Source organism: uncultured Plantibacter sp., assembly GCF_963518075.1.
Lineage (GTDB): Bacteria > Actinomycetota > Actinomycetes > Actinomycetales > Microbacteriaceae > Plantibacter > Plantibacter flavus_A.
Map to the genome: position 1 here is coordinate 1 of NZ_CAUQHZ010000011.1, position 113643 is coordinate 113643.

General features: G+C 70.4%; 97 protein-coding genes, 3 tRNA genes and 3 pseudogenes (1 of these 103 only partly in view). 44 read left to right on the top strand and 59 right to left on the bottom strand.

What is annotated here, in order from left to right; translation table 11 throughout:
* The 7 genes from RWN05_RS13125 to lysS form a co-directional block, all read right to left on the bottom strand.
* The coding region (locus tag RWN05_RS13125; protein WP_314139805.1) for an ATP-dependent Clp protease ATP-binding subunit at positions 1-2062 on the bottom strand (2062 nt) is incomplete at its 3' end.
* Positions 2063-2235: 173 nt separating this feature from the next.
* Entirely contained in the window at positions 2236-3372 is a 1137-nt protein-coding gene (locus RWN05_RS13130; protein ID WP_079001590.1) for a hypothetical protein, read from the bottom strand.
* 179 nt (positions 3373-3551) lie between these two features.
* Positions 3552-7091 carry an SdrD B-like domain-containing protein gene (locus RWN05_RS13135; RefSeq protein WP_314139807.1) on the bottom strand — a complete coding sequence of 1180 codons (3540 nt, stop codon included), beginning with the start codon at positions 7089-7091 and terminating at the stop codon, positions 3552-3554.
* Positions 7092-7230: 139 nt separating this feature from the next.
* Positions 7231-8700 (bottom strand): cardiolipin synthase, encoded by a 1470-nt coding sequence (gene cls, locus RWN05_RS13140; RefSeq protein WP_139205336.1) that lies wholly within the window; start codon positions 8698-8700, stop codon positions 7231-7233.
* A 78-nt stretch (positions 8701-8778) separates the two neighbouring features.
* Positions 8779-8976 (bottom strand): hypothetical protein, encoded by a 198-nt coding sequence (locus RWN05_RS13145; RefSeq protein ID WP_213014309.1) that lies wholly within the window; start codon positions 8974-8976, stop codon positions 8779-8781.
* Positions 8977-9076: 100 nt separating this feature from the next.
* Positions 9077-9223, bottom strand: coding sequence for a hypothetical protein (locus RWN05_RS13150; protein WP_153303387.1), 147 nt, complete (start codon positions 9221-9223; stop codon positions 9077-9079).
* Positions 9224-9264: 41 nt separating this feature from the next.
* Positions 9265-10785, bottom strand: coding sequence for a lysine--tRNA ligase (lysS, locus tag RWN05_RS13155; protein WP_079001587.1), 1521 nt, complete (start codon positions 10783-10785; stop codon positions 9265-9267).
* 217 nt (positions 10786-11002) lie between these two features.
* Here lysS and RWN05_RS13160 point away from each other — a divergent pair, with 217 nt between their 5' ends.
* Positions 11003-11500, top strand: a complete 498-nt coding sequence (locus tag RWN05_RS13160; RefSeq protein WP_079001585.1) for a DoxX family protein — start codon at positions 11003-11005, stop codon at positions 11498-11500.
* 71 nt (positions 11501-11571) lie between these two features.
* Here RWN05_RS13160 and RWN05_RS13165 read toward each other — a convergent pair whose 3' ends face one another.
* From RWN05_RS13165 to tilS, 11 genes are all read right to left on the bottom strand, one after another.
* Positions 11572-12285, bottom strand: a complete 714-nt coding sequence (locus tag RWN05_RS13165; RefSeq protein ID WP_064294399.1) for a Rossmann-like and DUF2520 domain-containing protein — start codon at positions 12283-12285, stop codon at positions 11572-11574.
* On the bottom strand, positions 12282-14096 hold the full coding sequence (locus RWN05_RS13170) for a PH domain-containing protein (RefSeq protein ID WP_314139811.1): 1815 nt from the start codon (positions 14094-14096) through the stop codon (positions 12282-12284). Before RWN05_RS13170 ends, RWN05_RS13165 begins: the two co-directional genes overlap by 4 nt.
* On the bottom strand, positions 14093-14704 hold the full coding sequence (locus RWN05_RS13175) for a PH domain-containing protein (protein WP_079001582.1): 612 nt from the start codon (positions 14702-14704) through the stop codon (positions 14093-14095). Before RWN05_RS13175 ends, RWN05_RS13170 begins: the two co-directional genes overlap by 4 nt.
* Positions 14664-15143 carry a DUF3180 domain-containing protein gene (locus tag RWN05_RS13180; RefSeq protein ID WP_079001580.1) on the bottom strand — a complete coding sequence of 160 codons (480 nt, stop codon included), beginning with the start codon at positions 15141-15143 and terminating at the stop codon, positions 14664-14666. The genes RWN05_RS13175 and RWN05_RS13180 overlap by 41 nt, the downstream gene beginning before the upstream one ends.
* Positions 15140-15700, bottom strand: a complete 561-nt coding sequence (folK, locus tag RWN05_RS13185) for a 2-amino-4-hydroxy-6-hydroxymethyldihydropteridine diphosphokinase (protein WP_121289510.1) — start codon at positions 15698-15700, stop codon at positions 15140-15142. Before folK ends, RWN05_RS13180 begins: the two co-directional genes overlap by 4 nt.
* Positions 15700-16089: a dihydroneopterin aldolase gene (folB, locus tag RWN05_RS13190; protein ID WP_314139815.1), complete on the bottom strand. Its 390-nt coding sequence runs from the start codon at positions 16087-16089 to the stop codon at positions 15700-15702. Before folB ends, folK begins: the two co-directional genes overlap by 1 nt.
* A complete protein-coding gene (folP, locus tag RWN05_RS13195) occupies positions 16082-16885 on the bottom strand; it encodes a dihydropteroate synthase (RefSeq protein ID WP_175116327.1) in 804 nt (267 codons plus the stop codon). The genes folB and folP overlap by 8 nt, the downstream gene beginning before the upstream one ends.
* Before the next feature lie 4 nt (positions 16886-16889).
* Positions 16890-17552 (bottom strand): GTP cyclohydrolase I FolE, encoded by a 663-nt coding sequence (gene folE, locus RWN05_RS13200; RefSeq protein ID WP_314139817.1) that lies wholly within the window; start codon positions 17550-17552, stop codon positions 16890-16892.
* Between the two features lie 5 nt (positions 17553-17557).
* Positions 17558-19576 carry an ATP-dependent zinc metalloprotease FtsH gene (gene ftsH / locus RWN05_RS13205; protein ID WP_121289504.1) on the bottom strand — a complete coding sequence of 673 codons (2019 nt, stop codon included), beginning with the start codon at positions 19574-19576 and terminating at the stop codon, positions 17558-17560.
* A 154-nt stretch (positions 19577-19730) separates the two neighbouring features.
* Entirely contained in the window at positions 19731-20282 is a 552-nt protein-coding gene (gene hpt / locus RWN05_RS13210; protein ID WP_064294334.1) for a hypoxanthine phosphoribosyltransferase, read from the bottom strand.
* A 62-nt stretch (positions 20283-20344) separates the two neighbouring features.
* Positions 20345-21352 (bottom strand): tRNA lysidine(34) synthetase TilS, encoded by a 1008-nt coding sequence (gene tilS / locus RWN05_RS13215; RefSeq protein ID WP_314139819.1) that lies wholly within the window; start codon positions 21350-21352, stop codon positions 20345-20347.
* Between the two features lie 129 nt (positions 21353-21481).
* On the opposite strand from tilS, the gene RWN05_RS13220 reads away from it, so the two are divergent.
* On the top strand, positions 21482-21973 hold the full coding sequence (locus RWN05_RS13220; RefSeq protein WP_064294335.1) for an inorganic diphosphatase: 492 nt from the start codon (positions 21482-21484) through the stop codon (positions 21971-21973).
* A gap of 87 nt (positions 21974-22060) precedes the next feature.
* On the opposite strand, the gene RWN05_RS13225 is transcribed toward RWN05_RS13220, so the two are convergent.
* Complete coding sequence (locus RWN05_RS13225; RefSeq protein WP_314139820.1) at positions 22061-23356, bottom strand: M23 family metallopeptidase; 1296 nt, start codon at positions 23354-23356, stop codon at positions 22061-22063.
* Positions 23357-23647: 291 nt separating this feature from the next.
* Between RWN05_RS13225 and RWN05_RS13230 the strand changes: the two genes are divergently transcribed.
* The 9 genes and pseudogenes from RWN05_RS13230 to RWN05_RS13270 all read left to right on the top strand — a co-directional run bounded on the left by RWN05_RS13230 (position 23648) and on the right by RWN05_RS13270 (position 28424).
* A tRNA-Glu gene (locus RWN05_RS13230) sits at positions 23648-23723 on the top strand.
* Positions 23724-23840: 117 nt separating this feature from the next.
* A tRNA-Asp gene (locus RWN05_RS13235) sits at positions 23841-23914 on the top strand.
* Positions 23915-23992: 78 nt separating this feature from the next.
* Positions 23993-24065, top strand: a tRNA-Phe gene (locus tag RWN05_RS13240).
* A 23-nt stretch (positions 24066-24088) separates the two neighbouring features.
* Complete coding sequence (locus RWN05_RS13245; RefSeq protein WP_314139822.1) at positions 24089-24697, top strand: hypothetical protein; 609 nt, start codon at positions 24089-24091, stop codon at positions 24695-24697.
* Between the two features lie 329 nt (positions 24698-25026).
* Positions 25027-26298, top strand: coding sequence for a DUF222 domain-containing protein (locus RWN05_RS13250; protein WP_314139823.1), 1272 nt, complete (start codon positions 25027-25029; stop codon positions 26296-26298).
* A gap of 227 nt (positions 26299-26525) precedes the next feature.
* A complete protein-coding gene (locus RWN05_RS13255; protein WP_079001566.1) occupies positions 26526-26984 on the top strand; it encodes a hypothetical protein in 459 nt (152 codons plus the stop codon).
* 42 nt (positions 26985-27026) lie between these two features.
* Positions 27027-27626, top strand: coding sequence for a TetR-like C-terminal domain-containing protein (locus RWN05_RS13260; protein WP_314139825.1), 600 nt, complete (start codon positions 27027-27029; stop codon positions 27624-27626).
* Positions 27623-28030, top strand: a pseudogene (locus tag RWN05_RS13265) (arsenate reductase ArsC); the annotation flags it as partial. The gene RWN05_RS13260 and the pseudogene RWN05_RS13265, both read left to right, overlap by 4 nt.
* 253 nt (positions 28031-28283) lie before the next feature.
* Positions 28284-28424: a hypothetical protein gene (locus RWN05_RS13270; RefSeq protein ID WP_153303386.1), complete on the top strand. Its 141-nt coding sequence runs from the start codon at positions 28284-28286 to the stop codon at positions 28422-28424.
* Positions 28425-28450: 26 nt separating this feature from the next.
* Here RWN05_RS13270 and RWN05_RS13275 read toward each other — a convergent pair whose 3' ends face one another.
* From RWN05_RS13275 to RWN05_RS13295, 5 genes are read right to left on the bottom strand one after another with little or no spacing between them, the layout of a single operon-like run.
* Positions 28451-29212, bottom strand: a complete 762-nt coding sequence (locus RWN05_RS13275; RefSeq protein ID WP_314139826.1) for a GH25 family lysozyme — start codon at positions 29210-29212, stop codon at positions 28451-28453.
* Between the two features lie 45 nt (positions 29213-29257).
* Complete coding sequence (locus RWN05_RS13280) at positions 29258-30334, bottom strand: ABC transporter ATP-binding protein (protein WP_314139827.1); 1077 nt, start codon at positions 30332-30334, stop codon at positions 29258-29260.
* The gene (locus RWN05_RS13285; protein ID WP_314139954.1) at positions 30331-31098 is read right to left on the bottom strand and encodes an ABC transporter permease; all 768 of its coding nucleotides are present in this window, start codon (positions 31096-31098) and stop codon (positions 30331-30333) included. The genes RWN05_RS13280 and RWN05_RS13285 overlap by 4 nt, the downstream gene beginning before the upstream one ends.
* Positions 31099-31150: 52 nt before the next feature.
* Positions 31151-31966 (bottom strand): molybdate ABC transporter substrate-binding protein, encoded by an 816-nt coding sequence (gene modA / locus RWN05_RS13290; RefSeq protein WP_314139828.1) that lies wholly within the window; start codon positions 31964-31966, stop codon positions 31151-31153.
* Entirely contained in the window at positions 31963-32367 is a 405-nt protein-coding gene (locus tag RWN05_RS13295; RefSeq protein ID WP_314139830.1) for a TOBE domain-containing protein, read from the bottom strand. The genes modA and RWN05_RS13295 overlap by 4 nt, the downstream gene beginning before the upstream one ends.
* 125 nt (positions 32368-32492) lie before the next feature.
* On the opposite strand from RWN05_RS13295, the gene RWN05_RS13300 reads away from it, so the two are divergent.
* On the top strand, positions 32493-33161 hold the full coding sequence (locus tag RWN05_RS13300; RefSeq protein ID WP_314139832.1) for an SGNH/GDSL hydrolase family protein: 669 nt from the start codon (positions 32493-32495) through the stop codon (positions 33159-33161).
* Positions 33162-33182: 21 nt separating this feature from the next.
* On the opposite strand, the gene RWN05_RS13305 is transcribed toward RWN05_RS13300, so the two are convergent.
* A complete protein-coding gene (locus RWN05_RS13305; RefSeq protein WP_314139834.1) occupies positions 33183-34478 on the bottom strand; it encodes a M23 family metallopeptidase in 1296 nt (431 codons plus the stop codon).
* A 19-nt stretch (positions 34479-34497) separates the two neighbouring features.
* Positions 34498-35814, bottom strand: coding sequence for a bifunctional phosphopantothenoylcysteine decarboxylase/phosphopantothenate--cysteine ligase CoaBC (coaBC, locus tag RWN05_RS13310; protein WP_314139837.1), 1317 nt, complete (start codon positions 35812-35814; stop codon positions 34498-34500).
* A gap of 81 nt (positions 35815-35895) precedes the next feature.
* Between coaBC and RWN05_RS13315 the strand changes: the two genes are divergently transcribed.
* From RWN05_RS13315 to RWN05_RS13325, 3 genes are all read left to right on the top strand, one after another.
* Positions 35896-36645 (top strand): NRDE family protein, encoded by a 750-nt coding sequence (locus RWN05_RS13315; protein ID WP_314139839.1) that lies wholly within the window; start codon positions 35896-35898, stop codon positions 36643-36645.
* A gap of 99 nt (positions 36646-36744) precedes the next feature.
* Positions 36745-37650, top strand: a complete 906-nt coding sequence (locus RWN05_RS13320; protein ID WP_071259707.1) for a LysR family transcriptional regulator — start codon at positions 36745-36747, stop codon at positions 37648-37650.
* A gap of 223 nt (positions 37651-37873) precedes the next feature.
* Positions 37874-38863, top strand: a complete 990-nt coding sequence (locus RWN05_RS13325; protein WP_079001551.1) for an MBL fold metallo-hydrolase — start codon at positions 37874-37876, stop codon at positions 38861-38863.
* Between the two features lie 9 nt (positions 38864-38872).
* On the opposite strand, the gene RWN05_RS13330 is transcribed toward RWN05_RS13325, so the two are convergent.
* The 4 genes from RWN05_RS13330 to RWN05_RS13345 form a co-directional block, all read right to left on the bottom strand.
* Positions 38873-39361, bottom strand: a complete 489-nt coding sequence (locus tag RWN05_RS13330; RefSeq protein WP_314139843.1) for a hypothetical protein — start codon at positions 39359-39361, stop codon at positions 38873-38875.
* Positions 39362-39485: 124 nt separating this feature from the next.
* Positions 39486-40001 (bottom strand): DUF427 domain-containing protein, encoded by a 516-nt coding sequence (locus tag RWN05_RS13335; RefSeq protein WP_071259716.1) that lies wholly within the window; start codon positions 39999-40001, stop codon positions 39486-39488.
* Between the two features lie 40 nt (positions 40002-40041).
* On the bottom strand, positions 40042-40470 hold the full coding sequence (locus RWN05_RS13340) for a hypothetical protein (protein WP_314139846.1): 429 nt from the start codon (positions 40468-40470) through the stop codon (positions 40042-40044).
* Positions 40467-41078 carry a helix-turn-helix transcriptional regulator gene (locus RWN05_RS13345; protein WP_064296059.1) on the bottom strand — a complete coding sequence of 204 codons (612 nt, stop codon included), beginning with the start codon at positions 41076-41078 and terminating at the stop codon, positions 40467-40469. The genes RWN05_RS13340 and RWN05_RS13345 overlap by 4 nt, the downstream gene beginning before the upstream one ends.
* A 109-nt stretch (positions 41079-41187) precedes the next feature.
* Here RWN05_RS13345 and RWN05_RS13350 point away from each other — a divergent pair, with 109 nt between their 5' ends.
* Positions 41188-42159, top strand: coding sequence for an NAD(P)/FAD-dependent oxidoreductase (locus tag RWN05_RS13350; protein WP_314139850.1), 972 nt, complete (start codon positions 41188-41190; stop codon positions 42157-42159).
* 91 nt (positions 42160-42250) lie between these two features.
* Positions 42251-42568 (top strand): annotated as a pseudogene (locus RWN05_RS18110) (iron chaperone); the annotation flags it as partial.
* A gap of 72 nt (positions 42569-42640) precedes the next feature.
* Here RWN05_RS18110 and RWN05_RS13355 read toward each other — a convergent pair.
* From RWN05_RS13355 to RWN05_RS13370, 4 genes are all read right to left on the bottom strand, one after another.
* Positions 42641-43843, bottom strand: a complete 1203-nt coding sequence (locus RWN05_RS13355; protein WP_314139852.1) for an SLC13 family permease — start codon at positions 43841-43843, stop codon at positions 42641-42643.
* Positions 43844-43945: 102 nt separating this feature from the next.
* Positions 43946-44323 (bottom strand): DUF1801 domain-containing protein, encoded by a 378-nt coding sequence (locus tag RWN05_RS13360; protein ID WP_314139854.1) that lies wholly within the window; start codon positions 44321-44323, stop codon positions 43946-43948.
* A 4-nt stretch (positions 44324-44327) separates the two neighbouring features.
* Positions 44328-45626: a C40 family peptidase gene (locus tag RWN05_RS13365; RefSeq protein ID WP_314139855.1), complete on the bottom strand. Its 1299-nt coding sequence runs from the start codon at positions 45624-45626 to the stop codon at positions 44328-44330.
* A gap of 270 nt (positions 45627-45896) precedes the next feature.
* Positions 45897-46382 carry a MarR family winged helix-turn-helix transcriptional regulator gene (locus RWN05_RS13370; protein ID WP_231884389.1) on the bottom strand — a complete coding sequence of 162 codons (486 nt, stop codon included), beginning with the start codon at positions 46380-46382 and terminating at the stop codon, positions 45897-45899.
* Positions 46383-46867: 485 nt separating this feature from the next.
* On the opposite strand from RWN05_RS13370, the gene RWN05_RS13375 reads away from it, so the two are divergent.
* From RWN05_RS13375 to RWN05_RS13385, 3 genes are all read left to right on the top strand, one after another.
* Positions 46868-48412 (top strand): sugar transferase, encoded by a 1545-nt coding sequence (locus RWN05_RS13375; protein ID WP_314139858.1) that lies wholly within the window; start codon positions 46868-46870, stop codon positions 48410-48412.
* 415 nt (positions 48413-48827) lie between these two features.
* The gene (locus tag RWN05_RS13380) at positions 48828-49622 is read left to right on the top strand and encodes a CDP-alcohol phosphatidyltransferase family protein (protein WP_079001539.1); all 795 of its coding nucleotides are present in this window, start codon (positions 48828-48830) and stop codon (positions 49620-49622) included.
* Positions 49619-50830: a glycosyltransferase family 4 protein gene (locus RWN05_RS13385; RefSeq protein ID WP_314139861.1), complete on the top strand. Its 1212-nt coding sequence runs from the start codon at positions 49619-49621 to the stop codon at positions 50828-50830. Before RWN05_RS13380 ends, RWN05_RS13385 begins: the two co-directional genes overlap by 4 nt.
* 95 nt (positions 50831-50925) lie before the next feature.
* Here the strand turns inward: RWN05_RS13385 and RWN05_RS13390 are convergent, their stop codons facing one another.
* The 4 genes from RWN05_RS13390 to RWN05_RS13405 all read right to left on the bottom strand — a co-directional run bounded on the left by RWN05_RS13390 (position 50926) and on the right by RWN05_RS13405 (position 54911).
* Positions 50926-51843, bottom strand: coding sequence for a hypothetical protein (locus tag RWN05_RS13390; RefSeq protein WP_285038325.1), 918 nt, complete (start codon positions 51841-51843; stop codon positions 50926-50928).
* Positions 51828-52970, bottom strand: a complete 1143-nt coding sequence (locus tag RWN05_RS13395; RefSeq protein WP_197977383.1) for a Gfo/Idh/MocA family protein — start codon at positions 52968-52970, stop codon at positions 51828-51830. Before RWN05_RS13395 ends, RWN05_RS13390 begins: the two co-directional genes overlap by 16 nt.
* Positions 52963-54114 (bottom strand): DUF1972 domain-containing protein, encoded by a 1152-nt coding sequence (locus RWN05_RS13400; protein ID WP_314139864.1) that lies wholly within the window; start codon positions 54112-54114, stop codon positions 52963-52965. The genes RWN05_RS13395 and RWN05_RS13400 overlap by 8 nt, the downstream gene beginning before the upstream one ends.
* Positions 54115-54275: 161 nt before the next feature.
* On the bottom strand, positions 54276-54911 hold the full coding sequence (locus RWN05_RS13405; protein ID WP_167620436.1) for a hypothetical protein: 636 nt from the start codon (positions 54909-54911) through the stop codon (positions 54276-54278).
* Positions 54912-55162: 251 nt separating this feature from the next.
* On the opposite strand from RWN05_RS13405, the gene RWN05_RS13410 reads away from it, so the two are divergent.
* The 5 genes from RWN05_RS13410 to RWN05_RS13430 all read left to right on the top strand — a co-directional run bounded on the left by RWN05_RS13410 (position 55163) and on the right by RWN05_RS13430 (position 61434).
* Positions 55163-56605, top strand: coding sequence for a polysaccharide biosynthesis tyrosine autokinase (locus RWN05_RS13410; protein ID WP_314139866.1), 1443 nt, complete (start codon positions 55163-55165; stop codon positions 56603-56605).
* 39 nt (positions 56606-56644) lie between these two features.
* The gene (locus tag RWN05_RS13415; protein ID WP_079001528.1) at positions 56645-57748 is read left to right on the top strand and encodes a glycosyltransferase; all 1104 of its coding nucleotides are present in this window, start codon (positions 56645-56647) and stop codon (positions 57746-57748) included.
* Complete coding sequence (locus RWN05_RS13420; RefSeq protein WP_071259741.1) at positions 57748-59097, top strand: oligosaccharide flippase family protein; 1350 nt, start codon at positions 57748-57750, stop codon at positions 59095-59097. Before RWN05_RS13415 ends, RWN05_RS13420 begins: the two co-directional genes overlap by 1 nt.
* A gap of 148 nt (positions 59098-59245) precedes the next feature.
* On the top strand, positions 59246-60502 hold the full coding sequence (locus tag RWN05_RS13425) for a hypothetical protein (RefSeq protein ID WP_314139869.1): 1257 nt from the start codon (positions 59246-59248) through the stop codon (positions 60500-60502).
* Positions 60499-61434 carry a glycosyltransferase gene (locus RWN05_RS13430; protein WP_079001526.1) on the top strand — a complete coding sequence of 312 codons (936 nt, stop codon included), beginning with the start codon at positions 60499-60501 and terminating at the stop codon, positions 61432-61434. The genes RWN05_RS13425 and RWN05_RS13430 overlap by 4 nt, the downstream gene beginning before the upstream one ends.
* Before the next feature lie 117 nt (positions 61435-61551).
* Here the strand turns inward: RWN05_RS13430 and RWN05_RS13435 are convergent, their stop codons facing one another.
* Positions 61552-67230 (bottom strand): PKD domain-containing protein, encoded by a 5679-nt coding sequence (locus RWN05_RS13435; RefSeq protein WP_153303383.1) that lies wholly within the window; start codon positions 67228-67230, stop codon positions 61552-61554.
* Positions 67231-67444: 214 nt separating this feature from the next.
* Positions 67445-68083, bottom strand: coding sequence for a hypothetical protein (locus tag RWN05_RS13440; RefSeq protein ID WP_314139871.1), 639 nt, complete (start codon positions 68081-68083; stop codon positions 67445-67447).
* Positions 68084-68311: 228 nt separating this feature from the next.
* Between RWN05_RS13440 and RWN05_RS13445 the strand changes: the two genes are divergently transcribed.
* The 5 genes from RWN05_RS13445 (at position 68312) to RWN05_RS13465 (ending at position 72492) form a co-directional block, all read left to right on the top strand.
* Positions 68312-69355 carry a glycosyltransferase gene (locus RWN05_RS13445; protein ID WP_071259750.1) on the top strand — a complete coding sequence of 348 codons (1044 nt, stop codon included), beginning with the start codon at positions 68312-68314 and terminating at the stop codon, positions 69353-69355.
* Entirely contained in the window at positions 69352-70332 is a 981-nt protein-coding gene (locus RWN05_RS13450; protein WP_314139873.1) for a glycosyltransferase, read from the top strand. Before RWN05_RS13445 ends, RWN05_RS13450 begins: the two co-directional genes overlap by 4 nt.
* Complete coding sequence (locus tag RWN05_RS13455; RefSeq protein ID WP_314139875.1) at positions 70329-71051, top strand: polysaccharide deacetylase family protein; 723 nt, start codon at positions 70329-70331, stop codon at positions 71049-71051. Before RWN05_RS13450 ends, RWN05_RS13455 begins: the two co-directional genes overlap by 4 nt.
* Positions 71052-71197: 146 nt before the next feature.
* Positions 71198-71668: an adenylyltransferase/cytidyltransferase family protein gene (locus RWN05_RS13460; RefSeq protein ID WP_064294253.1), complete on the top strand. Its 471-nt coding sequence runs from the start codon at positions 71198-71200 to the stop codon at positions 71666-71668.
* Positions 71669-71769: 101 nt separating this feature from the next.
* Positions 71770-72492 carry a polysaccharide deacetylase family protein gene (locus RWN05_RS13465; RefSeq protein ID WP_314139877.1) on the top strand — a complete coding sequence of 241 codons (723 nt, stop codon included), beginning with the start codon at positions 71770-71772 and terminating at the stop codon, positions 72490-72492.
* Between the two features lie 117 nt (positions 72493-72609).
* On the opposite strand, the gene pip is transcribed toward RWN05_RS13465, so the two are convergent.
* From pip to recQ, 4 genes are all read right to left on the bottom strand, one after another.
* Positions 72610-73569 carry a prolyl aminopeptidase gene (pip, locus tag RWN05_RS13470; protein WP_285038334.1) on the bottom strand — a complete coding sequence of 320 codons (960 nt, stop codon included), beginning with the start codon at positions 73567-73569 and terminating at the stop codon, positions 72610-72612.
* Positions 73570-73702: 133 nt separating this feature from the next.
* A complete protein-coding gene (locus tag RWN05_RS13475; RefSeq protein ID WP_121291646.1) occupies positions 73703-74590 on the bottom strand; it encodes a neutral zinc metallopeptidase in 888 nt (295 codons plus the stop codon).
* A gap of 90 nt (positions 74591-74680) precedes the next feature.
* Positions 74681-76762 carry an acyl-CoA dehydrogenase gene (locus RWN05_RS13480; RefSeq protein WP_079001514.1) on the bottom strand — a complete coding sequence of 694 codons (2082 nt, stop codon included), beginning with the start codon at positions 76760-76762 and terminating at the stop codon, positions 74681-74683.
* A gap of 161 nt (positions 76763-76923) precedes the next feature.
* Positions 76924-78918, bottom strand: coding sequence for a DNA helicase RecQ (gene recQ, locus RWN05_RS13485; protein ID WP_314139880.1), 1995 nt, complete (start codon positions 78916-78918; stop codon positions 76924-76926).
* Positions 78919-79126: 208 nt separating this feature from the next.
* On the opposite strand from recQ, the gene RWN05_RS13490 reads away from it, so the two are divergent.
* The gene (locus RWN05_RS13490; RefSeq protein ID WP_064294247.1) at positions 79127-79786 is read left to right on the top strand and encodes a fasciclin domain-containing protein; all 660 of its coding nucleotides are present in this window, start codon (positions 79127-79129) and stop codon (positions 79784-79786) included.
* A gap of 127 nt (positions 79787-79913) precedes the next feature.
* On the opposite strand, the gene RWN05_RS13495 is transcribed toward RWN05_RS13490, so the two are convergent.
* From RWN05_RS13495 to RWN05_RS13515, 5 genes are all read right to left on the bottom strand, one after another.
* Complete coding sequence (locus RWN05_RS13495) at positions 79914-80573, bottom strand: copper resistance CopC family protein (protein WP_064294246.1); 660 nt, start codon at positions 80571-80573, stop codon at positions 79914-79916.
* Entirely contained in the window at positions 80573-81340 is a 768-nt protein-coding gene (locus RWN05_RS13500) for a YcnI family protein (protein ID WP_064294245.1), read from the bottom strand. The genes RWN05_RS13495 and RWN05_RS13500 overlap by 1 nt, the downstream gene beginning before the upstream one ends.
* Before the next feature lie 142 nt (positions 81341-81482).
* A complete protein-coding gene (locus RWN05_RS13505) occupies positions 81483-82097 on the bottom strand; it encodes a hypothetical protein (RefSeq protein ID WP_064294244.1) in 615 nt (204 codons plus the stop codon).
* 123 nt (positions 82098-82220) lie between these two features.
* On the bottom strand, positions 82221-82649 hold the full coding sequence (locus RWN05_RS13510; protein ID WP_139205341.1) for a DUF3592 domain-containing protein: 429 nt from the start codon (positions 82647-82649) through the stop codon (positions 82221-82223).
* Positions 82650-82696: 47 nt separating this feature from the next.
* Positions 82697-83815 (bottom strand): AI-2E family transporter, encoded by a 1119-nt coding sequence (locus RWN05_RS13515; protein WP_071259781.1) that lies wholly within the window; start codon positions 83813-83815, stop codon positions 82697-82699.
* Between the two features lie 118 nt (positions 83816-83933).
* Between RWN05_RS13515 and RWN05_RS13520 the strand changes: the two genes are divergently transcribed.
* The 5 genes from RWN05_RS13520 (at position 83934) to RWN05_RS13540 (ending at position 89294) form a co-directional block, all read left to right on the top strand.
* Positions 83934-84884, top strand: coding sequence for a pirin family protein (locus RWN05_RS13520; RefSeq protein ID WP_314139883.1), 951 nt, complete (start codon positions 83934-83936; stop codon positions 84882-84884).
* Between the two features lie 113 nt (positions 84885-84997).
* Complete coding sequence (locus tag RWN05_RS13525) at positions 84998-85579, top strand: ECF transporter S component (RefSeq protein ID WP_064294240.1); 582 nt, start codon at positions 84998-85000, stop codon at positions 85577-85579.
* A 45-nt stretch (positions 85580-85624) separates the two neighbouring features.
* A complete protein-coding gene (locus RWN05_RS13530) occupies positions 85625-87328 on the top strand; it encodes an ATP-binding cassette domain-containing protein (protein ID WP_314139885.1) in 1704 nt (567 codons plus the stop codon).
* On the top strand, positions 87325-88155 hold the full coding sequence (locus RWN05_RS13535) for an energy-coupling factor transporter transmembrane component T (protein ID WP_314139887.1): 831 nt from the start codon (positions 87325-87327) through the stop codon (positions 88153-88155). The genes RWN05_RS13530 and RWN05_RS13535 overlap by 4 nt, the downstream gene beginning before the upstream one ends.
* A 47-nt stretch (positions 88156-88202) precedes the next feature.
* On the top strand, positions 88203-89294 hold the full coding sequence (locus RWN05_RS13540; protein ID WP_314139889.1) for an Rv2578c family radical SAM protein: 1092 nt from the start codon (positions 88203-88205) through the stop codon (positions 89292-89294).
* Between the two features lie 69 nt (positions 89295-89363).
* On the opposite strand, the gene RWN05_RS13545 is transcribed toward RWN05_RS13540, so the two are convergent.
* Positions 89364-89786: a GNAT family acetyltransferase gene (locus RWN05_RS13545; RefSeq protein WP_314139890.1), complete on the bottom strand. Its 423-nt coding sequence runs from the start codon at positions 89784-89786 to the stop codon at positions 89364-89366.
* Positions 89787-89853: 67 nt separating this feature from the next.
* On the opposite strand from RWN05_RS13545, the gene RWN05_RS13550 reads away from it, so the two are divergent.
* A complete protein-coding gene (locus tag RWN05_RS13550; protein WP_314139891.1) occupies positions 89854-91371 on the top strand; it encodes a carboxylesterase family protein in 1518 nt (505 codons plus the stop codon).
* Positions 91372-91427: 56 nt separating this feature from the next.
* Here RWN05_RS13550 and RWN05_RS13555 read toward each other — a convergent pair whose 3' ends face one another.
* Entirely contained in the window at positions 91428-93707 is a 2280-nt protein-coding gene (locus RWN05_RS13555) for a DEAD/DEAH box helicase (protein ID WP_314139893.1), read from the bottom strand.
* A gap of 244 nt (positions 93708-93951) precedes the next feature.
* Here RWN05_RS13555 and RWN05_RS13560 point away from each other — a divergent pair, with 244 nt between their 5' ends.
* Positions 93952-95814, top strand: a complete 1863-nt coding sequence (locus tag RWN05_RS13560) for a glycoside hydrolase family 15 protein (protein WP_314139956.1) — start codon at positions 93952-93954, stop codon at positions 95812-95814.
* A gap of 54 nt (positions 95815-95868) precedes the next feature.
* On the opposite strand, the gene RWN05_RS13565 is transcribed toward RWN05_RS13560, so the two are convergent.
* Entirely contained in the window at positions 95869-96354 is a 486-nt protein-coding gene (locus RWN05_RS13565) for an NUDIX domain-containing protein (RefSeq protein ID WP_071262396.1), read from the bottom strand.
* Between the two features lie 65 nt (positions 96355-96419).
* Here RWN05_RS13565 and RWN05_RS13570 point away from each other — a divergent pair, with 65 nt between their 5' ends.
* Positions 96420-97034: a hypothetical protein gene (locus RWN05_RS13570; protein ID WP_064294232.1), complete on the top strand. Its 615-nt coding sequence runs from the start codon at positions 96420-96422 to the stop codon at positions 97032-97034.
* 28 nt (positions 97035-97062) lie between these two features.
* Here the strand turns inward: RWN05_RS13570 and RWN05_RS13575 are convergent, their stop codons facing one another.
* Positions 97063-97980 (bottom strand): AraC family transcriptional regulator, encoded by a 918-nt coding sequence (locus RWN05_RS13575; RefSeq protein WP_314139895.1) that lies wholly within the window; start codon positions 97978-97980, stop codon positions 97063-97065.
* Positions 97981-98130: 150 nt separating this feature from the next.
* Between RWN05_RS13575 and RWN05_RS13580 the strand changes: the two genes are divergently transcribed.
* Positions 98131-98613 (top strand): hypothetical protein, encoded by a 483-nt coding sequence (locus RWN05_RS13580; RefSeq protein WP_064294230.1) that lies wholly within the window; start codon positions 98131-98133, stop codon positions 98611-98613.
* A gap of 59 nt (positions 98614-98672) precedes the next feature.
* On the opposite strand, the gene RWN05_RS13585 is transcribed toward RWN05_RS13580, so the two are convergent.
* Positions 98673-99425: an IclR family transcriptional regulator gene (locus RWN05_RS13585; RefSeq protein WP_079705092.1), complete on the bottom strand. Its 753-nt coding sequence runs from the start codon at positions 99423-99425 to the stop codon at positions 98673-98675.
* A gap of 117 nt (positions 99426-99542) precedes the next feature.
* Here RWN05_RS13585 and hutH point away from each other — a divergent pair, with 117 nt between their 5' ends.
* Positions 99543-101159: a histidine ammonia-lyase gene (gene hutH / locus RWN05_RS13590; protein WP_314139898.1), complete on the top strand. Its 1617-nt coding sequence runs from the start codon at positions 99543-99545 to the stop codon at positions 101157-101159.
* A gap of 887 nt (positions 101160-102046) precedes the next feature.
* Here hutH and RWN05_RS13595 read toward each other — a convergent pair.
* Both RWN05_RS13595 and RWN05_RS13600 read right to left on the bottom strand, forming a co-directional pair.
* A pseudogene (locus RWN05_RS13595) lies at positions 102047-105211 on the bottom strand (efflux RND transporter permease subunit); the annotation flags it as partial.
* A gap of 145 nt (positions 105212-105356) precedes the next feature.
* Entirely contained in the window at positions 105357-106799 is a 1443-nt protein-coding gene (locus RWN05_RS13600; RefSeq protein WP_314139899.1) for a PLP-dependent aminotransferase family protein, read from the bottom strand.
* Positions 106800-106862: 63 nt separating this feature from the next.
* Here RWN05_RS13600 and RWN05_RS13605 point away from each other — a divergent pair, with 63 nt between their 5' ends.
* Positions 106863-107528: a YitT family protein gene (locus RWN05_RS13605; protein ID WP_229939382.1), complete on the top strand. Its 666-nt coding sequence runs from the start codon at positions 106863-106865 to the stop codon at positions 107526-107528.
* 64 nt (positions 107529-107592) lie between these two features.
* Here RWN05_RS13605 and RWN05_RS13610 read toward each other — a convergent pair whose 3' ends face one another.
* On the bottom strand, positions 107593-108915 hold the full coding sequence (locus RWN05_RS13610) for a cation:dicarboxylate symporter family transporter (protein ID WP_079001479.1): 1323 nt from the start codon (positions 108913-108915) through the stop codon (positions 107593-107595).
* Positions 108916-109114: 199 nt separating this feature from the next.
* Between RWN05_RS13610 and RWN05_RS13615 the strand changes: the two genes are divergently transcribed.
* The gene (locus RWN05_RS13615; RefSeq protein WP_314139903.1) at positions 109115-110773 is read left to right on the top strand and encodes a sensor histidine kinase; all 1659 of its coding nucleotides are present in this window, start codon (positions 109115-109117) and stop codon (positions 110771-110773) included.
* On the top strand, positions 110770-111477 hold the full coding sequence (locus RWN05_RS13620; RefSeq protein WP_175116380.1) for a response regulator: 708 nt from the start codon (positions 110770-110772) through the stop codon (positions 111475-111477). Before RWN05_RS13615 ends, RWN05_RS13620 begins: the two co-directional genes overlap by 4 nt.
* Positions 111478-111632: 155 nt before the next feature.
* Here RWN05_RS13620 and RWN05_RS13625 read toward each other — a convergent pair whose 3' ends face one another.
* Together RWN05_RS13625 and RWN05_RS13630 are read right to left on the bottom strand one after the other, a co-directional pair.
* Entirely contained in the window at positions 111633-113285 is a 1653-nt protein-coding gene (locus tag RWN05_RS13625) for a hypothetical protein (RefSeq protein ID WP_285038353.1), read from the bottom strand.
* Positions 113282-113643 carry the 3' portion of a hypothetical protein gene (locus tag RWN05_RS13630; RefSeq protein WP_314139906.1) on the bottom strand. The gene runs 34 nt beyond the window's last position, so the window shows 362 of its 396 coding nt (coding positions 35-396); its start codon lies off the right edge, out of view; the stop codon is at positions 113282-113284. Before RWN05_RS13630 ends, RWN05_RS13625 begins: the two co-directional genes overlap by 4 nt.

The following is a 113643-nucleotide window of genomic DNA, read 5'->3' on the forward strand; positions in this document are numbered from 1 at the left end:
ACCCGGTCGAGGCGTTGCCCTCGATCTGGAAGCCGACCGGACCACCGGCGATGTCGCGAGCACCGAGGTTGGTGGTCATGATGATGACGGTGTTCTTGAAGTCGACGACGCGACCCTGACCATCCGTCAACCGGCCCTCTTCCAGGATCTGGAGGAGCGAGTTGAAGATGTCGGGGTGGGCCTTCTCGATCTCGTCGAAGAGCACGACGCTGAACGGCTTGCGGCGCACCTTCTCGGTGAGCTGGCCGCCCTCTTCGAAGCCGACGAACCCGGGAGGAGCACCGAACAGTCGCGAGACCGTGTGCTTCTCGCCGTACTCCGACATGTCGAGGGAGATCAGCGCGCCTTCGTCGTCGAACAGGAACTCGGCGAGCGCCTTCGCGAGCTCGGTCTTACCGACACCCGTGGGGCCGGCGAAGATGAACGAGCCCGAGGGACGCTTCGGGTCCTTGAGGCCGGCACGCGTGCGGCGGATGGTCTTGGAAAGCGCCGAGATGGCCTCCTCCTGACCGATGACCCGCTGGTGCAGCGCCTTCTCCATGAAGACGAGTCGCGAGGACTCTTCTTCCGTGAGCTTGAAGACGGGGATGCCGGTCGCCTGGGCGAGCACCTCGGCGATCAGGCCCTCGTCGACCTCGGCGGTCGTCTTGACGTCGCCCGAGCGCCACTGCTTCTCGAGGCGCAGACGCTCGCCGAGCAGGTTCTTCTCCTCGTCGCGGAGGGACGCCGCCTTCTCGAAGTCCTGCTCCTCGATGGCCGTCTCCTTGGCCTCGCGGACGCCGGCGATCTTGTCGTCGAACTCGCGCAGCTCCGGGGGGCTCGAGAGGATCGACAGACGCAGGCGCGCGCCGGCCTCGTCGATCAGGTCGATGGCCTTGTCGGGCAGGAAGCGGTCGGAGATGTAGCGGTCGGCGAGGTTCGCCGCCGAGACGAGCGCGCCGTCGGTGATGGACACCTTGTGGTGTGCCTCGTACCGGTCGCGCAGCCCCTTGAGGATGTTGATCGTGTGGGGCAGCGACGGCTCCATGACCTGGATCGGCTGGAAGCGACGCTCGAGTGCGGCGTCCTTCTCGAAGTGCTTGCGGTACTCGTCGAGCGTGGTGGCACCGATGGTCTGGAGCTCACCGCGGGCGAGCAGCGGCTTGAGGATGGAGGCCGCGTCGATCGCGCCTTCGGCGGCACCGGCACCCACGAGGGTGTGGATCTCGTCGATGAAGACGATGATGTCGCCGCGGGTGCGGATCTCCTTGGTGACCTTCTTCAGGCGCTCCTCGAAGTCACCGCGGTAGCGGCTACCGGCGATGAGCGAGCCGAGGTCGAGCGAGTACAGCTGCTTGTCCTTCAGCGTCTCCGGGACATCGCCCTTGACGATCGCCTGGGCGAGACCCTCGACGACGGCGGTCTTGCCGACGCCGGGCTCACCGATGAGGACCGGGTTGTTCTTCGAGCGACGGGAGAGGATCTGCATGACCCGCTCCATCTCCTTGTCACGACCGATGACCGGGTCGAGCTTGTTGTCGCGCGCGGCCTGCGTGAGGTTGCGGCCGAACTGGTCGAGGATCTGCGACCCGCCCTGCGCCTGCTGCTCACTCTGGTTGCCGCCGACCGGGGCTGCTTCCTTGCCCTGGTAGCCGGAAAGCAGCTGGATGACCTGCTGGCGCACACGGTTGAGGTCGGCGCCCAGCTTCACGAGGACCTGGGCTGCGACGCCCTCGCCCTCGCGGATGAGGCCGAGCAGGATGTGCTCCGTGCCGATGTAGTTGTGGCCGAGCTGCAGCGCTTCGCGCAGGCTCAGCTCAAGCACCTTCTTGGCGCGCGGCGTGAACGGGATGTGTCCCGTCGGCTGCTGCTGGCCGGTGCCGATGATGTCGGTGACCTGCTCGCGCACGGCATCGAGGGAGATCCCGAGGGACTCGAGCGCCTTGGCGGCGACTCCTTCTCCCTCGTGGATGAGGCCGAGCAGGATGTGCTCGGTCCCGATGTAGTTGTGGTTGAGCATCTTGGCCTCTTCCTGGGCCAGGACGACGACACGACGCGCACGGTCGGTGAATCTCTCGAACATGATCACTCTCCTCCGGCACCGGGCAGGGTGGTGATGCCGTTAGTAGGAGCGTAACGACCGCCGCAGCTCTCTTCGCCCCTGTTCGCCGTGGGCGTGATGCGCGGCCACCGGGAACGCCGCAGCGCACGTGCACCGGGCACGTGCGCTGCGGGTGTCGGCTGATCGCGGCTCGGTCAGACCGCGAACCGGACGGTCGCCGCGAGGGCGCCCCCACCGGGGACGTCGTCGGCACGGACGGCGAGGATCCGGGCGTCGGAGAGCAGCGCCCGGCGGAGGATCTCGTCGATCACGCCGTAGTTCGTCGCGTCGGCGTCATCGGCGAGCGTGACGACACCGGTGGTCTCGTCGACCGTGCCCGGCAGGTTGCTGTCGATGTCGACGAACAGGGTGTCGACCGCGTTCGCCGTCGCGGCACGTGCGACGTCGCCGAGGTCGGTCACGGCACGACCGTTCGACGCGCGGGTGCCGAACTCCTCGCACAGCGCGCGCAGTTCGGCGGCGTACAGCTCGTCGAGGATCGGCCGGGCTGCTGCGGCGAGCTGCTCGTCGGAGCGCTCCTGCTGGTTGCCCTCGATCTCGGGCTTCACGAGGTGCTTGTAACTCGAGACGGACCGGAAGATCCCCGTCATCGGTTCGGCGCCCGCGAGGATGAGCGGCTCCTTCGAACCGGCGAGCACGGGCGACAACGCCTTGTTGATCGCCTGCGCGTACTCCTGCATCCGGACCTTCTGTCCCTCGGAGCCCTGGATGCGTCCCTGGGGGCTGCGTCCGTCGGAACCGCGACCCCGGATCGAGTCGACACCAGCGGCCGCGGCCACGTCGGCGGGGACACCCTCGAGTTCGATGCTCGTGGCCGGGAGATCACGCGAGACGGCCACGAGTCGCACACCGCTCTGCGCGAGCGCCAGGACGTAGGCCGACTGCGGGAAGGTGAGCGCACGCATCAACGGCTTGATGAAGAAGCGGTCCGAGACCTCCGTGCAGGACTGGAGGATGTTCGGGACGCGGAAGTAGCGCGTGAGACTCGGGCTGATGTAGAGCGCGAGGCTCGACGACAGGTAGCGGAGGAAGTCCGGATCCTCCTGGAGGTCGTCGACCGTCTGCGTGAACGCCGCGATCGCCGCCCGGTCTGCTCCCGCGGCCGTCAGCTGCTCGACCGCCACCTTCACCTGGTTCTTGAGGTCCAGGCGGATATGGCTCGTATCCGAGGGGTTGGTGCTCGTCGCGAGGATGATCGACACGCTGCCGGGCTCGCGAGCGGTGGCGAGCTCGACGATGTCGGAGCGGGTCGGAATATCGGTGTGGTGCACTGATGCCTCCTTCGATCGCGTCAGGCGAAGGGTCGACCGGGAGCAGGCGACGCCGTCGTGGGCCTGACTTGACCCCAGTATAGGGAGCGCCCACCCCTCGGTCCGGGGTCGATTCTGCGGACATTTGGAGCCGGGTCGGGCCGCGGGACATCGATCCCGCGGCCCGACTCACGGCCTCGTCACTCGGTCGTGACCGGGCCGTCCGTCGGCTGCTCCGATGCGACGAGCCGTCGCGTCCGCCGCAGTGCCAAAACGAGCAGACCGGCGACGACGAGCAGGCCGGCCGCGAGCAGTGCCCCGGTCGTGAGCCCGGCGCCGGTGACGGCGAGCGGACTCGCGGTGTCCCGACCGGTCGAGCCCTCCGATCCACCCGGCGTCACGCCCGGCCCCTCAGGATCCGGGCCGGTCCCGGGCTCGGTCGCGATGAGCCCACCGTTCCAACGGAGGTCCTCGCCGTCGGCTCCGCTCGGCGACGGGTCCGCGATCACGATGTCCGGCATGACCCACTCCGCCGGGTCGATCGCGGAGTTCCGGAGATCGTCGTCGCCGACCCGAGGCGACGTGGCATCGGCCACCAGGTCGTCCGGGAGTCGCACGTCGATCCGGTAGGCGCCGGAGCGGAGCGCATCGAACCGGTACCGCCCGTCGGTGTCGGTCGTGACGGCCCGGGTGACGGGCTCACCGTGCTTGTCGGTGCCGATCAGTTCGAGCTCGACGTCTGCGACACCAGGCCCCGGCGTCCCGTCGAGCCCGTCGTCGTCGAGCCCGTTCGCATCGAGATCCCACCAGATGCGTTCCCCGAGCGCCGAGCTCACCAACCGGGCCGCGACCTGCGGCGATTGCGCGCCGAGCGATTGCGTCGCGGAGTGCACGACGGCGTCGTTCACGAACCGGGCGTCGACCGCGGCACCGGTGGTCGTCAGCTCGTAGTCGACGACCACCGGCGCGAACGGCGCGAGCTCGGCGACGGTGGCCTCGATCGCGGTCGCCGCTGCGATGGACGCCGGGCACCCGGTCGTGCCGAACTCGTCCGCCGCGCACCATCGTGCTCCGTCCGGCAGGGTGCCGAAGCCGTCGTCGACGACGGGGTCGACGTGGCTCGCGACCGCATCACCGGGGGCCGCCGTATAGCGGAGGTCTGCTCCGTCCGACGTGGCCGGACCCGCCAGGACGCCCTGCCCGGTCGAGCCGCGTTCGTCGCCCGGGTACGGGAGGACGTCGATCATCCGGACCTCGCGCTGCACGGCCCCGGCGCTCATGTTCCCGAAGACGACGTCGACCTCGACCGCGTCGCCGAACTCGACGACGGACCGGGCGACGTGCTTGTCGATCTGCAGCCCCGAGGGGGTGCTGACCACCATCGACTGCCAGGAGTAGTGGGCGTCGAGTCTGCCGGCGTCCGCCGGGAAGTCCGACAGCGATCCGGGGTCGTCGGGACTCGCGACGATCGCGCGATTGAGGAACTGGCCCACCACGAAGCGATCCGAGATCGCGGTGTAGGTGATCACCGGCTCCGCGCCCTGCCTGATCCGACCGAGGTCCCAGGTGAGGAGCGTGCTCCCATCGGCCTGCGCCACAGCGGTCGTCGCGGGCGGCGTCGCCGATCCGGCGTCGAAGACGAAGCCGGCCGGTAGGGAGTCCGAGACGGTGACACCCGCAGCCCGGTCGGCCACGCCGTCCGGCGTGACGATCTCCGGCCGGACCTCGAAGGTGATCGGGGAGCCGGCGGCGATGGGGGCCGGTGCGCCGGGAGCGACCTGGGGCGAGGTCGCGCGCTTGTTCAGAGCGACCGCCGCGTTCGCGGCGACCAGCTGATCGCCTCGCGGGTACTGGGCGTTGTCGTCGGTGGCGCGATACCGTCCGTGCCACCAGCCGTCCTCGACCCAGGAGCTCGCCGACTCACGGTCCTCCCCATTGCCGGAGGACTTCACACTGTAGGTCTCGGTGAGACGGGTGCCCACCTCGAGGCCCGGCACCGCCTGGAGCTGTACCCACAGGGTGACGCCCGTCCGGGGCGGGAGCACACCGTCGACCGGGCGGAGACGGACCCTGGTGATGTCCTCGGTGTCGACGAGCGACGGGTCCGAGACCCAGGTGTCGTCGGCGTCCTCACAGGTGGTCGCGTCCATCTGCGCCTGGCGGGTCTCCGCGTCGGCCGTCGTGTCGACGCTCGGCGTCGTGCCGTACTCGACGATCACGGGCCCACCGGTGGTCCGGGACTCGGCCGGGGCACCGCCTCCGGGACGCTCACCGACGCGCTGCGTGGCCGGGTCGAAGACCGCGCAGAGCACCGCTCCCGTGAGGGGGCTCGTCGTGGTGTTGTTCCAGGCGACCGTCTGTTCGAAGCGTTGTCCGCCGGCGACGGGCCCGTCTCCGGAGCCGGCCGTGCTCTGCCCCGGTACCAGACGGTTCTCCGTCCGGCGGTCGACGTAGCGCGTCGTGTGCTCGCCGCCACCGGTGCGCTGGGCGATCGTCGCGTTGGCCGCGTTGTCGGTGAGCGGTTCGGGGGCGTTCGGGAGGGGTGTCCCGTCGGCGGTGACACCCCGGACGTCGAGGTCGGTGAGGTCGAGCCGCACCGGGAGGGAGCCGTTCGACGGCACCACGGACTCGGGCACGAACACGCCGAACCGGCCGATCGCGAGGAAACCCTGCGCGGTGATCGCGGCGCCCGAGGCGGACCGGGTCGGGATGTGGTCGCCGCTCAGATCGGCGCCGCTGATGGTGACGAGCGCGGAACGACCATCGGGTTCGAGTTCGCAGGACCAGGTCCCGGAATCCGTGACCGCGTCGGTGCCCCCGCCGCCGGCCTTCGGGAAGACCGCGGTGTCGAAGGCGCCGACGAGGCAGCTGTTCGAGACCGGTCGTCCCTCGGGGTTCACCGTGGCCAGGCGGGTGCCGGCCGGATACCCGCCGAGGTCGATCCGGAAGGTCACGTCCTCGACCACGTTGCCGGACCCGCGGGCGCCACGGCCCTCGTCGGTGCCGAACCCGGTGACCGAGAGGGCGGTGTCGTGCGCGACGTACCAGCCTCGCGTGCCGTCGCGCTCCGTGACGTCGGCGACGATCGGACCGCGCTTCACACCCACGTTGACGCGGGGAGCACTGCTGACGACGAGATCGGGTGCGGTCGTGCTGGCACGGATCTCCGAGCCGTCGGCCGCGTCGATCGCGATGGTCTCGATCCCGCTCTGCGGCGCGGTGATGACCGTGCCGTTCGGCGGGGAGGATGCGAGCACGGCCGTGAGGTCGATCGCGCTCACCGAGTTCGGCAGGACGTCGGTCCGCACGCAGTCGACGACCGAGCGATCGTCACTGACGGTCGAGCCCGCGGCACAGTACCCCGGGAGCTGGGCGACGGGCGGCCATCGGAGTCCCTCGGGTAGACGCTGACGGACGACCACCCGGTCGTCCTCGGCGGCACCGCGCAGCTGCACCTCGATCGTGTAGGTGACCGCGTCGTGGGAACGCAGCACGGGGTCGTCCGGAGAGACGTCGAGCCCGGGCCCCGGCTCGGCGTCGAACGGGACGCTGCCGGTGGCGGTCCGCTGGAGCACGGTGGTGAGCCCGAGCGCCCGGTCCGAGACGTCGGTGGCGGCCGAGACGATGTCGGGCGCCGGCGCGGCCGCGGGTTCAGGCGTCGCGGCCGGGAGCAGCGCGCCCCCGGTCACGGCGGCGACGGACAGGGCGCCGAGCGCCCTGCGGAAGAGGATGGTGTTCACGTGGGTCCGACCTTCTTGACGAGAGGGGGCGGTCACACGTTACACAATGTGGTCGACTGATATCTGGGATATCCACAGCTCCGGACGAAGACGGGCAGCTGTCGGATGATCGGGGCGTCGGTGCGGCGACGGGTGACGCCTACTGGAGCGCGGAGGTGAGCCTCGCGAGGTTGTCGAGCACCGTCGACCGCAGCGGCTGTTTCAACCATTCCGCGAGCGTCAGCTCCTTGCTGATCTCCCGGTATCCGTCTTCGACGCCCCGCATCTCCTGGACGAACTCGCGACCGCGGACCATCAGCGAGACCTCCAGGTTGAGGCCGAAGGAACGCATGTCCATGTTGCTCGATCCGATCACGGCGACGTCGTCGTCGATCGTGAAGTGCTTCGCATGCAGGATGTACGGCGCCGGGTACTGGAAGATCCGCACGCCGGCCCGCAGGAGCGCCTCGTAATAGGAGCGCTGCGCGTGCCACACCATCGCCTGGTCGCCGATCTCCGAGACGAACAGGTCGACCGGCACACCGCGCTGGACGGCGGTCGTGACCGCTGCGAGCAACGACTCGTCGGGTACGAAGTATGGACTCGTGATGACGATGCGCCGCTGCGCCGCGTAGATGAGGGTGAGGAACAACTTGAGGTTGTTGTCGCCGTCGAACCCCGGCCCGCTCGGTACGACCTGCAGTTCGAGGTCCCCAACCGGTCGGGCCTCGAGCAGGCCGACCTCGTGGGACAGGACGTCGCCCGTCTCGCTGTACCAGTCGCTCAGGAAGATCGTGTTGATCCCCGCGACCCCGGGGCCCTCCACCCGCGTCATGAGCTCCTGCCACTGGAGACCACGCTTGATGTTGCCCGGCTTGTTGTAACTCCGGTCGATCATGTTCTGCGAGCCCATGAACGCGACCGCGCCGTCGACGATCACCATCTTGCGGTGGTTCCGGAGGTCTGGACGCTGGAACTTGCCCTTGAACGGCTGGAGCGGCAGCATGAGCGCCCACTGGGCACCCATCGTGGTGAGGCGCTTCAGCGTGTGCTTGTAGTCGGGGGTCCGCCAGCTCGCGAAGTGGTCGAGCAGCACTCGGACCGTGACACCGCGGGCCACCGCACGCTCGAGGGCGTCGAAGAACGGCTTCGTGGTGCGGTCGCAGGTGAGGATGTAGAACTCGACGTGCACGAACTGCTCGGCGCGGTCGACCTCCTCGGCCATGGCGTGGAGTGACGCCTCGTAGTCACCGATGAGACTCGCGGTGTTCCCGCCCTGCAGCGGCATCGATCCGAGATTGCGGTTGAGCGTCACGACCGAGCGGAACCAGGCCGGCGCGTTCGACGTCAGGTTCGCCTTGACGAGGTCGCGCGTCGTCTGGCGGATGTAGACGTTGATGTCGTACTGCTTCCGCCGGCGCGCCCGCGGCAGTTTCGGGTTCCCGATGAGGAGGAAGGCGATGACACCGACGTACGGGATGAGGAAGATCGCGAGCAGCCAGGCCATCCCCGCGGTGGGGCGCCGGTTGCGCGGGACGACGATCACCGCGATGACACGGATGATGAAGTCCAGGACGAGGGCCGTGATGCCCAGCCAGTTCCAGGAGAACTCGATCGTCATGTCGCCCATCCGCTCAGCTGCCGAGGCTCCAGCCTACTGACCATGCCGGACAGCTGTGGAGCGACCTCGCCACGTGATACGTGCGGGTCAGACCTCGCGGGGGCCGGAGGGCTCGACCGGCGGGAGACCGAGCTTCGCGCGCTGCTCCGCCTCGACCTGCGCGTACGCCTTGCGCTCGTTGCGGTCGGACCGCAGGATGGCGCGCATGACGACCCAGAAGATGATGCCGACGACCACGGTGGGCAGCAGCGACCAGAGCGCGTTGAGCCAGTAGTCTTCGATCACCCGTCAATCGTACCGCCCTTCGACAGGCTCAGGGACCGGAGAGCCGGCTCAGAGACCGGAACGACGTGGTGGCGCGATCCCGATCGGGCGCGCAGCCGGCTCAGGAGCCTCCGGCGAGAGCGCCCCACAGACCGCTGACGACGAGGTACAGGCCGATGCCGCCGACCACGATCCAGATCGTGATGCGCGCCGTCGTCGGCCCCTGCTTCTTCGGGTCCTGGTGGTCGCCGGGGTCCATCATGCTCATCGTCGCGCCTGACTGTCGGTGGTCGTGCTGCCGGGTGGCAGCTACTTGACCAGGGGGAAGAGGATCGTCTCGCGGATGCCGAGACCGGTCAGCGCCATGAGGAGTCGGTCGATGCCCATCCCCATGCCGCCGGACGGCGGCATCCCGAACTCGAGCGCCCGCAGGAACTCCTCGTCGAGACGCATGGCCTCGACGTCGCCCTGCGCCGCGAGCTTCGCCTGCTCGATGAAGCGTTCGCGCTGCACGACCGGGTCGACGAGTTCGGAGTAGCCGGTGGCGAGCTCGAAGCCGCGGACGTAGAGGTCCCACTTCTCGACGGCGCCCTCGATCGAGCGGTGGGCGCGCACGAGCGGGCTCGTGTCGACGGGGAAGTCCATGACGAAGGTCGGGCGCTCGAGGCCACCCTTGACGAAGTGCTCCCACAGCTCCTCGACGTACTTGCCGTGGATGGGGTGCGGGACCTCGACGCCTTCACGCTCGGCGAGCGCCTTGAGTTCCTCGATCGGCGTCTGCGGAGTGATCTCGACACCCGCCGCGGCCGACAGACTCTCGAACATCGAGATGCGGTCCCACTCGCCACCGAGGTCGAACTGCGTGCCGTCGGCCCAGGTGACGACGTGGCTCCCGCTCGTCGCGAGCGCGGCGTTCTGGATGAGGGTCTGCGTGAGGTCGGCCATGGTGCCGTAGTCGCCGTAGGCCTCGTACGCCTCGAGCATGGCGAACTCGGGGCTGTGCGTGGAGTCGGCGCCCTCGTTGCGGAAGTTGCGGTTGATCTCGTAGACGTGGTCGATGCCACCGACGACGGCGCGCTTCAAGTACAGTTCGGGCGCGATGCGCAGGTAGAGCTCGGTGTCGAACGCGTTCGAGTGGGTGACGAACGGGCGGGCCGAGGCTCCACCGTGCATGACCTGGAGCATCGGCGTCTCGACCTCGACGAAGTCGCGCTCCGTGAAGGTCTGGCGGAGGCTCGCGACCGTCTTGGCCCGGTCGAGCACGTTCTTGCGCGCCTGGTCGCGGGCGATGAGGTCGAGGTACCGGCTCCGGACCCTCGTCTCCTCGTTGAGCTCGTTGTGGAGGTTCGGCAGGGGCAGGATCGCCTTCGCCGCGATGGTCCACTCGGCCACCATGATCGACAGTTCGCCGCGGCGGCTGGAGATGACCTCGCCGGAGACGAAGACGTGGTCGCCGAGGTCGACGAGCTCCTTCCAGGCCGCGAGCTGTTCGTCGCCGACGCTGGCGAGGCTCACCATCGCCTGGATGCGGCTGCCGTCGCCCGACTGGAGGCTGGCGAAGCAGAGCTTGCCGGTGTTGCGCAGGTGCACGACGCGGCCCGCGACGCCGACGGTGACGCCGGTGGCCTCATCGGGCTGGAGCTCACCGAAGCGGGCGCGCACCGCCGGGATCGTGTCGGTGATGGGGAGGGTGACGGGGTAGGCGCCACCGGCACCCGACGTCGCCTCGTCGATGAGGCGCTGGCGCTTCGCGAGCCGGACGGCCTTCTGCTCGGAGAGCTCTGCCTGCTCTGCTGCGTCGTCGATCGGCTCTGGCGTCGTGTCAGTCATGCGGTGGGATTCTCCTCGTGCGGTCACTGGAGTTTACCGGGGACCGTGCGGGCCGCGCGCACGGCCGGCTTCCTATGAACCGGCTATCGACGGCCTGACAAGGGTCTGCGAACAACCATTCGGAGGACATCGCCGGGTACCCGGGCCGTGCTTGGCTCGAAGGACAGGAGTCCCGATCGGGGGCACCGACGCCGGAAACGAACTCGAAAGGCTCGTCATGACGACGCTCTCCGACCACCAGCACACCGACCACCGCGACGCCACCACCGTCCCACCGGTCCCGGCCTCCCCCGCCGCGCCGCGCGGACAGGCGGGGATCGACGCCGGTCTCCTCCTCCTGCGCCTGGCCCTCGGCGTGGTCTTCATCGCGCACGGGCTCCAGAAGTTCCTCGTCGACTCGATCCCTGGCGTCGCCTCCGGGTTCGGCGGCATGGGGATCCCGGCTCCCGAGGTCGCGGCGGTCGTCGTCGCCGGTCTCGAGGTGGTCGGTGGCCTGCTGCTCATCGTCGGCCTCGGCACGCGCATCGTGGGAGCCCTGCTCGCGGTGACGATGGCCGTAGCGATGGTGCTCGTGCACCTGCCGGCGGGGTTCTACGCCGCCGACGGTGGCTTCGAGTACGTCATGCTGCTCGCACTCGCGTCGCTCGCGCTCACCCTCGCGGGCCCGGGCCGACTCGCCGTCGACGCGTTGATCCGTCGCCGCCGCAGCCGCTGACACGGGTCGGCTGACTCGGACCCGCCCGCCCGCCCCGACTCGGGTGGGCGGGCGGTGGTCCGTCCACCCGGCTAGAGCAGCTCGTCGACGTCGGGCGTGGTCGCACCGCGCAGGGCCTCGTCGACCGACGACCGCACGAGCGAGGACAGGAAGCCGCCGGCGTTCTCCACGCCGATGTCCTGGAGCAGACCCGTCGCCTGCTGCACGACCGCGCGGGAGAAGCTCGCGGCCGTCTCCACCGCTTCGGCGTAGGCCGCTCGATCGGCCTCGGCGATGATCACGGGCTCCGCGCCCATCTCGACCACGAGCGCCTGCCCGATCGGTTGGACCGGGGCCGGTGCGGTCACGGCGAACGACGTCTCGTGGAGCCGGGCGAGGTCGAGGCTCGTCCCGGTGAACACCATCGCGGGGTGCAATGCCAACGGGATGGCGCCGGCCTTCGCGGCGGGAGCGAGGACTGCGGTCCCGAACCGAGCCGAGGTGTGGGCGACGAGCTGACCCGGCTGCCACGCACCGACCGCCGCGAGCCCTTCGACCAACGACGCGAGTTGCGCATCCGGTACGGCGATGACGACGAGTTCACTCCGCTCGACCACTTCGGTCGGATCGAGCACCGGGACGTCCGGCAACAGGGCGTTCGCCCGTTCGAGGCTCTCCTCCGACACCGCGGTGATGCCGACGATCGCGTGACCCGCTCCCCCGAGCGCCGCTCCGATGACCGGGCCGACGCGACCACTCCCGATGATCCCGATGCCGAGTCTGGCGCTGCGTCGTTCCGCGCTCACGTGATCCTCCGGTCGTGGTTGGTCGTCGGGAGCGGGACGGACGGAGTCGGCCGCTGCTCCTGCCACGGCTCGGCCTCCGGCCGCGTCACCGACGCGGACTGCGCCGTCGGCTCATCGAGGTAGGGGGCCGTCGCCTGCGCTTCGGACGGCTGGTGCTCAGGGTCGAAGCTCGCCCACCGGTGGCTGCGATCGATCGACTGTGCGACCACGATCGCCGCCGACGCCGCGTCGAACATCCGCACCGCCTCGTCGCGGGCCATGGCCGGAAGCTTGGCGATCACCGGGCCGGGGACCGTGTGCGCGGTCGCGGAGGCGAGGTCGAGCGCGCGCAGGAGCGGTCCCTGGTCGATCCGGATGCTCTGCAGGCGTGCGAGCGGGAGGATGTGGAGTTTGCGCCAGACCACCCCCTGCCGGAACAGCAGCATCCCGTCGCGCAGGGCGTAGCCGGTACGACGCCAGGAGAACCAGTTGATCCATCGCGAGCGACGGGGCGAGCCCACGAAACCGACGCCGTCACGTGTGGCGAGGGCCGATTGCAGGGGCGCCCAGGCGCTGCCGTCGATGCGGCCCGCGAGCATCAACTCCACGACCTGCGCGGCGTCCACGAGCGACCCGACCGGCAACACCGTGTTGCTCGTCGCACCGCGAGCGGCCTGCTCCAGCGACAGGCCGGCCTTGTTGATCCGCACCCGCCACCAGCCGAACGGCCGCCAGATGATGGGCTGCGACACCTCGATCGCGTGGATCCGGCCGGGCGGGACGGTGTCGTTGGTCGTCGAGAAGAGCCCGAAGCCGATGCGGACGCCCGAGGGGGTCGCGGCGATGCTGTAGCGCAGCGACTTCGTCACGCTCGACCAGACGAAGGCCCCGAGACTCAGCACCATGGGGACGAGCCAGAACCAGGCCCAGTCCAGGCCGTTGACGAGGAGCACGACACCGACCACGACCGAGATCAGGACGATCACGGTGAACGGGCTGAGCAGCGTGGACCCGACCAGGCGCCCGAGCGTCAGGCGGACGACGGAGTCCGGCACCGCCTCCTCCGGGTCGAGTTCGGGCGAGATGAAGTCGTCGACGCGCTCGGTGACGAACCGGGACACCCCGCCGGCGCCGTCGGGCACCGCTTGAGGCGGCAGGGTCGGGTCAGCCGGGTCGACGGCTGCTGCGGCCTGCCGGCGTTCGGCGAGCTTCACCCCGCTCGCGAGCGTGAGTACGTCCCGGCGGAGGCCGTCGGCGTCGGCACCGTACAGGTACTCGAGTTTGACGTTCGCGTCCTGGCCCGCGACGCTCACGTTGATGCGGGAGGCCCCGATGAGCCTGGCGAGGAGCGGCTTCTCGATGGAGACGCCCTGGATGCGGTCGAGCTTGGCTTTGCGGTTCGTGCGGAACAGGATGCCGCTGCGCACCTCCACCGCCTCGTCGGTGACCCGGAAGGTGTGCATGCGCCAGGAGAACCAGAACACGGCGATCACCACGATGAGCCCGACGGCGATCGCGAGGAGCACCCACCCGACGAAGCCGTGGTTGAGGATGTAGTCGATCGGGTCGGTCGGCTGCTCCATCCCCGGAGCGGGGATGAAGAACTCGATGAGGCGCTCGCGGAGGTTCGCGATGACGATGCCGAGGATGGCGACGAACGCGATCCCGCCGCGCAGCAACGGCGTCGCCGGGTGCAACCGGTGCCACTGCCCGTCGACGAGACTCTGTCCGGCCACCCGTGGGACGATCGCCTCGGCCGTCGGCTTCACCCGAGGACCCGTGGCCGGAGCCTCGAACCGCTCCGGCGGTCCTGCCGCCTGGTGCTCGCTCACAGTCCGGTCCGCCGGCTCTCCGCCACGGCGACCAGATGGTCGCGCAGCCCCTCGGCCTCGGCTTCCGGCAGCCCGTTGATCACCACTCCGGTCGAGGCGGAGGCGGTCACGAACTTGAGGTCGGCGAGGCCGAACGCGCGCGAGAGGGGCCCGCGGTTGATGTCGACGAGCTGCATGCGCCCGTACGGCACGGCGACGAAGCGCTGCCACATGATCCCTCGGCGGAACAACAGGTCGTCCGCGCGCAGCTGGTACCCGATCGATCGGATCCGGCGCGGGATGAACGCCGCGGCGATCAGGGAGATCACGGCGAAGGCGGCGAACGGCCACCAGATCCAGGTCCAGTCCCAGACGAGCGCGACGAAGACCACGGCCGCCGTGACGAGCACGAGGCCGGCACCCTCGGAGATGAACTCGACGGCGATGAGCTTGCGACTCACGCGGCGCCACTCGGCATCGGGCAGCTCGAGCCGCTTGCCGCTCTGCTCCGCGGGACCGGCGTGGACCGTCTCCGGCGACGACAGCTCCTCCAGCGGCGTCTCGATCAGCGGCCGTTCAGCGGGCTGATCAGGTGTGGGACGGGGCTCCCCCGGGTGCGGCGTCGTCATCATCATCCTTCGGAACGGTGCAGAACCACTCGGCCACCAAGGCGGCGACGACGAGTGCGACCGATCCCACGATGGACGCGATCACCAGCCACAACGAGCCTATCGCGGGCAGGATCGGGCGGGTCAGGACGAAGAGCAGTATGCCGACCGTCGCCCCCGCCACCAGGGAGCCGGCATGGCTCGAGGCCTTCGCGAGCGCGGCGACCCGCATGGCGCGGAACGGGTCGATCCGGCGCGTGGCGCGACCGGTCGTGCTACGGCGGATCGGCCAGGACAGGGCGATGAGGATGATCGCGACCGCCACGAGCGAGACCGCGAGGGTGACGGGTGGGATGATCGACGCGCGTCCGCCGGAGACCATCGCGACTTCGACGAGAAAGCCGACGACGACGCCCACCCCGGCGAGGACGATGAGCGGTGTCGCGGTGGTGCGGGTCACGGGTGCCTGCCGTCGTCGGGGACCACGGAGCCGTCCTTGGCGGCCGCGAGGGTGTCGAGGCGGCCGACGCCGGGCAGCGTCGCGTCGGGGTCGAGGAGCAGCCAGGGCACGACGACGAATCCGCGCTCGGCTGCTCGCGGGTGCGGGACCGTCAGGCGATCGTCGTCGATCGTCTCGTCGTCGTAGGCGATGAGGTCGAGGTCGAGCGTCCGGTCGCCCCAGCGCTCCTCGCGGACGCGGCCGTGCGCGAGTTCGATCCGCTGGAGTTCGTCGAGGAGCGCGTGCGGCTGGAGGCGGGTGCGGACGGCCGCGACACCGTTGAGGTAGGCGGGAGCCGACTCGTCGACGCCGGCAGGCTTGACGGCCGCGCTCGAGACGAGCGGCGACGGGCGCACCTCGAGCACCCCGTCGACGGCGGCGAGGTCTTCCACCGCCTGTGCGATCGTCGCGCGGCGGTCCCCCAGGTTGGCCCCGATGGCCACGACGGCCCAGACGGCGCGAGGCTTCGGCGGTCCGGGCCGACGGGCGGGGTCGTGGATCGGTGTGCGCGAGACCATCAGACGACCCGCCCGGTCGCAGTACTGTCGGCCTGGGTTCGCTCGATCGTCACCGCCACGTCCGCGAAGGGCACCGTGATGGGGGCGCTCGGTTTGTGCACCGTGACCCGGACCGCTTCCGCGCGCTCGTTCGCGAGCACCACGTCGGCGATGCGCTCGGCCACGGTCTCGATGAGGTCGACCGGGTCGCGCTCGACGGCCGCCACGACCGCTTCGGCGAGCTCTCCGTAGTGCATGGTCGCGCCGAGCTCGTCGCCGCCGGCGGCCGGGCGGAGGTCCAGCGACACGGTGACGTCGATGACGAACTCCTGTCCGGCCTCGCGCTCGAAGTCGAAGACGCCGTGGTGCGCGAACGCCCGCAGGCCCGTGAGGGTGATCGAATCAGTCATCGGCTCCACCTTGCCATGCATCGAGGGTATCGAGAGCGAGTCTGGTGGCGGCGACGTCGTGGACGCGCACACCCCAGGCTCCGGCCTGCGCGGCCAGCACGCTCACCACCGCGCTCGGCAGATCGCGCGCCTCCATCGGGGCGTCCTCGGGGAGGAGCGCTCCGATGAACCGTTTGCGGGACGCGCCCACCAGCACCGGGTACCCGAGCTCGCGCAGCAGGTCGAGTCGGGCGAGGATGCGCCAGTTGTGCTCGGCGTGCTTGGAGAACCCGAGGCCCGGATCGACGACGATCCGGCCGGGGTCGACGCCCTGAGCGCGGAGGGTCGTCACCCGGTCGTCGAGTTCCCGAGCGACATCGACCGCCGCATCGGTGTAGGTGGCGCGGCTCGCCATGTCGGCCGAGTGCCCGCGCCAGTGGCTGATGACGCAGTCGAGACCGGACGCCGCCATCACGCCCGGCATCCGGTCGTCGGCGAGGCCACCGGAGACGTCGTTGATGATCGAGGCACCGGCGTCGGCCGCGGCACTGGCGGTGTCCGCGTTCATCGTGTCGATACTCACTCGCGCACCAGCGGCGGCCAACGCCGCGATGACGGGTGCGACCCGGTGCTGCTCCTCGCGGGTGTCGACCCGGGCGGCACCGGGCCGCGTCGATTCGCCGCCGACGTCGATGACGGTGGCGCCGGCCGCGATGAGCTCGAGCCCGTGGGCGACGGCGTCGTCGACGTCGAGGTACCGGCCGCCGTCGCTGAACGAGTCGGGGGTGACGTTGACGACGCCCATGATCTGGAACATGCGATCACCCCGCCTGGTCGGCGGACGCGCCGATCAGGACCATCAGCTCGGCCCGCGCGGCCGGATCGGCCAGGGCTCCACGGCTGGCGATGGTGACGGTGGTGCTCGTCGCCTGGCGCGATCCGCGCATCGAGACGCAGCCGTGCGCGGCCTGGAGCACGACGAGGACGCCGCGGGGCGCGAGCCGCTCGACGAGGGTGTCGGCGATCTGCTCGCTCAGGCGCTCCTGGACCTGCGGGCGCGAGGCGAGTGTGTCGACGAGCTTCGGCAGGGCACCGAGGCCGATGACGAGTTCGTCAGGCAGGTAGGCGATGTGCGCCGTGCCGAGGAACGGGAGCAGATGGTGCTCGCACACGGAACGGAAGGCGATGTCCCGGACGAGCACGACGTCACTGGTCGCGCCCTCCTCGATCGGGATGGGGCGGGCCAGGTGCACGCCGGCGTCCTGGCCGACGCCACCGAAGAACTCCGCGTACGCGTCGGCGACGCGCGAGGGGGTGTCGGCGAGGCCGTCGCGGGAGGGGTCCTCGCCGATCGCCTCGAGGATCTCGAGGACCGCTGCGGCGATCCGTTCGCGGTCCACCGACGACCGCGAGGCCGAGCCCTGATCGGGCTCGGCCTGCGCGGCTGCGACCGCGTCGTCCGCGGTGTGCTCGCCGTGGGTCATGCGGGCTAGGCGGTCGCCGGTCGCGGCTTCGTCGCGCGGGTGCGCTTGGGCTTCGCGGGAGCCTCGGGCTCGGGCTCCGAGCTCACGCCGCCGTCAGCCGCACCGGAGTCGATGGGTGCGGTGAACGATGCGGAACCGACGGCCGAACCCGACCCGACGGGACGCTTCTCGCTGGACAGCCAGACGGGGCGCGGCGGGAGCTTCTTGACGTCCTTGAAGATCTCGGCCAGCTGGACGTGGTCGAGGGTCTCCTTCTCCATCAGCTCGGCGGCGAGGCGGTCGAGCACGGCCCGGTTGGTCGTGATGACCTGCCAGGCTTCGTCGTGTGCGGCCTCGATGAGCTCGCGGACCTGGGCGTCGACGCGCTGCGCGATCTCCTCCGAGTAGTCGCGCTGGTGGCCCATGTCGCGGCCGAGGAACATCTCGCCCGAGGACTGCCCGAGCTTGACGGCGCCGACGTCGGTGGTCATACCGTACTCGGTGACCATCTTGCGAGCGATGCCCGTGGCTTTCTCGATGTCGTTCGACGCACCCGTGGTCGGGTCGTGGAACACGAGCTCCTCGGCGACGCGGCCGCCCATCGCGTAGGCGAGCTGGTCGAGCAGCTCGTTGCGCGTGACGGAGTACTTGTCCTCGAGGGGCAGGACCATCGTGTAGCCGAGGGCGCGGCCGCGCGGAAGGATCGTGACCTTCGTGACGGGGTCGGTGTTGTTCATCGCCGCTGCAGCGAGCGCGTGACCGCCCTCGTGGTACGCGGTGATGAGCTTCTCCTGCTCGCGCATGACGCGCGTGCGGCGCTGCGGGCCGGCGATGACGCGGTCGATGGCCTCGTCGAGTGCGCGGTTGTCGATCAGCTGCGCGTTGGAGCGCGCCGTGAGCAGTGCGGCCTCGTTGAGGACGTTGGCGAGGTCGGCACCGGTGAAGCCGGGCGACTTGCGGGCGACGACCTCGAGGTCGACGCTCGCGGCGAGCGGCTTGCCCTTGCCGTGCACCTCGAGGATCTTCTTGCGACCGGCGAGGTCGGGGGCGTCGACGCCGATCTGGCGGTCGAAGCGGCCCGGGCGCAGCAGCGCGGGGTCGAGGATGTCGGGACGGTTGGTCGCGGCGATCAGGATGACGTTCGTCTTGACGTCGAAGCCGTCCATCTCGACGAGGAGCTGGTTGAGGGTCTGCTCGCGCTCGTCGTGACCGCCGCCCATACCGGCGCCGCGGTGGCGACCGACGGCGTCGATCTCGTCGACGAAGATGATCGCGGGCGAGTTCTCCTTGGCCTGCTGGAAGAGGTCGCGGACGCGGCTCGCACCGACACCGACGAACATCTCGACGAAGTCGGAACCGGAGATCGAGTAGAACGGCACACCGGCTTCACCGGCGACGGCGCGGGCGAGGAGCGTCTTGCCCGTTCCAGGAGGGCCGTACAGCAGGACGCCCTTCGGGATGCGCGCGCCGACGGCCTGGAACTTCGCGGGCTCCTTGAGGAAGTCCTTGATCTCCTCGAGCTCCTCGATCGCCTCGTCGGCACCGGCGACGTCGTCGAAGGTCACCTTCGGCGACTCCTTCGAGACGAGCTTCGCTTTGGACTTGCCGAACTGCATGACCTTGTTGCCGCCGCCCTGCATGCCGGAGAGCATCAGCCAGAAGAAGACACCGATGAGCAGCAGCGGGAGGAGGAGTCCGAGCATCGACAGGAGCCAGCTCGGCTGGGGCACCTTGTCGTTGTAGCCACCGGACGGGTCTGCGGCGTCGACGGCCTCGACCACGTCGGCCGCACGGGCGCCGACGTAGTAGAACTGCACCTGCTTGCCGAACTCGTCGTCGGCCTTCGTCAGCGTGAGGTCGACGCGCTGGTCGCCGTCGGTAATGACGGCCTCCTTGACCTGCCCCTTCTCGAGGAAGGCGAGACCCTCTTGCGTGGAGACCTCACGGAAGCCGTTCATGCTCATCAGGCTGATGCCGATCCAGAAGACCAGGGCGGCGATGATGAGGTACGGGATGGGACCCTTGAAGAGACGCTTGACGTTCATAAGTTGAGAGGCCGGGGCTGGCCCGTTCCCTTTCTGCAGGAGGGGTCGACGGGCGGAGCCGCGTCGCGAATCAGGCTACCCCCTCGCCGCTGGATGCCTCCCCTGTGTTTGCCGTGGGCTTAACAGGGGTGCGGTGTGCGGACGGTGGAGTGGTTCAGGCGTAGACGTGCGGGGCGAGGACGCCGACGTCGCGGAGGTTGCGGTACTTCTCGTCGAAGTCGAGGCCGTACCCGACGACGAAGTCGTTCGGGATGTCGAAACCGACGTACTTGCACTCGACGTGCACCTTCGCGGCCTCGGGCTTGCGGAGGAGCGCGCAGACCTCGATGGACGCGGCTCCGCGCGAGGCGAAGTTCTCGAGCAGCCAGGAGAGGGTGAGGCCGGAGTCGATGATGTCCTCGACGATCAGGACGTGACGGCCGGTGAGGTCGGCGTCGAGGTCCTTGCGGATCTGGACGACACCGCTCGACTTCGTGCCGGCTCCGTAGGAGCTGACGGCCATCCAGTCCATCGAGAGCGGGATGCGGAGTTCGCGCGCGAGGTCGGCCATGACCATGACCGCACCCTTCAGGACGCCGACGAGCAGGACGTCCTTCCCGGCGTAGTCGGTCTCGATCTGCCGGGCGAGTTCGGCGAGCTTGTCGCGGATCTCCTGCTCGGTGACGAGGATGGTCGTGAGGTCGTCGGAAATGTCGCTCTGCTCCATGCGTCGAGTGTATGCGAGATGACCCGGACGCCCGTGCGCCTCCTGCTCGGAGAGCCCGCTGGTCAGCGGGCCGCGAAGACGATGCGTCCCGCATGCCGGGACGCCGTCAGGCCGGGCAGGTCGATCGGCCCCTGGCCCGCCCAATCGGTGACGAGCCGCGCGACCTCGATCGTCTGCGACCTCGTGAGCGAGACGCCGAACTCGCTCTGCACGATGTACCGGATGATGCGCTGGCGGAGCGCCGCCGGATTGGCGGCGAGTGCCCCGGCGCTGACGGAGATCCCGGCCTCGGCGTGCTCCACGAGCTCCTCGATGGTCTCCTCGATCATCTCCTCGAACGCGTCCGCATCCTCTCGGGCGGCGTCGGCGGTGCGGGCGAGGGCCTCGGCGATCCCCGGCCCGAGCTCCGCCTCGAGCACCGGCAGGACCCGTTCCCGGACCCGGACCCGCGCGTAGGCGTCGTCGGTGTTGTGCGGGTCGTGCCACGGTTCGAGTCCTTCGGCCGCGCACGCCTCGCGGGTCTGTGAGCGTCGGATCCCGAGCAGCGGTCGGAGGAGTGCACCGGAGACGGGCGCCATGCCCTGGAGGCTACCCGTGCCCGACCCGCGAGCGAGGCCGAGGAGCACGGTCTCCGCCTGGTCGTCGAGGGTGTGCGCGAGCAGCACCAGGGACGCACCGACCTCGACCCGGGCGGCGTCGAGCGCGGTGTACCGGGCCGCCCGTGCCGCGGCCTCCGGTCCACCCTCGGAGCCCACCTCGACGACGCGGACGAGGACGGGGTCGAGCCCGAGGGCACGCGCCTGGTCCGCGGCGCGCGCCGCGACGTCGGCCGAGCCCGCTTGCAGTCCGTGGTCGACGATCACGGCGCCGGCCCGCAGACCGACCTTTCCGGCTTCGAACGCGGTCGCGGCGGCGAGCGCGAGCGAGTCGGCGCCACCGCTCAGCGCGACGAGCAGGTCGGCACCGGCGACGTCACGCGTCGCCGCTGGCGCCGTGCCCGCGAGCGCATCGCGCACCGCCTTCCGCAGGGCGGCGACGGACGGGTGGAGCGAGGGTCGGACGTCGTTCACGCGGACCACGCTATTGCACCGCGCCGAGCGCCTCCCCACGCCGTTCGCTCCGGGACGCATCGGTTATGGTTGGTCCTCGTCGGCGACCGCGCCGACTCCACGTCATCCAACCGCGCAAGGAGCAGGCTTATGGCCGAGTACGACGCCGTCATCGAGATCCCGCGGGGCAGCCGCAACAAGTACGAGATCGACCACGAGACCGGTCGGGTCTTCCTGGACCGCGTCCTGTTCACGAGCTTCGTCTACCCCGCCGACTACGGCTTCTTCGAGAACACCCTCGGCGAGGACGGCGACCCGGTCGACGTCCTGGTCCTGCTCGACTTCCCGACCTTCCCGGGCGTCGGCATCAAGGTCCGCCCCGTCGGTGTGCTGCACATGACGGACGACGGCGGCGGCGACGACAAGGTCATCGCCGTGCAGTACAAGGACCCGCGCTGGTCGCACATCCAGGACCTGAACGACATCCCGCAGGCGACGCGCGACGAGATCGAGCACTTCTTCGTCCACTACAAGGACACCGAGCCCGGCAAGTGGGCGCGGATCGACGGCTGGGGCGACGCCGCCGCGGCCGAGAAGATCATCCTCGCGGGCTTCGACAAGCTCAAGGCGGAGGGGCACTGACCCCCTGCGGACCTCCGCACACCGCATGACGAAGCGGCCGACACCCTCGGGTGCCGGCCGCTTCGTCGTGCGGGTCGCTGCGCTCGATCAGCCGAGCGGCGCCCCGCGGTCGGCCATGAACGGCTGCGCGTCGATCGCGCTGCCGTTGATGCGGACCTCGAAGTGCAGGTGGCAGCCGGTCGAAGCGCCGGTCGTGCCGACGTAGGCGATGACCTGTCCGGCGGAGACCTGGTAGCCGACGCCGACCTGGATGCCGCCGTTCACGATGTGCGCGTAGCCGGTCGAGACGCCGGAGCCGTGGTCGATGAGGATGAAGTTGCCGTAGGTGCCGTACCAACCGGCGTAGGTCACGGTGCCGGAGGTAGCCGCGTAGATCGGGATCCCGCAGCCGCCCGCGATGTCGGTGCCGCGGTGGAAGCTGCCCGAGCTGCCGCCGCCCGTGGAGATCGGATCGCGGTAACCGTAGGTGCCCGAGATGCTGCCGGAGGCCGGGATCGCCCAGCCCTGGCTGCTGAGCTGACCGCCGTCGGCGCTCTCGCCACGCGCGGCCGCTGCCGCAGCCTCGGCGGCCTTCCTCGCCGCCTCGCCCGCCTCGAACTCCTTGACCGTCTTCGCCGTCGTGTCCTGCAACGCGGTCAGCTGCGCGTTGAGCGTGACGATCAGCTCCTGGTTCTTCTCGAGCTTCGCCGCCGCCGCGGACGCAGCCGCCTGGGCCGCCTCCATGGCCGTCTGAGCCGCCTGTCGGAGCGATTCACGCTCGTCGCGGGCGACACCGGCCTGCTCGCCGAGCGCAGCCGCGGTGTTGCGTGCGGCGACCGCCTGCTCGTAGACGCCGTTGCTGTGCTCGGCGACCTGGTTCATGTTGCCGAGCTTCGACAACAGGTCGGTCGCGCCCTTGCTCTCGCCGTCGAGGAAGAGGCTCAGGCTGAGGTCGGCGCCGCCGGACCGGTAGAGCTGTGAGGCGACCCGACCGGCCTGCTTCGTGGCGGTGTCGGCCTCGGTCGTCTTGGCGTCGGCCTGCGACTGGATCGCGGTGGCCCGGGCGTCCGCCTCGAAGAAGGCCTCCTCAGCGGCCTGGAACTCCGTGCCGCGTTTCTCGGCCTCGTCCTGGGCGACCTGCAGTTCGTCCTGCAGCTGGACGATGAAGTTCTTGATGTTCGTGACTTCGGCGGCCTTGGCGGCCTCGTTGCCCTTCGCCGCCTGGACGTCGTCCCACGAGGGGTAGTCGGCTGCGGACGCCGGACCGGCGACGCCGAACGAGCCGACGATCGTGAGCGACATGACGATGGCGGCGGTGAGGCGTCCTCGCCACCGCACGGATGACGCCGATCCGGCGTTGGTCGTCCGGCTTCGGCGCCAAGCGCCGGCAAGCTTCTTGCTCATGAAGTAGGGGCCCATCTCGGTTCGCTGCAGTCACATCGGTCACATCGGTACCACTGTCCACGCTAGCCCGACGGGGGTCGGGACCGGCTGCGGACACTCCCGTCGGCCGCGGCATCCGGGAGTGGTCCACGCCAGAGGCTAACCCCGGCCGGGGGCCGTGCAGTGGTCATTCGGTGCCTGTCGCCACATCCGTCTTGGTGTGCCGACCGCAGCTCCGCGAACCCGATTTTGGATTCGGCGGTTTCATCCGTATGCTTGTCGCTCGGTAGTCATGAAGCTTCAGGGCTTCGCGGCCCTATCGTTTAGCGGCCTAGGACACCGCCCTTTCACGGCGGCAGCACGGGTTCGAATCCCGTTGGGGTCACCACCGACTACTGGAAAAACAGCCGCACAGATTCAGGTATAGTGAGTCTGCGCGACTGCGAGAAGCACCGAGGAACACCAGCATCACCGCAGTTCGTATCAGCAGCAATTCAACATGTATGGCCCTGTAGCGCAGTTGGTTAGCGTGCCGCCCTGTCACGGCGGAGGTCGCGGGTTCAAGTCCCGTCAGGGTCGCAAAAGGTCGGAAGCCCTCTCGCAAGGGAGGGCTTCTGCTTTTGAGACATCGTCGCCGTTCGTGCAGCTGATGTACTCGGCTCTGTAGCTCAGTTGGTAGAGCGCACGACTGAAAATCGTGAGGTCACGGGATCGACGCCCGTCGGAGCCACGGAACCCCCACCTAGCTTCTACATGGTGGGGGTTCTTTTTTTGCCCTGCCGCCGGACCGCATGCCCCGACGAGTTGCCACTCCCCTGCCATGACGGTCAGACTCGCAGCGTGGAATCGAGACCGGCACACCGAGCGACCGACCAGGTACCGCGGGTGACGTCTCGAAGCGCGTTCTGGATAGCAGCCTCCGTGCTCGCAGTCATGCTCGGCACGTCACTCGTCGCCTGCTCGGACACGAGGTACGGACTGCCGCGCGATGAAGCCGTCGGCACCTGGCGCAGCGGGGACACCCGGCTCGAGCTCGCCGACGACGGAACGTTCGAGGCCACCGCCTGGCCCTCGCAGGTTCAGTGCAGCCGTGACGACGACCCCCGTGCGGACGAGCCGATCGACTTCTCCGGGACCTGGATGGTGGACAACGAGGGAACCCATCGCGACCTGATCCTGGAGCCCGGTGGCGGTGCATGCGATACGTCCCGGATCACCTCCGATGTCCGGAGCGACGATGATCTCGCACGTCTCTGCGTCCACGCCCGCGGGTCCTTGTCCGGTCCGGCCGAGAACTTCTTCACCCTCTATCAGGGTGATCCTCCGGAGACCGAGGATCCGGATCGCTGCCTGAACTACTAACGCACCCGGGATGGACCAGCCTCCTCTGCTCCCTGAGCACCCGCTCCCGGTCCCTGAGCAACAAGGAACCTCCGCACGTCGACGAGCTCAGTGACCGGAAAGCACACTCGGCGAAGTTCGGCCCCCGAGCCTGCCGAAGGGCACACGCGCGACCTCCCGAGTCCGGCACCCTTCCCCGGTCCCTGAGCCTGTCGAAAGACACACGACGAAGCTCACGAATCCGGCGCTGTTCCCCCGGTCCCTGAGCCTGTCGAAGAGCACACGAGCAACGTCCACAACCGGTGCGACTCAGCATCTGGAATGTCAGTGGTCCATGGTGGACTTGTCCCATGACCGAGACCCCCCTCACCGCGACCCGCGTCGGCGACGAATACGCCGCGCAACTCGCGGAGTTCTCGGACGAATACGCAGAGATCCAACGGCTGCGGGCAGCCCTCGACGCGCGTGAGGCCCGGCTCCTCGCCCGCTCCGCCGCCTACGCGGACGCCTTCGCCGACGCCACGGTCCCGGCGATCTTCCCGCCCGCCGAGCGTCAGGCGCTGTCCCGCCGTTCGACCTGCGCGGCCCTCGCGATGGCGACCCGCACGCCCGAGCGGACCGTGCAGCGTGCGAGCAACGACGCGGAACGCCTCGTGAACGAAGCGCCGGCCGTGCTCGCCTCGCTCGAGGCAGGGCGTATCTCGGCGCGGCATGCGCAGACGATCATCGACCAACTCAGTGATGTGCCGGTCGAGGGGCGGGCGGCGTTCCTCGCGGAAGTCCTGCCGGTCGCAGAGGAGTCCACCAACGCGAACCTCCGCAGGCGCGCCCGCGTGCTCCGCGAACGACTCCACCCCGAGTCCATCACCGCCCGAGCCGTCCGGTCCGAGGCCGACCGCCGGGTGGAGTTCGAGCCCGCAGCGGACGGCATGGCGTGGGCGCACCTCTTCACCACCGCACCCATCGCGCAGGGCATCATCGAGCGCATCGAAACCGCCGCAGCGGAGTCGCGCAACGCCGGCGACACCCGCACCTGCGCACAACTGCAGGCCGACGCACTCGCAGCGCTCGCGCTCACCGGCGTCACGCCCGAGGACGTGATGTCGAGCCCGGTGCTCCCGCACCCGATCGAGGTGCAGGAGCACATCAAACCGACCGTGCAGATCACGGTCCCGGCGCTGAGCATGGCCGGCATGAGCGATGCCCCGGCCACGCTCGACGGCTACGGCCCGATCGACCCGGCGACCGCGGCCCGGATCGCGGTGAACGCACCCAGCTTCACCCGGATCCTGGTCCAACCGGAAACCGGTGCGGTGCTCTCGGTCGGGCGGAACCAGTACCGGGTCCCGGCCGACCTCCAACGCGCTGTGCGCCTCCGGGACGGCACCTGTCGAGCACCGGGCTGCGGCAGGCGAGCCAGAGCGTGCGACCTCGACCATGCCGTCGCGTGGGAAGACGGCGGCACAACGGACGTCGGCAATCTCGCCTGCCTGTGTCGACATCACCACCGGATGAAGCACCTGCCGGGTTGGAACCTCGACCATGGTCCCGGCGGGGTGCTCGAGTGGACGACACCCGATGGGAAGCATCACCGGACAAAGCCCGACCCGGCGCCGTTCTGACCCTGCCGACGACGGGTTTCTCGTGGGCACTTCAACAGGCTCAGTGACCGGGGTGGACGCGCTCAGCGACCGGGAAAAGTCCAGCGGAGCCAACTCGGTCCCTGAGCCTGTCGAAGGGCAGTCCGGTCGAGCCAGATCGATGCACGTGAGGACGTCCGCCGGCTCACATCGTGCACCTCCGTCCGCAAGCCCCAGACATCCGGGGCCGATCGGGACAGACTGGTGACATGAGTTCTGCAGACGATCGCACCACCGACGGCCCCGACGACGCCCACCGAGTCCCCGAAGGGGTCGACGACGCCACCGTGGAAGCGGTCGGCAAAGTGACCGAGGCGCTCGAAGTCGTCGAGCAGGCGCGCGGCATGCTCTACGGCTTCCATCGCCTGACGGGTAAAGCGGACCTCGCGCTCGGCGAAGCCGCGGACGCCCTCCGCGAAGCCGGACACGACGCCCTCGCCGACCGGATCGACACCGAGCTGGTCGGACGCAACGTCATCGACGGACGCTGGACGTTCCAGATCGTCGAGGACTACGACGGTAACTATTGGGAGCCGTTCCGCACGCTCGAGGCGGAGGTCCGCAACGAGTTGGCCGGCGGCCGACGCCACCTCGCGGAAGCCGCGATGAAGGAGGACCGCCGCACGCACGGCGCGCCCCACCACGAAGCCACACCGCCGACGGTCTGAGGCCGCGCGGCAGCAGGGCCGCGTGCCGTTAGGCTCGATCCGATGACCGATGCACCCGTTTCCCGGACCAAGTTCTCCCGCCAACGGGTGATCGTCGGAGCCGCCGAGTTCGCCGACACGCACGGAGCCGACGCCCTCACACTCGCCGCCCTGGCCCGCGAGCTCGACACCTCGGCACCGGCCCTCCTCAAACACGTCCGCAGCACCGAGGACCTCCGCGCCGCCGTCGCCCAGCTCGCCCTCGCCCAACTGGCCAGCGGGCTCGACATCGCGACGACCAGCCTGAGCGGGGCCCCCGCCCTCACCGCGCTGGCGGACGGGTACAGGCGCTTCGCCCTCGCCTATCCCGGTCGGTACACCCTCGCGTTCTCGATCGAGGACGTCCGTGCCGACACCGGCGAGCCGGCCGACCGCGAGCTCGTGATGCTCGTCGAACGCGCACTCGCGGGGCGCGGTCTCGACAGCGTGGCGATGACGGACGCCGGACGCATCGTCCGGGCGGCCCTCCACGGCTTCGTGTCACTCGAGCTCGTCGGCGGCTTCACCCGCGGCGCAGACCCCGCCACCAGCTACGCTGCCCTCGTGGAGCTGCTCGACCATTCGTCCGCACTCGGCTCACGCCACCCCCAGGAGACGCCATGACCATCACGACCACCACCCCCACCGTCCTCTTCGTCTGCGTGCACAACGCCGGTCGCTCCCAGATCGCAGCCGGCTTCCTCGGTGCCCTCGCCGGTGACCGGGTCGAGGTGCTGTCGGCCGGGAGCGAGCCGAAGGACCGGATCAACACCGTGGCGGTGGAGGCGATGGCCGAACACGGCATCGACATCACCGCGGCCGTGCCCCGCATCCTCACGACCGACGCCGTCCGGGCGTCCGACGCGGTCATCACGATGGGCTGCGGCGACGCCTGCCCGATCTTCCCCGGCAAGCGCTACGAGGACTGGGAACTCGAGGATCCGGCCGGGCAAGGCATCGAGGCCGTCCGCCGCATCCGCGACGACATCGAGGAGCGGATCGCCGCACTGTTCGTCGAACTCGTGCCCGCCGAGGCATCCGAGTTTCCGGCCACCATCGGCTCGGTCGCCCACGAAGCACTCAGCGCGCACGGCTTCACCCGGTTCGAGCAGCTCACGAGGGTCTCCCCCGCCGCCCTGCTCCGCATCCACGGCGTCGGCCCGAAGGCCGTCGACCTCCTGACCGCAGAACTCACGGCCCGCTCACTCGCCTTCGCCTCCTGAGGACGCCTGCGGCGCGCAACCCCATCGCCCAGCGCGACACCCGTCGTATCGTGTTCGTATGAGCAAGCACGCAGCGAACGACGACAACCTCCCCGAGGACCACGAGACCACCGAGGACTCCATCGAGCAGGAGGTCGACGGCGAGGACACGTTCCTCCCCGTCGCCGAGCCGACCACCGGTCCCGCTCCCGCGCCGTAACCCGAGGCGCCTCTGGACGCCGCGGCTCAGGGTCCGACGAGTGCTTGGAGGTCATCCCGTGAACCGTCGAAGACGTTCACGTCGATGAACTCCTCCTTGCCGACGTACCCGGGCATCCGTTCCCGGCTGGTGTACTGCCAGAGGTCCCACGACCGCCCGTCCGACAGGACCGGCGGCGTGACGACCGAGCGGATCCACATCGGGTTCCGCTCGTACGCACCCGCGAGGAACGCGTCGTAATACCGCATGGTGGCGTAGATGATCGGCGGCCGACCGTAGTGCTCCTCGAGTGCGGCGAGGAGCGGATCGAGCACGGCGGCGACCCGCTCAGCACTCGGTGGCGTCCGGCAGTAGTCGGCGTAGCACTCGAGATCGATGGTGATCGGGAGAGCCCCCGCGGTGACCGGCACGGTGTCGAAGATGTTCTGCGCCTGCGTCTCGGCCGGGCTGTCGAAACTCAGGAAGTGGTACGCCCCGATGAGCAAGCCGCTCTCGTCGGCCGCCCGCTGCGCGCCCGCCCAGTTCGCGGCGAACCGTTCGTCCTGATCACCTGATCCCTCGGTCGCCTTCATGATCGCGAAGTCGATGGGCTGAGCCGCGAGGACGTCCCAGTCGACCTCGCCCTGGTACGAGGAGACGTCGACACCGCGCACCGCGTACGAGGCGGCCACGATCGCGTTTGGCCGCACGAGCCCCATGGCGACGAGTGCCGCGCAGATCCCGCCGATGGCGAGCGTGCCGGCCGCCCCGACGACGATCGGCCACCAGCGCCTCCAGAATAGGTTCATCGACTCACTCTGTCACGTCTCGGACGTGTCCCGGAGCAGGACGCCTCAGCGCGGGTAGAGGACCGCGGCCCGCGGGTCGACCACGAAGTCGACGACGTCCCCCGTCGACCACCCCGCGGCCGCGAGCTGCTGCACGGCGACGTCGGCGGTGATGACCGCCGAGCGGACCCGGACGACGTCACCGCGGGGTTCGAGGTCGGTGATCATCGCGCGGAGGGCGCCTGTCGCACTCGGGCTGCCAGACCCGTCAGCCTCTCGGACCTCGACGCGGGACGGTCGGAACGCGCAGGCGACGGCGACCCCGACCGGGATCGGGTCTGCCTCCGCGGAGGTGTCGACCTCGACCTCCGCCCCGTCCCGCAGACGGATCCCGCGTGCCGTGCGAACGCCCGACAACAGTTCGAGTCCCGCGAGGTCCGCGGTGAACGCCGTCCGCGGCCGCTCGAGCACCTCCGCCGTCGGCCCCTGCTCGACGATGCGCCCGGCGTCCAGGACGATCACCCGGTCCGCGAGCGTGTACGCGTCGAGCACCTCGTGCGTCACGAGCACGGTCGTCCGCCCACGCAACTGCTCACGGAGCATGCGGCGCAGGTGGGGCGCGACCGTCGCATCGAGCGCGGCCATCGGTTCGTCGAGGAGCAGGAGGGCCGGGTCCGGGGCCAGCGCGCGGGCGAGCGCCACCCGCTGCGCCTGGCCGCCGGACAGCTCGGCAGGACGGCGCCCTTCGAGCTCGGACGCCTCGACGTCCGCGAGTCGTCGTCGGGCGATGTCCCGAGCCTCGCCGCGCGACGCACCGGCGACCAGCGGGCCGTAGGCCACGTTGTCGAGCACGGAGCGGTGCGGGAAGAGCAGCGCCTCCTGCGCCAAGAGCGAGATCCCCCGCCGGTGCGGCGGCGACCAGCGGTCCCGACCCGATCCACCGACCGCGAACAGCTCGCGACCGACGAGGGTCGCGTGACCCGTGTCCGGACGCAGGAGCCCGGCGAGGACGGCGAGCAGCGTCGACTTGCCGGCGCCGTTCGGTCCGAGCACGGCGACGGTCTCCCCCGCGGCGAGGTCGACGGCGAGCTCCCAGTCGCGTTCACGCAGCGTCGCTCGGAACTCCAGGGCCGCCCCGGTCATCGCACTACTCCGGCGACGGTCCGTCCACGGCGGATCGACCCCTGTGCCCCCGCGACGCCGACGACGAGCACGGCCACGACGACGAGGACGAGCGACAGCGCGACCGCGGCGTCGGGATCGGTCTCGCGCTGCAGGTAGATCTCGAGCGGCAGCGTCCGCGTGACCCCTTGCAGGCTGCCCGCGAAGGTGAGGGTCGCACCGAACTCGCCGAGGGCCCGCGCGAACGACAGGATCGCGCCCGACACGACGGCGGGTGCGAGGAGCGGCAGCGTGACGGTGCGGAAGACCATGGTGGGACGTGCACCGAGCGTCGCGGCGACGGCCTCGTACCGCGAGCCGGTCGTGCGGATCGCCCCCTCCAGGCTCAACACGAGGAACGGCAGGGCGACGAAGGTCTGGGCGAGGACGACGGCGGTCGTGGAGAACGCGATGTCGATCCCGGCGTCCGCGAGCGCCGGTCCGAGCAGGCCGAGCCGACCGAAGGTGTAGAGCAGGGCGATCCCGCCGACGACGGGTGGGAGCACGAGCGGGAGGAGGACGAGCGACCGCAGCAGACGCTGCCCCGGGAACCGGGTGCGAGCGAGGACGAGGGCGAGGGGCACGCCGAACACGATGCAGAGGGCCGTCGCGAGTGACGACGTCCGCAGACTCAGCCCGAGCGCCGCGACCGACGACTCAGAGGTGACGAGTGTGCCGAAGTCCGCCCAGTCCACGCGCAGGACGATCGCGACGAGCGGCAGCAGGACGAACGCCGCGCCGACCATGGCGACGACGACGATCCAGCGGGGCACCCCCGAGCCGAGTTCCCTCACGGGGTCACGGTGCGCCGAAGCCGGCGTCGGCGAGCACCCGCTGCGCCTCGGCGCTCACGACGTAGGCCGCGAACGCCGCGGCGACGGCGGGGTTCGCGCTCCCTGCCAGCGGCGCGATCGGGTAGGTGTTGACGGCTTCCGACGACTCGGGGAAGGCGATGCCCTGCACGGTGTCGCCGGCCGCGATGACATCGGTCACGTAGACGAGCCCCGCATCGGCCTCGCCCGAGGTCACCTTGCCGAGGACGTCGGTGACCGACGACTCCTCACTGACCGGGCTCAGCGCGACACCCGTGGCGTCCTCGACGGAGACCGTGGCCGCTCCACAGGGGACCTGCGGCGCGCACACGACCGTCTTGACGCCTGGACGAGCGAGGTCGGCGAAGGTCTCCACGCCGGCGGGATTTGACGGGGGCACGGCGATCTGCAGGACGTTGGTCGCGAAGTCGACCGGGTCGCCCTCGACGAGGTCGGCATCGGTCAGCTTCGCCATGTTCTTCTCGTCCGCCGAGGCGAAGACGTCGCCGGGAGCACCGTTCGTGAGCTGCGTGACGAGGTCGGAGGACCCGGCGAAGGTCAGCTCGACGGTCGTACCGGGGTGCGCCTCCTCGAAGTCCTCCGCGAGCTCGGTGAAGGTCGTCTTGAGCGAGGCGGCCGCGTACACCGTGATGGAGCCGCTGAGCTGGTCCGTCGTGGCCGAGGCGGTGGGTGTCGGCGTCGCCGCGGGTGCGGCGCACGCGGACGCGGCGAGCAGGACCCCGGTGCCGAGGGCCAATGCGCTGAGCAGTCGGAAGGATCGGCGCGGTGCGGTGCGGTTCATGAGCTCGCCTTCGGGGTCTCGATGAGGACCGTCGTGGCCTTCACGACGGCGATGGCCGTGGAGCCGAGTTCGAGGCCGAGTTCACGCACGGCCTCACTGCTCATGAGGGACACCACCCGATGCGGGCCGCACTGCAGTTCGACCTGCGCCATGACCGTGTCCATCGTGATGTCGGTGACGATGCCGACGAAGCGGTTGCGTGCGGAGCGTCCGATCTCCGAGGGGTCGACGGGGAGGACGGCGTTCTCCCGGGCCAGCCGAGCCAGCGACAGCCCGTCGACGACCGCTCGGCCCGCGTCGTCCTTCGCGCTGACGAGCGAGCCCTGGTCGATCCAGCGACGGACGGTGTCGTCACTGACCCCGAGGAACAGGGCGGCGTCTCGGATACGGATCTGCGGCATGGAGACAGGCTAGTGCACGCATTCGCGTTGATATGACGTGGCCGTAACCGCATCCGCGTTCCGGGCCGTCGGCAGTCGACCGGCGCTTCGGCCCTCCGCGACGCCCACCGCTCCGAAGCATCCGTATGAGATCACGACTGCTCGCCGCCGTCACCCTGCTCGCCCTCGCCACCGGCCTCACCGCCTGCGCTTCCCCCGGCTCGGGGACCGGCGGCGCCACGGGCGACGGACCGCTCGTCGCGTTCTACGGCGACTCGTACACCCTCGGCACCGGAGCGAGCGACCCGGCCAACCGCTGGTCCACCGTCGTCAGCGAGGAACGCGGCTGGCGGGAGTTCAACCCCAGCGTCAACGGCCTCGGGTTCGTGAACCACCGCGACCGCTTCGGCGACGGCAGCGGCGACCTACCCTCCCTCATCATCGCCGAGCAGCCCGACATCGTCTTCGTCACGATGGGCCTCAACGACGCGTTCAGTTTCGACGATGCCGCCGACCGGATCCACGAACAGATCACGACGGACCTGCATCGCCTCCGCGACGCCCTCCCGGAGGCCCGCTTCATCGTCGTCGAACCGTTCTGGTACACCGACGAGCGACCGCAGTCGATCGAGACGATCATCGGCTGGGTGGCCGACGCCGCGCAGGAGATCGACGCCGACACCATCCCCGGGGCGTCGCACTGGATCGAGGGACACCCGGAGTGGATGGCCGCAGACGGCCTCCACCCGAACGACGAGGGGTACGCGGAGATGGCTCGCCGCATGGACACCGAGCTCGAGCGCCTCGGACTCTGACGCCTCGATCCGGGACGCGGCTCAGCCGAGCCGGATGCCCCGGTCCGCCATGAACGGGACGGCGTCGACGCGCGAACCGCCGATCCTGACCTCGAAGTGCACGTGGCATCCGGTCGAGGCACCCGTCGTCCCGACGAGCGAGATGTTCTGACCGGCGGACACCCACTGCCCCTCGCCGACGAGGATGCTGCTGTTGTGCGCGTATCCGGTCATGACGCCGCCGCCGTGGTCGACGAGGACCCAGTTGCCGTAGGTACCGAGCCAGCCGGCGTAGACCACCGTGCCGGCGTTCGCGGCGTAGACCGCTCGCCCACAACCTGCTCCGATGTCGGTGCCCGAGTGGAACGGGTTGACGCCGGGCACGGGGCGACCGGGTCGCGGTCCGTAGTTGTCGGTGATCCGGCCGGAGATCGGCAAGGCCCATCCCTGGCTCCCGACGGCGCCCGAGGCACCGCCACCACCTCCGCCGCCTCCTCCACCACCGCCGGCGTTCGCAGCGGCCTCGGCAGCCGCCCGTGCAGCCTCAGCCGCAGCCGCCGCGGCAGCAGCCGCGGCGGCCGCGGCCGCCTTGACTTCCTCGCCCTTGCGGTAGTCCGCCTCGGTGGCTGCGCGGTTCTCCTTGAGGACCACGAGCTGGGCCTCGAGCGTCGCGAGGTACTCCTGCTGCTCGGACACGGCGGTCTCGGCGTCGGCGCGGGCCGCGACCGCATCTCCGAGCGCGGTCTCGGCTGCCGCGGCGAGCTCGCCGAGGGCGGCCTCGGCGATGGTCGCCTGCTCGGTGAGCAGCGACGCCGTGTTCGCGTCGGTCCTCGCCCGGTCGTAGGTGCCGTCCGTGGACTCGCTGAGCTTCGTGATCGTGCTCAAGCGTCCGAGGAGCGACTCCGGCTCCTGGCCGTCGAGGAACGCGGCGGTACTGAGGTCGACGTTCCCCGACCGCAACCACGCGGCGACGAGCGCGCCGGCCTGGCGCTTGGAGGCCGCTGCCGCGGTCGTCGCGGCGACGGCCTGCTCGCGGAGCGAGACGGCACGGTAGCTCGCCTCGTCGACGGCCAGCTGAGCGGCCTCGTACTCGTCGGCACGGAGGACGGCCTCGGCTTCGGCGAGCGCCGCAGCGGTCTTCAGCTGCTGGACGAGCCCCTCGATCTGACCGATGGTCGACTGCTTCGAGGACTCGCTCGAACGGGCCGCCTCGACGTCCTCCCAGCTGGGGTACTCCGCAGCGGCGGCCGGCTGCGCGAGACCCATCGAGAGGACGATGACTCCGGCGAGCGCCGCGGCGATGGAGGCGCGACGGCGCGCGGGACGGAGGCGTGGCATGGTGCCATCGTGGCAGTGCTCAGCCCCGTTCGGGGGGAGGCTCGCCCGCCTGGGAACGAACCGGCTCCGCCCGGTGGGCGAGCACGAGGTCGAGCAGCCGGTCGGCGATGCCGCGTTTCGAGCCGGCCGCCGCGCCGACCACCTCGCCGGCGCCGTCGATCACGACGACCTCGTTGTCCGGCGTGCCGAAGCCGTCGGTCCACCCCACGCGGTTGAGCACGAGGAGGTCGGCGCCCTTGCGCGCGACCTTGGTCCGGCCGAGGGCCAGGAGCTCCTCGCGGTCGGCGGCGGTCTCCGCGGCGAACCCGACGACCAGGCGTCCCGGCACCCGGGCGGCGGCGAGTCCGGCGAGCACGTCGGGGTTGCGGACGAGTCGCAGGGTGAGCTCGTCGCCGGTGTCGTCCTTCTTGATCTTCCGATCGGCGATCTCGGCGGCGCGGTAGTCGGCCACGGCGGCCGCCATGACCACGAGCGTCGCGTCGGCCGCCGCGTCCTCCACGGCGACCGCGAGTTCCGCTGCGGTGCCGACCGGGACGACCCGCAGACCGTCGACCGCAGCCGCTTCGGCCGCGACGTCGGCGTCCAGGTGCGCCGCGACGAGCACCACGTCCGCCCCGCGCTCGGCGGCGGCCTGCGCGATGGCCAGCCCCTGCCGACCGCTCGACCGGTTCCCGAGGAACCGCACCGGGTCGAGCGGCTCACGAGTGCCACCGGCCGAGACGACGACGCGCTCACCCCGCAGGTCGTCCGGGTGCGCGTCCGCTCCAGGTGTGCGTCCGGCGAGCAGCGCCAAGCCGGCGGCCACGATGTCGTCGGGCTCGCTCATGCGTCCCGGCCCCGTGTCGCCGCCCGTCAGCGCGCCGTGCGCCGGCCCGATGACGGCCACCCCGCGCGATCGCAGGAGGGCGACGTTCGCGGTCGTCGCCGGGTGCTGCCACATCTCGGTGTGCATCGCCGGCGCCAGCAGGACCGGCGCCCGGCTGGCCAGGATGGTGGTGCCGAGGAGGTCGTCGGAGAGTCCCGCCGCGAGTTTCGCGAGGGTGTTGGCCGTCGTCGGTGCGACGACGATGAGATCCGCGCGCTGCCCGAGGGCGACGTGCCGGACTTCGGCGACGCCGTCGTACAGCGAGGTCGTGACGGGGTTCCGGCTGATCGCCTCGAGCGTCGGCAGGCCGACGAACCGGAGGGCGCTCTCGGTGGGCACCACGTGGACGTCGAAGCCCGCGAGGACGAACCCGCGGACGACACCGACCGCCTTGTACGCGGCGATCCCGCCCGTGATCCCGACGACGACCGTGCGCCCTGCCGACTTCCGCGATGCATCCTGCACGCCCATGCCGCCTCCTCGCTTCCGGCGCTCCCGCGCCGGGTCCTCGTCTAGTCTGTCCTAGTCCGGCCGGCCCGAGGAGGAACCAGCGTGTGCACCGTCATCATCGACTTCGAGCCGGGGCGCGCGTGGCCGATCGCCGTCCTCGGGCTGCGAGACGAGCAGCCGGGGCGTGCCTGGGATCCACCCGGCGCGTGGTGGCCCGGACTCGGTGACGGCGTCCGCGGCATCCACGACCGCGAAGCGGGCGGCGCGTGGCTGGCGACGAACGACGGCGCCTCAGGCGGCCCCCGGGCGGCGGTGGTCCTCAACCGACGCGAGGACCTCGACACGCCCGCCGCCGGGTGGACCTCGCGGGGCGTCCTCCCCCTGCAAGCCGTCACGACCGGCGTCGACGCGGACGACGCCCGCAGTGCCCGGTCCTGGAACCTCGTGGAGCTGCGTCCTGACCGCGTCACCGTGACGAGCTGGGACGGCGCCTCGCTCCGGTCGATCGACGTCGCACCCGGTCTCCACCTCGTGACGCACGAAGGCCCGGACCACCTCGACGTCCCCCGGGTCCACCGGTGGCGGCCGGCCTTCCTCGAGGCCCCGTCGCCCATCGGGCCGCTGGACGGTGCGACGGCCGCGTCCTGGGAGCCGTGGTTGCGCACGTTGCGCTCCACGACGAGCGTCCCCGCCGACGCCGACGAGGCGATCGTCCGCATCGACGACCACGACGGTCTGCGCCTCGCCTCGCTCTCGGTGACCGCGCTCTCGCTCGGCCCCGACGGCGCGATGCTCCGGAACGCCCGACTCGCCGAGCCCGGCCGTCTGCCGGAGGCGCTCGTCTGGGAGTGAACCGGACGGTGACGGTCAGCACCCTCCGGGAGCCACAGGACCCGGATCGGACTGCGACCCGTGTGGAGGGCGCCCTGGCGCGCTCGATACTGTTGCAACATGGCCCTGAACCCCGTGCGACTGCGACTGCTCGAGGCGTTCGACCGCCTCGGTACGATCCGCGCCGTCGGCCGTGAGCTCGACCTCAGCCCCTCGACCGTCTCGCAGCAGCTCTCCGTCCTCGAGGCCGAGACCGGCGCCGCGCTCCTGGAACGACGTGGCCGGACGCTCACCCTGACGCCGACCGGTGCGCTGCTCGTCGAGCGCGCTCGGGCCCTGCTCGCGCAGATGGACGCCATCGAGGTCGAGCTGGCCGAGGTCGAGTCCGAGCCGTCCGGTCGGTTCCGCATCGCCGGGTTCGCGAGCGTCATCGCCCCCATCCTCATCCCCGCAGCCCGCTCCCTCGCGCGGCAGTACCCGCGCCTCGAGGTCGAACTCATCGAGGTCGAACCGCACGAGAGCACCACGGCGGTCCAGCGGGGAACCTGCGACGTCGTGATCACCGTCGATCAGGAGGACGGGTTCCTCCTCGACCCCTCGGTGCACAGCGTGCCGCTCACCACCGACCCCCTCCTGCTCATCGCGCCGCTCGACCACCGACTGGCAGCACAGGAGCAGGTCACGTTCAGCGAGCTGCAGAGGGAGTCGTGGGCCCTCGACGCCCCGGGCACCTACCTCGGCGAACTCGTCCCGCTGATCTGTCGTCGCGCGGGGTTCGAGCCGAAGGTGGCGGGACGGTTCACGAGCTACGAGGTCGTCATCGACCACGTGGCGGCCGGGCTGTCGATCGCCGTCCTTCCGGACATCGCGATCGGCTCGCGGACGGACGTCGTGCGGAAACCCATCGCCGGGATGAGCGAACGGAAGATCGTCGCGACGGCGAGGAAGGGCTCACTGCAGCGTTCGGCCGTCGCGGCAGCGCTCGCGGCGGTACAGCGTGCCACGGACGAGGCCGTCGCCCGCTGAGCCGCGGCGGAACCGGCCGAGCCTCCTCCGGGGAGGATCAGCCGTGGTAGCCGGACTTGGCCATGGCGACGAGCGCTCCGACCAGGCCGATGCCGCCGAAGACGGTGATGAAGGCGATCACGCCGATGAGGATGTCGTTGACGGTCATACACCCATCGTACTGAACCCGACGGGCCCCACGACTAGGGTTGGTCCGTCCCCCGACACCACCCGGAGCAGCACCATGATCACCTCATCGAGCGAGTCCCAGGCTGCCGCCTTCCGCGACGGCCGGATCCCTGCGACGGAGCACCTCGACGCCGACACGGTCGTCATCGCCGTCCCGACCGGCGACCCCGGCAATCCGTTCACCCTCTGCTCGGTGCTCTTCGGCACCGACGGTCGTGCGATCGTCGTCGACCCCGGGACCGACACCCCCGAGGGCCGCGAACACCTGCTGCAGGAGCTCCGCGGCATCGGGGTGACGACGCTCACGGGCGTCGTCGTGACCCACCTGCACCCCGATCATCTGGGCCTCGCCGGCACCCTCCGCGACGAGCTCGCCGCTCCGGTCCTCATGCACCGCCTCGAGGACGAGGCGGCCGGCTCCACGCCGCCGGGCCCGGCCGATCTCGCCGCAGCATTGGACGAGTGGGGCGTCCCGGCCGACGACACGACCGTGCGCCCCTGGGCCACCGGTGCGACGGCACCCGCCGGGCACCTCGGCGACACCCGCGCGGACCGGACGCTCGAGGACGGCGAGCTGCTGACGCTCCCCGGTCGCTCGATCAGGGTCCTGCACACACCCGGCCACACGACGGGCCACCTCACCCTCCGCGATGAGGACCGCGGCTACCTCTTCACGGGCGACCACGTGCTGCCGACGATCTTCTCCGGCCTCGGCCTCGGGGCGCGCACCTCGGAGAACCCGGTGACGGCCTACCTGTCGTCGCTCGACCGCGTCCGCGGCTACGACGGCGATCAGGTGGTCCCCGGACACGGCTTCCGGTTCACGGGACTCGCGGACCGCTGCGACGAGCTGGCCGCGCACCATCTGCGGCGAGCCGACGAGGTGCGCGCCGTCCTGGCTGACGACCCCGACGCGAGCGTGTGGACCATCGCCTCCCGCATCGGCTGGTCGGCCGGATGGGACGCACTGACCGGTCTCCTGCGCGTCTCGGCCCTCACGCAGACCGACTGGCACCGGGCGCGCCTTCAGCAGCTCGCCGGCTGACCGTCCGCGCTACCGGCTGAGGCCGACCCACCCGGCTCGACGACGCGCCAGCGCCCGTTCGAAGGCGTAGAGCCCACCGCCGGCCGCCACTCCGGCGGCGAGCACCGCGAACGCGACGACCCCGATCGTCGAGGCGAGTCCGATGGGTGCGGCGATGAGGCCGCCGACGATCAGGACGAGGAAGGCCGCACCACCACCGGCGATCCAGGCCCGGTGGACCGGGCCCCGCTCGCCCCAGTGGTCGAGGATGCCGAGCGCCAGCAGCGCGCCGACCGCCCCGACGGCGGCGAGCATCCCACCGACGAGTCCGCCGACGAGGACGGCGATCCCACCGAGATCGGCCGGATGCATCGAGACGGTCCCGACCGCCCCGAAGAGCTCCGCACCGGCCGCGAGGGCCGCACCGGCGACCGCACCGACGCTGACGGCGAGGCCGAACAGCGGGACGACACGGAGGAGGGACCAACCCGGGTCCGCTGCTTCATCGAACACGTCCATGGCTTCGACCGCCTCCTGCGCGCCTCGTCGTCGACAGCGCTTGGCGCTCAGCGTGGCATGCGGGTGCAGGGTGCTCCAGGGCGTTGCGCGCGACGGAGGAGCGGGTGTAGGGCGGCGGCGTCTTCTACCAGCCGCGCGTGCCCGGGGCGCCCTTGAACGGCCCGACGATCCCCGGCGTGATCCATCCGCCGTAGAAGTCACCCTCCTGCGCCTGCACCGGCACCCCGTCGACCTCGCAGGCGTCCATGCGTCCCGGATAGACGGCGATCATGCCGAACAGCGGCGCGTATCCCGGGCGTGGATCGGGGTAGGTCCACGCCGCGGCACCGGCGACCTCGTCGCCCACCCGCACGTCGAGGTAGTGGGCCTCGCCCTTGAACTCGCACATGGTCGTCCCGTCGACCGGCACCAGGACACCGGGCGAGAAGTCTGAGGCCGGCACGTAGTACACCGGCGGGTGGCTCGTCTCCAGGACCCGGACCGCGGCCGTCGACTCCGCGATGACCGTGCCGCCGAACCGGATCACGACGCGCTCATCGCGCGGCTCGACCCGCGGCGGACGCGGGTACTCCCAGACGGACTCCTCACCGGGTCCGGGCTGGACGGGCAGGGGGCGGCGGAATCGCGAGGAGTCGGGCATCTGCCCATGCTGCCCGGTCCACCTGAGCGACGACCGCGAATCAGTCGGGCCGGCCCGCTGGCCGGAGCGCCAGCCAGAGCAACCAGGTGCCGGCAGCGGCGTAGCCGACCAACAGCAGCACGACAGCCGTCGACCCGAGGTCGTAGACGACGGGGATCACCGGGGAGCCACCGACGCCGGCATCCGTCGACTTCCAGTTCGCACTCAGGAGGGCCAGGACGAGCAGTACCGCGGCGCTCGCGAGGACTGGTCCGCCGGTGGCCCAGACCTTCTGCCTGGTGGTCCAGGCGCGCGACCGCCACAGCATGACCATGCCGGCCACCCAACCGACGAACGGCACGACGAGCCCGCCGAGCATCACGAACAGGGCCGCCGTGATCGCGAACCCGCGGCGTTCGAGGACCTGCTCCGCGAACGGCCGGTCGTCCTCGGGTGGGCGGGCACCCTCCTCGGCATCACGTCCGATCATGCGCTCCTCCTCGTCGACGTCGCGCGGACGTGCATCCGTTCACCCTGCTTGCCGAACAGGCTGAGGAACTCCACCCCTGCGGCCTCGGCCCGGCCGAACCAGTGCGGGACGCGGGTGTCGAACTCGGCGACCTCACCCGCGGTGAGAACGATGTCCTGGTCGCCGAGGAGGAGCCGCAACCGGCCGTTGAGGACGTAGAGCCACTCGTAGCCCTCGTGGACCTTCTGCGTCTCAGGCGTCTGCGGGCCGTCGCCGCCGTGGATGATGCTCTTGAACGCGTGGAGGCCGCCGGATCGACGCGTCAGCGGCACGATCGTCTGGCCGTGCCGCTGGACGGGCTTCAGATGGACGCGGGGATCACCCGTCTGCGGAGCACCGACGAGGTCGTCCAGGGGCACCTGGTGCGCCTTGGCGAGCGGGAGGAGCAGCTCGAGGTTCGGTCGGCGCTGGCCGGACTCGAGCCGGGAGAGGGTGGAGACCGAGATACCCGTCTCCGCCGACAATGCGGCGAGGGTGGTGCCGCGATGCTGCCGGATGGCTCGCAGCCTCGGCCCGACGGCATCCAGGACGCCGTCGATGGACCGTTGCTCGTCGTGTGCATGCGCCATGGGTCGATTCTCGCGCGCACGTTGCCGTTTCAGCAAGGGTTCTTGCCAGTTCGGCACCGCTCGGCGCACCCTGGACACCTCCCAGCACGCCGAACGAACGGAACGATCCATGAGCACTCCCGTCACCGCAGCAACCACCACCGACCTCGTCGACGCCGTCATCGTCGGCGGGGGCGCAGCCGGGCTCAGTGCAGCCATCATGCTCGGACGATCACGACGGTCCGTGATCGTCGTCGACGGCGGCGAACCCCGGAACGCACCCGCCGACGGCGTCCACGGTTTCCTGACCCGAGAGGGCACCCCGCCTCGCGAGGTCCTCCGCCTCGGCCGCGCGGAGGTGGCGTCGTACGGCGTCCGCGTCGTCGACGGTCAGGTCGTCGATGCCGGGCGCGACGATGACGGGTTCACCCTGACGACGGCGGACGGCGTGATCGTCCGAGGCCGCCGCCTCCTCATCGCCACCGGCACCGCCGACGAGCTCCCGCCCATCCCCGGCCTCTGGGAGCGGTTCGGCCGCGACGCCCTCCACTGCCCCTACTGCCACGGCTGGGAGGTCCAGGACCGCGTGATCGGTGTCCTCGGCACGAACGCGGAGGCCGCAGCCCACCAGGCGCAGCTGTTCCGGCAGCTGAGCGACCGGGTCGTCGTGCTCCGTAACACCGCGGGCACCTTCACGGTGGAGCAGGAGGCGGCGTTCGCGGCGCGGGGCATCGAGGTGGTCGACGGCGTCGTGGAGCGGCTCGAGATCGCCGACGACCGGCTCGTCGGCGTGCGCCTGGACGACGGCCGCACCGTCCCCGTCGAGGCGCTGGCCGTCGCCCCGGTCAACCGGGTGCGCGCCGAGGCGTTCACCGGTCTCGGGCTCCACACGCGACCGCACCCCCGCGGAGCCGAGTTCGGCGACGCGATCGGCGTCGACGAGCTGGGTGCCACCTCGGTGCCGGGCGTCTGGGCGGCCGGCGACGTCACGAACCTACGTACGCAGGTCCTCCAGGCGGCGGCGGCCGGATCGATGGCCGGCGCGATCATGAACGCCGACCTCGTCCAGGAGGACGTGCGGCGCGCCCTCGCGAAGCGGTAGAACCACCACTGTCGCGCGAGACGCCGACATGGGACGATGACGGCACGGGGGCGACGGCTCCCGTGCCGTGTCCGTTCCGACGAGGAGAGACATGCCGGGTGCACCCACCACGATCGACGACTACCTCGCCGCGCAACCCGCCGACGCCGCGGACGCCATCGAGGAGATCCGACTCCGCGTCCACCGCATCGTGCCTGGAGTCACCGAGGCCATCCGGTACGGCATGCCGACGTTCATGCTCGACGACCGCTACCTGCTGTACCTCGGCGCCTGGAAACACCACATCGCCCTCTACTCGATCCCCCCGTTCGACGGCCCCCTCCAGAACGCCGTCGCCGACTACCGGGCGGCGAAGGACACCCTGCAGTTCCCGTTCAGCCGGCCGATCCCCTTCGACCTCATCGACCGGATCGTCACGGAGCTGTTGGAGCGGCGCCGGGCGGCCGACGCACGCCACGAGCACGAGGGCGGCGCTGGGAAGTCACGGCAGTATGGCGCCGGCACCCTGGGCCAGCCAGAGCCCGACGGTGGCGAGGGCCACCGTCAGCGGGGCGACCACGAATCCGAGCGCGATGAACCGACCCCAACCGAACTCGACGTCCGCCGCGGTGAGCCGCGCATGCCAGAGCAGGGTCGCGAGCGCGGCCCACGGGGTGATGAGCGCGCCCGCGTTCACGCCGACGAGCAGGGCGGCGAACCGCACGGGGTCGCCGGCCACCGGCTCCAGGGCGAGGTACGCCGGGAGGTTGTCGACGAGGTTGGCACTCGCCATCCCGACGCCAGCCAGCTGCAGGAGCGCCAGGAGCGAGTCGCCGGTCCCCGCGATGGACGCGAGCGCCCGCGCGAGCCCGAGGGCGTGAGCCGCCTCCACCACGAGGAACAGTCCTGAGGCGAGCAGGACGAGCTGCCACGGGATGAGCGCCGGACGCAACGCCGCCGGACGCCGGATGAGGAACACGACGACGAGGATCACCGCCGCACCGACCGCCGACATCCACACCGGGATACCCGACACCAGCAGTGGCAGGAGCACCAGCACCACGAGCCCGGACGTCCACAGCAGCACCCGGTCGTCGTCCTGCGCCTCCACGTCCACCGTGTAGGCACCGGCGAGCTGGCGGCGGTACACGATCGCGAGGACCACGCACGGGACCACGACCGCGATGATCGCGGGGACGACCATGAGCGCTGCGAAACCACCGGGACCGAGCGGGCCGCCGCCCGACGCCGTGGCGGCCTCGTCGATCGCGTGCTCCGCGAGGAGGTTGGTGAGGTTCGACACCGGCAGCAGCAACGACGCCGTGCACGCCAGCCAGACGGTGGTCAGGGCGAACGGCACCGGCGACAGCCCCGCGTGCCGCGCGAGCGTGATGACGACCGGCGTCAGGAGGACGGCCGTGGTGTCGAGCGAGAGGAAGACGGTGCTGAGCGTGGCCAGCGCGACGACGAACAACCAGAGCAACCAGGTGCTCCCCCTGCCCCAGCGCACGAGCCGGGAGGCGACGAGCGTGAACAGGCCGGCGTCGGCAGCGAGTTCGGCGACGACGGTGATCGCGACGACGAACAGGAGGATCGGCCAGACGCGGTCGGCGATGCCGAGGGCCTCCGGGGCGGGGAGGACGCCGGTGAGGACCGCGATCGTCCCGATGACGAGCAGCACGACGCCGAGCACGGCACTGCGCACGAGGCCTCCTTCACCACCGGTCCGTCGGTGCGCTGTCGCCCGCTCGGCAGTCGATCATACGACGGCTCGCCGACCGCGTGCCCCTGCGCTCGTCGACGGGTGTCAGGCCCGCACCCAGCGCCCGATCAGTTCGAGCAGGGCGGGTTCGGCGGCGGCCGCCGCATCGATGGTCGAGAAGGTGACGACACCGCGGTCCGGCGCAGCCCACACCACGAGACCGGAGGGGTCGTCGAACCGGAAGGCGTCGGCGTCGTCGCGCTGATGCACGCCCCGGTGCAGGATGATCCGGATACGGTTCGCCGGATGGAGCGCGAAGGTGACGCGGTCCTCGCCGTCGTAGACGAAGCTCGGCGCCTTCCACTTCAGATGCTCCGAGAACCCCGTGTCCGAGTCCATGATCGCCTCGCGCAGACGGACGACCGCCGGCTTCAGCTGGTGCGTGAGGGACGCGAGGTAGGCGTCGACCTCGGCGGAGCTCATGGGATCAACCCGTCGGGCGACCGACGTAGGGTGCGACGTCGCCGGATCCCCAGATGCCGCCGACACGGGTACCGGCCCGCTCGTTGGCCGCCTCGACGATCTGGCCGTTCCCGAGGTAGATGGCGACGTGGTAGTAGTCGTAGCCGCTCGACCAGAAGATGAGGTCGCCACGCTGCTTCTGGCTGTAGGGCACGAGGCGTCCCTGCGACTGCATCGTGTAGTACTGGTTCGTCGCCGAATGCGTCCCGATGCCGCTGCCGTAGGCCGCGCGGGTAAGCCCCGAGCAGTCCCAGACGTTCGGGCCGGAACCGCCGAGCTGGTAGCCCTTGCCGACCTGGGCGAGCGCGAAGGCGATCGCCGACTCGACGCCGGCGGAGTTCGGAGGTGCGACCGAGCCGCCGCCACCGCCACCGCCGCTGGACGCACCGCCGCCGCCGCTCGATCCGCCGCCGCCGGATGAACCGCCGCCCGAGGCGGGAGGGGTGTTGGCCGCGGCGGCAGCCGCAGCGGCTGCCGCCGCCTCCGCCGCCTGACGAGCGGACTCGCCGGCCGCGTACCCGCGCTCGGTCTCGGCGGTGGTGTTCTTCAGGGAGGCGAGCTGCGCGTAGAGCTGGTCGGCCTGCTGCTCCTGGGCCGCCACGGCTGCGGATGCCGCCGCCGAGGCGCTCTCCGCCTCGTCGTACTTCGTCTGCGCTTCGCCCTCGAGGCGTTCGCGTTCGGTCTTCGCGACCTCCGCCTGGTCGGTCAGCCCGCTCGCCGCGTTGCGGTCGGTCACCGCCTCGGCGTAGCTCGCGGCGTTCCGCTCGCCCAGCTTGTCCATGACGGACAGTCGGGACAACAGGTCGTCGGACTTCCCCGCGCCGAGGACGAGGTCGAGCGAGACGTCGCCGCCGCCGCCGCGCGACAGCTGCGCGATGAGCGCACCGGCGCGCTGCTTCGAGACCTTGGCAGCGGCCGCAGCGGCTTCGGCCTGCTCGCGCAGGGCCGACTCGCGGGCGGTCGCCTCGGTCACGGCGTCCTGCGCCTGACGATAGGCCTCGGCGGCGATCTGCGCCGTGCGGAACGCGGCGTCGGACTGCTCCTGTAGCGAGGTGATGAGTGCGGTGATGTTCGTGATCTCGGCGGCCTTCGCTGACTCACTCGACTTGGCCGCTTCGACGTCGGCCCAGCTCGGGTAGTCGTCCGCATGGGCCGGTAGTGCACCGACGGTGAGTGACGCGGTGACGACGCCGACGGAGAGGGCCATCGCCAGCCAGGGACGGCGGCGGCCGTACTGCGCACCGGGCGTTCGTGCGGGGGTCATCATTCTCCAGTCCGACGACACGATCACGGCGACCTCGGCGGCTCGCGGCCGTCATCCTGTCACAACAGTCACAATAGAAACTTTGATCACACTAGCCACTCTCGTCCCGGAGCACCAGCTCGAATCCCCCCGGACGGGGTACGGCCGTGCCTGGGTGTGCCTCTGAGCGGACACCCGAAGGGCAGCCCCGACCGGACACCCGCATCACGCAGGTTCCCCGTGGGCACTTCGACAAGCTCAGCGACCGGGGTGGGCGCGTCGGGCCACAGGTCAGGCGGGTTCGACGTCCTCGGGCGACCAACGGGCGGACTCGCCCGAACGGATGATCGCGAGCAGCTGGGACCGCAACGCCGACTCGTCGGGGAGTTCCGGGAAGACGTCGGCCTCCAGCCGGTGTGCGGCGAGCCAGGCCTCATCACCCGCAGTCGTCCGGCTCACCACGTGACGGCGACGGTCGTCGACCGCGGCGATGCGCTCGATGTGGCCGGCCCGCTCCAGTCGGTCGAGCGTGCGCGACATGGTCTGGTTCTGCACGCGGGCCCGTCGGGCGAGCTCCTTCTGACTGGCGGGCCCACTGTCGAGCAGGTGCAGCACGATGAGCCCGGCGTGGGTCACCCCGATGCCGTCGAGGGCCTGCTGCCAGGTGTGCTCGATCAGTCGCGACGCCGTGGAGAGGAGGCGCCCGGTCGGCCAATCGGCCATGGGATCGCGGGCGGCGTCGGCGATCGCGCCATCGGTCGCGCGCGCTCCATCCATGGCACCAATGTAGTCGCTGAGCATGCGGCCGAGCCGCCACCCATCACCGGCGTGACGTGGGCGGACCGTGCTGTCCCCCACCGGGCAGCGGCGAGAGCGACCGACGAGGTCCGTCGTCGTTTCGGCCGATGACGACGGAATCGCGCGTCGGAGACCCCTGACACCCCCAGCATTGGGGGCGGTGACCCCCCTGGAGTGGGGGATCCGCCGATGACCCCCGCTTTCTACAGTTGAGGGATATCCAAGGGGGACGCTCATCTCGACCGGGTTCACCGGTCGATCGTGGGTACACGAGTGACGTCGCGTTCTCCGCGGGCGGCCCGAACCGCCCATGTGCACCGCACACCAGAATCGCACCCGAATCCCACCATCGGACAACACCCCATGACGACGTACCCGAACCGCCGTCGGTCCTTCCGACAGGCCGCTCCGCACGCGCGGACCGAGGCCTTCACCGCGCTCCTCCCCGAGGGGCCGGTGCACGCGTGAGCGCGGAGATCAACGACAACCCCTTCCCGTTGAGCGCTCCGATCGCGAGCCCGATCGGCCTCCGACGCCGTCGCGCCGCAGCGGCCGGCGCGGAGTCCTCCACCGCCGCGGTGAAGTCCCTGACCCAGCGCGAGTGGTCGCGGCGCTACCGTCGCTGGCTCATCCTCACCGACAGCGTCATCGCACTCTTCGCCGTCTCCGCCGCGTTCGTCGTGCGATTCGGCGACGACCCGGTCGGCCCCGAGGCCCAGCAGCTCTATGTCCTGCTGTCGGGCGTCATCGTGTTCGTCTGGCTCGCCTTCCTCGGCTTCACCAGGACCCGGGACAGCCGCATCATCGGTTCCGGTGTCGCCGAGTACAAGCGCGTCGTCAACGCCAGCGCGTTCGCCTTCGGCATCCTCGCCATCGTCTTCCTGATCCTGAAGATCGACATCGCCCGGGGCTACTTCATCCTCGCGCTCCCCGCGGGGACACTCGCGCTCCTCGCTTCCCGCTGGATGTGGCGCAGATGGCTCCTCAGCCGTCGTCGCGTCGGCGAGTACACCGCACGGACGGTCGTCGTCGGCCGGCGTGACGACGTCGCGTACGTCCTCGAACAGGTCGCCAAGCAGCACAGCATGAGCTACACCGTCGTCGGTGCGGCCGTGGTCGACCAGGAGACGGCAGAGCCGTTCTCGAGCAGGGGAACCTCCGTCCCGGTCATCGCGCACATCGACGGCGTCGCCCAGGCCGCCGCGAACCTCACCGCCGACGCGGTCATCATCGCCGGCCCCGTCGACGGCGGCAGCGACTACGTCCGCCGACTCGGGTGGGACCTCGAGGGCACGGCGACCGAGCTCGTGCTCGCGGCCCGACTCACCGACGTGGCCGGGCCCCGCATCCACTTCCGCCCGGTGGAGGAGCTACCGCTCATCCACGTGGAGATCCCGCAGTTCGAGGGCGGTCACCACATCATGAAGCGCGCACTCGACATCGGGCTCACGAGCCTCGGGATCCTCCTCATCTCGCCAGTGCTGGCGCTCGTCGCCCTCGCCGTCAGGCTCGACAGCCCGGGCCCGGTCCTCTTCCGGCAGGAACGCGTCGGCAGGAACGGTGAGCGCTTCACGATGTTCAAATTCCGGTCCATGGTCACCGACGCCGAAGCCGTCCTCCCCGCCCTCATGGCGCAGAGTGAGGGCAACGGCGTGCTCTTCAAGATGAAGAACGACCCGCGCGTCACCCGCGTCGGTCGCATCCTGCGCAAGTACTCCCTCGACGAGTTGCCACAGCTGTGGAACATCCTCACCGGCGACATGAGTCTCGTCGGGCCCCGGCCGCCGCTCGCGAGCGAGGTCGCCGAGTACGAGAAGGACGTCCACCGGCGTCTGCACATCAAGCCGGGCCTCACGGGCATGTGGCAGGTCTCAGGACGTTCCGACCTGACGTGGGAGGAGAGCGTCCGCCTGGACCTCTACTACGTCGAGAACTGGTCCATCACGGGCGACCTGATGATCATGTGGCAGACCGTCAAGGTCGTGCTTAAACCGGTCGGCGCGTACTGATGTCAGGACTTCTGTCGGTGATGCCCCCAAAGCGAGGGGTGTCCTGCGAAAAGAGGACAAATCCCCTTCCAGAGGGGGCAACACTTCGATACAGTCGTCACCATCACCGCCCGCAGTCGCACGGCGAGTCACCCGAAAACGGCTCGATCGCACAGCTGCTCACTGGCAAGACCCGCACACCCGAACCCGCCCGCGACGCACTGCAGCGACGACTTACCCGAGTCGTCGACGCATCACGTCCGGCACCGTGCGCGCCTCGCCACGATCCCCGCGTCCCGGTACCCGACCGGTCGCGGAACACCCGAACCCGGGCGCGCCTTCGTCGCCCGACCGCTCACGACCGCTCACCCGAATCAGCGATCGCCTGCAGCGCCCACATGAGAACACAAGGACCGGCATGACCCGAACTGCCCCCATGACTCAGCCCACGGAAGACCCCGACGTCGCCGAGCGGTACTCCGACATCGTCGCCCGTCTCGCCGGTGCACAGAAGAAGCGGACGCGAGGCGCTCCGGCGTACTCGATCTACGTCAACCGCAAGGCGGGTCGCTACCTCGCCGCGGCGGCGTACCAGCTCGGTCTCACGCCGAACATGGTCACCGTGATCAGCGCGGTCTTCACGTTCAGCGGCATCGTCATGCTCGCGACCCTGCCCCCGAGCATCGGTCTCGGTGTCGGCGTGTGGCTCTGTCTCGCGATCGGGTACGCCTTCGACTCGGCCGACGGCCAGGTCGCGCGACTCCGCGGCGGTGGGTCACCGTCCGGTGAGTGGCTCGACCACGTCATCGACGCGACCAAGATCTCCTCCCTGCACCTCGCCGTCCTCATCAGCGCGTTCCGGTTCTTCGAGCTGCCGACGCCAGCGCTGCTGCTCGTCCCCATCGGCTACTGCGTCGTGGCGGCCGTCGCGTTCTTCGCGATCATCCTCAACGAGCAGCTCAAGCGGGTCTACGGTGCCGATCCGGCTCCGGAGAACGGCCACAGCACCGTCCTGCGCTCGCTGCTCGTCATCCCGACCGACTACGGCTTCCTCTGCCTGGTCTTCGTCCTCCTCGGTGCCCCGCAGGTGTTCTTCGCCGCCTACACCCTCATGTTCCTCGCCAACGGCGGTCACCTGCTGCTCGCCTCGGTCAAGTGGTTCCGTGACATGGAACGGCTCGGCTCCGTCGTGACCGCATCCGGCGGGCAGCCCGTCGCACTCGGCCGGTGACCGCCATCGACGCATCGGAGACCACCCTGGACGCTCACGAGCTCGCCGGCGCCTCGGCCACCGACGCCGGGCGAACGGTCCTCATCGCGAATCCATCGGGTGACGTTTACGGGTCCGACCTGCAGATGCTCGAAAGCATCACCGCCTTCGTCGAGCGCGGGTACCGGGTGATCGTCGCCCTCCCCGCCGACGGCAAGCTGGTCCCGAGGCTGCTCGGCCGCGGCGCGGAGGTCCGGTTCGTCCCCTTCCCCGTCCTGCGTCGGGCCAACGCCTCGCTGGGCGGCATCGCCTCGCTCGCGATGGACGGTCTGCGATCCGTCCGCTTCCTGCGCAAGGTCATCGAGGAGATCGCCCCGACCGCGGTCTACGTCAACACCGTGACACTTCCGTGGTGGATCCTCGCCGCGCGCCTGACACGCACACCGGTCGTCTGCCACGTGCACGAGGCGGAGACCGCGGACGGCAGACTGGTCCGCTTCGCCCTGAACTCGCCCCTGATCCTCGCCGACGCGCTCATCGTCATCAGCCGTGCAGCGGTCGAGGCGACCACCACGGCCGCTCCAGGACTCGCCGGGAAGGTCCGGCTCGTCTTCAACGGCGTCGCAGGCCCGGATGTCGATCCTCTGCCGGCGCCGATCGGTTCCGAGCCGCATCGACTCGCGATCGTGGCCAGGCTCTCCCCGCGGAAGGGGCCCGACATCGCGCTCGACGCGGTCGGGATCCTGCGCCGCGCCGGACGCGACGTGCGGATCGAGATCGCGGGTACGCCGTTCGAGGGGTACGAGTGGTTCGAGCAGCAGCTCCGGGACCGTGCCGACCGACCGGACCTCCGGGGCGCGGTCACCTTCTCTGGCTACGTCTCGCCGATCTGGCCGGCGCTGGAGCGCGCGCACCTCGTCGTCGCCCCCTCGCTCCGGGAACCCTTCGGCAACGCCGTGGTCGAGGCCCAGCTGGCGCTGCGACCCGTCGTCGCATCAGCAGCGCTCGGTCACCTGGAGAGCATCGAGGACGGCGCGACCGGCCTGCTCGTGCCGGCGGGTGACGCCGAGGCCATGGCCGCAGCGGTCGCCGAGCTCCTCGACGATCCGGACCGGAGCGCACGGATCGCCGACCGGGCCCGCCGCTCGGCGCAGGAGCGCTTCTCCCCGGAGCGCTATCGATCAGAGATCATCCAGGTGATCGAGTCCGTCCGTCGCGTCCGCGTCTGACGGCGAGGTCCCCGACGGGCAACGCACCGACCACACGAGGAACGGCCCCTGGCATGCCAGGGGCCGTTCCTCGTGTCAGCCGGACTCGTGCCGGATCACACCCCGAAGAACTCGTCGACCAGGCGTCGCGTGCTCTGGATGTTCTGCCGGCTCGAGGCGCCGAACACCATCGACTCGATGTTCGGCTGCTCGGAGAGCCATTCGATCGCCTCGCGCGGCGGGATCGCACCGGACGCGTAGACGGACATCGCGACGGCACGGAACCGGCGGCCCTCGAGCACCCGCTGGTAGCCCTCGATCCCTCCCGACATGCGGAAGCCGATCTTGTTGATGTTCGAGCACACGATCGGGTTGTCGAGGCCGGCCTCGTCCAAGGCGTCGAGCAGCAGGGGCAGGTTCATCGTGATGAACCCGGGCTGCGCGTGGTACTTCGTGCGCACGTGGTGGTCGAAGATGGCGAACGCGTCCTTGAACCCGAGACCGAGCAGGAGGTCGACGACGACGTTCTGCAGCCAGATCACCGGCGTCTCGACGCCTCGGAACATCGCCATCTCGGCGTCGATGAGCAGCGTGATGATGCCCTCGACGTCCTTCGTGGCGAACGCCTTGCCGCCACGCAGGGCGGCGTTCATCAGGCCCTCCTCAGGCAGGAAGCGCTTGAGCGCACCGAGCATGCCGTTCTCCGTGACGGCGTCCGCGTACTTGTGCGCGTACGGCATGCACGGTTGGAACGTGAAGTCGGCGTACCGCGTCGGGTCGAGCCGTACCCGCTCCGCGACCTCGGCGATCCGGTCGTGTGTGGTGCACATGAACGAGGTGATGCCCTCGTCGTACGCGACGTCGAGCACGTCCATGATCGCGCCGGTGTCCTGGAAGCGCATGGCCTGGGCGCGCGCCTTCTCCTCCGACATGTGGTTGACGCCGAAGAACTGGTTGTCTCCGAACAGGAGCCGGGGAAGCTTCGGGGCAGCTGTCGCGGCCGCGCCGGTCTGGGTCTCTACGCTCGTCGCCATGGGAGGAGGCCTTTCTTCTTCGCGACGGGAGCGGGTGCGGCCGTCGCGGCTCGGGTGGACGGGCCTGCCGCCGCGTCGATGGTGAGGAGTTCGAGGACGTGGTCGGTGGCGGCCGCGCTGGTGAAGGAGTTCGTCCCCAGCACGGCGCCCTCGACGACCCGGGTGACGAAGTGGTCCAGCTGTGCGCTGTACTCCTCGCCCCGCAGGTAGTACCAGACCTCGTCGGTGAGCTCGGTGGTGTACTTGACGTTCCAGCCGGTCTCGTAGCCCTCGATCTCGGGCGCGGTGTCGCGCAGGTAGACCTGGCATTCCTGGCGGTCGGCGTGGATCCGACCGGCGGTCCCGGTGATGGTGATCTGCGTGGTCATCTTGCGGTAGGACTCGTCCGACCAGTTGACGGAGAGCTGCGCGCTGACGCCGGCGTCGAAGAAGAGGGTCGAGAAGACCTCGTCCTCGGTGTGCTCGGAGAACACGCTGCCGAGGACCGTGCCCCCGACGCCGATCGGCTCGCCGGCGTACCAGGTGAGGAGGTCGACGGGGTGGGCGGCATAGTCGTAGAGGCAGCCACCGCCCTCGTTGCGGTTGCTCCGCCAGGTCGAGCCGCGCGACTTCAGCACGACGGGACCGTAGGCCTCCGCCTGGATGTGCGTGACGCGACCGATGGCACCGAGGTCGAGCAGACGCTTGACCTCGCGGAACGCACCCACGAAGCGGTTGTGGTACCCGACCTGGGTCACGACGCCGCGACGCTCGGCGAGCGCCGCGAGCTCGTCGGAGTCGGCCGCGCTCAGGCTGAGCGGCTTCTCGCAGAAGATGTGGAGACCGCGCTCGAGCACCGACTTCACCATGGGTGCGTGGAACTTCGTCGGGGTCGCGATGATGACCGCGTCGAGCTCGACCGCGGCCAGCATCTCGTCCACCGAGGTGAAGGTCTTGAGGCCGGTGTACTTGCCGAGGACGTCGAGGATGTAGCCGGTCGAGTCGACGACCGCGTCGACGCTCACCCACGGGTGGGCCTTGATCATGGCGAGGTGGGAGAGGCCCATCTTGCCGAGCCCGATCACACCGACCCGCACGCGGGCCGTCTCGATGGGCACTTCCGCGGCCGGGGCGTTCGTTTCAGACACGTGCGACACGTGCACCTCCAAGATAGGTCTGCAGGACGGTTTCGTATTGGCCGGCGACGTGCTCCCAGGTGAACTCCTCGGCGTGCCGCGCGGACGCGGCGGAGGACAGGGCGGCACGGCGGGCGGGGTTCTGGAGCAGCTCGCCGATCCGTGCGGCGGCGTCACGGGCGGTGGTGAAGTAGAGGGCGCCGTCGCCGGCGACCCATCGGTTGTACGGGTTGTCGTGGGCGATCACGGCGTTCCCGGCGGCCATCGCCTCGACGAGCGAGGGGTTCGTGCCGCCCACGGTGTGCCCGTGGAGGTAGCCGAGCGCGTGGAATCGGAGGGCGGCGAGCTCGTCGGGGTCGTAGACCGACCCGACGAACGCGACCTCGTCGCTCGCGGCGTCGAGGACGGCGCGGTGGTACGGGTCCGTCTCCGGGGTGTAGGTGCCGAAGACGGCGAGGGTGACGCCACGCCGTTCGGCCGAGAACGCCTGCACGAGCTCCAGGATCGTGTTCTCCGGGATCGGGCGGCAGATCAGCGTCAGGTACTCCCCCGGCGTCAGCCCGTGGGCCGTCAGCGGTGCGACGGGTGCCGAGTCGACACGGTGTGCGCCGTAGGTGATCGTCGTGAGCTTCGACCGCTTCGCCTTCTTCGCGAGGTAGGTCTCGATCTCGGGGTGGTCGGCGATGAGCGTGTTCCCGACCCAGCACGCGATGCGTTCGTTCACGTAGAGGATCGCCTGCTTCATGAACCCCCAGCGCGCCCGTGACCATTCGATGCCGTCCATGTTGATGACGTTCGGGATGCCTTTGAGACGCTGCAGGACGTTGAAGACGGCGGTGTTGTAGCCGAACGTGAGGCAGACGTCGTCGAACCGCGAGGCGTGTCCGATCGACTTCAGGTCGAACAGCGAGGTGCCCTTCCACCCGTCCGGACCGACGGGGATCGTCACGCGTTCGATGCCGCGCCAGTCGTCCTCGACGATCGGCCCGTCGCCGTCGGACTGGCAGTACACGATGACGCGCCAGCCCTGATCCCGGAGGAAGACGGCGATGTTCTCGGCTGCCGTCTCGAACCCTCCGTAGGCCGCCGGGATCCCGTGCGTGCCGAGGATCCGAACCGTCGGCTGCCCCTGACGCCGTGCAGCGTTGTCCCCCATCGAGCTTCTCCTCATCGCTCCAGGCGCCGTTCGGGCGACGCGGACACGGAGCGTGTCTCGGCTGGAATGCTGAAGAGCCTACCGCCCAACATTCGTCGGAAAACGGGAAAATCGCGCCCTGCGTACCCCCAAAGACAGGGGTAGTGATGACCCTCGAACCGCTACCGCGCGAGGGCTTCCACAGCGGCGCCGAACCGCTCGACCGAGCGCTGGACGGACCGCAGGGTCGCCCGGTGCGCCCGCTTGCCGAGGTTGTGTCCGTCGGCGATGTCGAGCGGGTCGACGTCGCTCCCGAGTCGCGCGAACAGCCCGGTGCGCTCCGGCTTCGGAGCAGGAGCGAGACCTCGACGGGCGTTGAGCAGGGCCGCCAGGTCGGACAGACGCTGATCGGCCGTCGTGCCGGCACCGGGTCGCCAGGTGGCGATCGCCTGGTCGGGCGCTTCGGCGAGCGCTGCCGCCTCGCGGAGGGTGAAGACCTTTGAACGGGCCTCGGGAGAGAGTTTGGCGAGGGCGGAGCGCTCGGCGCGGCTCGCGGTCAGCACGAGCCCCGCACCACCGATCATCGACTTGGTGACGCGGCGTGCACGATGAGCTGACGCCTTCGGCCCCTCCGCCGGCAGGCCGAGGATCGCGGCCGCGTCAGCGCACATCTCGTGCCCGCGACTGACCTCGATGCCGGCGCTCGAGCAGACGAGGCGGTCGAAGCCGGGAATGGTCGAGAACCGGGCTTGGAGGAGCTGTTCCGCGAGCGGGGAGCGACAGACGTTGGCACTGCACACTACGAGGATCCGCGCCATGACGTCCTTCGGTTTTCGCTCGGGGGAAGAATTCCGACAATCGTAGCGTGAGCGCCACACCCCCTTGACCGACACCGAAGGAGACCGCCCTGAACCCCGTCGAACGGGGGTCATCCGCGGGGGTTGACACCCTCGGACTGGGGGTCATCAAACGGCCCGTACCCCCCTGAGTGGGGGCGTCTTTCCCCTGATAAACCGGGAAATCGTCGGTACGCTGAGGTGTTGGGTGTCAACAAACCAGGGGGAGTCAGATGGATCTCGGCGACTACATCGCAACGCTGCGCAAGCAGTGGATCGTCATCGTGGTGCTCGCACTCGTCGGCGCGACCGGAGCCTACGTCTTCGCACAGACGATGGCACCGCAGTACCGTTCCACGACGAGCGTGTTCGTGACCACCGAGGCCGGCAACTCCACGACCGAACTGGTCCAGGGATCCACCTACGTGCAGAACCTCGTGCAGTCCTACGCCGTCCTCGCGTCCTCCCCGATCGTGCTCGAGCCGGTCATCAACGAGCTCGGTCTCGACATGAGCGTCCAGGACCTCGCGGAAGCGGTCACCGCCGACGCGCCCCTCAACACGGTGATCGTCGAGATCTCCGCAGTGTCGACGAGCGCCGAGCAGGCGCAGAGCATCGCCGCCGCCGTGGCGAACTCCCTGTCCTCCGCGGTGGACGGCATCTCCCCGAGGGACGATCAGGACCGCCCGGCCGTCCAGCTCACGATCATCGCGCCGGCCAAGCTCCCCATCTTCGCCTTCGCGCCCAACACCAAACTCCTCGTCGCCGGAGGCGGACTCGGCGGCCTGCTCATCGGCGTCCTGTACGCGTTCGGCCGGGAGCTCCTCGACACGAGGATCCGGTCGCTGCGCGAGCTGCAGCAGGTCTCCGACACCCCCGTCCTCACCACGGTCTCCCGCACACGGAAGGGCGAGCTGCCGACGCAGGCCATGATGCGGAACCCGAACGGCATGATCGCCGAGGGCTTCCGGAGCCTCGCGACGAACCTCAGTTTCGCCGACGTCGACGAACGGATCACCTCCGTCATCGTCACCTCAGCACTCCCCGGTGAGGGCAAGAGCACCGTCGCGCTCGGTCTCGCCCTCGCGATGACCGAACGCGCGCCGCGCGTCCTCCTCATCGACGCGGACCTCCGCCGCCCCTCGATCGCCGGCTACACCCAGATCGAAGGCGAGGTCGGCTTGACCAGTGTCCTCGTGGGCGACATCACCCTCGACGAGGCCGTGCAGTCCTGGGGTCGCGGCAACCTCGACGTCCTCGCCTCCGGCGGGGTGCCGCCGAACCCGAGCCAGCTCCTCGCCTCCGACGCGATGCGCCAGCTGGTGGACCGCGCCAAGGAGTCGTACGACTTCGTCATCATCGACACCGCGCCGATCATCCCGGTCACCGACCCGCTCTGGCTCACGCACATGACCGACGGTGCGATCGTCGTCTCCCGCTACAAGTCGACCCGCCGCCAGCAGCTCCACCGCGCGCTCGAGACCCTCGACGGCGCGAACGCCCGCACGATCGGGCTGGTCCTCAACGGCCTCAAGCAGGACGAGACGAGTTCCTACTACCGCTACAACTCGTACCGCTCGGCTCCGGACACCGTCCCACTCGGCCCACCCGCTGCGGGAGGGGCCACCCCCGCCGCGAACGACGCGGCGCGCACGCCGTCCATGGCCGGCCGCTGAGCCGCTGCCCGACGACGCGCCCGAAGGGACCGAGGAACGATGCCAACACCCGCTCGCCTGAGCCACCGCCGCGCCAGGCTGTACGAGGTCGTCCGCACCGCGCACCTCGAACGGGCCCGTGAACTGGCGCCTGCGAGCATCGTCTACCGTCGCCGCCGCTACGACTTCGACCCGAGCGTCGCCCCGGGCGTCGAGCTCGTCCAGGCCGAGCCGATGGCCGCAGCACGGCTGCTCATACGCTCCGGCGTGACCGCGCTCGAGGTCAACGAGCCGCTCCAACTGTCCACCGCCATCGCCACCCTGAGCACCCTGATCGCCCTCGACCTGCGCGCACGCCTCCGTGGAACACGGCCGCTCGTGGTGACGTACGCCATCGAGAACCTCGACCCGATGTCCGCCCGCCCCGCCCGCCTCCGATCGCGCGTCAAACTCCGGGCGCAGCGTTGGGCCGCCGGTCGGGTGTGGCGTCGTCTCGACCGGATCGTCTACGGGACGACCGGTGCCCGCGATCTGCACGCCCGGGTCCTGCCGGCGCGACGCGACCTCGAGTCCACGGTCATCGAAGCCCTGCCCGCGCCCATGCCCGAGCGGAGCGACATCGTCCGGAACCCCCTGCAGGTCGTCTTCCTCGGAGCCCTCGTCGAGCGGAAGGGCTTCCCCCTGCTCGTCGAAGCCTGGTCGACCGTCCTGCAGCGCGAACCGCGCGCCTCCCTCGTCATCCTCGGCTCCGGCGAGCTCGAGCCCGCAGCGACCGCGCTCAGCGACCGCCACCCGTCCGTCACCTTCCACCGCGACCCGGCACGCTCCGTGATCTTCGACACCCTCGCCGCGAGCCGCACACTCGTCCTGCCCTCTCAGCCACGTCCGGACTGGCGCGAGCAGGTCGGCCTGCCGATCGTCGAGGGCCTCGCCGCCGGCTGCCTCGTGGTGACCACGACCGAGACCGGCGTCGCGGGCTGGCTGGACGAGCACGGCCACCGGGTCATCGAGCCGGGGGACGACGCGGTGGCGCTCGCCGAAGCCCTGCTCGCGACGCTCGCCAGCACCCGGACCCCGGAGAACGTGCTCGCGGACCTTCCCGCCCGTGACGGCCGTCTCGCCGCCGACACCTGGCTGTTCCGTGACGCCGGCGGTGATCGCTGATGGCGCGCGGCAGGGGCGGCATCTGGGCCTCCGTCAGCCAGACGGCCGTCGCGAAGATCTTCGTGATGGGGCTCTCCGGCGTCCTCGGCATCTTCACGAGCCGGATGATCATCGAACACTTCGGCTCCGGCGCCTACGCCCAGTACGGGCTGCTGACGAGCCTGCCGGCCCTGCTGCCGTTCGCCGACCTCGGCATCGCCGCCGTCGTCATCAACGCCATCGCCGGATCCGACGACCCGAAGCGCGACCTGCAGGTGCGGCGTTCGATCGTGACGGCGTTCCGGATCCTCACCGTGTCGGGCGCGGTCATCATGCTCGTCGCCATCCTCATCACCGTCCTCGACCTGTGGCCGGCGATCCTCGGCAACGGCCTCGCACCCGACGGCGGCAGCGTCGCGGCGTTCCTCTGCCTCGCGACGTTCGGACTCGTCCTGCCGATGACCGTCGGTCAACGCATCCTCATCGGAGTCGGCAAGACGAGCACCCAGGTCGCGACGCAGGCGATCGCCGCTCCGGCGATCTTCCTCGGCGTGTGGCTCTTCGTCGTCACCGGGTTCGACGGCGGCTCCTTCGTCGCCGTCCTCTCCTACGCGGCGAGCGGCGTCGTCGCCGCCGTCTGCCTGGTGCTCGCCGCGCGCTCGATCAGGCCGCAGGTCTGGCAGGCGATGAAGGAGGTGCCCAAGCTCCGCAGCGCTCCGGGCGTCCCCGCGTTCGCCCTCGCCTGGCCGATGGTCGTCCAGATGATCGCCTTGCCCATCGCCATGCAGACCGACCGCTTGCTGCTCAGCCACCTGACGACCGGACCGGAACTCGCCCAGTACAACCTCGCGACCCAGCTGTTCGGGCTCGTCATCCAGACGATCGGTGCGGCCGGGCTGGCCCTGTGGCCGATCTATGCCAAGGCGCGGTCCGCGAAGCGCGTCGAGTCGCCGCTCGTCCCGACGCTGTGGTTCCTCGGCGGCGGGCTCGCCCTCGCGGTCGTCCTCGCGGCGATCTCCCCGTGGATCGCCGGGTTCGTCTCCGACGGCGAGATCACCCTCGGTTGGCCGATCCTCGTCTCCTACGTCGTGTTCGTCGCCCTCCAGGCCGCGAAGTACCCGGTCGGGATGTACATGACGGACGCGAAGGGGCTCCAGTTCCAGGTCCTCCCCATCCTGTTCATGGTGCCGCTCAACCTCGGCCTCTCCTGGGTGCTCATCCCCGTCCTCGGGGCCGCAGGTCCCATCGTCGGATCCGCGGTCGCGGTCGCGATCTGCCAGGTCGTCCCGAACCTCTGGTACGTCCAGCGCGACCTCGCGAAGCGACGCCGGCTCGCGACGGAAGCGGAGCCCGTCGATGTCGCTCGCTGACCCGAAGACGACGGCGGGCCCGACGGGGACCGCAAGCCCGCGGTGGCGTGCGGCCCGCCCGCGGCGCGTATCGCGGGGCACCGTCGGAGCACCCGCGGACGAGCGGCTCGAACCGCTCCCGGTCCTGCGACCGCCGGCCGATCCGACCATGGCGACGGTCCACCGCATCATCGCGATCGTGTTCCTCGTGCTCCTCGGCGCTCGCCTCCAGGTCTTCCAGGGCTTCACCGTGGGCTTCGGCGTGGCCCTGATCCTGCTCCCCCTCTGGATGGGCGAGCTCCGGAGGTACCGTGGCGGAGTGCCCCTGCTCCTCGGCGGGGTCGCTGCAGCGGTGTCCGGGCTCTGGCTCACGGCTGCGATGGCCGACGACCACCAGACCGGCCAGGGCGTCGCCATCGGTGCGACCATCGTGCTCCTCGGCCCACTCGTGTCGGTCGCGTGCATCGTCTGGACCCGGACGGTCTTGACGCCGTCGCACATCATCGTGTTCTACGGCCTCGGACTGCTCGTCCGAGCCGTCATCGCCGGCCCGGGCGGTACCGCGTACATGACGAACGTGTGGAAGTTCCAGTACTCGGTCCCGCTGACCGTGATCCTGCTCGGACTGGCCCTGGCGACCCGCCGCCGCTGGATCGAGGTCGCCGTCGTCGCCGCCCTCGCAGCCGTGTCGATCCTCAACGACTCGCGGTCGCTGTTCGCGATCCTGCTCCTGACCCTCTGCCTCGTCGCCTGGCAGATGCGCTCCGCCGGCAGGAGCCGCAAGGCGTCGACCGCACGGGTCATCATCGGGATCGGCATCGCCGCGGCGTTCGTGTTCAACGTCGGCCAGGCCCTGCTCCTCGACGGGGTGTTCGGCGCGGAGACCCAGAGTCGCACCGTCGCGCAACTCGATCAGTCGGGATCCATCCTGCTCGGCGGACGACCGGAGCTCGCCGCGACCGCCGCCCTCTTCCTCCATCAGCCGGCGGGGTACGGGAGCGGCACCTACGCCTCTCTGAGCGACGTGCTGGTCGCCAAGACCGGTATGGCCTCCATCGGGTACGACCCGAACAACGGCTACGTCGAACGCTTCATGTTCGGCACCGGGTTCGAGGTCCACTCCACCATCGGCGACCTCTGGGTCCGCTTCGGCCTCATCGGGCTCGCCCTGGCCGTGCTGATCGCCTGGCTCACCATCTACGGCCTCGGGCACGGCATCGCACGGCGCAACGCGAGCGCGGTCGTCATCTTCCTGGGGGTGCGGACCTGTTGGGACCTCTTCTTCAGTCCGCTCTACAGTTCCGTCCCGACGCTCACCCTGTTCCTGGGGCTCGCCCTCATCCTGAAGGTCGGCACCGACGGCCCTGGTGCGGGACGACACCAGGCGACCCTCGCGTCCGAGCACCGTCGGGGGGACGCAGCATGACCGGACCCGTGCGTTCACCCGAGCGGATCGGCATCGTCGTCGTGAACTACGGCGACCCCGCACTCCTCGAGCAGCACCTCGCGACCCTGACCCGCGCCGTACCCGGCCTCCGGACCGTCGTCGTCGACAACTACTCCTCCCCTGCAGCCCGCGACGCCGTCACTCGGCTCGCCGACGCGGAACGCTGGGACGTCATCCTGCCCGACGACAACCTCGGATTCGGCGCCGGCATGAACCTCGGTGTCGCCCGGGCGATCGAACTCGGCGTCGAGCAGGTGCTGCTCCTCAACCCGGACGCGTCGCTCACGCCCGAGGCGCTCGACGTGCTCTCGCATCGTTGCGCCGAGCAGCCGATGACGATGCTCGCTCCGCGGATCGAGCGACCGGACGGCAGCCTGTGGTTCGACGGGGTGGACCTGTATCTGCACGACGGGACGATCCGATCGCGGAGACGACGCGAGGACCACCCCGGGGCAGCCGTGGCGCCGTGGTTGAGCGGTGCCTGCCTCATGCTCAGCACGGAACTCTGGGCGCGCACCGGCGGCTTCCACGACGCCTACTTCCTCTACTGGGAGGATGTCGACCTGTCGCACCGCGTCGTCGCCGTCGGCGGCTCGCTGGCCGTCGTCGAGGAGGCCACCGCCGTCCACGACGAGGGCGGCACCCACGACCGCTCGGACGCCGCCTCGGCGCGTGCCAAGTCGACGACCTACTACTATTTCAACATCCGGAACCGTCTCGTCTACGCGGCCGAACATCTCTCGCCGGCCGAGGTGCGGGCCTGGAGACGCTCGACCATCCCCGTGGCCTGGTCCGTGCTCCTGCAGGGCGGTCGTCGGCAGTTCCTCAGCACCCGCAGCCCCCTCCGTGCGGGCGTCCGCGGGGTCGTCGACGGGCTCCGGCTCTCGAAGGCCGCCGCGCGCGGACGCTGACGCACGCGGTCACGCAGCCAGGCCATCGCCTCGGCGTCGCCGCTGCGCGTGGACGCCTCCCCGCACGTCGAACGGCCGGCCGTCCCGAAGGACGACCGGCCGTTCACCCGCGGTGGACTAGACCGTCGGCTTGACGAGGTACTCGTCGAACCGGGCGATGATCGGCCCGTTGGTCGCGGTGCCCGAGATGTACTGGCTCAGTCCGACGGTGCCGGGAGCCTGCAGCGCCGCCGTCGAGTCGACGCTCGTCAGCTGCCAGTTCGTCGGTTCGGTCGTCCCGGCCGCCCAGACCTTCGCACGCACCGTGGTGGGCGAGGTGCCGAACACCTGCAGACGGACCTGCAGCTGCTGGCCGGGAACGTACACCAGGTCGGCGATGTTCACGGCGGACAGGGTGGTGCCGCCCTGCAGGAGCTGCAGCTGCACCCCGCTGTTCGAGCGGATCCACACCCGCGCCGCGTAGTTCGCCGAGCCGACCTGACGGCCGATCACCGAGACGTAGTTGCCGCCGCCGGTCGGTCCTTGATCGAACGAGACCTTCACGCTGCTGTCGGAGCTCGTCTGGCTCACGCCGTTGAGCGTGGTGGCCCGGGTCTGGCCGGCCGGGGTCGTGATCAAGGCCTTGCCGTCGGCGAGGCTGAACGCGGACGGGTTGTTCGCCGGCGTCCAGGCGCCACCCGCCTCGGCCGTCCCCCACCCGGCACCGGCCGGACGCTCGAAGGCGTCCTGCGCGGTGGCCGGGGTGACCGGGGGCACGACGACCGTTCCTGCCACGGTGACCTGCTTCTGGGTCGCCGCGGTGGCGCCGGCGTTGTCGGTCACGGTCAGCGTCACCGTGAAGGTGCCGTCGGCCGCGTAGGTGTGGCTCGCGGTCGCTCCGGTGGCGGTGGCTCCGTCTCCGAAGTCCCAGGTGTACCCGGTGACGGTGCCGTCGGTGTCGGTTGATCCCGATCCGTCGGTCGTCAGGGCGAGGCCGGTCACGCTCGTCGTGAAGGCGGCGGTCGGTGCGACGTTCGGCGGCGGCGCTTGCACCGTGACCGTGCTGGTCTTGGTGGCGGAGGCTCCCGCGTTGTCGGTCACGGTGAGCTTCACCGGGTACGCCCCTGCAGCCGCGTAGGTGTGACTCGCGGTGACGCCCGTCCCCGAGGTGCCGTCCCCGAAGTCCCAGACGTAGGACGCGATGGAGCCGTCCGAGTCGGTCGACGTCGAAGCGTCGAAGGAGGCGGTCAGGAACGTCGCCGCCTGCGTGAACGCCGCGGTGGGCGGCACGTTCGCCGGCGGCGCCGTGACCGAGCCGGAGGGCTGCGCGATCAGGTTGCCGAAGCGCGTCACCACGGTGCCGCCGGTGGCGGTGCCCGAGATGTACGAGCGGAGGCTCACCGAGCCGGCCGCCTGCAGGGCAGCGGTGCTGTCCGTGGCCGTCAGCTGCCAGGCGGTGGGCTCGGTCGATCCGATCGCCCAGACCTTGGCCTTGAGCTCGGTCGGCGAGGTCCCGACGGCCTGGAACCGGACCTGCAGCTGGGTACCGGGCAAGTAGGTCAGACCGTCGATGTTCACCGCCTTGAGGATCGTGTTCCCGTTCATCAGTTGGAGCTGCACGCCCTGGTTGTTCCGGATCCAGATCCGCGCGGCGTAGCTGTCGGCGCCGACGACGCGACCCATGACCGAGGCGTAGTTCCCGCCGCCGGTCGAGCTCTTGTCGAAGGACAGGCGGACCTGCGTCTCGGTGTCCGTGGCGCCGGCCGTGGTCAGCTTGGCTGTCCGCGTGAGGCCGACTGCGGTCGAGATGAGACCGCTGCCACCCGCCACGGAGTAGTTGGACGCCGCGTCGAGGGTCCAGGCGCCTCCCACGTCGGCGGAACCCCATCCGCCGGTGACCGAGCGGGCGAAGGTGTCCTTCGCCAAGACGGTCGCCGCGGGCGGAGCCACCACCGTGACGGCCTGCGAGGTCGTCGTACTGGCCCCGCCGTTGTCGGTGACCGTCAGCGCGAGCGTGTACGTCCCACCGGCGGCGTAGGCGTGTGCCGCCGTCGCACCCGTGCTGGTCGCGCCGTCACCGAAGTTCCACGCGTAGGAGGCGATCGTCCCGTCCGGGTCGCTCGACGCCGAACCGTCGACCGTGACCGTGAGGCCCGATGCGGTCGGGGTGAAGGCGGCGACCGGGGGCTGGTTCACCGGGACGGTCGTCACGACCGCCTGGCTCGTCTCTCCGAGGAGCCCCTTGTCGTCGGTCACCGTCAGGTGGACGGTGAAGGAGCCCGCCGAGGCGTACGTGTGACTCGGGTTGACGCCGGTCCCGGTCGTGCCGTCGCCGAAGTTCCAGGCGTACGAGGCGATCGTTCCGTCGGAGTCGCTCGATGCCGAGGCGTCGAACTGGACCCCCAGGTTCGCGACGGTCGCGGTGAACGACGCCGTGGGGGCGACGTTCGGTGCGACGACGGTCGCCGGGTGCTGCAGGGTCCCGGTTCCGCCGCGGTTGTCGGTCACCGTGAGCGTCACCGTGTAGGTGCCGGCCGCGGCGTAGGTGTGATCGGTCGTCACGCCGGTGCCGGTAGTGCCGTCGCCGAAGTCCCAGGCGTAGGACGCGATGGTCCCGTCGGAGTCGACCGAGCTCGACGCATCGAGGTGCGCGGTGAGGTCGGTGTTCGTGACGGCGAAGCCGGCGGTCGGAGCGACGTTCGGCAGGATGCCGAGCCCGAGGTCGTGGTGCTGGGTGACCTGCGCCGCGGTGAGCGGCTGCGCGTAGACGGCCACCTCGTCGATGCGTCCGGTGAAGGTGCCGGCCGTTCCACCCCACGTCGTGTCGGAGCCCACGCGCCAGTACCCGGTGTAGTCCTGGGCACTCGTCTGCGGGTTGGTCCCCTGGAGGACACCGTCGACGTAGAGCTTCATGCCCGCCGACGACTGCTGTGCCACGACGTGGTGCCAGGCCCCGTCGTTGTAGGCGGACTGGGTCGTGATCGTGTTGGTCTGACCGGTCCAGGTGCCGAAGGTGAGTTGGCCGCCGTTCTCCATGTAGATGTGCCGGTCGTAGCCGCCGGAACCGCCCTGCTGGTTGGAACCGAAGCCGACGATCTTGCCACCGTTAGTGGTCGTGGTGTTGAACCAGGCCTCGAGCGCGTAGCTCGTCGGGTTGGAGTAAGCGGTGTCGCTGGCGACACCTGCCCCATCGGGACCGAACTGTGCGGAGCGGTTCCCGGCGACGCCGGCGAGCGCACCGTTCTGGTCCTTCCCGACGGCACCGTAGTAGGTGGCGGGGCTGTCGTTCCGGCCGGAGTCCTTCGCCGTGGTGCCGGTCGTCTCATCGAAGCGCCAGTAGGACGTCGGGTCGAGGTTGAACACCGCTGCACCGTAGGCGTCGGTGGGAGCAGCCGGGACCGGCGAGGTCCGGCCGGAGGCCACGTAGTGGTTCACGATCGTGTCGCGGTCGAGGACCGTCGGGTAGATCGCGGTGTCGTCGATCGCGCCGGCGAAGTAGTCGCTCGAGCGCGAGCCCGGCCAACCGCCGAGGTTGTCGCCGCCGACCCGCCAGTAGCCGGTGAAGTCCTGGCCGCTCGTCGTGTCGGTGCGGCTGTCGAGCTTCTTGCCGTCCACGAAGAGCTGCATGCCGTTGGCGCCGAGCGTCGCGACCACGTGGTGCCACTCGCCGTCGTTGTACGCCTTCGAGGACTGGACGGTCCGGACGGTGCCCGGGTAGACACCGAACATCAGGCGCCCGTCGTTGTTCATGAAGATCATGCGGTCGTAGTTCCCGGAGGTCCCGGTGGAGTTCCCGCCGAAGCCGAGGATCTTGCCGCCACGGTCGGTGGTCGTCTTGATCCAGGTCTCAGCGGTGAAGGTGTTCGGTGCGTGCTGCGCCGTCGTGGTCGAGGCTGCGCTGTCGCTCGTGCCGGCGAACGTGGTCGCGGTCGTGTTCGAGCCGATGATCGAACCCGCCGTCCCGCGCGTCGTGTTGCTCGTGAGCGTCAGGTCGTCGCCGGTGGCCCAGTCGTAGCCGGTGGTGCCGCTGGCCTCGCCGAGCGGCCAGAACGACGTGGGACCGGACGCGAGGACGGCCTGCGCGTACGCCGAGGTGGAGCCGTCGGCGGACACGGTCACCGGGACGTTGTCACTCATCGTCGAGTTGCCGAGCGGATCGGTCACCTTGACGCGGTAGTTGACGGTCGTCCCCGGCGTCAGGCCGCTGTCGGTGTACATGAGGTTGCTGACCTTCCAGAAGGTCGAGCGCACGGACTTCGTCATGATCGGCGTCGCCGTCTGGTTGTTGCGGATCAGCTCGTACTTGAGGAGTTCGTTGTCGCGGTCGTTGTTCGTCTTCCAGGAGACGCGCACGGTGCCGCTGGCGAGCGAGACAGCGGTGACCGGGAACGCACTCCCCTTGAGCTTCGGACCCTCGAGGTTCGGTGCGACCGCCTTCGTCGCGAACCGGACCAGTCCCTGCTGCGACTTGTTGTTGACGGCGAGGAACTCCCCGCCGTAGACGACGTAGTTCGTGCTCGCCGCGACGCTCCACGGACCCTGGTTCTGGTTGGTCGCGGTACCGGGAGTGAAGTCCGGGAACCAGCTCAGGATGCTCGGCGTCGGTTGACCGGCGTAGTTGTAGTAGCCGTACGGGTCTGCCGTGGCCGTGCCGGTGGTGGTCTTCGAGAACGCCAGTGCGTTCTGGAAGGTCCACGGCTGGGTCTGCGGGAAGCCGCCGATGTTCCCGCAGTAGTGCGGGTGGCCGGCGATGTAGACGGCGTCGCCGTGCGAGGCGACCGAGTAGGAGTCGCCGTGGCAGTCCTCGACCCAGTTCATGTCGCCGTTCGCCCAGCCGGCGTTGAAGGCCCCCTCGAGGTTGCCCCCGGAGCCGAAGACGTAGCCGGTGCCGTAGACGTTGTTCGCGTCGCTCGTGAGCGAGTAGATCGCGGCGTTGGCGCCGCCGTTGCGGATGAGGCCGTTGACGTTCCACGGGAGGAGCGCACCGGCGGTCGCGTCCACGGCGCCGAGGCCGTAGCCGGGGTTGCTGCTGCCGTTGAGCGTCGTGAACGCTCCGCCGAGGATCACCTTGGACTGATCGGGCGCGATCGCGAGGGCGCGGACGACGCCGCCCTCGGTGACGGGCGCCCAGGGCAGGAGGGCACCGGCGTTCGTGAACGCCGCCGCTCCCTTCCTGGTCTGGCCGCCGGCGTTGGTGAATCCGCCACCGACGTACACCGTGCTGTTCGTCGCTGCGACGCTGTAGGCGATGTAGTTGAGTGCCGGGGCGAAGGACTTGAGGGCGCCGGTCGCCGTGTCGAACGCGGCGATCCGCGTCCGATCCTGCCCGTTGACCTTCGTGAAGCTACCGGCGACGTAGAGGGTCTTGCCGTCAGGCGAGGCTGTGACCGCCTTGACCTCGGCGTTGAGGACCGGAGCGAACGAGTTGATGAGCACGCCGGTGGTGAGGTCGTACGCGAGCAGGTAGGTGCGGTCGACCTCGCCGACGCCGGCTGCGTTGCCGGCCGGACGAGCCTTCGTGAAGGTGCCGCCCGCGTAGACGGTGTTCCCGACGACGACCTGCGACCACACGGTCTTGTTGATCTGCACCGTGGGCAGCGCGTCCGCCGAGACCGTCGATGCCTCGCCGGCGCCCTGGGGGACCGTGTCGGCCACCGCCGGAGCCGCCGTCGCGGTGAACGTGAGCAGCGCGGCGAACACCGCGCCGATCACGCCGAGCGCCACGGGCTTCTTCAACTTGGACGGGACGCCGCGGGCGTCGTTACGGCTCGGCGCGTGCGCGCTCGGTCGATCCTGGGATCGCAGAAATCTGGACACGGGTTCTCGGGTTTCGCTGGAGGCGGGCTCGGGGCGCGACAGAACTCCGCGGACGGGCCGAGGGGTGCGATCGTGTTTCGGATCCACGATCGCCGGCCAGGTGCAGGGGTGCCTCGCTCGTGAACCATAACGCGGGGGGCATCAGGGGCGTCACCCCCAAAACAGGTCCGATTTCACGGGGATCCTGCGGGGGTCAGCGCGGATCCGGATCGGGTCAGCGGGGAGCGGTGACCTGGAACACGGCCGCGGGGACGCCGGCCTGGTAATCGACCAGGATCGTGACGTCGTCGCGCTGCTCGACGGGCACCGTGAAGACGAACGTGGCCGTCGCGGTGTCCCCCGCCGCCACCTCCGGGTCGAAGGGCGCGGCGCCGGGTTCGGTGAGTGGCTCCGCCGGCACCCGGTCGGCTCCGGAGAACGCCGTGACGACCACCGAGCTGAGATCGATGCTGGCGTCGGTGGCGTTCTCGATCGTCGCCGTGAACCGGACCGCGGGTCCGGCTGTCTCGCCCGGGGCCTTCGCTTCGCCGTCGACCGCCTCGAAGTCGCCCAAGGAGACGGTCACGCCGGGCACGATCTCCACGGGTGCGTCACCGGCGACCGGGTCGCGTTCGGGGAGGGCTTCGGCCGGGTCGGTGATGATGGGGCTCGGCGTGGGCGTGCCCGTGATGGCGGGCGGGTTCACGACGTCGCCGGTGCCGACGCGGTTGGCGTTCACCGCGAACACCACGACCACGGCCACCACCGCGACGACGACCGCCGCGAGCACCGAGATGACGACCATCGGGCGTCGGCGCCGCGGGTCGGGCGTGCTCGACGTGGGGGTCTGCTGCTCTGCTGCCGGCTCGCTCACGCCCGTACCTCTCCTCGACGACGGCCACCCGGCGCTCGATGCCCCGAGTGTACTGCCTCGGCTCCGTGCGCGGCCTCGTCCGGCTCGCGACCCCGGCCGCCGCTCATGTCACAATGGCTCACACCACCCGACGCCTCCCCGATCTCGCAGCGAACCCTCGGCTACCGAAAGGCACCGACGAACGCCGAGCGCGACCGATGCACCCGAGCACCGACCCCTGGAGGGTTCATGAGCGGACACCTGACCGTCCTGCAGCAGTTCCCCGTGCCACGCCCTACGACGAACCCGTATCTGGTGATGCTCGCCGACCATCTCCGCGCGGTCCCCGGGGTCTCGGTGCAGAACTTCACCTGGAAGGGCGCGCTCCTCGGGCGGTACGACGCGTTCCACATCCACTGGCCCGAGATCCTCGTGTCGGGGCACACCCCGCTGAAGCAGTTCCTCCGCCAGTGCCTCACCGTGCTGCTCATCGTCCGGCTCGCGGTTACCCGGACCCCGATCGTCAGGACGGTGCACAACGTCGAACTCCCGCAGGACATCTCGCGGGTCGAGATCACGCTGCTCCGCCTCATCGACCGACGCACGGACTTCCGGATCACGCTCAACGAGACGACGACCCTGCCCGAGGACCAACCGTCCATCCTGATCCCGCACGGCCACTACCGTGAGTGGTTCGCCCGTCACCCGCGCGCTGCACAGCAGGACGGCCGGTTCGGGTACTTCGGGCTGATCCGCCGCTACAAGGGTGTCGAAACCCTCATCGAGGCGTTCCGTTCCGCGGTGTCGACGACCCGCGGACTCTCGCTCCGCGTCGGCGGCAAGCCGTCGACGGCGGAACTCGCCGACACCCTCACCTCGCTGGCCGGCCGGGAGGACGACGTCCTGCTCGACCTCCACTTCCTCGGTGACGACGAACTCGTGGACATCGCGACCTCGTCGGAGCTCGTGGTCCTCCCGTACCGGTTCATGCACAACTCCGGCAGCACGCTGGCCGCCCTGTCGCTGGACCGCCCGGTGCTCGTGCCGGACAACGCCGTGAACCGACTCCTCGAAGCCGAGGTCGGGCCCGGTTGGGTCCATCGGTTCTCCGGCGAGCTCGATGCCGAGGCACTGCTCTCGGCGATGGAACACGTCCGCGCCACAGCGCGCGGTCCGGTGACGTTCGTCGACCGTGATTGGGATCTCGGAGCCGCACGACACGTCGAGGCCTACCGACGGGCCATCGCCGCCCGACGCGGAGCTCCGGCGCCCACGGCCGGGGCCGCGCGATGACCGGGTCGTCCGCAGGCAGGCCCGACGCCCGTACTGCCGAGGTCCGCCTCGTCGTCGGCATCCTCACCTTCCGACGCCCGACAGCCCTTGCCGCGAGCCTGCCGAAGGTGCTGGAGCAGACCCGGTGGCTCCGCGATGCCGACGCGGCGGTCGTGAGCACCGAGGTGCTCGTGATCGACAACGACCCCGCAGCGAGCGCCAGGGAGGTCGCCGGGTCGACGGCGGGCGTCCGCTACGTGGTGGAATCGACACCGGGCATCGCGGCGGCGAGGAACCGGGCGCTCTCCGAGGCGGATCCGGCCGAGCTCCTCGTCTTCATCGACGACGACGAGGAACCGGGCGAGCACTGGCTGCTGCCCATCGTCGAGACGTGGCGGGCGACGGGCGCTGCGGCGGTCATGGGTCGCGTGCAGTCGCACCTGCCGGAGGGCACCGACCCGTGGGTCGTCGCGGGCGGGTTCTTCGACCGCGTGCAGCGCCCGACGGGCACCGTCATCGGCGAGGCCGCCGCCGGGAACCTGCTCCTGGACCTCGACCAGGTCCGCGCACTCGGCGTGCGGTTCGAGTCGAAACTCGAGCTCGGCGGTGGCGAGGACACGCTCTTCAGCAAGCACCTCGTCCGGCGGGGCGGGCGGATCGTCTGGTGCAACGAGTCCGTCACCCACGACTTCGTCGAACGGGACCGAGCGACGAAGCGCTGGGCGTTGAAGCGCGCGTGGAGCCATGGCAACACCAGGATCACGGTGGAGCGGTACTTCGCGTCGGGGCGCCGTGACCGAGCGCGGATCCGTGTGGTCGCGGCGGTGGGTGGTGCCGCTCGGGCCGCGGTCGGTGTCGCACGTTCCGTGTTCGGGACGCTCACCGGCTCGCTCCATCACCGGGCGCGCGGCGCGCGAGCCATCCGGAAGGGTGGCGGCATGTTCGTCGGCGCCTTCGGCGTGGTCTTCCGCGAGTACGCGCGGGACGAGGGATCATGAGCGGTCTCGGATCACGGCTCAAGGATCGCGTGAAGCGGTCGCTACCGGCCCTGGGCTCGATCATCGAGATCGAGACCTCGACCCCGACCGTCGTGTTGACCTACGACGACGGGCCGCACCCGGTCGGTACGGACGGCGTCCTCCGATCCCTCGCCGACGCCGGGGCGACCGCCACGTTCTTCGTCCTGCTGAGCAGCGCTCGCCGTCACCCGGAGCTCATCCCGCGGATCACCGCGGAGGGGCATGAGATCGCCCTGCACGGTGTCGACCACCGTCGTCTCACGGCGTTCACAGCTGAGCAGGTCACCCGGCGCACCGTCGACGCGAAGCACGAGCTCGAGGACCTCGCCGGCACGCCCGTCCGATGGTTCCGACCACCGTACGGGGCTCAGCATCTCGCGACCTGGCGTGCCATCCGCCGGGCCGACCTCGAATCCGTCCTCTGGTCGGCGACCACCTGGGACGCGCGCGCCGTCGCCGCCGAGGAGCGCGTCGCCCACGCCCTGGCCGACTGCCGCCCGGGGACGATCCTGCTGGCGCACGATGCCTTCGCCGGACCGGCCGACGGTGTCGACGACGGAGCCGAGCCCGAGGTCGACCGCGGGGCGCTCATCGCGACCCTGCTCGCCGAGTTCCGGGCGCGAGGCTGGGTCGGCCGGTCGCTCGCCGATGCGCTCGAGCACGGTCGACCGGTCAAGAGCGCCGTCTTCTCGTCCTGAGCCCTGTCCGGGTGCCACTCGAAAGTGGACTCGGCAAGCCGTGATGCCCCTCATAGGCTCGCAAGTGGCCCGATGGACGTGCCGAGCACCGGAGTCGATCCAGCCGGCTCCGTGCGCACACCACACGAGCACGCCAGGGGGCGAACATGACCGATCGAAGCACCGTCGGACGCGTGGGCTACGCCGCAGGGGCCTTCGACCTCTTCCACGTCGGTCACCTGAACATCCTGCGCCACGCCAAGAGCGCGTGCGACTACCTCATCGCCGGAGTCGTCTCGGATGAGCTGCTCCGCACCCGCAAGCGCATCGAGCCCGTGGTCCCGCTGACGGAGCGTCTCGAGATCGTCCGCCACATCGGCTTCGTCGACGAGGCCGTCGAGGAGACCTGGGACGACAAGCTCCAGGCGTGGGACGCGCTCCGGTTCGACATCTTCTTCAAGGGCGACGACTGGCGCGGGACCGCCGAGGGCCTCCGGCTCGAAGCGGAGTTCGCCAAGGTCGGCGTCGAGGTCGTCTACTTCCCATACACGATGAGCACCTCGAGCACGGCACTCCGTCGTGCGCTCGCCCAGCTCGAGGAGCAGCGCGAGCTCGACACGACGCTCGTCCAGGCCTGACACCCGCGCTCCCTGCGCCCGTTCCGCCGCCGCGGCCACGCTCCCGTTCGCCACGACAGCGAGGTACTGTTGGACGGATCGACTCACAGGGCGGTGGACACATGACGAAGGCTCGGCAGGCGTTGCTCGCCCGGCTCACCGGCTCGCTGCCCGTCCACGGGTCGATCGTCGGCGTCGCGACCGAGGAGCGGACGGTCGTCATCACCTACGGCGACGGCCCGAGCCCTGACGGTACGCCTGGGGTCCTCGATGCCCTCGCCGAGGCCGGAGCGACCGCGACGTTCTTCGTCCTCGTCGGCCGCGCGCGGAAGTACCCGGAGCTCATCGAACGCATCGTCGCCGGTGGGCATGAACTCGCGCTGCACGGCGACGACCACGTTCGCCTCACGGACTTCTCCGAAGAGGTCGCCTACCGGCGCACCCTCGCCGCCAAACAGGAGCTCGAGCAGCTGAGCGGCCAGCCTATCGAGTGGTTCCGGCCGCCCTACGGCGCGCAGAGCATCGAGACGTGGCAGGCCGTCAAACGAGCCGGTTTGCAGACCGTGCTGTGGACCGCGACCGCCTGGGACGTCAAGGACGTCGGCGAGCACGAGCGCGTCGCCCACGCCGTCCGGCACTGCCACCAGGGCTCGATCCTGCTCGCCCACGACGGCTTCGCCGGCCCGGCCGACGGCGTCGACGACGGCCCGGAACCCGAGGTCGACCGCGGTGCGCTCGCAGCCGAGCTGCTGAGCGGGTTCGCCCGCGAGGGCCTCGTCGGCCGATCGCTCGGCGAAGCGCTGCGCGAGGGCAAGGCCGTCCGCCGGGCCCGCTTCACGGAATAGCCGCCAGCGGCTCCGGCTCCCCTGAGCCGCCGCCGGTCCCTGAGCCGCCCCCGGTCCCTGAGCCGCCGCCGGTCCCTGAGCCTGTCGAAGGGCGTCATCAGCGACCGGAACAGCCCCTCAGTCCTTCGCGAACCGGTCCGTCGCGTCGATGAGCGCCGACAGGATGCCCGGCTCGTCGAAGGCGTGCCCCGCGTCGGGGACGATCGTGAAGTCCGCCTCCGGCCACGCCCGGTGCAGGTCCCACGCGGTGAAGACCGGCGTGCACATGTCGTAGCGGCCCTGGACGATCACACCGGGGACTCCGGCGAGCTTGCCGGCGTCACGGATGAGCTGCTCGGGTTCGAACCAGCCCTTGTTCGTGAAGAAGTGGTTCTCGATGCGCGCGAACGCCACCGCGAAGTGCGGGTCGGTGAAGCGCGCGACGGTCTCCGCCTGCGGGAGCAGCGTGATCGTCGACGACTCCCACCGCGACCAGGCGACGGCCGCCGGCCCGTGGACGGCCGGGTCCTCGTCGAACAGCCGCCGGTGGTAGGCCTCGATGAGGTGGCGGCGCTCGCCGACCGGGATCGGCTCGAGGTAGCCCTCCCACAGGTCGGGGAAGACCGCGGAGGCACCACCCTCGTAGAACCAGTCGAGCTCGGCGTCGCGCAGGGTGAAGATGCCGCGGAGCACGAGCTCGGTGACGCGCTTCGTGTGCTTCTGGGCGTAGGCGAGCGCGAGCGTCGACCCCCAGGACCCACCGAACACCATCCAGCGCTTGATCTTCAGCGCCTTCCGGAGCGTCTCCAGGTCGGCGACGAGGTGCCAGGTGGTGTTCGTCGACAGGTCGGCCGCCGGGTCGCTCGCGTGCGGCGTGCTCCTGCCGCAGCCGCGCTGGTCGACGAGGACGATGCGGTAGCGCTTCGGGTCGAAGAGCCGACGGTGGACGGGACTCGTCGCGCCGCCAGGGCCACCGTGGAGGAACACGACGGGCTTGCCGTCGGGGTTGCCGGAGGTCTCCCAGTACAGCGACTGCCCGTCGCCGACGTCGAGCATGCCGGTCTCGTACGGCTCGATCTCGGGATACAGCTCAGCCATGCGGTCCACTTCCTCCTGCGTTCACGACATGTGTCTCACCTAGCATGCCGCACCCATCGCCCCACAGCTCGCGAGGGGTCCCGAATGGTCCCCTCGGCACGCGCTGAACCGACCATTCGGGACCCCTCGCGGGCTAGAGCTGGTCGGCGGACACCGAGAAGGTGTCGCAGGCGGACGGACCGGACTGGTACCCGGTCATGAACCAGCGCTGACGCTGCTCGGCGGAGCCGTGGGTCCAGGCCTCTGGGTTCACCTGGCCGGTCGCGGCCTCCTGGATGCGGTCGTCACCGACGGCCGCCGCGGCGCTCAGCGCGTCGTCGATCTCCTGCTGGGTCACGGGCTTCAGGAAGGCGACCCCCTTCGCGTCCTCCGTGTCCGACGCCGCGGCGACCCAGGCACCGGCGAAGCAGTCGGCCTGGACCTCGATCCGTACGGAGTCGGAGGCGGGCCCGGTACCGCTGCGATCGGCGCGGTCCATGATGCCGGTGAGCGCCTGGATGTGGTGCCCCCACTCGTGGGCGACGACGTACATCTCGGCGAGCGGTCCGCCCGACGCCCCGAAGCGGTCGCGCAGTTCAGCGTAGAAGCTGGTGTCGATGTAGATGGTCTGATCCGGAGGGCAGTAGAACGGGCCGGTGGCGCTCGTGGCGGCCCCGCAACCCGTGTTCGTCTGCTGATCGAAGATGATGAAATCGGCCGGCGAGGTGTAGTCGGCACCGAGCGCGGGCAGCTCCTCGGCCCAGTAGGCGTCGAGCGACGAGTAAGCACCACCCATGCGGCAGTCGACGCTCGCGTTCGCGTCGGCGCCCGTCTGGCACTCGTCGGAGAGCTGGGTCTCCTCCTGCTGGCCCCCGCCGACACCCGCGCCACCGAGGATGCCCGACACGTCGACCCCGAGGAACTGCGAGATGAGGGCGATCACGATGACGCCGACCGCGCCGCCACCGACGGCGATGCCGGTCGTGCGGCCCCGTCGCTTGACCTTGTTCCCGCTGATGTCGGCGTTGTCGTTGAACGTCATGTCGGCACCCTACCGCGCAGCGCGAGGTGAGGCATATCGTCGCCGGACCCTTGCGCCGACGACGATCTGCCTCCCGTCAGCCGGCTGCGGTCAGCGCTGCTTCTTCGTGAGCGTCTTCTCGTCGACGGGCGCGTCGCCCGAGGCGCGGAGGGCGGCGAAGTAGTCGGCGGCCTCCTGCTGACGCTGCGCCTCCTGGCCCGTCGCAATGGGTGCCCGCACGTGCTCGGGCGCGAAGCCGAACGCCTCGACGAGATCGAGGGCGTGCGGACGCAGCCGGGAGATGAGGCGGTCGACGTAGGCGCTGACGGCCTGGCCGCGCTGCGGCGAGAGGCGCCCGTGGATGAGGTACCAGGCGAGGTGCTTCTCGATGAGCGAGAGCCCGAAGAGGTCGTGCACCCAGGTCAGTACCTGCTTCGTCCCGGGATCCTGGATCTGCTCGACACCCTCGGTGAACGCCTCCCACTGCAGGAGCTCGCCATGGGCGCGCGCCGCCTCGATGAGCTCGTTCTGGTGTGCATTGAACAGGTCGGACGCGGCCTGCTTCGAGAGCTTGTTCGCGCCGCGCAGCTTGGTCGCGACCTCGGCGATCATCGACTCGACGCGCTCGGTCAGCAGCTCGCGTTGGACGTTCGTGTCGCGCAGCTGGCTCACCGAGCGTGCGGTGGACCCGAAGTCCTTCACGGTCTGCGCAAGGCTCCGGAGTCCGCTGCTGTGGACGGCGCGGTCGGTCGCCTGCTCGACGACGTAGCGGGCGAGCGCACCGGCGTCGACCTTCGCGAACTTCCGGCTGTAGTCGGTGAGGAGTCGCTTGGCGACGAGCTGCAGCAGCACGTTGTTGTCGCCCTCGAACGTCGCGTAGACGTCGAGGTCGGCGCGCAGGCCGGTGAGGCGGTTCTCCGCGAGGAAGCCGTTGCCACCGCATGCCTCGCGCGCCTCCTGGAGCGTGTCGAGCGCGTGCCAGGTCGACAGCGGCTTGAGGGCCGCCGCGAGCGTCTCGAGGTCTTGACGGTCGTCGTCCGAGTCGGCCTTGCCGCTGAACACCTCGTCGAACTTCACGAGCAGTCGGTCGTGGGCGAAGATCTGCGCGTACGTCGTCGCAAGGCGCGGCAGGAGCCGACGCTGGTGGCGCTGGTAGTCGAGGATGACCTCTTCCTGGGTGTCGCTGCCCGCGTTGAACTGCCGACGCTCACTGCCGTAGGTGATCGCGATCTGGAGGGCGAGCGCGGAGGCCGACGTGGCGGCCCCGTCGAGGGACACCCGGCCCTGGACGAGCGTCCCGAGCATAGTGAAGAAGCGACGCCCGGGGCTCTTGATCGGCGAGGAGTAGGTGCCGTCCTCGGCGACGTCGCCGTAGCGGTTGAGGAGGTTGGTGCGCGGCACGCGCACCCCGGTGAAGTGGAGCCGGCCGTTGTCGATGCCGTTGAGCCCGCCCTTCAGACCGTCGTCCTCGCCGCCGATCCCGGGGAGGAACGCACCCTCGTCGTCGCGGATCGGCACGTAGAAGCAGTGCACACCGTGGTTCACGCCCTTCGTGATGAGCTGCGCGAACAGCGTCGCCGCCTTCCCGTGGACCGCTGCGTTGCCGAGGTAGTCCTTCCACGCCGCGCGGAACGGGGTGTCGATGACGAACTCCTGGGTCTCCGGGTCGTACGTCGCGGTGGTCGCGATCGAGGCGACGTCGGAGCCGTGACCGGACTCCGTCATCGCGAAGGCGCCGGGGACGTCGAGGTTCATCGCGCCGGGCAGGAACGCGTCGTGGTGCGGCTCGGTGCCCAGGTGCAGGATCGCCGCACCGAAGAGCCCCCACTGCACACCGGACTTGATCTGGAGGGACGGGTCGGCGAGGACGAGCTCCTCGAACCCGGCGATGTTGCCGCCGTGGTCGTCGGCACCGCCGAGGCGCTTCGGGAACGCCTTGTGCACCTGACCGTTCTCGACGAGGAGCTTGAGCTGGTGGAAGACGCGGTCGCGATGGTCGTCCATCGACTGGCCCTCGATGCGCTGCATCTCCGGCTTGGCGGCGAGCGCCCGGGACGCGAGACGGGCCTCAGGCCAGGTGCCGAGCAGCTGGTGCGCCAGCGCCGGGACGTCGATCCGCGCGTCGGACGGCGCCACCTCGACCGTCGCTGCCGTGCTCCCGCTGACGCTCGTCCGGATCGCTGTGTCGACCATCGCTGTGTCCTGCCTTTCACCCATGAAAACCTCCCACAATGGTAGGACTGTCATAACGATGGGTGAAAGCGCCTGTGGGATGTGGACAAGGGCCCGCCCGATCGTCGTCGATCGACTTGGTCCTCCCCCACAGCTGTCGCAGCTGGCTCTCAGGAGCGGCGTCAGGCGTTGGCGGCGACGACCTCGATGAGCGCTTGCCCGTAGGCGTCGAGCTTCTTCGCGCCGATGCCGCTGATGCCGTCGAGCGCGCCGAGCGAGTCGGGCTTCGCCGTCGCGACCTCCCGCAGAGTCGCGTCGCCGAAGACGATGTAGGCGGGGACGCCCTGCTCCTTCGCCACCGCGGCCCGCCAGGCACGCAAGGCCTGGAACAGCTCGGCCGCGGCCGGCTCGAGCTCGGCGTTCGCGCTCGACGAGCGGGAGGACGACCTCGACGAGGAGCGGGCGGCGCGTTCCGGCTCGCGACGCATGGCCACCGGCCGGTTCCCCGCGAGCACCTCGGCGCTCCCCTCGGTGAGGCCGAGCGTGCCGTACTCGCCGACGGTGGCCAGGAGGTCGCGTGCGAGCAGCTGACGGACGACGCCGCGCCATTCCTGGTCGCTGAGGTCCTCGCCGATGCCGAAGGTCGCGAGTTCGTCGTGCCGCTGCTGGGCGACGCGGTCGGTGCGCTTGCCGCGGAGGATGTCGATGATCTGCCCCGCACCGAAGGACTGGTTGCGCTCGCGCTTCAGGCGCACGATCGTCGAGAGGAGCTTCTGCGCCGGCACGGTGCCGTCCCAGGTGACCGGGGGTTCGAGACAGGTGTCGCAGTTGCCGCACGGCGTGGAGGGCTGACCGAAGTAGCGCAGCAGGTTGACCCGGCGGCAGTCGACGGTCTCGCAGAGGGCCAGCATCGCGTCGAGGTGGGCGCTGAGATTGCGCTGGTGCGCGAGGTCGCCCGGCGACTCGGCGATCATGCGCCGCTGCTGGACGACGTCCTGCAGACCGTACGCGAGCCAGGCGATGGACGGCTCGCCGTCTCGCCCCGCGCGGCCCGTCTCCTGGTAGTAGCCTTCGACGCTCTTCGGGAGGTCGACGTGGGCGACGAAGCGGACGTCCGGCTTGTCGATCCCCATGCCGAAGGCGATGGTCGCGACCACCACGACGCCGTCCTCGCGGAGGAAGCGCGACTGCGCCGCGGCACGCACGGAGGCGTCGAGTCCGGCGTGGTACGCCACGGCGTCCACCCCGTTGTCGCGCAGCAGCTGTGCCGTCTGCTCCACCGTCTTCCGACTCAGGCAGTAGACGATCCCCGCGGTGCCGGCCGGCTGCTCCTTCACGAACGCGACGAGCTGCTTGCGGACCTCGTTCTTGCCGACGATCCGGTACTGGATGTTCGGGCGGTCGAAGCTCGAGACGAAGTGCTTCGCCTCGCCGAGGTGGAGCCGCTGCGTGATCTCCTGGTGCGTCGCCTCGGTCGCGGTCGCCGTGAGTGCGATGCGCGGGACGTCGGGCCAGCGTTCGGCGAGCTCGCCGAGCATGAGGTAGTCGGGACGGAAGTCGTGCCCCCACTGCGACACACAGTGCGCCTCGTCGATCGCGAGCAGGGCGATGGTGCCCTGGCCGAGGAAGCGCCGGGTCGCCTCGGAGCTCAAACGCTCGGGCGCGACGTAGAGGAGGTCGAGCTCGCCCGCGAGGTAGGCCTGTTCGACCCGGGAGCGCTCAGCCGGATCCTGGGTCGAGTTGAGGAACGCGGCGCGGACACCGACGGCGAGGAGGGCGTCGACCTGGTCCTGCATGAGGGCGATCAGTGGGGAGACGACGATGCCGGTGCCCGGCCGGAGCAGGGCGGGGATCTGGTAGCAGAGGCTCTTGCCCCCACCCGTCGGCATGAGGACGACCGCGTCGCCGCCTCCGGCGACCTGCTCGATGATCTGCTGCTGCTCACCGCGGAACGCGTCGTACCCGAAGACCGTGTGGAGTGCCTCCTGCGCCGTGGCGAACTTCTGGCCTGCCGCACGCACCGCCACCACAGGCGGAGCGGCGGGAGCCGAGGTGACAGCACCGCTCCCCCAGGCGACGCCACCGCCGAGATACGCGTCGTCGGGCGGCGGGGCGTCGAAGTCGTCGGGAGCGTCCGCGTCGTCCGGGATCCAGTCGGGTTCGGTGCTCCAGCTCATCCGTCGATCGTAGCCGCAGCGGCTGACACCCCGGTGCCCCTCCACAGGAACGGATCCGAAGAATTTCGCTCCTCTTAATGCGCGACCCCGTCCGAGTCGCGATCGGATCTTTTTCCAAACCACCCCCGAGGGGGCTCCGAAGTGTCATCGAGGGCCGGTTCTGAGAGGCACTCGACAACCGGTCCAAACCTCATCAAAGGAGAATCACATGCGTACCATCAAGCGAAACCACATGGCAGTGCTCGCACTCGCCGCCGTCGCGACCTTCGGCCTCGCCGCCTGTTCCAGCGGCTCCAGCTCCGACAGCGGTTCGTCGATGGAGCCGAGCTCCGCTCCCTCCGAGTCGAGCATGACCTCCGACCCCGCAGCGGACCTCGTCGGCTCGGGCTGCGCCGCCTACGCCGAGGCTGTCCCGGACGGTGCAGGCTCCGTCGCCGGCATGTCGGCCGACCCCGTCGCCGTCGCCGCGTCGAACAACCCGCTCCTCACCACGCTGACCGCTGCGGTCTCCGGCCAGCTGAACCCCGACGTCAACCTCGTCGACACGCTGAACGGCTCCGAATTCACCGTCTTCGCCCCGGTCGACGACGCGTTCAAGAAGATCGACGCCGCCACGATCGACAGCCTCAAGACGCCTGAGGGTGCCGCGACGCTGACCTCGATCCTCACGTACCACGTGATCCCCGGCCAGATCGCTCCGTCCGACATCGACGGTGAGCAGACCACCGTCGAGGGTGGAACCGTCAAGGTCGAGGGCTCGGGTGACAACATCACCGTCAACGGTGCCAAGGTCATCTGCGGTGGCGTCAAGACCGCCAACGCGACCGTGTACCTCATCGACTCGGTGCTGATGCCGCCGGCAAAGTAGCCGACCGCGGGTTCACCCGCACGCTACACCGGTAACAGCGACAGCCCCGTCATCCTCTCGAGGATGGCGGGGCTGTTCCGTCGTGTCGGGACCCTTCGACAAGCTCAGGGACCGGGCGGGGTACGGCTCAGGGCGCGGAGGTGTCCGTGCCCTGGTCGTCCGAGACGGGCTCCGGCTTCCGCCGGGTCACGAGGAGCACGCCGATGCCGGCGATCAGGACGACGCCGATCGCGCCGACGATCCACCACACATCGCCGCTCAAGCCGCCGTCGGATGACGACTGCGGCTCGACACCGCCCGCCTCCGACGAGGGCTCGACCGTGGAGGCACCGCCCGTCGCGCACGCGGGCTTCGCGCTCCCCGTCGCGAGTTCCTGGCCCTCGGCCGGCGCCCACTCGAAGGTGTAGCTGCCCGACAGCGGGTGGCCGTCGGTCGAGACGAGCTGCCAGACGACGGTGTACTCGCCGGCTTGCCCGAGCTGCAGCGGCATGACGAGCGCCGGGCCGTTCACGGCTGCGCAGGCGGTGCCGTAGTACAGCCGCTCGTCACCGGGACCGGTCACCTGGATCTGGTTGGACTGGCCGGCGTCCCCGAGGTCGAGCAGGTTGTCGTTCGTCGTGATGACGAGCTGCTCCGGCTGCTCCGTGATCGTCGACCCCTCGGCCGGCGTCGTCGAGATGATGCTGTTGTGCGCTGAGGCCGGCTGGGCCACGGCGAGCACCGCTGCGACCGCGAGGAACGCGGTCGCAGCGGTGCCGACGAGACGGCGACGGCGGGAGACCGTCATCAGGCCTGGCGCTTCGCGTCGGACGCTGCGCGGCGTGCGGAGGCAGCGATGACGATGCCGGCGGCACCGACGACGAGACCGGCGATGCCGAGCACGCGGCCCAGCACGTCGGTGCTGCCGGCGTCGGTCGCGGCGGCGGCCTCGGTGTGGTCGCCGTCACCGTCGTCGTCCGTGGCGGCGCCACCGTGGTGGTCGCCGGCCTCGGCAGCGGTCACGACGACGACCGGCGCCGGCGACTCGAGGTCGTCCTCGGTCTGACCGTCCTTCGCGACGTCGGTCCAGTCGGTCTGGCCGACCTCGCAGGTCTGCGTCACCGGGAAGACGAGCGTCTTGCCCTCGGCGTCGGCCGGCAGCTGGACCTGGAAGGAGACGGTGTCGCGGTAGCCGTCGGCGAGCGGCGTCTTGGCCGTGTAGACGACCGTGCCGACACGCTCGGCGAGCTGCTCACCGTGGCTGTCGGTGATGGGCTTCGCGAGCGGGGCCATCTGCTTGTCGATGGTCCAGTTCGGGTTGACCGTCGGCGTCACGGCGTTGATCTCCTCGGGGATCTCGAAGGAGAGGCTCGTCGTGGGCGAGCCGTCGCAGCCGTGACCGACGGCGAAGCTCAGCACCGTGTAGGAGCCGGCGGCCGTGGAGGTCGGCGTGACGCTGACGTGGGCGCTGGCTGCCAGCGGTGCGCCGACCGCGAGGAGCGCTCCGGCGCCGATGGCGACGGCACCGAGTACGGCGGGCTTGCGGAAGGTGGGGCGGGGGGTGGTTGCGTTCATGATGGTCCTGTCGACTGATCCGCACGGCGTCGAGCGTGCGGAATGGGGATGGTCGCGCCGGATGGCGCGCCGAAGGGTGCTGCTGTGCTGGGCCGACCCGGCCACGCACGGCACCCGTCCCGGTCGGAGGGTGATGCGTCGGTCAGGCGGCGGCGAGCGCCGGCGGACCGCGGTGTCGCAGGTGGAGCAGGACCACCCCGAGGTTGCGGGGGCGACGGTTGACCCGGACCCAGCGCACCCGACGGGGCGCAGGGACGAGGTGGGTCGGTGCTGCACGGCGGGCGAGGATCCGGACGGTCAGCGCGGCGAGCGCGGCGAGCGTCGCGCGTTCGGCGAACAGGATGGCGGCGATGGTCGCGACGGCCGCGACGAGGTGCGCCGCCCACATCGTGGTGTCGCCGTGGGAGTGTGCCGTGGTGACGCCGCCGGTCGCGAGTTCGACGACCCCGTGCCGGTGCCAGTCGGCGGGGCCCGCCGCGCCGCCGGAGGCGACCGTGGCACTGACGGTGCTCGGGACGAGGGTGAAGAGCGCGTGGTAGCCGAGCTGACTCACGAGCACGGAGGCGACGACCCCGAGTGCGGTGATGCGGCGGCCGGCGAGGAGGACACAGACCAGGACGGCGAAGGTTCCACCGACCAGGAGCACGAACGCGGACGGCGCGGCGGCCCCACCGATCGTGTGCGAGAGGGCGGCGGCGAAGGTGGCGAACGCGGCTGCGGCGGTGCCGCGGGCGACACGGGCCCACCGTTCCGTCATGCGCTGCCTCCGGGAGAACGAGCGGACCAGGTGTCGACGCTCGTGCTCACAGCCTACCCGAGCGCCGCCCTTCGACAGGCTCAGGGACCGGGGAGAGGGTACTCAGGGACCGGGGAGGGGTGGTCAGGCCCCGGTGTCGGCGACGAACAGCAGCACGATCGAGGCGATGGAGCAGACGACGCCGATGCCGAAGGTCACGCCGAAGAGCAGCCGGAGCGCTCTCGTGTGATCGGCCGTCCGGCGGAAGCGTGCGCGCGACGGTTCCCGGCGGGCGTAGAAGACGTTCGGCTCCTCGGGGTCGCGGAGGGCGTCGATCTCCGCGTCCGTGACGGGTCGTGAGTACAGCTCGGCCGACTCGGTCATCCAGCGGACCTCGCGCCCCTGCCCGCCGTCCGCGTCGTCCGGCAGGTCCACGATGACCCCGTGCGTCTCCACCCAGCTGCCGTCCGCGGCCCGCGCGATGAGCATGACGATCAGCACGACGACGGCGCTGCCGAAGCCGATCCAGGTGAAGACCTCGAGGACGAGGCCGAGGAGATCGTGGGGGTCCACGATCACATGCTATCCGGCGGGCGGACCCACGACCCGGACGGCCTCCCTCAGACGGACTCGGGTCGCTTCTGTCGCATGGGCTCGGCCGGCTGGTCCGGACCGTTCCAGACGCCGATGATGCCCCACGCGACCGCGGCGATCGGGACGGCGAGGACCGCGCCGACGATGCCGCCGAGGATGGTGCCGGCGGTCAGGGCGAGGAGGACGACGAGGGCGTGCAGTTTGAGCGAGCGGGCCATGACGACGGGCTGGAGGAAGTTGCCCTCGAGCTGGTTCACGAGCACGACGATGCCGACGACGATGAGGGCGGCGACCGGACCGTTGGCGACGAGCGCGACGAGGGCCGCGAGGATGCCCGCGGCGGTCGCACCGACGATCGGGATGAAGGCGGTCAGGAACACGATGACGCTGAGCGGGAGGGCGAGGGGGACCCCGATGATCGCGAGGCCGATACCGATACCGATCGCGTCGACGGCCGCGATGGTCGCCGTGCCGCGCACGTACCCGCCGAGGGTGTCCACCGTCTTGCCGCCGATGCGCTTGGCACGGTCGTATGCGGTTCCGGTGAAGGGGCGGAGCAGGAACTCCCACAGCCGCGGCCCGTCCTTGAGGAAGAAGAACAGGACGACGACCATGAGCACCAGGCCGGTGAGGAAGCTCGCCGTCGCGGAGACACCGGCGAGCGCCCCGCTGCCGAACTGACTCGAGGTGAGGAAGTCGACCGCGGTCTGCTTGGCGTCCTCGATCTGCTTCTCGTCGATGTCGAACGGCAGGGTGCCGAGCCAGTCCTGCAGCTGACCGAAGCCCTTCGAGGCGGAGTCGACGAGGTCGTCCCATTGGCTGCGCACGGCCCAGACGATGAGCCACCCGATGCCGCCGAGGACGACGAGGATCGAGACGAGGGCGATCCAGGTGGCGAGGATCGACGGGAGCCCCTTCGACCGCATCCACCGCATGAGCGGGTAGATCGCCGAGGCGAGGATGAGTGCGATGACGACGGGGATCATCACGAGTGAGAGCTGGGTCAGCGCGAAGACGATCAGCGCGGCGACCGCGACGATGGCGAGCGTCTGGACACTCCGGGTCGCGAGCGTGCCGATGCGGTCGTGCCAGAGGCCGCGGGCGAGCGGCTCCGGTGCGTCCTCATGCTTGTCGAACAGGCCCATGGGATCCCCAATCTCGGCAGCGGCGGAGCCGGACGGGCCCCGCGCCCAGTCAACCACGTCGGTGCGGGCCGAGGTCAGGCCGAGCGGGAGTAGCGTTGTCCGTGATAAGGAGGCGCTCATGACGAGACTCGACGCCGACCCGGTCCCCAGCGTCTGCCACGCACCTGACGGATCCGGGACGAGACTCCTCGAGGCCCGCGAGGTCCCCCTGGGCGGCGTCCGCGGCCTGAGCGTCCACCGCACCCTCCCGCAGCGCGAGCTGCCGATGATCGGCGCCTGGTGTTTCCTCGACCGCTTCGACGAGGACCGCACGCTGATGCGCGTCCTGCCCCATCCGCACACCGGCCTGCAGACCGTGACGTGGCCACTGGTCGGCGACATCCGCCACCGCGACAGCGTGGGCAGCGACGTGGTCGTCCGCCCGGGCGAGCTCAACCTCATGACGAGCGGCCGCGGCGTGTCGCACTCCGAGTTCTCGGTGGGCGAGGAGGCGGCCGCCATGCACGGCCTCCAGCTGTGGGTGGCGCTCCCGGAGGCAGCCGCCTCGGTGCCGGCGGCGTTCGAGCAGCACACGGACCTGCCCGTCCACCGCGCTCCGGGACTGGAGGCGACCGTCCTCGTCGGCACGCTCGGCGGGGCGACGTCGACCGCGACCGTCCACTCGCCCCTGCTCGGTGCCGACGTGACGCTCGAGGCCGACACCGTCGTCGAGGTGCCGGTGGATCCGGCCTTCGAGCACGGCGTCCTGGTGCTCGACGGGGTGCTCGAGGTCGGCGGCGTCGAACTCGACTCGGGCCCGTTGCTCTACCTGGCGCCCGGGTGCGATCGCCTCGAGTTCCGGAGCGCGACCGGTGCCCGCTTCGTGCTCCTCGGAGGGACGCCGTTCCCGGAGGAGCTGGTCATGTGGTGGAACTTCGTCGGTCGCACTCACGAGGACATCGCGTCCGCCCGGGAGGACTGGGAGGCGGGGTCGCCGCGCTTCGGCTCGGTCGCCGGCCACGGCACGGACCGCATCCCGGCGCCGCCCTTGCCGAACGTCCGGCTGACCCCGCGCCGACGCTCGATCTGATCGCCCGGATCGGGTGCTCGGGACCCCGTTCCGAGCAGTGTCCGTCGGCGTCTCGACGGGCCGATAAAGGATAGGCTGTCCTCAGGAGATCGGCTGCTCGTGAAGGTGGGCTCATGCAACGTCTGAGTACGCGACTGCTGCTGACCTGCGCCGCCATCGGCGTCGGGGGCGGCCTCGTCTTCGTCGTCTCCGGGTACGTCGGCGGCACGATCTCCGCGACCGCACCCGTGCTCTACGGCCTCATCATCGGCGTGTACTTCCTGCCGGGCGTCGTCGCGCAGGCGCTCCTCCGACGTGGTGGCGTGGCCCTCATGACCGGGCTGACCGCAGGCCTCGTCTCGGCGGCGTTCAGCCCGCAGTGGTTCTTCCGCTACTTCGGCACCGGCCTCGCGATCGGGCTCCTGCAGGAGATCCCCTTCGCCGTGTCGCGCTACCGCGTCTGGAAGGCCTGGGTCTTCTACCTGGCTGCGGGCATCGCGGGACTCGTCTTCGGCGGCTCCGTGCTCGTCGTCCTCGGGATCGAGCACTTCGCGCCCCTCGCCCAGACGGTCTACATCGCGCTCTTCGTCCTGAGCCCGATCGCCTTCACCGCGCTCGGGCGGGCGGTCGCAGCGGCCCTCGCGAGAGCCGGTGTGGGGCGGTCCATCGCGAAACCGCTGCAGCGCGACCGCGGCTCGGCCGGCACGCGGGCCTGAGTGGACCCCGCACCGCCGACGCACCCCGCCACCGTTGTCCGGCGGGTGCGCATCCGTCACGACGAGCGCGAGGAGTGGACCCCGGACGACGTGTCGTTCCAGGTCGCACCCGGTGAGGTGGTCCTGCTGCTCGGGCCGAGCGGCTCGGGGAAGTCGACGCTCGCCCTAGCGCTCAACGGCCTCGTCCCCCACGCCGTCCCGGCCGAGTTCGAGGGTGCTGTGATCACCGGCGGGCTCGACACGGCCACCTCGACGGTCGCGCAGCTGAGCGAGCACGTGGCGATGGTGTTCCAGGACCCCGACGCGCAGATCGTCACCGGAACGGTCCTCGACGAGGTGTGCTTCGGCCCGGAGAACCTCCTGCTCCCCGTCGAGGAGGTGCTGTCCCGCGCCGAACGGGCGCTCCGGCAGGTCGGGCTCTGGGAGCGCCGGACCGAGAACCCCGACCGGCTCTCGGGCGGCGGCCGACAGCGACTCGCGATCGCCTGCGCCCTGGCGATGGGGAGCGACCTCCTCGTCCTCGACGAACCGACGGCGAACCTCGATCCGGCCGGGATCGAGGAGGTCTACGCCGCCCTCCGCTCACTCGTCTCCGGCCCCGACGACGCCGGGAAGCGGCACGCGATCCTGCTCGTCGAGCACAACCTCGACGCCGCCATCGACCTCGTCGACCGGGTCGTCGTCCTCGATCGTGACGGGCGGCTCGCCTTCGACGGCCCGACCCGCGACGTCCTGCTCGGACACCTCGACGAGCTCCTCGCCATGGGCGTCTGGCTCCCCGTCGCGACGCTCGCCGCGCTGCGTCTGCGGTCGGCCGGTGTCACGTTGCCGGACCTCCCCCTGACACCCGCCGAGCTGACCGCCGCACTCGATGCGACCGCACTGCCGGCGCCGCCGGCGGCACCCGTCGCCCCGATCACCGCCGAGCGGTCGGTCGCGGTCCGCGTCGACCGGCTCAGCGTCGAACGCGGTCGGGGCCGCCGGCGCACCCCGGTCCTCCACGAGGTGAGCCTCGAGGTCGCTGCGGGCGACTTCCTGGCCGTGATCGGGACGAACGGCGCCGGCAAGACGACGCTGCTCCAGGCGATCGCCGGGGTGGTCCGGCCTCCCCGCGGCCGCATCGGCGTCGGCGGGATCGACCCGGGGCGCAGCGACGTCCGGACGATCGCGGCGCACATCGGCTTCGTCTTCCAGAACCCCGAGCACCAGTTCATCGCCCACACCGTCCACGACGAACTCGCGCACGGCCTGCGGATCCGGGGCGTCGACGACACCGGGATCGAGCGGCGCGTCGACGACCTGCTGCGGCGGTTCGGCCTGGAATCCGCTCGCGACGTGCACCCGTTCCTCCTGTCGGGCGGCCAGAAGCGCCGGCTGTCCGTCGGGAGCGCCCTCATCGCCGGAGCTCCGGTGCTCGCGCTCGACGAACCGACCTTCGGTCAGGACCGGGCGCGGGCGAACGAGCTCCTGGACCTCCTCGCCGGCCTCAACGCGCAGGGCACCACGGTCCTCGTCGTGACCCACGACCTCCAACTCGTCGCCGATCACGCGAGTCACGTCGCGGTCATGGCCGGCGGTCGCCTGCTCGCCCACGACACGACCGCCGCGGTCCTCGGCGACGACGAGCTCCTGCGCCGCGCGGGGCTCCGGCCACCGCCGCTCGCCCAGGCGATGCGCTCGCTGGCGAACCACCCCGACTGGCGGCACGTGTCGAGACTCGACGACCTGCCCGGGGCGGCCGCCCGATGAGCGCCACGACGATCGACCCGTACGCGTCGAGCACGGCACCGGCCGGTCGATTCCTGTACCGGTTGAACCCGCTCGCGAAGCTCGGTGCTCCGCTCCCGGTGATGATCCTGCTGGCGTTCACGAGGGACCCGGTCACGCCCGCGCTCTTCATCGCCCTCGCGGTCGTCGTCATCCTCGTCGGAGCCAGCCTGACGCGGACGGTCGCCCTCCTGCTCTTCGTGGCGCTGCCGCTCATCGTCGCGATCATGTCGTTCAGCTTCGGCCTGTGGACCGACCCGAGCCGCGTCGACCAGTCCGTCCTGCTGTTCCAGGTCGGCGACTACCGGTTCTTCCTCGGGGCGCTGCTCGTCGGCCTCGCGACGGCCCTGCGGCTCGCGGCCCTCCTCGTCCTCGCCTGCATCGGCGGCCTCACCTCGACCGGCCCGGAGTTCGTCCGCGCGATGATCCAGCAGCTGCACGTGCCCTACCGGATCGGGTACACGGCGCTCGCCGCCTACCGGTTCGTGCCGCGGTTCGGGCACGAGCTGGAGGTCATCCGTTCCGCCCATCGCGTCCGCGGCATGGCCGAGGGTCGCGGACCGATCGCCGCGGTCCGCCGCGCCGCCGGTACCGTCGTGCCGCTGCTGGCCGGCGCCATCCGTCACGCGGAGCGGGTCGCGCTCGCCATGGACTCCCGCGCGTTCGGTGCCCATCCGCAGCGCACGGAGCGGACCCGCACCCCCTTCCGCACCCGCGACTGGTGCTTCATGGTCGCCTTCTGGCTCGTGAGCGCCGCCCTCCTCTGGTGGAGCCTCGCCGCCGGTCCGGGTCCCGTCGCCCGGAACTGATCGTCCGGAGTCACCCTCATGACTCGAACATATGTTCTAATGGAGGCATGCGGTGGAGCGGTCAGGAACTCGGGGTTGAGACGACGTCGGCGCTGCCGGGCCTCGCGAAGCTGAACAATCTGGTGCGCAGCGTCCAGACGCCGGAGTTCGCCGGGATCACCTTCCACGAGGTGCTCGCGAAGTCCGCCCTCAACCGCGTACCCGGTCAGTCCGTGATGCCCTTCGGGTGGACCATCAACCCCTATCGGGGCTGCTCGCATGCCTGCGTGTACTGCTTCGCCCGACCGACGCATTCGTATCTGGACCTCGACGCCGGGAAGGACTTCGACTCGCAGCTCATCGTCAAGGTGAACGTCGCCGAGGTCCTCGAGAAGGAGCTCGCGAAGGCGAGCTGGGGCAGGCACCCGGTGGCGCTCGGCACGAACACCGACCCGTATCAGCGCGCCGAGGGCAAGTACCGGCTCATGCCGGGGATCATCAACGCCCTCGCCGACTCGGGGACCCCGTTCTCGATCCTGACGAAGGGCACGCTGCTCCGGCGAGACCTGCCCCTCCTGGCCGAGGTCGCTCAACGCGTACCGGTCGACCTCGCCATGTCGATCGCCATCTACGACGACGAGCTCCAGCAGTCGATCGAACCCGGCACCCCGACGGCGGCGGCCAGACTCGCGACCGTCCGCGCTGCTGCCGACCTCGGCTTCGACGTCGGGGTCTTCATGATGCCGATCCTCCCCTACCTGACCGACACCGTCGACCACCTCGACCTCGCCCTGTCGCGCATCCGCGAGGCCGGCGCGAGCACCGTCCTCTTCTCGACCCTGTACCTGAAAGCCGGCGTCAAACCCTGGTTCATGCAGTGGCTGTCGCGGCAGCACCCCGAGCTCGTCGACCGCTACACCGCGATGTACGCCGACGGCGCCTACGCCCCGAAGGAGTACCGGAAGTGGCTCGCCGCGCGCATCCGCCCGATGATCCGCGAGCACGGGCTCGAGCGCGGCACCGAAGACCCCGCCACCGGGGGCGTCCGCTCGTCGGCGCTCGGCATGTTGCGCGACGGGTACGGCGAGCGGGCCGAGCTGCGCAGGCGCGCCCCGGAGTTCGTCACGACCGGCCTGCAGGTCCAGCCGACCCTCTTCTGACCCCGCTCGTTCGCCCATTCTCGGGCGAACGAGGACTCCCTCGCCCAAGAATGGGCGAACGAACCGGCGTCAGGCGTCGGGGATGAGCCGCTTGCTGAGCAGCGCGACCTCGTCGGTGCCGTACCCGAGCGCCTCGTAGAAGCCGATCACCCGGTCGTTGCCCGTCCTGACCATGAGGTTGATCTTCGGGCACCCGAGTTCGGTGAGCAGGCGTTCGGCCTCGGTCATGAGCTGCCGTCCGAGCCCGTCGCCCTGCTGGGCCGGCGACACCGCCAGGTAGTGCACCCAACCGCGGTGGCCGTCGTACCCCACCATCGCGGTGCCGACGAGGGCGCCGTCGGCATCCGCCGCGACGAGGAACAGCTCGGGCTGCGTCGTCGACTTGCGCTCGATGTCCTTCGCCGGGTCGTTCCACGGTCGGGTGAGCCCGACGGTGTGCCAGAGGGCGATGACGGCCTCGGTGTCGGACGGCGTGAAGGGACGGATCTGCATCAACCCAGTCTTCCGCACACGCGGCGTCGATACAGTTGGTCACCCGAGCATCGACGAACGGACCCGTATGAGCATCGACCCTGGCCTGGAACCGACCGGCGAACCGATCCCAGCGTCTGACGGATCGACACCGGTCACCATCGCCACCGGCAGCGGCCCGATCACCGGGCGCACCGAAGCGGGTGTCTCCCGATTCCTCGGTATCCCGTACGCGGCAGCTCCGTTCGGTGACGACCGCTTCCGACTCCCCCAGCCGGTCGTGCCCTGGGACGACCCCCGCGATGCCACCCGTCCCGGTGCGACCGCCCCGCAGCCGCCCTACGCCGGCGCGGTCGGCGAGCTGCTCGCCACCGTGACGGTGCCGGGCAATGAGATCCTGAACCTCAACATCTGGACCCCGGCCGAGCGGTCCGACACCCCGCTCCCGGTCATGGTGTGGATCCACGGCGGCTCGCTCGTACACGGCTCCAACGCACTCGACTCGTACGACGGCACTGCGTTCGCGCGCGACGGCGTCGTCCTCGTCTCCGTCAACTACCGCCTCGGGTCCGAGGGGTTCTCGGTGCTCGACGACGTCCCGCTGAACCTCGGTCTCGCCGACCAACTCGCCGCGTTGACGTGGGTGCAGGACGAGATCGCCCGCTTCGGCGGTGACCCCGACAACGTCACCGTCTTCGGAGAGTCCGCTGGCGGGGCCTCGGTCGCCGCACTCCTCGCGCACCCGGACGCCTCGTCCGTGATGCGACGGGCGATCATCCAGAGCGGCCCGCTGCGATCGGAACCCCGAGAGCGCTCCGGCCGGATCTCGAAGCTCATGGGCAAGGACCTCGGCGTCCCGACCACCCGAGCCGGCTTCCGCCGCGTGCCGCCGGAAGGACTCGTCGGGGCCCAGGAACGGGTGATGGGCGGAGGCAACCCGCTGACCGGCGGTCCGGGGTTCTCGATCACGACGTCGTCACCACTCGCGCCGCTGAGTCCGCTGGACGCCCTGGTGTCGGGCGGCTCCGCCGACATCCCCGTGCTCATCGGGACGACGACGGAGGAGCACCGCCTGTTCCTCGTCCCGACCGGTATCTCCCGGCGGATCACCCGTCTCCAGCTGTTCGCGGCTCGACTGCGCTTCGGGGTCAGTGCCTCGGCCGTGCGCACCTTCCGCCGCAACCGCCCGAAAGCGAAGTCCGGCGAGATCCTCGGGGCGATCGCCACCGACATCCTGCTCCGCGTCCCGCTCAATCAACTGGCGGACGCACGCGCCGACAACGGCTCGGACACCTGGGTGTACGAGTTCGCCTGGCGGAGCCCGGTCGGCGGGGACGGCGAAGGTGAGCTCGGTGCGGCCCACGCGATGGAGATCGGCTTCGTCTTCGACCACCTCGACTCCCCGGAGGCCGTCCGGATGGCCGGCCGCTCGGCCCCGCAGTCGCTCGCGACCGCGATGCACGACGCCTGGGTCGCGTTCGCGAAGGCAGGCGACCCGGGCTGGCAGCGCTGGGACGCCACCCGCCCGGTCCGGACCTTCGACGGGGTCGACGACGCCGTCGTCCTCGCGCCGCGCGACGACGAGCGGGCGGCCCTCACCCCCTGACACGCGAGAACGCCCGCCGAGCGTGAGCTCGGCGGGCGTTTCTGCTGCGGTGCGGACTACGCGGTGGCGATGTCCTCGACGAGCTGGTCGCCGGGGGCGGCGTCGTCGAACGCGGCCTCGATCTCAGCGCGGTCGAGCAGTTCGGTCATCCGGCGGCGACGGGCCTTGGGGATGATCGTGACGACGCGACCGATCTTGCCGGCACGACCGGTGCGGCCGGCGCGGTGCAGGTACGTCTTGTACTCGTCCGGGGCGTCGGCCTGCACGACGAGCGTGATGTCGTCGACGTGGATGCCGCGGGCGGCGACGTCGGTGGCGACGAGCACGTTGACCCGACCCGAGGTGAGCTTCTCCAGGTTGCGCGTGCGGCGCGCCTGGTTGAGGTCGCCGTGGAGCGAGACGGCGGGGATGCCCGCCATGCCGAGCTGCTCCGCGAGACGCTCGGCGTACGCCCGGGTGCGGGCGAACACGAGGGTCTTCTCGGTGCGGTTGACGAGCTCCTCGATGAGGCGGTCCTTGCCCTTGTGCTCGACCACCAGCACGCGGTGGTCGATGGTGGAGGACGCCTGGTCCTCACCGGCGACCTCGTGCACCGACGGGTTCGGGAGGAACTCGTTGACGAGGGCGGCGACACCCTTGTCGAGGGTGGCGGAGAAGAGGAGCTTCTGGCCGTCGGGCGCGGTGCGACGCAGGATGCGCTGCACGGGCTCGAGGAAGCCGAGGTCGCACATGTGGTCGGCCTCGTCGAGGACGGTCACGGTGACCTGCGAGAGGTCGAGGCGACCCTGCTCGATGAGGTCCTCGATGCGACCGGGCGTGCCGACGATGATGTCGACGCCGCGCTGCAGTGCGCCGACCTGGCGACCCTGCGGGACACCGCCGTAGATCTGCGTGGTGAAGAGGCCGACGGCGCGCGCGATGGGCTGCACGGTGCGGTCGATCTGCAGGGCGAGCTCACGCGTCGGGGCGAGGATGAGGGCGCGGGGCTTGCGACCCGGCTTGCGGTTCTTGCCGCCGCCGTTCTCCATGAGCTTCTCGACGAGCGGGGCACCGAAGGCGATGGTCTTGCCGGAGCCGGTGCGGCCACGTCCGAGCACGTCGCGGCCCGCGATGACATCCGGGATGGTCGCCGCCTGGATCGGGAACGGGCTGTCGGCGCCGAGCTCGGCGAGCGCACGGACGATGTTGCCGCCGAGGCCGAGGCTCTCGAAGGTCACACCCTCGACGTCGCCGGCCTGGATCGCGTCGGCCTCGAGGCGCTCGAGCACCACGTCGTCCTGGGGCGTGTAGGAGCCGGCGTCGCGCTTCGGGTAGTAGTCGCTGCCACGGCCGGCGTCCGACGCGCCGCGGTCGTCGAACGAGCGCTTCGGGCGGTCGTCGAAGGACCGCTTGGGGCGGTCGTCGAAGGACCGCTTGGGGCGGTCGTCGTACGAACGCGCCGGACGCTCCTCGAAGGACCGCTTGGGGCGGTCGTCGTACGAACGCGCGGGGCGGTCGGTGCGGTTCGCCTGACGCGGGTCACCCTGGCGAGCTGGGCGGTCCCCGTAGGACGGACGCTCGGTGCGGTCGCCGTAGGAGGGACGCTCCGTGCGCTCACCCCGGTTGTAGGCCGGGCGCTCGTTGCGGTCGCCACCACGGTTGTACGCCGGACGCTCGTTCCGGTCACCATCACGGTTGTACGCAGGACGGTCGTTCCGGTCGCCGTACGAGGGACGCTCGGACCGCTCGCCACGGTTGTACGCCGGACGCTCGTTCCGGTCACCGTACGACGGACGCTCAGTCCGCTCACCACGGTTGTGCGCCGGACGCTCGTTCCGGTCGCCGTAGGACGGACGCTCAGTCCGCTCGCCACGGTTGTACGCGGGGCGCTCATTGCGGTCGCCACCGCGGTTGTACGACGGGCGCTCATTGCGGTCGCCGTACGACGGACGCTCAGTCCGCTCACCACGGTTGTACGCAGGACGCTCGTTCCGGTCGCCACCACGGTTGTACGCAGGACGCTCGTTCCGGTCGCCACCACGGTTGTACGCAGGACGCTCGTTGCGGTCGCCACCACGGTTGTACGAGGGGCGCTCGTTGCGGTCGCCGCGGGGTGCGCGGTCGCCGCGCTCCTCCGATTCGAAGCGGGCGGCGCGCTCGGCACGCTCGTCTGCGTTCCAGCGAGACTTCTGCGGCGCTCCACCGGCGTCGGGACGGTAGCCGCGGTGGCCTTCGCTCTTGCTGCCGGACTTCGCGCCGGGGCGTGAGCCGAAGGGCCGCTTGTTCTCGCCGTACTTGGACTTGGGGTCGAAGTTCTTGGCCGGGCGTTTGCCGGCGGGGGTGTTGTTCTTGGGCATGGAGAAATGCTTTCCGGGTTATAACTCGTTCGCATGAACAACCTGCATGACTCACACAGCGCCATCCGAAACCTCGGCTGCGCTGCGGCATGCTCATACCCGGGCGATCACTGGCCGGGGCCGTCCACATCATGTGTGTGTTCGCGGAGTTCTCTCCGACGAAACCGGCCCACCAGACTGACATAACCCTCCGCGGTACAAACGCGGTGTCTCGAGCCGACTCACCTACGTTACCCGATCCCTCCTGAGAAGTCACGGAGCATCGCTCCCAGGCACGCGCACGGCGGCGTGGCAGCATGGGTGCATGCCCAGCCCCATCGAGGATTACGCCCTGATCGGCGATTGCCACACCGCCGCGCTCGTCTCGTCGGAAGGCAGCATCGACTGGCTGTGCCTCCCCCGGTTCGACTCGCCCTCGATGTTCGGTGCGCTGCTCGGCACCGAGGACCACGGATGCTGGACGGTCCGGCCCGCCGACGCGCGGGCGACGGCGAGCCGCGCCTACCTGGACGACACCTTCGTCCTCGAGACCGTCTGGACGACCCCCGACGGCCAGGTGCGCGTGACCGACCTCATGCCCCACGGCGACCGCCGGGCGGATGTGGTCCGCCGGGTCGAAGGACTCAGCGGCACCGTCGCGGTCGACGTCGAGGTGCGCCTCCGCTTCGGGTACGCCGACGCGATCCCCTGGGTGCGGCAGCTCCCGGATGGATCCGGGATCGTCGCGGTCGCCGGCCCCGATGCCGTCGTGGTCCGCGGCGTGCACCTGACGGCCTCCGATCACGCCCACTCGGCGACCGTCGAGGTGTCCGCGGGCGACACCGTCGACCTCACCCTCACCTGGTACCCCTCGCACCGCGAAGTGCCGGACCCGGTCGACGTCGGTCAGCGGATCGACCACACGATCGCCTGGTGGCGCGACTGGGCGTCCCGCTGCGATCCCGCGGCCGAGTACGAGGAGGCGGTCGTGCGGTCGCTGCTCGTCCTCCGCGCCCTCACGCACGAGGACACCGGCGGCATCGTCGCAGCCGCGACCACGAGCCTGCCGGAGTCGTTCGGGGGCGTCCGCAACTGGGACTACCGCTACGTCTGGTTGCGCGACGCCTCGCTGACCCTCGAAGCCCTCATGCAGCACGGCTTCACCGAGGAGGCGCACGATTGGCGCAGGTGGCTCCTCCGGGCTATCGCCGGTGATCCGAACGATCTGCAGATCATGTACGGCCTCGCGGGCGAACGCCACCTCGTGGAGGAGGAGCTCGACAGCCTCCCCGGCTACCTCGGTGCCGCCCCGGTGCGCGTCGGCAACGGCGCCTACACGCAGTACCAGGGCGACGTCTTCGGGTCCGTGATGATCGCCCTCGACGAGGCACGCGCGGTCGGTCTCGCGGACGACGACTTCTCGTGGAGCCTCCAGCGCGCCCTGCTCGGCGTCCTCGAGGAGCACTGGAACCGCCCCGACCGTGGCATCTGGGAGGTACGGGGCGACGAGCAGCACTTCACCCACTCGCGCGCCATGATCTGGGCGGCGCTCGACCGCGGCGTCCGCGCGGTCCGCGAGCACGGCCTGGACGGGCCCGTCGAACGCTGGGAGGCCCTGCGCGAGACGCTCCGCGAGACGATCGAGCGCGAGAACGTCGACCACGCACGCGGGTGCTACGTCCAGCACGCCGGGACGACCGAGGTCGACGCGTCCCTGCTCGTCCTCGCGCAGATCGGCTACGTGGCGCCCGACGACCCGCGCATGCTCGCGACGGTGGCCGCCATCGAGGAGGACCTCCTCCAGGACGGTCTCCTCCTGCGCTACCGCACCACGAGCGGGGTCGACGGTCTGCCGGGCGATGAACACCCGTTCCTCGCGTGCTCGTTCTGGCTCGTGCAGCAGTACGCGGCCTCGGGCCGACTCGACGACGCCCGCGAGCTGATGGACCGGCTGCTGTCCTTCCGCAACGACCTGGGCCTGCTGTCCGAGGAGTACGACGTGCAGCAGGCGCGGCAGGTCGGCAACACCCCGCAGGCGCTCTCGCACCTCACCCTCGTCCGAGCCGCCGATGCCATCGCCGCAGCCGCAGCCACCCCCGCCAGCCCGCGAACTGTCACCAACGGCTAGTCCGGGGCCACAGAACTGACCTCAAGTGACAGTTCGCGGGCAGGTGGGGCGACGTCAGCGGGTGAAGCGGGCCTCGCGCTCGTCGGAGGCGGCGAGCGCGATCCGGGTGCGGAAGTTCTGCGAGACCTGCTCGGGCAGGGCGTCGAGCGGGAACCACCGCGCCTCGGAGTTCTCGCCGTCGGCCGGATACGGCTCGCCCGACTCATAGCGGCATCGGAACACGAGGTCGATGTACTGCGTGATGTCGCCGTTGTCGTAGACGTTCTGCGGGAGCACCTGCACCTGGGCGAGACGCTCGGCGACGGCGACGACGGCCGCCTCCTCGAGGACCTCGCGCTCCGCCGCCACCGCGGGTTCCTCACCCGGGTCGATGATCCCCGTGACCGGTGTCCACGCACCGTTGTCCTGTCGCCGGACGAGCAGGACCTCGGCCTCGGGCGTCCCGAGACCGCGCAGGACGACCGCGGTCACCCCCGTCAACCAGAGGGGCGCGTGCCCGATCCGCTCGCGGAGGGCCAGTACGAAGTCAGGAGTCGCCATGCCTCGACTCTACGGGGGCTGCGGTGGGACACGAGATCGAAACACGAGTGCGGTCTACTGGGCGTATGGAACACGATCCCATCACCGTCTCGATCGAGCGACGCGTCAACCCGGCGTCGATCTCCGAGGCCACCATCTGGGTCCAGGCGGGCATCAACCTGGCGAACCGATACCCCGGCTTCCTCGGCTCCGGCTGGGTGCGCGCGGGAGCCGAGAGCGACGTCTGGTACATGCTCTACCGCTTCGCGGACGAACAGACGCTCACCGACTGGGAGGAGTCGAAGGAACGCGCCTGGTGGCTCTCGAGCGGCCGCGAGTTCATGGAGCAGTCCCGCGTCGAACGGCGCAGCGGGATCGAGGGATGGTTCGACGCACCGGACGGCATCCTTCGCGTCGAGGAGGCCGAGCTCTCCGGCGACCCGGATCCGATCCCGCCCGCACCGCCGCGCTGGAAGCAGGCGGTGAGCATCTGGTTGGGCTTCTTCCCGCTCAACCTCGTCTTCACCCTCCTCGTCACAGCGCTCGTGCCCGGTTGGGAACCGCTCGGCGTGTTCCTCCACGTGCTCATCTCGACGCTCATCCTGACGCCGATCATGACCTACTGGCTCCTGCCGCTCGTCACGAGGCTGCTGCGTCCCTGGTTGACGGCCCCGCGTCGAAGCAGGCGTACCGCAGGCTGACCCGGCGCACCCGGACGACGCCACGACGTCAGGCGTCCTCCGCCTTCGTCTGCTCCCGGAACTGGCTCGGGCTGATACCGGTGTGCGCGACGACCGCTCGACGGAGGTGCGCCTGCGAGTGGTAGCCGCAGCGGGCCGCGACCTCGGCGATCGACAGGCCTCGGTGATCGGGGTCCGAGAGGAGGGCGAGCGCGAGCTGCACCCGCCGCTCGGCGATCTCGCCCGCGGCGCTCGTTCCCGAGCCCTCGAACACCCGTTGCAGGGACCTGGTCGACATGTTGAAGCGACGCGCCAGCGTCTCCGGTCGCAGCTCCCGCTCGGCGAAGGACGCGGCGATGTGCTCGATGATCCGGAGCCGGAGCGGAACCCGTCCGGCCTCACCCTCGGCCCGGAAGAGGTCGTTCTCCGCGTAGAGCGTCGCGAGCATCGTGTCGATCACCCGGCAGAGTCTGAGCTGCGCGGCGCCGCCGATCGGCTCGAACGCGGAGATGACCTCCACGAGGAACGCGGCGCTCCCCCGCAGCAGCGGCGACGGCGCCAGCGGGCCGAGGGCGCTCGTCGGGGCGATGCCGAGGCGGCGGAGCGCACGCATCGGCACGAACACGTACAGATAGGTCGCGTGGTCGTGGATCGTCGTCCGATACGTCTCGGCGCCCTCCGTGAGCGTTCCGGTCCCGGGGAGCAGGTCGAGTTGCTGTCGGCCGTGGACCAGGCTGGCCGCACCCTCGATGAGCATCACGATCGTCGCGACCGGCTCATCGAGCCCGTAGGCGTCGGCGAGGACGTCGAACGTCCCGGGCCCGACCGTGTTGCGATGGAGGACGTACTCGCCGAGCACGACCGAGTCGACCGTCATCGAGAACCGATCGGGGTCCACGTCCACGAATCGCAGCGCGCCCGACGCCTCCTGCATCCCGGTCGTCCCCTCGAACCGTCGTGTGGTCACGCGGCCGCGCGCAGGGAACCGACCGGATAGGCCATCATCAGGTGCGGGCATCATCGGACCCTTCGAAGAGTCCATCCACCCTCGCACAGGGTTCCGTCCGAATCGAGGGGTTGCCAGCCGCATCGCACGGTGGTCGGCGATACTGGACTGATGATCTCCGCTGACCTCGCCCGAGCGCTCCGCACCGCCGGCCTGCGCTGGACCCCCGAACCCGGCGACCGCTTCACCATCGACGGCGGCGAGCTCGCCGGCGACGTGTTCACGGTCAGCGAGATGACCGTCGAGGTGCACGAGCACCCGGGTGGCCGCAGTTTCGGCTTCAACGGGACGACCGAGTGGGCGTTGGACTCCGTCGACCAGGAGGAGACGCTCTGGCTGCCGTCGGAGCACCAGCTGCGCGCTCTGCTGCGCGGCTCGTTCCGGTCGCTCGAACGCGCGGTGTCCCCGGCTGCGCCGACCGACGGCGAGCCGACGCTCGACGACGAACTCGACGTCCTCCTGTCGTTGGGCGACGCCGAGGCGTACACCGTCGTGGTCGAGCTCGGCGGCGAACTGCGACGGTTCAGCGCCGCGACGGCGCCCGACGCGTACGCGACCGCGCTGCTCGAGCTCATCCTGCGCTCGGTCGCCTGACCGCACGTCCGGAGCCGCAGCACCGCCCGCACGCTCAGCCCGCCGGCTCTGCCGGGCGCTCAGCGACCCCGGATCCGCCGGGACAGTTCGGCCGCCGCCGGATGGATCTCGCGCGCCAACCACGCCGGATCGAGCCCGGCATCGGCGTCGTAGGTGACCGCGATCGCCGCCGCCGGCCACCCCGTGTGGTCGCGGACGACCACCCCGACACTCGCGAGGCCGAGCGTCACCCCGCCTGCCTCGCGCGCATAGCCGTCCTGGGTCGTCTGTGCCAGGACCTGTCGGAGCTCCCGGTACCGCTTCGGCCCGTGGCCGGTGCGGTCGACGAACGCCGCCTGGTCGGGGAACAGGGCGCGCAGCTGGCCGGCCGGGAGCGCGGCGAGGATCGCGCAGCCGCTGGCGGTCAGGTGAGCCGGGAGGCGCACCCCGACATCGGTGACGAGGTGCGGCCGACGCGGGGCCCGCTCGTCCACGATGTACAGCACGTCACGACCGTGCAGCACGGCGAGATGCGCGCTCTCGCCCACCCGGTCGACCAGCTCGGCGAGCAGTGGGCGCCCGAGCATGCTGAGCGGCTCCTGGCGCGCGTACCCGCCGGACAGTTCGAAGGCGGCGACCCCGAGCCCGTAGCGACGGGCTTCGGGCAGGTGGACCACGAAGCCGTGCTCCTGCAGCACGCTGAGAAGGTGGTAGACCGTCGATCTCGGCAGGTCGAGTGCCGAGGCGATCGCCGCGGCCGGAAGCGGGCCGCGGGCGCCGGCGAGATGGCTCAGCACACGAAGGGTGGCGTCGGCTGCCGGGACCTGACTCACCGCTGACCTCGTCTCCGCGGCTCGGACGCGGCCGCCTGGTCGTCCATGTCTGTCATCCCAGACACGGACGACTCTACGCGCACCGCCGCGGTGGGCGCCCGGGTGTTCCATCGGAACATGGACATCCAGCCCGGCGCGACCCCGACCACCAGCGACCCGACGACCTCCGGTCGCTCGCATCCCGAACCCGCCGGCCCGACTTCGGTCTCCCTCGGCGCCGGGCCGCTGTCGATCGACGAGGTCGTCGCCGTCGCCCGACACGGCGCGCGGATCGACCTCGATGGCACGGCCCTCGACGGTGTCGCGGCCTCCCGCCGGATCATCGAGGCGCTCGCCTCCGACCCCGAGCCCCACTACGGGATCTCGACCGGGTTCGGTGCGCTCGCGACCACGTTCATCGAGCCGACGCGCCGCGCGCAGTTGCAGGCGAGTCTCGTCCGCTCGCACGCCGCCGGCAGCGGCGAGGTCGTCGAGCGGGAGGTCGTGCGTTCCCTGATGGCGCTGCGCCTCTCGACGCTCATGACGGGCCGCACCGGGGTGCGGGTGGAGACGGTCCGCGCCTACGCGGCGATGCTGAATGCCGGTATCACCCCGGTCGTGCGCGAGTACGGCTCGCTCGGCTGCTCCGGCGACCTCGCGCCCCTCGCACACTGCGCGCTGGCGGTGATGGGCGAGGGCGAGGTGACCGACGCGTCCGGTCGCACGCGCTCCGCGGCGGAGGCCCTCGCGGACGCCGGCCTCCAGCCGGTACAGCTCGCCGAGAAGGAGGGGCTCGCGCTCATCAACGGCACCGACGGCATGCTGGGGATGCTCGCGCTCGCCGTGGACGACCTGCGGATGCTCCTGCGCACCGCCGACGTCGCCGCGGCGATGAGCGTCGAGGGCCTGCTCGGCACGGACGCCGTGTTCGCCGCGGACCTGCAGGCCCTGCGCCCGCAGGCGGGTCAAGCCGAGAGCGCCGCGAACCTGCGGTTGCTGCTCGACGGCTCCCCGATCGTCGCGAGCCACCGGGGTCCCGAGTGCACCCGGGTGCAGGACGCCTACTCACTGCGCTGTGCCCCGCAGGTGCACGGTGCCGCCAGGGACACGGTCGACCACGCCGCGATGGTCGCCGAGCGTGAGCTCGCGAGTGCCGTCGACAATCCGGTGCTCACGCCGGACGGACGCGTCGAGTCGAACGGGAACTTCCACGGTGCCCCGGTCGCCTACGTGCTCGACTTCCTCGCGATCGCCGTCGCCGATGTCGCGTCCATGTCGGAGCGCCGCACCGACCGTTTCCTGGACCGGAGCCGGAGCAACGGCCTCCCGCCGTTCCTCGCACACGAGGTGGGTGTCGACTCCGGCCTCATGATCGCCCAGTACACGGCGGCCGGCATCGTGAGCGAGCTCAAACGCCTGGCGCACCCGGCGTCCGTCGACTCGATCCCGTCCTCCGCGATGCAGGAGGACCACGTCTCGATGGGTTGGGCGGCGGCGCGGAAGCTCCGGAGGGCGATCGACGGTCTCAGCCGGGTGCTGGCGATCGAGGTCATGACGGCAGCCCGGGGCCTCGACCTGCGCGGCCCGCTCGAGCCGGCCGTCGGCACGGGAGCGGTGCTCCGCCGGGTGCGTGAGCAGGTCACGGGTCCCGGTCCCGACCGGTTCCTCTCCCCCGAGATCGAGGCGGTCACCGCGCTGGTGCAGTCGGGTGGGGTCGTGCGGGCGGTCACCGGCGCGGTCGGCGATCTCCGCTGAGTCGGGCGTCACACGACGAAGCCCTCGGGCGCCGGTGACGGCGTTCCCGAGGGCTTCGTGTCGATCCGCGCGAGCCGCAGCTCAGCGACCCAGCGGCAGGTGGTCGATCACGGCCACTGCGCGCGGCGGCGCTTCGGCCGTTCGGTGCCCGATGACGCTTCGGTAGCGGGTGCCGTATCGGCATCGGACGCCGACTCAGCGGCTGGCGTCGACTCGGTGTCGGGCGTCGGCATGGACTCGGTAGCTCGCTCAGACTCAGCAGGGAGCTCGGACTCCGCCGCTGGCCCCGGCTCCAGGACCGGCTCAGGCTCAGCGACCGCATCAGCATCAGCCTGCGCGTCCGCATCAGCCTGCGCGTCCGGCTCAGGCTCCGCCGCTGGGGCGGCGTGCTCGCCGGAATGCGCGACCTCGTCCGCAGGGGCGTCGGAGACCGCGCCGGGGAGGGTGATCGCCTCGGTGCGCGGCAGCTCGTCACCCGTCGCCACATGCGCCCCGTGCACCTCGTGGGCTTCGTGGGCTTCGTGGGCTTCGTGCGCAGCCGGGCGCGTCATCGGTCGATCCACCGCCGGCTCACTCGGCGCAGCGACCTGCGTCTCGGGTGCCGCACCCGAGTCCGTGGGAACCGCATCGGCCGGTCCGGCGTCCGCGGGAACCGAATCGATCGGGGCCTCCTCCGTCGGTTCCGCACCAGCGGGAGCGGCGGCATCTGGAACCGCGTCCGCCGAAGCCGCGTCCGCCGTGGCCGACGGAACGGACGCGTCAGGCGCGGTGGCCACGGTTGCAGCACTTCCACCACCGGCGCCGACGAGGGCCGGTTCCTCAGCGGGGACCGTCGCGACCCGCGGACCCTCGATCGCGGCGACCGTGCGCGCTGTCGGCTTCGGCTCGGCTGCAACCCGCCGCTGCTCGCGACGCTCGCGGAACCCCTCGACGAGGTTGTAGAGGGACGGCAGGACGACGAGCGTCAGCACGGTGGACGAAACAAGCCCGCCGATCACGATGATCGCGAGCGGCTGCGAGATGAACCCGCCGTGCCCGGTGACACCGAGCGCCATCGGGGTGAGCGCGAAGATCGTCGCGAGTGCCGTCATGAGGATCGGGCGGAGTCTGCGTGCCGCGCCGTGCTCGACCGCCTCGACCACCGTCATGCCGCGTCGCCGGTATTGGTTCACGAGGTCGACCAGGACGATCGCGTTCGTCACGACGATACCGATCAGCATCAACGCGCCGATGATGGACGGGACACCGAGCGGCACGCCGGTGATCACCTGGAGGCCGATCGCACCGGTGGCGGCGAACGGCACCGACACCAGGAGTTCGAGCGGCTGCCGCAGCGAACGGAACGTCGCGACCATGATGACGTACACGATGAGGATCGCGGCGAGGAGCGCGAGGCCCAACTGGCCGAAGGCGTCGCTCTGCGATGCCGTGACACCCCCGAGTGTCGCCGTGGTGCCGGCGGGCAGCTTGACGTCGTCGATCGCCGTCTGCACCTCGGCGCTGGCGGTGCCGAGGTTGTCGCTGCCCGGAGTCGCGCTGATCGTGGCCGAGCGAAGCCCCTTGACGGTCGAGATCGTCGCGGGTCCGTCGACCTGCGAGACCGTCGCGAGAGCGTCGAGGCGTTTCGGGCCGGTGGCGGTGGGGATCTCCGTCGCCGCGAGGGCGTCGACGGTGGTCGGTGGGTCCTGGGCGTCGACGTAGATGGTGAGCGTGGTGTCGTCGATGACGATGGAGCCCACCGTCGTCGGCTGCATGAGCTGCGAGACGTACGCCCCGAGCGCGACCTCGCTGAACCCTGCAGCGGCAGCGGCGTCGCGGTCGACGGCCACCTGGACGTAGGGTCGCGATTCGCTGAGGTTGCTCGTGACCTGGTCGATGCCGTCGAGGCCGGTGACGGCCTGCTGGATCGCGTCGGCGGCCTCCGCGAGGTCGCTCTGCCGTGCGGAGGTGATGTCGATCTCGATGTCGCTCGACCCACCGAAGCCCGCGGACGCGGCGACCTCGATCTCGCCGACGTCGTCGAGGCCGGACAGGTCCTTGCGGACCGTCTTCTGGAGTGCCGTCTGGTCGGCGTCTTCGCTGGTCGTGATCGAGTAGGTGATGGCTCCACCGCCGCCGCCCGAGAACGCGTCGCGCAGGGAGCTTCCGCTCGACCCGATCGAGAGCTGGACGGTGTCGATGCCGTCGATGTCGCGCAGCTTCGTCTCGACCTGCTTCGCCGCCGCGTCCTGGGCGTCGAGGCTCGTGCCGACCGGCAGGGTCTGCGTGACCGTCAGCGTGTTCTGGCCCGAGTCGCCGAGGAAGTTCGTCTTCATCGAGGGGATCAGCGCGATCGTGCCGCCGAGCACGAGCAGCGACAAGAGCAGGGTGACGGCCGAGTGCTTCAGCGTCCAGTGGATGATCGGGAGGTACGCCCGCTGGAGCCTCGACGGCTTCGCGAGGTCGTCCTCGTCCTGCACGCTGACTCGGCGTTCCCGTCGGCTCCGCACTGGCTCGGCGTTCGCGTCGGCCGACGCCTCCTCTGCTGCGGCAGCGGCCGCGAGCCGCTGCGCCTTCGGAGCCCGCAGGAACCAGTAGGCGAGCACCGGCACGATGGTGAGCGCGACGAGGAGCGACGCGAGCAGCGCGATCGTGACGGTGAGGGCGAAGGGTCGGAAGAGTTCGCCGGTGACGTCGCCGACGAAGGCAATGGGCAGGAACACGGCCACGGTGGTGACGGTCGACGCGGTGATGGCTCCGGCGACCTCCTGGACGGCGCTCAGGATCGATCCGGCGCGCTGCGCGCCCGTGCGGTTGTCGCCGAACGAGAGGTGCCGCTTGATGTTCTCGATGACGACGATGGAGTCGTCGACCACGCGCCCGATGGCGATCGTCAACGCACCCAGCGTGAGGATGTTGAGCGAGTACTCGGCCACCTGGAGACCGATGAAGGTGATGAGCACCGAGGTCGGGATGGAGATGGCGGTCACGATCGTCGCGCGGACGTCGAGCAGGAAGACGAGGATGATGAGGACCGCGAAGACCAGACCGAGGAGCCCCTCCGTCGTCAGTGACTCGATCGACTGCTCGATGTAGGGCGCCTGATCGAAGACGACGGTGAGCTTGGCATCGGACCCGATGGTGCGCTCGAGCTCGGGGAGGATGTCGCGCACGCCCTGCGAGACCTCGACGGTGTTCGCCGCGGGCAGCTTCGTGACGGCGATGGTGAGCGCCGGCTCGCCGTCGACGCGCGAGATCGACGTGATCGGGTCGTCGCTCAGGGCGACCGTCGCGACGTCGCCGATGGTCAGGACGGAGCCGTCGGCGGCGAAGGCGCCCGTGATCGGCAGGGCGGCGATGTCGGCGACCGAGGTGAGCTTCGTGCCCGTCTGCACGGAGAACGTCTTGTCGCCTTCGGTGATGTCGCCCGCGGGCTGCAGGGAGCCGTTCTGCTGCAGTGTCGTACCGATGACCCGGCTGGTCTGCCCCGCGAGGGCCAGTTTGGCGTCGTCGGGGGTGATCGTGACCCGCTTGCCCACCTCGCCGACGATCGCCGCGTCGCGGACGCCGTCGACGTCCTTGATGTCGGGGACCACGGAGCTCGAGAGCACCTCGGCCAGGGAGTCCTGGTCGGCCGCGCCGGACACGGCGATCTGGATGACCGGGAGGTCGTCGATGCTGCCGCTGACCACCTGCGGGTCGACGGTGTCGGGCAGGGTCGACTTGATGCGGTTGATCGCCTGGGTGATCTTCTGCTCGGCGGTGGCGAGGTCCGTGCCGTAGGTGAAGGTCGCGCTGATGAGGCTCGAGTTCGTGCTCGACGTCGCCGAGGTGGACTCGATACCGGGCACGCCCTGGATCGCGGTCTCGATCGGGGTCGAGACGTCGTCGTTGACGACCTCGGGTGCCGCACCCGGGTAGCTCGTGATGATCGCGAGCTGCGGGAACTGGACCGACGGGATGAGCTCCTGCTTGAGGCCGCCCACCGCCAGGACGCCGAACACGGCGGCCACGATGGTGACGAGCGCGATCAACGCGCGGTTCTTCATGCTGAGGACGGAGAGCAGGTGCACGGAGCCGCTTTCGGTTGATGCGAGAGGTGCCGACTCTGCAAGTATGTCACCGCGCACCCGCCCGACGGCGGTCTCGGGCGAGGGGGTGGACACCACCCGGGCATCAACTGCCTGTGGAGCAGCGTCCGGCCCTCAGCACTCCAGGTCAGACGACGTCTTCGAGGTAGTCCAGGGCCGGCACGTGCCCGAACATCGCGGAGTGCCACGTCTGCGTCAGCAGCTCGACCGCCTGCTCCGTCTGGGCCCACGGATAGCTGATCGGGATGCGCAGGTAGCGCTCGAACGCACCGTCGATGCCGAACCGCGGCCCCGCGACGATCACGAGCCCGTGACTCCGCGCCGCGAGCGAGAGCTGCGATGACGCTGCTTCGCCGAGGTTCACCCAGGTGGCGATCCCACCGTCGACCCGCGGCACGGTCCACTCGGGGAGGCGGTCGGCCAGGAGGTCGACGAGCCGGTCGCGGGTCTCGCCGAGCGCGACCCCGCGCCGGGCGACGATGCCGTCCATCGCCGGCATCAACTGCTGGACGGTCAGCTGGTCGAGGATCGGCGTGCCGAGGTCGCCCAGCGAGCGTGCCGAGACGAGCTTCCTGATCGTGCCGCGCTCGGCCCGGATCCACCCGATGCGGAGCCCGCCCCAGATCGTCTTGCCCACCGAACCGATCGTGATGATCGACGCCGGCGCACCCTCGAGAGCGGCGAACGGCGTGCCGTCGAGCCCCTGGTCCGTCGGCCGGTCGATATCGAGTTCCGCCGTGGTCTCGTCGATCACGAGCACCGTCCCGTGCCGCTCGGCGGCTGCGGCGACCCGTCGGCGGGTCTCGAGCGGCATCGACGCCCCGGTCGGGTTGTGGAAGTCCGGCATGAGGTACGCCATCGCGGGGCTCGTGCGCTCGAACCACTGCTCGAGTTCGCGGACGTCCCAGCCGGTCTCCGAGGAGACGGTCGCCGCGCCGAGCCTGGCCCCGGCCGCCCGGAGTGCCTCGTAGGCGTGGGGATAGCTCGGCATCTCGACGAGGACGCGGTCACCTCGGCTGAGCAGGGTGCGCGCGATGAGGGCGATCGCGTGCTGAGCCCCCACGGTCACCATGATCTCGTCGGGGTCGGTGGGCAGCCCGCGCGCGGTGTAGCGGTCGGCGATGGCCTGCCGCAGCTCGGGCATGCCGACCAGGTCGTAGTCGAAGTCGTGCATGTACCGCGGCAGTTCTGCGCCGGCGGTGGACACGGCGTCGATGATCTCCGGGCACGGCGGGACGGCCGCCTTGCTGAAGTCGAGGAACCCGCCCTGTGGCACTGGTGCCAGCGCAGTGGGTGCCGACGGCAGGAGGGTGACGCTGCCAGAACCGCGGATGCTGCGGAGGTAGCCCGCCTCGCGCAGTTCGCGGTACGCCGCAGTGACCGTGGTGCGGCTCAGCGCGAGCCGATCGGCCAGTTCCCGCTCGGCCGGCAGACGGGTGCCGACCGGGATGCGTCCGTCGAGGACGAGGAGTCGGATGCGGTCGGCGAGACCGCGGTATGCGGGCGCAGCGGTCTTCCACTGCCCGAGCAGGGCGGCGAGCGATCGGGCACTCAGGGTGATGGAAGCCATTGAACCACGATACCCGGATTGGCCTCTAGCGCCAAAGCCAATCGTGCAATTGGATTGTCCACCATGACCCGTCGTGTGCTCCAACTCCTCATCGGCCTCTTCCTGTACGGCATCGCCATCGCGATGATCGTGCGCGGTGCCGTCGGGGTCGCCCCGTGGGACGTCCTCACTCAGGGACTGAACCTGCGGACGGGCCTGAGCTTCGGACTCATCACGATCATCGTCGGCGGGCTCGTGCTCCTCGCCTGGATCCCCCTCAAGCAGCGGCCGGGTGTCGGCACCGTCCTGAACGTCCTCCTCGTGGGGCCCTCGGCCGACATCGGGCTGGCGTTCATCCCCGCGGACCTCGACCTGTGGGCGCGCATCCTGCTGTTCGCCGGCGGACTGCTCCTCCTCGGCGTCGCCTCCGGCCTCTACATCGGCGGCAACTTCGGCCCCGGCCCGCGGGACGGCCTCATGACCGGCATCCACCGTGTCACCGGGTGGCCGATCTGGGTCGGGCGCACGGGTGTGGAGCTCGTCGTCCTCGGCATCGGGTGGCTGCTCGGCGGGAACGTCGGCATCGGAACGGTGGTCTTCGCCGTGCTCATCGGCCCCATCTGCGGCTACACGATCCCGTTGTTCCGGATCGCTCCGCGGACGGAGCGATCAACCACCGCCGTGGACGAGGCGGTGCTGGAGGGCGACACCCCGCCGTCGAAGCCGATCGTCGACTCCCCGGCCAACTGAGCACCCTTCGACAGGCTGAGGGACCGGGTTGTCCGGTCCCTCAGCCTGTCGACGTGCCGATGCCTCAGGGCTTCGCCACCGCCACTGCGCCCGTGTGGTCGTCGACGCTCATCGTCGCCTCGTCGAACCGCGAGCGACCGGAGAGGACCTCGCCGACCTGCACCCGGTCGACCTCCTTCACCCACGTGCCGATGATGATCGTGGCGACCGCGTTGCCGGTGAAGTTCGTGAGCGCACGCGCCTCCGACATGAAGCGGTCGATGCCGACGATGAGGCCGACCCCGTCGACGAGGTCGGGTCGGTTGGCCTGCAGGCCGCCGGCGAGGGTCGCGAGACCGGCGCCGGTGACGCCCGCGGCGCCCTTCGACGCGATGATCATGAACACGAGGAGCGAGATCTGCTCCCCGAGGTTCATCGGGACACCCATGACGTCGGCGATGAAGATCGACGCCATGGTGAGGTAGATCGCGGTGCCGTCGAGGTTGAAGGAGTAGCCCGTCGGGACGGTGATGCCGACGACCGGCTTGGAGACACCGAGGTGCTCCATCTTCGCGATGAGTCGCGGCAGCGCAGCCTCGGAGGAGGAGGTGCCGACGATCAGGAGGTACTCACGGCCGAGGTACTTCATGAGCTTGAAGATGTTGAAGCCCGTGGCGAGGCGCAGGACCCCGCCGAGCACGATGACGATGAACAACGCACAGGTGATGTAGAACGCGATCATGAGCGTGGCGAGCCCGACGAGCGCGCTCGCACCGGCGGACCCGGTCACCGCGGCGATCGCTCCGAAGGCGCCGACGGGGGCGATCCACATGATCATCGCGAGCACCCGGAACACGAGCGCCTGGATGAGCTTGACACCGCGCAGGATCGGTTCACCCGTCGCGCCCATCTTCTGCAGGCCGAAGCCGACGAGCAGGGCGACGAAGAGGACCTGCAGGATGTTGCCGCCGGTCAGCGATGACACGAGCGTCGTGGGGATGATGCCGAGGATGAACTCGGTCGTGCTCTTGGCCTCCCCCTCCACCGGATAGCTCGTCTCGGCGAGGTTCAAGCCGGCGCCCGGCTGGATGAGGTTGCCGACGACGAGGCCGATCGCGAGCGCGAAGGTCGACATCACGATGAAGTACAGCAGCGCGAGCCCGCCGACCTTGCCGACGGTCGCGGCCTTCGCGATCGACCCGACGCCGATCACGATGGTGCAGAAGATGACCGGGGCGATCATCATCTTGATCAGCGCCACGAAGGCGTCGCCGATGGGTTTGAGTCCCTTCGCGAACTCCGGGGCGGCGAGGCCGACGACGATGCCGGCGAGCACCGCGACGATCACCGCGAGGTAGAGGTAGTGGGTCTTGTCCAGCCGTTTCAGGGAGGAGAGCGTCATTGCCATTCCGGATCCGTTTCGTCGGCCGCGTCAGTGCGGCAGCGGGTGGTCGATCGACCCATGCTGCGACCACGTCGGCGGATCGGCCGGGTTGTGGTCGTAGTGGCCGCTTGTGGTCGTACTGGTCGCGGTCGGCGACGCCTGAGGCCCTCGTCACCCCCGATACTTGAGGGGTCGACGCGACGGAGCAGACGGAGGTGACGCGATGGCCGGTCGGTCCAGGAGCATCGCCTCGCGGCTCTTCCTCGTTCAGCTCGTCGCGGTCGTCGCGATGACACTCGTCGCCGGTGTCCTGCTCTGGTTCCAGGCCCGTACCGAGACCGAGGACCGCGCGGTCGCGAAGTGCCTCGACGTCGCGAACGGCGTCGCGGACAACCCCTACGTCGTCGCGCAGCTCGGCTCGGAACGCCCGTCGGACGCGCTCCAGCCGTACGCCGAGGCGCTCATGCGCGACACCGGCGTCGACTTCGTGACGATCATGGCTCCGGACCGCACCCGGTACACGCACCGTGAGCGCGACCAGATCGGCAAGCCGTTCATCGGCACGATCGGACCGGCGCTCGAGGGAGGGACCTTCACCGAGACGTACACGGGCACGCTCGGCCCCTCGGTCCGCGCCGTCGCACCGATCCGTGACGGCGCCGGCGAGGTCGTCGCCCTCGTCGCCGCGGGGGTCACGGTCAGCAACGTGTCGGAGACCTTCGAGACCCGGGTGCCGTGGTTGCTCGGGACGGCCCTGCTCGTGCTCGTCGTCGGCGCGATCGGCTCCTGGACGCTCCGCCGCTACCTCGCGCGGGTCACCGGGTCGCGCGGACCTGAGGACCTCGCCAGGATGTTCGACTACTACGAATCGGTGCTCCACTCGGTGCGCGAGGGGCTCGTCCTCGTGGACCGACACCGGCGTCTCGTGCTCGTCAACGACCAGGCGGCCGAACTGCTCGGGCTGCCGCTCGGTGAGCGTTCCCCGGGCGCGGTGCCGGTCGACGAGCTGCCGATCGACGCCGGCCTGCGGGAGCTCCTCGCGAGCGGGCGTCAGGCCGTCGACGAGATCCACCTCACACGCGAGCACGTGCTCGTCGTGAACCAGGAGTCGGCGGTCGGTCCGGGCGAGACGGCGGGCCCGCACCCGCGGGGCTGGGTGATGACGCTGCGCGACCACACCGAGCTCGAACACCTGAGCGGCGAACTGGCGTCCATGCGGACGATGAGCGACGCCCTGCGCTCGCAGACCCACGAGTTCGCGAACCGGCTGCACACGATCGTCTCGCTCATCGAGCTCGACCGGCGGGAGGAGGCGCTCGACCTCGCGGCGCAGGGACTCGGGGCCAGTCAGCGGTTGACCGACCGCGTGCTCGCGGCGGAGCACGAGCCGGTGATCTCGGCCCTGCTGCTCGGCAAGACGGCGCAGGCGGCCGAGCAAGGGGTTGAGCTGCACCTCGAGAGCGACCCGGCGCTCGGACGCGTGCGCGTCGACCCGGCCGTGATCGTCACCATCCTCGGCAACCTCATCGACAATGCGATCGACGCGGCGGCCGGCGATCGCCCCTGGGTGGAGGTCTACCTCGGACAAGGGCTGCCGCACGAGCTCGGCGCCGGGCGGTCCGCCGACGCCGAGACGACGGAGCTCGTGATCCAGGTGACCGACAGCGGACCGGGCCTGCCCACGGAGGCGCTCGACGTCGCGTTCGTGCGCGGCTGGTCGACGAAGGAGCCCGGCCGGTACGGTCGGGGGTTCGGTCTCGCGCTGGTCCAGCAGGCCGTGACACGGCTCGATGGCACGATCGAGGTCGTCCGCGAGCCGTCCTCGGCGTTCGTCGTGACGCTGCCGGCCGCGGTCGGGGTCCGGGACGAGGCAGGCACATGAGCGGGCACATCCGGGTCCTGGTCGTCGAGGACGAACCGATCGCCCAGCAGGCCCACGCGTCCTACCTGCGCCGCGTGGAGGGCTTCGAGCTCGCCGGTGTGGCGGGCGATGCGGCCACCGCGATGCAGGCGCTTCGGGCCACTGCGGCCGGTCGCTCCCCCGACGACCGGATCGACCTCGTCCTGCTCGACCTCAACCTGCCGGACGCGCACGGTCTCGAGCTGTGCCGACGCATCCGGACGGCGGGTATCGACGTCGACGTCATCGCCATCACCGCGGCCCGTGATCTCCGGATCGTCCGGGCGGCGGTCTCGGCGGGCATCGTCCAATACCTCATCAAGCCGTTCGCGTTCCCCGCGTTCGCCGACAAGCTGGAGGCGTACCGCTCCTTCCGGCACACGATGTCGGCGGAGGGCTCGGTCGCGAGCCAACACGAGGTGGACCTCACCCTCGCCACGCTGCGAGCGCCGTCCTCCCGTCCGCAGTTGGCGAAGGGCCTCTCGGAGGACACCCTGCGTCTGGTCTCGGACCTCCTCCGGCAGGCGGCCGGACCGCTCTCGGCGAGCGAGGCGGCGGCCGCCGGGTCCCTGTCGCGGGTGACGGCGAGGCGTTACCTCGAGTACCTCGCCGAGACGGGCGCCGTCGAGCGCTCGCCGCGCTACGGCACGCCTGGGCGCCCGGAGCTCGAGTACCGCTGGCGGTGAGCGGACGTCGGTCTCCACCCGGTCGCGCACCCCGGCCCCCTGAGCCGCACCCGCTCCCCGAGCCACCCCACCCGGTCCCTGAGCCACCCCACCCGGTCCCTGAGCACCCCCCGGTCCCTGAGCACCCCCACCCGGTCCCTGAGCTTGTCGAAGGGTCAGCTCGGGTTCACGACGGCGTAGATCTGGTTCCAGTTCGCGAAGCCCGTGACCGGCTCATCCGAGCCGTTCAGCATGATGTCCTCGTCCACCGAGTTCGTCTCGCCGGTCGACGGGTCGTAGATCTCGTAGTCGCCGTCGTGGAAGCCGATGATGAGCACATAGTGCTGCGGGATGGTGTTGTCGCCGGGGCCGACGAGCAGCGGGACGGGGGTCCCGTCGTTCGCGGCGACCGCCGCCTCGGTGAGCGCAGCCCCTCTGCCGGAGTCGCCACCCAGGAGGTTGGTCCAGTCGATGTGGTAGTCGGTGCCGGTGCGGTCGGCTTCGTCGACCGCGCCGCCGGGTGCCGTACCCGCGACGTTCGGGTAGTCGACCGGGCCGGGGAACAGGTCGTTCGCGCGGTCCTGGACGGCCTGCTGCAGGAACGTCATCCGATCCTCGGTGTCCAGACCGGCCGCGTCGGCCAGGTCGAGTCCCCGGAGGTAGTCGGGCACATGTCCGTCGAGGAGCTCGCCGGTCCGCAGCCAGTACGCGAGGAACGGATCGGACTGGGCGGCCAGGGTGATGAGCGTCGTCGATCCGCAGGTCTTGTTGTTGTACTGGTCGAAGGTCTCGCCGTTCACCGTGGCGTCCCCGTTGTCGCCGACGCCGAGGTTCGTGAGTTCGTCGATCATGCGCTGACGTTCGCCGGCCGGAGCGTTCTTGATCGCGTCGGCGAGGGCGAGCACGGAGGAACTGCCGGCGCCGGTGGCGATCGCGCTCATGAGGAGGGCGCTGACGGCGGGATCGCCGGACTCCTCCATCGCCGCGAGGATGCGTTCGCGTTCGTCGTCGCTCATCGCGTTCCAGTTCTGGACGTAGTTCGCCCATTCCGTCTCGGAGAGGACCGAACCGTCCGGGTCGCCGTTCGGGAACTGCGTCCGCGAGACGAGGACGTCCAGCCGTGTCTGACCCACGGGCACCTCGACGCCCGCGAGCACGGCGTGGCCCTCGGAGTCCGACAGTGCCCGCTGCAGCGCCTCACCGGCCGCCCATGCGTCGTCGTAGGCGTCGTGGCAGACGGACACGCCGTCGAGGATCTGGCCGGCCCCGCGGATGAGGTCCGAGATCACCCCGGCGACCTCTCCGGCTCCGGTGATCGGGTTGGTCATCGCCCATGGGTTCACGGAGATGTTCCCGATGGTCCGCTGACCGTCGCGGATGGTGTCCGCACCCGGATGGTGAGCGCTGCGGGCCGCGGTGATGGCGTCCGCGTAGTCGCGCAGACCGGTGGCCCCGGTCCGGAGCCCCTCGATCTCGCTGCCGACGAGGGTGTCGACGGACGCCAGGACGTGTGCCGCGCTCGCGCCGGTCACCCCGACCAGGGCGTCCGGCAGGCTCGACGCCGTGACGGTGGAGAGCGTGGTCTGGATGGTCTCGGCGGCGAGCGCCGCGTGCTCGTACTGCTCCGCGAGCCCGTCGATGGTGGCCGGATCACCCGGCGGTGGGGTGTCCGCGAACGTGGAGGATCTGGGGATGAGCCCGACCGCACGATCGACGAACGATCCGATCGAGGTGATGAAGCTCATCGGGTCGCCGCTCAGCGAACCGATGAAGGTGGCGAGCACGTCGATCTCGGCTGAACTCTTGGTGCGCAGTTCGGAGAGGTTCACGAGCGGTCTCCGATCCCGGCGGTGCGCGTGGTCATGGCGAGTCCGGAGAGGAGCTGCCGGACGACGGTCTGCAATCGGGCGACCGCGCGCAGTTCGGCGGCGGTCTCAGCGCTGCCGGCACCTCGACGACGCGCGTCGAGGAGGGCGTCGAGCAGGACGACCCCCGCCTGCTCGTCCGTCAGCATGCCGGCACCGAGGTCGATCACGGCGTCGAGACCGGCCGTGCGGACCACGCTCGCGACCTGTTCGGTGACGCCGGCGGGGACACCGGCCCCGCGGAGTTCCGCGGCGAGCGACGCGACCCGTGCGCCGGTCGCGGCCCGCTCGGACGCGTCACGGCGATCGGACGGGACCACCG

Excerpts from the sequence above, each read along its gene's own strand:
- pip (WP_285038334.1), bottom strand. The coding sequence starts at position 73,569 with ATGGCTGAGCTGTATCCCGAGATCGAGCCGTACGAGACCGGCATGCTC.
- RWN05_RS13250 (WP_314139823.1), top strand. The coding sequence starts at position 25,027 with ATGACCGAGACCCCCCTCACCGCGACCCGCGTCGGCGACGAATACGCC.
- RWN05_RS13175 (WP_079001582.1), bottom strand. The coding sequence starts at position 14,704 with ATGACGACGCCGCACCCGGGGGAGCCCCGTCCCACACCTGATCAGCCC.
- hpt (WP_064294334.1), bottom strand. The coding sequence starts at position 20,282 with ATGGAGCAGAGCGACATTTCCGACGACCTCACGACCATCCTCGTCACC.
- RWN05_RS13430 (WP_079001526.1), top strand. The coding sequence starts at position 60,499 with ATGACCGGACCCGTGCGTTCACCCGAGCGGATCGGCATCGTCGTCGTG.
- RWN05_RS13495 (WP_064294246.1), bottom strand. The coding sequence starts at position 80,573 with ATGACGGTCTCCCGCCGTCGCCGTCTCGTCGGCACCGCTGCGACCGCG.
- RWN05_RS13620 (WP_175116380.1), top strand. The coding sequence starts at position 110,770 with ATGAGCGGGCACATCCGGGTCCTGGTCGTCGAGGACGAACCGATCGCC.
- RWN05_RS13365 (WP_314139855.1), bottom strand. The coding sequence starts at position 45,626 with ATGACCCCCGCACGAACGCCCGGTGCGCAGTACGGCCGCCGCCGTCCC.
- RWN05_RS13480 (WP_079001514.1), bottom strand. The coding sequence starts at position 76,762 with ATGGTCGACACAGCGATCCGGACGAGCGTCAGCGGGAGCACGGCAGCG.
- RWN05_RS13300 (WP_314139832.1), top strand. The coding sequence starts at position 32,493 with ATGAGATCACGACTGCTCGCCGCCGTCACCCTGCTCGCCCTCGCCACC.
- RWN05_RS13565 (WP_071262396.1), bottom strand. The coding sequence starts at position 96,354 with ATGGCGACTCCTGACTTCGTACTGGCCCTCCGCGAGCGGATCGGGCAC.
- RWN05_RS13390 (WP_285038325.1), bottom strand. The coding sequence starts at position 51,843 with ATGGCGACGAGCGTAGAGACCCAGACCGGCGCGGCCGCGACAGCTGCC.
- RWN05_RS13615 (WP_314139903.1), top strand. The coding sequence starts at position 109,115 with ATGGCCGGTCGGTCCAGGAGCATCGCCTCGCGGCTCTTCCTCGTTCAG.
- RWN05_RS13275 (WP_314139826.1), bottom strand. The coding sequence starts at position 29,212 with ATGAACCTATTCTGGAGGCGCTGGTGGCCGATCGTCGTCGGGGCGGCC.
- RWN05_RS13400 (WP_314139864.1), bottom strand. The coding sequence starts at position 54,114 with ATGGGGGACAACGCTGCACGGCGTCAGGGGCAGCCGACGGTTCGGATC.
- RWN05_RS13570 (WP_064294232.1), top strand. The coding sequence starts at position 96,420 with ATGGAACACGATCCCATCACCGTCTCGATCGAGCGACGCGTCAACCCG.
- RWN05_RS13600 (WP_314139899.1), bottom strand. The coding sequence starts at position 106,799 with ATGGCTTCCATCACCCTGAGTGCCCGATCGCTCGCCGCCCTGCTCGGG.
- RWN05_RS13520 (WP_314139883.1), top strand. The coding sequence starts at position 83,934 with ATGACGAGACTCGACGCCGACCCGGTCCCCAGCGTCTGCCACGCACCT.
- cls (WP_139205336.1), bottom strand. The coding sequence starts at position 8,700 with ATGGGCGACATGACGATCGAGTTCTCCTGGAACTGGCTGGGCATCACG.
- RWN05_RS13340 (WP_314139846.1), bottom strand. The coding sequence starts at position 40,470 with ATGATCGGACGTGATGCCGAGGAGGGTGCCCGCCCACCCGAGGACGAC.
- modA (WP_314139828.1), bottom strand. The coding sequence starts at position 31,966 with ATGAACCGCACCGCACCGCGCCGATCCTTCCGACTGCTCAGCGCATTG.
- RWN05_RS13360 (WP_314139854.1), bottom strand. The coding sequence starts at position 44,323 with ATGAGCTCCGCCGAGGTCGACGCCTACCTCGCGTCCCTCACGCACCAG.
- RWN05_RS13505 (WP_064294244.1), bottom strand. The coding sequence starts at position 82,097 with ATGACGGAACGGTGGGCCCGTGTCGCCCGCGGCACCGCCGCAGCCGCG.
- RWN05_RS13350 (WP_314139850.1), top strand. The coding sequence starts at position 41,188 with ATGAGCACTCCCGTCACCGCAGCAACCACCACCGACCTCGTCGACGCC.
- RWN05_RS13255 (WP_079001566.1), top strand. The coding sequence starts at position 26,526 with ATGAGTTCTGCAGACGATCGCACCACCGACGGCCCCGACGACGCCCAC.
- folE (WP_314139817.1), bottom strand. The coding sequence starts at position 17,552 with ATGACCCACGGCGAGCACACCGCGGACGACGCGGTCGCAGCCGCGCAG.
- coaBC (WP_314139837.1), bottom strand. The coding sequence starts at position 35,814 with ATGGGCGTGCAGGATGCATCGCGGAAGTCGGCAGGGCGCACGGTCGTC.
- RWN05_RS13460 (WP_064294253.1), top strand. The coding sequence starts at position 71,198 with ATGACCGATCGAAGCACCGTCGGACGCGTGGGCTACGCCGCAGGGGCC.
- RWN05_RS13420 (WP_071259741.1), top strand. The coding sequence starts at position 57,748 with ATGGCGCGCGGCAGGGGCGGCATCTGGGCCTCCGTCAGCCAGACGGCC.
- RWN05_RS13500 (WP_064294245.1), bottom strand. The coding sequence starts at position 81,340 with ATGAACGCAACCACCCCCCGCCCCACCTTCCGCAAGCCCGCCGTACTC.
- RWN05_RS13270 (WP_153303386.1), top strand. The coding sequence starts at position 28,284 with ATGAGCAAGCACGCAGCGAACGACGACAACCTCCCCGAGGACCACGAG.
- RWN05_RS13220 (WP_064294335.1), top strand. The coding sequence starts at position 21,482 with ATGGCCGAGTACGACGCCGTCATCGAGATCCCGCGGGGCAGCCGCAAC.
- RWN05_RS13605 (WP_229939382.1), top strand. The coding sequence starts at position 106,863 with ATGACCCGTCGTGTGCTCCAACTCCTCATCGGCCTCTTCCTGTACGGC.
- RWN05_RS13425 (WP_314139869.1), top strand. The coding sequence starts at position 59,246 with ATGGCGACGGTCCACCGCATCATCGCGATCGTGTTCCTCGTGCTCCTC.
- RWN05_RS13580 (WP_064294230.1), top strand. The coding sequence starts at position 98,131 with ATGATCTCCGCTGACCTCGCCCGAGCGCTCCGCACCGCCGGCCTGCGC.
- RWN05_RS13225 (WP_314139820.1), bottom strand. The coding sequence starts at position 23,356 with ATGAGCAAGAAGCTTGCCGGCGCTTGGCGCCGAAGCCGGACGACCAAC.
- recQ (WP_314139880.1), bottom strand. The coding sequence starts at position 78,918 with ATGAGCTGGAGCACCGAACCCGACTGGATCCCGGACGACGCGGACGCT.
- RWN05_RS13285 (WP_314139954.1), bottom strand. The coding sequence starts at position 31,098 with ATGGTCGGCGCGGCGTTCGTCCTGCTGCCGCTCGTCGCGATCGTCCTG.
- lysS (WP_079001587.1), bottom strand. The coding sequence starts at position 10,785 with ATGACTGACACGACGCCAGAGCCGATCGACGACGCAGCAGAGCAGGCA.
- RWN05_RS13305 (WP_314139834.1), bottom strand. The coding sequence starts at position 34,478 with ATGCCACGCCTCCGTCCCGCGCGCCGTCGCGCCTCCATCGCCGCGGCG.
- RWN05_RS13150 (WP_153303387.1), bottom strand. The coding sequence starts at position 9,223 with ATGAGCATGATGGACCCCGGCGACCACCAGGACCCGAAGAAGCAGGGG.
- RWN05_RS13535 (WP_314139887.1), top strand. The coding sequence starts at position 87,325 with ATGAGCGCCACGACGATCGACCCGTACGCGTCGAGCACGGCACCGGCC.
- RWN05_RS13295 (WP_314139830.1), bottom strand. The coding sequence starts at position 32,367 with ATGCCGCAGATCCGTATCCGAGACGCCGCCCTGTTCCTCGGGGTCAGT.
- RWN05_RS13555 (WP_314139893.1), bottom strand. The coding sequence starts at position 93,707 with ATGCCCAAGAACAACACCCCCGCCGGCAAACGCCCGGCCAAGAACTTC.
- RWN05_RS13280 (WP_314139827.1), bottom strand. The coding sequence starts at position 30,334 with ATGACCGGGGCGGCCCTGGAGTTCCGAGCGACGCTGCGTGAACGCGAC.
- hutH (WP_314139898.1), top strand. The coding sequence starts at position 99,543 with ATGGACATCCAGCCCGGCGCGACCCCGACCACCAGCGACCCGACGACC.
- RWN05_RS13455 (WP_314139875.1), top strand. The coding sequence starts at position 70,329 with ATGAGCGGTCTCGGATCACGGCTCAAGGATCGCGTGAAGCGGTCGCTA.
- RWN05_RS13610 (WP_079001479.1), bottom strand. The coding sequence starts at position 108,915 with ATGGCAATGACGCTCTCCTCCCTGAAACGGCTGGACAAGACCCACTAC.
- RWN05_RS13545 (WP_314139890.1), bottom strand. The coding sequence starts at position 89,786 with ATGCAGATCCGTCCCTTCACGCCGTCCGACACCGAGGCCGTCATCGCC.
- RWN05_RS13410 (WP_314139866.1), top strand. The coding sequence starts at position 55,163 with ATGGATCTCGGCGACTACATCGCAACGCTGCGCAAGCAGTGGATCGTC.
- RWN05_RS13450 (WP_314139873.1), top strand. The coding sequence starts at position 69,352 with ATGACCGGGTCGTCCGCAGGCAGGCCCGACGCCCGTACTGCCGAGGTC.
- RWN05_RS13320 (WP_071259707.1), top strand. The coding sequence starts at position 36,745 with ATGGCCCTGAACCCCGTGCGACTGCGACTGCTCGAGGCGTTCGACCGC.
- RWN05_RS13260 (WP_314139825.1), top strand. The coding sequence starts at position 27,027 with ATGACCGATGCACCCGTTTCCCGGACCAAGTTCTCCCGCCAACGGGTG.
- RWN05_RS13445 (WP_071259750.1), top strand. The coding sequence starts at position 68,312 with ATGAGCGGACACCTGACCGTCCTGCAGCAGTTCCCCGTGCCACGCCCT.
- RWN05_RS13335 (WP_071259716.1), bottom strand. The coding sequence starts at position 40,001 with ATGCCCGACTCCTCGCGATTCCGCCGCCCCCTGCCCGTCCAGCCCGGA.
- RWN05_RS13525 (WP_064294240.1), top strand. The coding sequence starts at position 84,998 with ATGCAACGTCTGAGTACGCGACTGCTGCTGACCTGCGCCGCCATCGGC.
- RWN05_RS13245 (WP_314139822.1), top strand. The coding sequence starts at position 24,089 with ATGGTGGGGGTTCTTTTTTTGCCCTGCCGCCGGACCGCATGCCCCGAC.
- RWN05_RS13330 (WP_314139843.1), bottom strand. The coding sequence starts at position 39,361 with ATGGACGTGTTCGATGAAGCAGCGGACCCGGGTTGGTCCCTCCTCCGT.
- RWN05_RS13475 (WP_121291646.1), bottom strand. The coding sequence starts at position 74,590 with ATGACGTTCAACGACAACGCCGACATCAGCGGGAACAAGGTCAAGCGA.
- RWN05_RS13550 (WP_314139891.1), top strand. The coding sequence starts at position 89,854 with ATGAGCATCGACCCTGGCCTGGAACCGACCGGCGAACCGATCCCAGCG.
- RWN05_RS13345 (WP_064296059.1), bottom strand. The coding sequence starts at position 41,078 with ATGGCGCATGCACACGACGAGCAACGGTCCATCGACGGCGTCCTGGAT.
- folB (WP_314139815.1), bottom strand. The coding sequence starts at position 16,089 with ATGACTGATTCGATCACCCTCACGGGCCTGCGGGCGTTCGCGCACCAC.
- folP (WP_175116327.1), bottom strand. The coding sequence starts at position 16,885 with ATGTTCCAGATCATGGGCGTCGTCAACGTCACCCCCGACTCGTTCAGC.
- RWN05_RS13465 (WP_314139877.1), top strand. The coding sequence starts at position 71,770 with ATGACGAAGGCTCGGCAGGCGTTGCTCGCCCGGCTCACCGGCTCGCTG.
- RWN05_RS13515 (WP_071259781.1), bottom strand. The coding sequence starts at position 83,815 with ATGGGCCTGTTCGACAAGCATGAGGACGCACCGGAGCCGCTCGCCCGC.
- folK (WP_121289510.1), bottom strand. The coding sequence starts at position 15,700 with ATGGTCTCGCGCACACCGATCCACGACCCCGCCCGTCGGCCCGGACCG.
- ftsH (WP_121289504.1), bottom strand. The coding sequence starts at position 19,576 with ATGAACGTCAAGCGTCTCTTCAAGGGTCCCATCCCGTACCTCATCATC.
- RWN05_RS13540 (WP_314139889.1), top strand. The coding sequence starts at position 88,203 with ATGCGGTGGAGCGGTCAGGAACTCGGGGTTGAGACGACGTCGGCGCTG.
- RWN05_RS13490 (WP_064294247.1), top strand. The coding sequence starts at position 79,127 with ATGCGTACCATCAAGCGAAACCACATGGCAGTGCTCGCACTCGCCGCC.
- RWN05_RS13380 (WP_079001539.1), top strand. The coding sequence starts at position 48,828 with ATGACTCAGCCCACGGAAGACCCCGACGTCGCCGAGCGGTACTCCGAC.
- RWN05_RS13325 (WP_079001551.1), top strand. The coding sequence starts at position 37,874 with ATGATCACCTCATCGAGCGAGTCCCAGGCTGCCGCCTTCCGCGACGGC.
- RWN05_RS13405 (WP_167620436.1), bottom strand. The coding sequence starts at position 54,911 with ATGGCGCGGATCCTCGTAGTGTGCAGTGCCAACGTCTGTCGCTCCCCG.
- RWN05_RS13415 (WP_079001528.1), top strand. The coding sequence starts at position 56,645 with ATGCCAACACCCGCTCGCCTGAGCCACCGCCGCGCCAGGCTGTACGAG.
- RWN05_RS13160 (WP_079001585.1), top strand. The coding sequence starts at position 11,003 with ATGACGACGCTCTCCGACCACCAGCACACCGACCACCGCGACGCCACC.
- RWN05_RS13370 (WP_231884389.1), bottom strand. The coding sequence starts at position 46,382 with ATGGATGGAGCGCGCGCGACCGATGGCGCGATCGCCGACGCCGCCCGC.